Genomic DNA, 112,737 nt, shown 5'->3' with positions numbered 1-112,737 from the left:
CCATCCTGTACGCCGACGTGGTGACCGATTCCATGCGCCGGGCGCTGGACGAAACCTCGCGGCGGCGCGAAAAGCAGATGCAGTTCAACGCCGCCAACGGCATCGTCCCGCAGGGAGTCAAGAAGCAGGTGCGCGACCTGATCGACGGCGTCTATGCGCCCCAGAACGGCGGGGAGGCCGGCGAAGAGGCGCTGGAGGCGGCGCGCTTCGAGGCCATGGGCGAAAAACAGATGGCCAAGGAAATCAAGAAGCTCGAGAAGGCGATGCTGGAATATGCGCGCAACCTGGAGTTCGAGAAGGCGGCGCGGGCGCGCGACCAGTTGCTCGCCCTCAAGCAAAAGGTATTCGGCGCGGGCGGCCAGCAGGCGGACGAGGATGCGCTGAATGCCGGGTGGCCATAGTTCCGCGGCTGCATGCCTTGTGCATTGCGCAAGATTTCTGCCCGGAAATGGTGCATGGGAAGGCATGCCGGTGGGGCACCGGCATGAACCATAAGTGCGCACCATGTTCCGATGGCTTGCCGCAACGCTAGCGCTTGCGTGGTAAGAGGTTGATTAAAAAGCGTTTTTTGGCGCGGAATATTTTCTTCTGCCCATAAAAAAAACTTGAACTATGCGGGGTTTTCCCGCACACTTTCGGACATGATGACCAAGGTACTGTTTGTGTGCATGGGCAACATCTGTCGCTCGCCGAGCGCAGAGGGCGTGTTTCGCCGCCTGGTGAAAGACGCCGGTCTTTCCGACGTTGTCCGTATAGAATCGGCCGGGACTCACGCCTTTCATATCGGTGAGCCTCCCGACGCGCGTATGCAGGCCGCTGCCCGCAAGCGCGGCTATGACATTGGCGAGATCCGCGCCAGGCAGATCCGTGTCGACGACTTCCGCGAGTTCGACATGATTCTGGCCATGGACTGGGACAACCTGTCGCTGCTGCAGCAGCAGGCGCCCAAGCAATATCAGCACAAGCTGATGCTGCTGATGCGTTTCGCCAACGAATACGAAGAAGCAACCGTACCCGATCCGTACTACGGCGGCCCCGAGGGGTTCGGCAAGGTGCTCGACTACATCGAGGATGCCTGCCAAGGGCTGCTCGAAGTGGTGCGCAAGCGCGCGACTCAATACCAGGCAGCGTGATTCTTGCCGGCGCCTTGCGCCGGCGTTGCCAGGCCGTATTTCCCCAGGCTCGGGTCATCCCGGGCCTTGTTTTTGCCTCAATGGCTTCCCATCCCCGGGCTGCACCGGCGCGGAACAATCCTGTTCGCCGGCATCGTTTGGTGCGCTGCAACGTTCTGACCGTATCCGTCGTTTCCCCAGGAAAACCCTAGAAAAACGTTCGGGAATTCGGTATACTTGACCAAATCGTTAGGGATTTGCTCCCGGCGGAGTCCTCGCAGGACGCGTCCAGGCAGTCTCCGACGCTTGAAGATCAGACTTCAGGGGTCCCGAATGCGACTTACAACGAAAGGGCGTTTCGCCGTTACGGCCATGATCGATCTGGCGCTGCGCCAGCACAGCGGTCCGGTCACTCTGTCTGCGATCAGCCAGCGGCAGAACATCTCCCTGTCCTATCTGGAGCAACTGTTCGGCAAGCTGCGGCGCCATGAGCTGGTGGACAGCATGCGCGGCCCGGGCGGCGGCTATTCGCTGGCCAAGCTGGCGCGCTACGTCACCGTGGCCGACATCATCTTCGCCGTCGACGAGCCGCTGGACGCCACGGACTGTGGCGGCAAGCAGGACTGCACCCGGGGCAACGACGGCAAATCCGGCAAGTGCATGACGCACGAGCTGTGGGCCACGCTCAACCGCAAGATGGTCGAGTATCTGGATTCCGTCTCCCTGCAAGACCTGGTGGACCAGCAGCGCATGCGCGAATTGCAGGAAGCCAGCGCCGCCAAGTCGGTGCTGATGGATCGCCGTTCGGGCGCTGCCGAGCCCACTGCCGCGGTGTGAGCGCGGCGCTGCAATAGGAAGGTAAAACCATGATCAAGACGCCGGTTTATCTCGATTACTCGGCCACCACGCCGGTGGATCCGCGCGTGGTCGATGCCATGGTGCCGTGGCTGTACGAACATTTCGGCAACCCCGCTTCGCGCAGCCACGCCTATGGCTGGGAAGCGGAAGAAGCCGTGGAAAACGCCAGGGCCCAGGTGGCCGCGCTGGTCAATGCCGATCCGCGCGAAATCGTCTGGACCTCCGGGGCGACCGAGTCCGACAACCTGGCCATCAAGGGCGCGGCGCACTTCTATGCCGAGCGCGGCAAGCACGTCATTACGGTCAAGACCGAGCACAAGGCGGTGCTGGACACCTGCCGCGAGCTGGAGCGCGAAGGTTTCGAGGTGACTTACCTCGACGTCCAGGAGGACGGCCTGCTCGACCTGGAGGTGTTCAAGGCGGCGATCCGCCCGGACACCATCCTGGCCTCGGTCATGTACGTCAACAACGAGATCGGCGTCATCCAGGACATCCCGGCACTGGGCGAAATCTGCCGCGAACGCGGCGTGGTCTTCCACGTCGATGCCGCCCAGGCCACGGGCAAGGTCGTGATCGACCTAGCCAGCCTGAAGGTCGACCTGATGTCGTTCTGCGCGCACAAGATGTGCGGTCCCAAGGGCATCGGCGCGCTGTACGTGCGGCGCAAGCCGCGCGTGCGGATCGAGGCGCAGATGCACGGCGGCGGCCACGAGCGCGGCATGCGATCGGGCACGCTGGCCACGCACCAGATCGTCGGCATGGGCGAGACCTTCCGCATCGCCAAGGAAGAAATGGCGATCGAAAGCGAACGCGTGCGCATGCTGCGCGACCGGCTGTGGGCGGGCCTCTCCACGATCGAAGAGGTCTATCTCAACGGCGACATGGAACAGCGCATTCCGCACAACCTGAACGTCAGCTTCAACTACGTGGAAGGCGAGTCCCTGATCATGGCGGTCAAGGAACTGGCCGTCTCGAGCGGCTCGGCCTGTACCTCGGCCAGCCTGGAGCCGTCGTACGTCCTGCGCGCCCTGGGCCGCAGCGACGAACTGGCGCACAGCTCCATCCGTTTCACCCTCGGCCGTTTCACGACGGAAGAGGAAATCGATTTCACTGTCCAGCTTATCCGCAGCAAGGTCGACAAGCTGCGGGCAATGTCCCCGCTGTGGGAAATGGTCAAGGACGGCGTGGACATCAACACGGTGCAGTGGGCTGCACACTGAACCAGGAGAACAAACATGGCCTATAGCGAAAAAGTCATCGATCACTACGAAAACCCCCGCAACGTCGGTTCGTTCGACAAGGGCGACGAATCCGTCGGCACCGGGATGGTGGGCGCGCCGGCCTGTGGCGACGTCATGAAGCTGCAAATCAGGGTCAACGAGCAGGGCGTCATCGAAGACGCGCGCTTCAAGACCTACGGCTGCGGTTCGGCCATCGCCTCCAGCTCGCTGGTGACCGAATGGGTCAAAGGCAAGACGCTCGATCAGGCGATGGACATCCGCAACACCCATATCGCCCAGGAACTGGCGCTGCCGCCGGTCAAGATCCACTGCTCGATCCTCGCCGAGGACGCCATCAAGGCGGCCGTGAGCGACTATCGCGCCAAGCACCAAGCCAGCTGAGATTTCGCAAGGGGATGCCATGTCGGTAACGTTGACCGAACGCGCCGCGCGCCATGTGAACCGCTACCTGGAAAAGCGCGGCAAGGGCCTGGGCCTGCGCCTGGGCGTGCGCACCACGGGCTGCTCGGGCCTGGCCTACAAGCTCGAGTACGTGGACGAGTTCCTGCCGGACGACCAGGTCTTCGAGAGCGAAGGCGTGAAAGTGTTCGTCGATCCCAAGAGCCTGCCCTACCTGGCCGGCACGCAGCTCGACTACGCGCGCGAAGGGCTCAACGAAGGCTTCAAGTTCAACAACCCCAACGAGAAGGCAACCTGCGGCTGCGGTGAGTCTTTCACCATTTGATGCAGCAGGATCCCGACCATTTCGATTTGCTGGGGATGCCGCGCGGTTTCGCGCTCGACCGCGATGCGCTGGACCGGGCCTGGCGGGACGTGCAGGCCAAGGTCCATCCCGACCGCCATGCGGCCGGTTCGGCCCAGGAGCGGCGCGTGGCCATGCAGTGGGCCTCGCGCGCGAACGAGGCCTACGGCGTGCTGCGCTCGCCGCTGGCGCGCGCCCGCTACCTGTGCGAACGGGCGGGCGTGGACCTGCAGGTCGAGACCAATACCGCGATGACGCCCGCCTTCCTGATGCAGCAGATGGAATGGCGCGAAGGGCTGGAAGAAGCCCGGGCGCGGCGCGATGCGGCCGCGCTCGAGGCGCTGGCCGGCGAGCTGGCGCAGGCGCGGCGCGGCATGGTGCAGGAAGTGGGCGAACTGCTGGACCGCCGGCATGATTACGCCGCTGCCGCCGTGCGCGTGCGGGAGTGGATGTTCATTGAAAAATTCTCCGACGAGGTCGATGCAGCCGTCGACGCTCTGGCGGAACAAGACTGAAGATACATAGGAACGCATGGCGCTTTTGCAGATAGCCGAACCCGGCATGTCCGAAGCCCCGCACCAGCGTCGGCTGGCGGTGGGCATAGACCTGGGTACGACCAACTCGCTGGTGGCCTCGGTGCGCAGCGGCGTGGCCGAAGTGCTGCGCGACGGCGAGGGCCGGGCGCTGCTGCCGTCCGCGGTGCGCTACCTGCCGGGCGGCGACGTGCAGATCGGCCGCAAGGCGCTCGCCGCGCAGGCGCTCGACCCTCACAACACGCTGGTATCGGTCAAGCGCTTCATGGGACGCGGCCTGGCCGACGCCGAGAAGCTGCACGTGCCGTACCGGTTCGTCGACGCCCCGGGCATGGTGCGCGTGCAGACCGTCCAGGGCGACAAGACCCCGGTCGAGGTATCCGCGCAGATTCTGGCCAAGCTGAGGCAGCTGGCCGAAGACGCGCTGGGCGACGACCTGGTCGGCGCCGTCATCACCGTACCGGCCTATTTCGACGATGCGCAGCGCCAGGCCACCAAGGACGCTGCGCGCCTGGCCGGCCTGAACGTGCTGCGGCTGCTCAACGAGCCGACCGCCGCCGCCATCGCCTACGGGCTGGACAACGCCGCCGAAGGCATTTATGCGGTCTATGACCTCGGCGGCGGCACCTTCGACATCTCCATCCTGCGCCTGTCCAAGGGCGTGTTCGAAGTCATCGCCACCGGCGGCGACACGGCCTTGGGCGGCGACGACTTCGACGGCGCCATCGTCGATGCCTGGATGGCCGGGCACGGCCTTTCCGGCCTGAAGGCGGAAGACCAGCGCGTCTTGCTGGTCGCTGCCAGGACGGTGCGCGAAGCGCTGTCCGAGGCGGACGCCGCCGAACAGGCTGCAACGCTGTCGGGCGGCCAGGCACTGGCCTTGCGCCTGACCCGCGAGCAATTCGAGACGCTGGCCCGGCCGCTGGTCGCGCGAACCTTGGCCAGCGCGCGCCGCGCGCTGCGCGACGCGCACCTGGCCGCGGACGAGGTCAAGGGGGTTGTCATGGTCGGCGGCGCCACGCGCATGCCCATCGTCCGCCGCATGGTGGGCGAGCTGTTCGGCACCGAACCGCTGATCAACCTCGATCCCGACCAGGTCGTCGCGCTGGGCGCCGCGATGCAGGCCAACCTGCTGGCCGGCAACCGTTCCGCGGACGACCAATGGCTGCTGCTGGACGTCATTCCGCTGTCGCTGGGGCTGGAAACCATGGGCGGGCTGGTCGAGCGCGTGATCGCCCGCAACAGCACCATCCCGGTCGCCCGCGCCCAGGAGTTCACCACCTTCAAGGATGGCCAGACGGCCATGGCGATCCACGTCGTGCAAGGCGAACGCGAACTGGTATCGGATTGCCGCTCGCTGGCGCGCTTCGAGCTGCGCGGTATCCCGCCCATGGTGGCGGGGGCCGCGCGCATACGCGTCACCTTCCAGGTCGATGCCGATGGCCTGCTCAATGTGACGGCCCGCGAACAGAGCTCGGGCGTGGAGGCCTCGATTTCGGTCAAGCCTTCGTACGGGCTGTCCGACGACGAGGTGGCGGCCATGTTGGCCGACGGCATGCAGAGCGCCGACGTCGATATGAAGATGCGTGCGCTGCGCGAGCAGCAGGTCGAGGCACGGCGCCTGGTCGAGTCGGTCGAGGCGGCCTTGCAGGCCGACGCCGATTTGCTGGAGGCCGACGTGCTGGCGGCGATCCGCGCCGAGCTCGAGCGCACGGCCGCGGCGTCGGCCGGCGGCGATGCCGACCAGATCCGGCGGCAGATCGAGGCGCTGGCGCAGGCCACCGAGGATTTCGCCGCCAAGCGGATGGACCGCAGCATACGGCACGTCCTGGCGGGCCGGCGCGTCGACGAAATCGCATGACGGGACGCGGCCCGCTTCATTCCGGACCGCCCCGCGCTTAAATACCAGGTCTTACACCATGCCCAAGCTTACGGTGCTGCCGCACCCCGAACTCTGCCCGCAAGGCGCCGTCATCGAAGACGCGCCGACCGGTGTTTCCATTTGCCGCGTGCTGCTCGACAATCACATCGAGATCGAACACGCCTGCGAACTCTCGTGTGCGTGCACGACCTGTCACGTCATCGTGCGGGAAGGGTTTTCTTCGCTGGAAGACGCCAGCGACAACGAGGAAGACATGCTCGACAAGGCCTGGGGGCTGACCTCGGCGTCGAGGCTGTCGTGCCAGGCCATCATCGACGATGCGGACCTGACGGTCGAGATTCCGAAGTACACGATCAATCACGCTAGTGAGAATCATTGACCCCCTGCGCGCTTGCGCGCGCTCCGGAAATGATGGCCCCCAGCCGCTACGCGGCAGCCCCCCGAGGAGGCCTGGGCCCGCCTGGGCGGCCCGGCGCCGGGCCCAGGGGCGAACCGGCGGACTGGCGGAGCCGGATCCGCGGTTTCCTGGGTCGGAGACGGGCGTTTTTGGTGGTGGAGGAAGTGTTCTTCCGCGGTGGGAACTTCTCTTTGAGAGGGGTCTCGAAGCGGTACGAATGGCCGGCATGGCGAGGGTTGGAAGCTAGGATGTCCGTGTGCCGGTCTGGGTTCGGTGCGGTTGTGATACGGATGGATAAGGGTTGAGGTTGTTGCGACATCGGCTGCGGATGCGGGGTGTGGCGCTGGCGGTTGTGCCGCTGGCGCTGGCCGCTTGCGCGCCTGCGGTGTCGCTGCATGAGCCTGCGTCCGCGTCGGCGGTTCCGGCGGGGCCGCCGGCCAGGCAGGAGCCGGCGCCGCCGGAACCGGAGTTGCCGTATACCTCCGTGGCCCTGGTTTATCCGGTGGCCGATGCTACCGGCGCGCCGGCATCGCCGCGGGCGCCGGCCGTGCCGGGCTGGATTCCCGATGCCGATGGCGGCATCGACGGCCGTACCGGGCTGCAGGCTTACAACCAGGCCACGCCGGGCACGAAATCCAATTACGAGTTCGAGCAGAAGCTGGACGACACTTGGATGGTCAAGCAGAGCCTGCGCTACGACGGTCCACAGAACCAGCCCGGCGCGGCCGGCCGCCCGGATGGCGCGTCGGTCGAGTCGGACGGGCTGGGCAGCGGGCTCGGGACCTTCAACGTCGGCACGTATGCGCAGGCCAGGTTCACGACTGCGGGCCTGCAGCACAGTTTCAAGTTCGGCTTCGACTACCTCAAGTCGCGCGACATCTACGAGAGCAGGATCGCGCCCGCGCCGTCGCTGGATATTTTCGACGCCGGGTACGGCACGCACATCGGCCAGCCGCGCATCATGGCGCGTTCGTACGCCGAAGAGAGCAAGCTGGGCTTCTTCGTGCAGGACGAGGTGCAGTACCAGCGCTGGGTGCTGTCCATGGTCGGCCGGCGCGACCAGGGCATGCGCCGCACGGTGGACCTGAACACGGCAGGCGACGAGGCCGATGCCGCGCAGGACGACGTCTACAGCGGCCGGCTGGGCCTGCGCTACCAGTTTCCGATCGGGCTGTCGCCCTATGTCAATTATTCGCAAAGCTACGCGCCGCGCGCGGGCGATGCGGCCTGGGCCACCAGCCAGCAGTACGAAACGGGCGTGCGCTACCAGCCGCCGCTGCTGGGCCAGTTGATGACCGTGACGGCCTTCAACCAGATCCAGAACAATGCCCAGGCGAGCAATGCCCAGGAGGGCTGCGCGGCCGCCGGGTGCAGCGCCTGGGCGGAAATGCGGATACGCGGAACGACGGTCGAGAGCAAGCTGCAGCCGCTGCAGAACATGAATCTGGTCGCCACCTACGCGCTGACCCGCTCGACCGTCCTGCACGCCAGCGACGACGCCTATGCGGCCATGCTGGCCAACCGCTATCCGGACGTGTCGGAACAGCGCCTGTCGCTGGGGGCCAACTATGCCGTCACGCGCGGCTGGTTCGCGGGCCTGAGCCTGGACGGCAGGGTGGGGCGCGCCGGCGCCTATTACGGCGGCGCCGCCTCGGGAATGGCGGTTTCGTATACCTTGCTCGACGCCGGCGTCAATTACGACTTCGCCCGTCTCGACTCCAGTCTCAAGGGACTGAAGCTGCGAGCCAGCGCGAACAACATGCTCGACCAGGAATACGCATCGTATTGCTATACGGATGCCTGCACCGCGGGCGCGCGGCGCTCGGTCTCGGCCATCCTGAACTATCAGGTCGCGTGGCCCTGACGCGCGTTCTGCGCGGCGGAAAGCATTTTGCCGGGACTAGTGCCATGCCGCGCGAGCACGTATGCTGCACGGCATCGCATGCCATAGACCGAGGAAACGCGGCGGCCCCAGCGGCGCGCCGGCTTTGCCCATGACCCAATCGACGCAATCGAATACTCCCGACCCCAGCCAGGCCGCGCTCGCCGGCGTCCGCGTGCTGGATTTCACCTCCGCCGTCGTCGGACCCTATGCAGCCAAGATCATGGCCGACCATGGCGCGGACGTGATCAAGATCGAAGCGGGCGATGGCGACGTCATCCGCTGGATAGCCGGGCCGTCGCCCACCCCGGGCATGTCCGGCAAGTTCCTGCACCTGAACCGCGGCAAGCGCAGCATCGCGCTGGACCTCAAGAGCGAGGCGGGACGCGAAGTGGCGATGGCGCTGGTCGAGCGGGCCGACGTCATGCTGATCAACATGCGTCCGCGCGCGATCGAGCGGCTGGGGCTGGACTACGCCGCGCTCGCCGCGCGCAATCCGCGCCTGGTCTATTGCAGCATGGTCGGCTTCGGCCCCGGGCCGTACCGCGACACGCCGGCCTACGATTCCATCATCCAGGGCGGCTCCGGGGTCGCGGCGCTGGCCGAGATGGCGACCGGCGTGCCGCGCTACGTGCCCTACGTCGTGGCGGACCGCACCGTCGGCCTGATGGCCCTCAATGCGGTGCTGATGGCCCTGTTCCAGCGCGAGCGCACCGGGCGCGGACAGCGGCTGGAGGTGCCCATGTTCGAGAACATGGCCGCGCTGGTCATGAGTGAACACCTGTACGGCGCCACCTTCGATCCGCCTTTGTCCGAACCGGGCGACCTGCGCCTGATCGACCCGCAGGCGAGCCCGGTGAAAACGCTGGACGGCTACGTCTGCCTGACCACGAATACCGATGCGCAGGCCCACGCTTTGATGGACGTGATGGGCCGCCCCGAGATGAAAGAGGATCCGCGCTTTCGCACCAAGCAGGCGCGCGCCGCGCACAGCAGCGAATACTTCGCCATCCGGGCCCAGGCCATGGCGGAGCGCACCACCCGAGAATGGCTGGAAGCCCTCGCCGCGGCGGACATCCCCGCCATGCCCTACAACACGCTGGACAGCCTGCGCAGCGATCCGCATATCGTCGGCGCCGGGCTGCTGCGCCGGGTCGAGCATCCCAGCGAAGGGGCGATGTGGGACATCGCCGACCCGACCAGCATGAGCGGCAGCGTGGCGTGCGAGATGCGTCCGGCGCCGCTGCTCGGCGAGCACGGGCTGGAGATCCTGCGCGAGCTGGGCTATTCGGACGAGGCGGCAAGACGCATGATGGAGCAGGGCGCGGTAGGGGGCCGGTAGCCCAGGCGTACGGCGATCCACAGACATAGAACATGCTGAATCTCTTGTGCTCCGAGCGTGGCCGTGCCGAATTGCGGCAAGCGGGCGTGCCGCGGCGCTGGCCCGGGCGCGTGGCGCTGCTCGGCCTGCCGGAGGCGGGCAGGGCCGATGCGGCGCTCATCACCCGCGATGTGGTGGGCGCCTCTACCGACGATGTGCTCACGCCCGAGACCGCGGCATTCTATGAGGCGCTGCTTGCCGCCCCGGGCCTGCGCTGGGTGCATACCTATGCCTCGGGCACGGACCGCCGCATTTATGCGGCTTTGCGCGCGCGCGGCGTGCGCGTCACGAATTCGCCCGGTGCGAATGCCGAGGCGGTGGCACAGACGGCGCTGGCGGGGTTCCTGTACTTCAGCCGGCAACTGCACCGGGCGCGCGAGCAGCAATTGCAGCAGCGCTGGGAGCCCCTGCGGCACGACGAGGTGAGGGCGCTGCGCCACCTGGAAGCCGTGATCGTGGGGTGGGGCGCGGTAGGGCGGCGGCTGGGCGCCTGCCTGTCCATGCTCGGCGTACGCTGCCGGGTGCTGCGCCACAGCGGGGAACCGATCGAAGAGGGCTGGCCGACGGACACCTATGCGCGGTTCCGGCAGTGGGTGGGGGAGGTGGATTGGGTGTTTTTCGTTTGCCCGCTGTCGCCGGCCACCGAGTCGCTTTTCAATATCGATACGCTATCGGCCCTCGACGCCGGGCGGCCCCTGGGCGTGGTCAACGTCGCGCGCGGCCGGGTGGTCGATGCCGAGGCGTTGTTGGCTGCGCATGCGCGCGGGCTGGTGCGCCATGCCTACCTGGATACCTTTCGTGCCGAGCCGCTGCCGGCCGACGATCCGCTCTGGCGATGCCGGGATTTTCTGCTGAGCCCGCACATGGCGGGCACCTCGGACGGCAACCGCGCGGAGGTGATCGACCGGTTCATCGGCCTGCTGGTCCGCGAGCTGGACGGCGAGGCCTAGCCGGGCCGGCCGGCAATTGGAGTATGCTCGGCGGCATGCCGCGTTGCGTTGGCGAATAGCGTGGCGTGCAGGCTTCTTTTTTTCAATGGAAATACGCCGATGGCGAACGACAAAGACCTCGACCCCGATCTCCAGGCACTGCTCGCGTGGTGCGGCGAGGTCGAAAAATTGCTGGTGCAGGCCGGCGCGAGCCTCGAGGAGGCGCGCGAGTACATCGAGGAAGAGGCCGAGTGGTTCACCGACCAGTTCTACGAGGGCATGACGCCTGAAGAGGCCGCCAGGCAGAGCCTGAACGACCAGTGAGTCCCGGGCCGCGCCGTGTCCGGCGCGGCCTTGCCTGTTCAAGCGAAAAACTGCTGTCTGGCTTCGGCCGACACGTCCATGCCGGCGGCATGGGCGCGCCGCAGTACGTCCCAATAGTAGCGATAGCTGGCGCGGTCGTGCAGCCGGCCGGCCTGTGCGTCGCCGTCGCGGATGGGGCCCCAGTCGGCACGCGCGGCCGCCAGCAGGATGCGTTCGGCATCTTCGATGTCGGCGGCACTGGGCGAGAGGGCTTCGACGATGGGGTCGATCTGCGAGGGATGGATGCTCCACATGCGGGTGTAGCCGCATTCCTGCCCGGCGCGGCGGGCGGCCTGGGCGATGACGCCGGGCGCGTTCAGTTCGGTGACGACGTTGTGCGAGGGCACTTTGCCGTAGGCGTGGCAGGCTGCGGAGATTTCCAGCTTGGCGCGCGCGATCAGGGGATGGTCGAACTGGCCCTGGGCGGTGAGCGCATGGGCGGGGATGGCGCCGCGATGCGAGGAGACGAAGTCCATCAGGCCGAATGACAGGCATTCGATGGCGGGATGGGCGGCGATGCGGAACGCTTCGCGCAGCGCGCCGTGGGTCTCGATGAGCACGTGTACCGGGATTTTGCGGGCCAGGCCCAGTTCCATGCCTATGCGTTCGATGGATTCGGCGGCGTTGAGGGCGTCGTTGGCGGAGTTGAGCTTGGGGACGGTGATATAGGCCAGTTTGTGGCCGGCGATGCCGATGAGGATTTCGAGGTCGGCAATGAAGCTGGGGTGGTTGACGTCGTGGACGCGCACGCCGACGCGGCCGTGGCGGTTGGCGTCGCTGGCGGCGAGGCGCGCGGCCATTTCCGCATGTTCGGCTTCGCGGCCCACGGCCGCGCCGTCTTCGCAGTCGAGGGTGACGTCGAAGACGGGGCCGGCCTGGGCCTGGCGTTCCAGGCTCTTCTGCATGAGCTTTTCGGAGCCGGCGTAGTGGTCGCAGACGGGAAGCACGACGGGGGGCTTGCCGGATTCGTGCAGGACTTGGGATGGGTGGTTCATGGGCGCTGTATGAGTCTGAGTTCTTGAGACGGCTGTGTCCGGGGCAGCCGGCTGGCGGGGCGCAGCGACGCCGGTCCCGCTGCGCGGGACTTCCCGGTTTCGGCCGACTGCCCCGGACACAGCCTGCGGCATCGGTCGTTGCTGCGCCGCAGCTTGGGAGCGAAAAAAAAGCACACGAGGACGCTATCGTACTCGTGTGCCTCTTGGGCCGGAAAGAACACCGCTCTTCACCCGTCCGCTTTTACCCAGGATGCGGTGGATCCGGCTTTGCCGGTCCGCCCGCATCGCCCCCTTGAGGGGGCGCGCGAAGCGCGTAGGGGGTGGGCTTCCCTACAGCAGGTGCTTCACGCCGTCGCGCTCTTCCAGGAGCTCGTTCAGCGTCGCGTCCATGCGCTCGCGCGAGAAGGCGTCGATGTCGAGATCCTTGACGATGGCGTACTCGCCGTTCTTGGTGATCACGGGCATGCCGTAGATGATGCCTTCGGGGATGCCGTAGGAGCCGTCCGACGGAACGCCCATGGTGACCCACTTGCCGTTGCTGCCCAGGACCCAGTCGTGGACGTGGTCGATGGCGGCGTTGGCGGCCGAGGCGGCGGAGGAGAGGCCGCGGGCGTCGATGATGGCGGCGCCGCGCTTGCCGACGGTCGGAATGAAGGTGTTGCGGTTCCAATCGTCGTCGCTCAGCACCGAGGTGGCGGGCTTGCCGGCGATGGAGGCGTAGCGGTAGTCGGGGTACATCGTGGGCGAGTGGTTGCCCCAGACGATGAGCTTCTCGATGTCGCCGACGGCGCTGCCGGCCTTGGCGGCCATCTGCGACAGGGCGCGGTTGTGGTCCAGGCGCAGCATGGCGGTGAAGTTGCGGGCGGGCAGGTCCGGGGCCGACTTCATGGCGATGTAGGCGTTGGTGTTGGCGGGGTTGCCGACCACCAGGACCTTGACGTTGCGGCTGGCGACGGCGTTCAGGGCCTTGCCCTGCGCGGTGAAGATCTGGGCGTTGACGGCCAGCAGATCCTTGCGCTCCATGCCGGGGCCGCGCGGGCGGGCGCCGACCAGCAGGGCCACGTCGGCGTCCTTGAACGCGGTCATGGGGTCGCTGTGGGCGGTGACTTCCTGCAGCAGCGGGAAGGCGCAGTCTTCCAGCTCCATGATCACGCCCTTGAGCGCTTTCTGCGCTTTTTCGTCGGGGATCTCCAGCAGTTGCAGGATGACGGGCTGGTCCTTGCCCAGCATTTCGCCGGAGGCGATGCGGAACAGCAGGGCGTAACCGATCTGGCCAGCGGCGCCGGTGACGGCGACGCGCATTGCGGGCTTGCTCATGTAAGTCTCCGAAGAGGGAAGTGAGTTGGAATGACGCGACGCGCAGTGTAACTCCGCCAGGGGAGTGCACGGCGCAAGGGATGGAAAGCGGGAGGAGGCGGGGCGCCCACGGCGAGCGGCAGACAGCGATGCGCCTGGAGGGAACGGGCGGCGCGGCAGGCGTGGGTAGGCATGATCGGGAAAGTGTAGAAAAATCGCGGACGAGCGTCAATTAACCTATCTTATGTTTTATATAAGACATAAGATTTTTTTGGCGCTTCGGTTGGACATCGCAGGTTACGCTGTGACACAATCCGGGCCATGCCGATCAAGCCCCGTTCGCCCTGCCTGTCTGCCTCGCCCGATGCCGCCGCGGCGGCAGGCGCCGCTGCGGCCGGTGATCCGGGCGCTCCCGGCGGCCCGGGGGCGGCGTTCAGCCCGCTGTACCGGCAGATCAAGGGCCTGATCCTGCAGAGCCTGGACCGCGGCGAATGGAAACCGGGGGAGGCCATCCCCAGCGAACTGGACCTGGCCGCGCGTTTCAAGGTCAGCCAGGGCACGGTGCGCAAGGCCATCGACGAACTGGCGGCCGACAATATCCTGCTGCGCCGCCAGGGCAAGGGCACTTTCGTCGCCACCCACCACGAGGACCGGGTCCGTTTCCGTTTTCTGCGCCTGGCGCCGGACAATGGGAAGCAGGCGCGTTCGCGCAGCCGCTTCCTGGAATGCCGCCGCCTGCGCGCGCCAGCCGAAGTCGCCAAGGTGCTCGAGCTGCGCGCAGGCGACGCGGTGGTGCTGGTGCGCCGCGTGCTGTCCTTCGGCGACATTCCCACGGTCATCGATGAAATCTGGCTGCCCGGCGCCCTGTTCAAGGGACTCACGGCCGAGCGGCTGGCCGAGTACAAGGGGCCGATGTACGGCTTGTTCGAAAGCGAGTTCGGGGTGCGGATGATACGCGCCGACGAGAAAATACGGGCGGTCCCGGCCGGCGAGCCGGAGGCCGCCTTGCTGGATGTCGCGCCGGGAACCCCGTTGCTGCAGGTCGAGCGCATTTCTTTCACCTATGGCGACCGCCCGGTGGAAATGCGCCGCGGCTTGTACCTGACCTCGCATTACCACTACCGGAATAGCCTCAATTGACGCGGGTTCCGGGAACGATTTGATACAGCGGCGCTGAATGGGCGAAAATAGCACGTTTGCCTTAATCGGCGGTTTTCGGGCGGCGCATGTGCGCCGGGCTCCGAAACCCCGGTGGAAACCTCAGGCTCGCGGGAATATTTCCCGGCTTGCGCGACACGTCTCCCAGGACGCGTCCACCTGAGGCGCAGCCACGCTGCAATGGTTCTTTTCATGGTTTGCTTACTTTACCCGAGGTCGTGATGTCCGACTCTGCCGCAAAACCCCGCCCACAGTACAGAAATATCAACATCTCGCAGATCGCGCGATACCGGCTGCCCTGGGCCGGCAAGGTGTCCATCCTGCACCGCGTGTCCGGCTTCGCGCTGTTCCTGGCGCTGCCGCTGATCCTGCTGCCGCTGTTCGAGCGCAGCCTGATTTCCGAGATCGGCTTCGCGCAATTCCACGATTTCGTCACCCATCCTTTGGTCAAGATCGTCCTGCTGGGCCTGATCTGGGCATACCTGCACCACTTCTGTGCGGGCATCCGGTTCCTGGCGCTGGATCTGCACAAGGGACTGGATAAGCAAACGGCGCAGCGCACCGCTGGCACCGTGATGGTCGTCAGCCTGGCGCTGACCGTCGTCTTTGGTTTGAAACTGTTCGGAGTGTTCTGATGTCCGCCCCGCAAAATATCGGCCGCAAGCGCCTGGTCGTCGGCGCCCACTACGGCGTCAAGGACTGGGTCATCCAGCGCATCACCGCCGTCATCATGGTCATCTACACGGTGATCCTGGCCATCGGCGCCCTGATCACTCCGGAATTCACCTACGAAAACTGGGTGCACCTGTTCAATTTCGAAGTGCTCGGCTTCCCCCTGGGCAAGCTGCTGGCCTTCCTGGCCATCATTTCGCTCGCCTACCACGCCTGGATCGGCGTGCGTGACATCTGGATGGACTACGTCAAGCCGGCCGGCATCCGCCTGGCCCTGCAAGTCCTGACCGTTCTGTGGCTGGTGGGTTCGATCGCCTATGCCGCTCAAATCCTGTGGAGAATCTAAGTCGTGGCCGCCGTTAACTCTACTCTTCCGCGCCGCCAGTTCGATGTGGTGGTCGTCGGCGCCGGCGGGTCCGGCATGCGTTGCTCGCTGCAGCTGGCCCAGGCCGGCCTGAGCGTCGCCGTCTTCTCCAAGGTTTTCCCGACCCGCTCGCACACCGTGGCGGCGCAGGGCGGCATCGGCGCCTCGCTGGGCAACATGAGCGAGGACAACTGGTTCTGGCACATGTACGACACCGTCAAGGGTTCGGACTGGCTGGGCGACCAGGACGCCATCGAGTTCATGTGCCGCGAAGCTCCCAACGCGGTCTACGAGCTCGAGCATTTCGGCATGCCGTTCGACCGCAACCCCAACGGCACCATCTACCAGCGCCCGTTCGGCGGCCATACCGCCAACTTCGGCGAGAAGCCCGTGCAGCGCGCCTGTGCGGCTGCCGACCGCACCGGCCACGCGCTGCTGCACACGCTCTACCAGCGCAACGTCGCGGCCCGCACCCAGTTCTTCGTCGAGTGGATGACGCTCGACCTGATCCGCGATTCCGAAGGCGACGTGGTGGGCGTGACCGCGCTGGAAATGGAAACCGGCGAGATCTACATCTTCGAAGCCAAGACCACGGTGCTGGCCACCGGCGGCGCGGGCCGCATCTGGGCCGCCTCCACCAATGCCTTCATCAACACCGGCGACGGCCTGGGCATGGCCGCCCGCGCCGGCCTGCCGCTGGAAGACATGGAGTTCTGGCAGTTCCACCCGACCGGCGTGGCCGGCGCCGGCGTGCTGATTACCGAAGGCGTGCGCGGCGAGGGCGGCATCCTGCTGAACAAGGACGGCGAGCGCTTCATGGAGCGCTACGCGCCCACCTTGAAGGACCTGGCGCCGCGCGATTTCGTGTCGCGCTCGATGGACCAGGAAATCAAGGAAGGCCGCGGCGCCGGCCCCCACGGCGACTACGTGCTGCTCAAGCTGGACCACCTGGGCGCCGATACCATCAACAAGCGCCTGCCGTCGATCCGCGAAATCGCGCTCAAGTTCGCCAACGTCGACCCGATCAAGGAACCGATCCCGGTCGTTCCGACCATCCACTACCAGATGGGCGGCATCCCGACCAACTACTACGGCCAGGTGGTCGTGCCCAAGGACGGCAACCCCAACTCCGTGGTCAACGGCCTGTACGCCATCGGCGAATGCTCGTGCGTGTCGGTGCACGGCGCCAACCGCCTGGGCACGAACTCGCTGCTCGACCTGGTGGTGTTCGGCCGCGCCGCCGGCAACCACATCGTCGCCTCCAGCCTGAAGCAGCGTTCGCACAAGGACCTGCCGGCCGACGCCGCCGACTTCACGCTGGGCCGTGTCGACGCGATGGAAAGCCGCAAGCAGGGCGAGCGCGTGCAGCACGTGGCCAACGACATCCGCAATTCCATGCAGCGCCACTGCGGCGTGTTCCGCACCCAGGTCCTGCTGGACGAGGGCGTGCAGCAGATCAACGAGCTGGCCGAACGGGCCAAGAGCGCGGCGATCCAGGACCATTCCAAGGTCTTCAACATGGCCCGCGTCGAGGCGCTGGAACTGGACAACCTGGTCGAAGTGGCCAAGGCGACCATCGTGTCGGCCGCCGCCCGCAACGAAAGCCGCGGCGCCCATGCGCACAGCGACTTCCCCGAGCGCGACGACCAGAACTGGCTGCGCCACTCGCTGTGGTATTCCGAAGGCAGCCGCCTCGAGTACAAGCCCGTGACGCTGAAGCCCCTGACCGTCGACAGCTTCCCGCCCAAAGCGAGAACCTTCTAAACCGCTATTACATCCCCTTCCCAGGGGGCAGCGGATCCGGCTCCGCCGGTCCGCCAGCACCGCCCCCTGGGGGACGCGCGCAGCGCGTAGGGGGAACAAATTTTGGAGTGTCTTTCATGAGTGCCAAGCGCATTGTGAAGTTCGAGATCTACCGCTACGACCCGGACAAGGACGAGCGTCCCTACATGCAGAAGCTCGAGGTCGAGCTCGGCCCGAACGACAAAATGCTTCTTGACGCGCTGGTGCGCATCAAGAACGACGTCGACGACAGCCTGTCGTTCCGCCGCTCGTGCCGCGAGGGCGTGTGCGGTTCCGACGCGATGAACATCAACGGCAAGAACGGCCTGTCGTGCACGACCAACCTGCTCGACCTGAAGCAGCCCATCGTGCTGCGCCCGCTGCCCGGCCTGCCCGTGATCCGCGACCTGATCGTGGACATGACGCACTTCTTCAATCAGTACCACTCGATCAAGCCCTTCCTGATCAACGACGCGCCCCCTCCCGAGAAGGAGCGCCTGCAGTCGCCCGAGGCGCGCGAAGAGCTGGACGGCCTGTACGAGTGCATCCTGTGCGCCTGCTGCTCGACCTCGTGCCCGTCGTTCTGGTGGAACCCGGACAAGTTCGTCGGTCCGGCCGGCCTGCTGCAGGCCTACCGCTTCCTGGCCGACAGCCGCGATGAAGCGACCGGGGAACGTTTGGATAATCTCGAGGATCCATATCGTCTGTTCCGTTGTCACACCATCATGAACTGCGTCGACGTCTGTCCCAAGGGGCTCAACCCCACCCGGGCGATAGGCAAGATCAAGGAAATGATGGCCCGGCGCGCGGTCTGAGGCCGTGGTGCCGGAGTTTTCCCTGCATGACCGGACACGCCTGCGCTGGCGCGCCCGGCGGGGCCTGCTCGAGAACGACCTGATTCTGACGCGTTTCCTGGACGCCTGCGAATCCCAGCTCACGGACACCGACGTGGCAGAGCTGACACGGTTGCTCGAGCTGACCGATAACGAGTTGCTGGACTATCTGCTGGCCCGCAAGGAGCCGGAAGGTGAGCTGGCGACGCCTGCCATGCAGGACTTGCTGACGCGGCTGCGTTCGGTGTGAGCCAGCCTAAGTCCCGTATGTAATAGTTTTGATGGAAGAGGAATCCCGATGAAACTGTCCGACAAGAAAGCGACCCTGACCTTCTCCGATGGGAGCCCGGGCGCCGAGTTTCCGGTTTATGAAGGCACGATCGGCCCGTCGGTCGTCGATATCCGCAAGCTGTACGCGCAAACCGGGATGTTCACGCTGGACCCTGGTTTCATGTCGACCGCCGCTTGCTCGTCGAGCATCACCTACATCGACGGCGACAAGGGCGAACTGCTCTACCGCGGCTACCCGATCGACCAACTGGCGGTCAAGTGCGACTTCCTGGAAACCTCGTACCTGATCCTGAACGGCGAGTTGCCCAACGCCAAGCAGAAGGCCGAGTTCAATGACCTGGTGACTCGTCACACCATGGTCAACGAGCAGCTGCAATTCTTCCTGCGCGGTTTCCGCCGCGACGCCCACCCGATGGCCGTGCTGACCGGCCTGGTTGGCGCGCTGTCCGCCTTCTACCACGACTCGCTCGACATCACCCAGCCCAAGCACCGCGAAATCTCGGCCATCCGCCTGGTCGCGAAGATGCCCACGCTGGTGGCGATGGCCTACAAGTACTCGATCGGCCAGCCCTACGTCTATCCGAAGAACGACCTGTCCTACACGGGCAACTTCCTGCGCATGATGTTCGCCACGCCGTGCGAAGAGTACGTGGTCAACCCCGTCATCGAGCGCGCGCTGGACCGCATTTTCATCCTGCACGCCGATCACGAGCAGAACGCCTCGACCTCGACCGTGCGCCTGTGCGGCTCGTCGGGCACCAACCCGTTCGCGGCCATCGCCGCGGGCGTGGCTTGCCTGTGGGGCCCGGCCCACGGCGGCGCGAACGAAGCCGCGCTGCAGATGCTGGAAGACCTGCTGGCTGCCGGCGGCGTCGACAAGCTGGGCGAGTTCGTCGCCAAGGTCAAGGACAAGAACTCGGGCGTACGCCTGATGGGCTTCGGCCACCGCGTCTACAAGAACTACGATCCGCGCGCCAAGCTGATGCAGGAAACCTGCCGCGAAGTGCTGGAAGCGCTCGGCCTGCAGGACGATCCGCTGTTCAAGCTGGCCATGGCCCTGGAAAAGATCGCCCTGGAAGACGATTACTTCGTCCAGCGCAAGCTCTACCCGAACGTGGACTTCTACTCGGGTATCGTCCAGCGCGCCATCGGCATCCCGACCCAGCTGTTCACGGCCATTTTCGCGCTGGCCCGCACGGTTGGCTGGATCGCCCAGTGGGACGAAATGATCTCCGATCCGGACTACAAGATCGGCCGTCCGCGCCAGTTGTTCACCGGCTCGCCCTCGCGCGACGTGCCGGATCTGGACAAGCGTTGATCCTGTGCCGGCGGCTTGCCGCCGGCGCCGCCCCAGCCGTTCAGAGAAAACCGCCTGTTGCGAGACAGGCGGTTTTTTTTCAGCCGGAAGAAGCGTCGCGGAAGAGCTTTGGGGGCATTTCCCGTTTTTGCTGGAGAGGAGGAACCAATCCGGCGCGGGGCGGGTCTGTGGAAGCAGCAGGATCGGCCCTTCCGGCAGTAGGGGAAACCGCCACAGTCGAATGGGTTTTCCGAGCGGTGCCGGATCCTAAATGCTATGCTTTACAAGTTTATTGGTTTGTTGTCCTGTCCTGTAATTTTTCTGTCAACCGCCTTCTGCACTAGCTATCCGCTAATCGGCCGAGCCGTGTCGCGGAAGGTCCGTCCTGCATCGAACGGGTGAAACACCCGGCAAGGTGAAGCGCAAATCATGTCCAGCATCCAAGAATCCAGCACCTCCTATTTGTTCGGGGGCAATGCGCCGTACGTAGAAGAGCTCTACGAGGCCTACCTCGACAACCCGGGTTCCGTTCCCGACAACTGGCGCAACTATTTCGACCAGTTGCAGCACACACCGGCGGTCGACGGCCAGGAATCGACCCGCGACCAGGCCCATGCCCCGGTTATCGAATCCTTCGCGCAGCGCGCCCGCGCCAACGCCTTCCTGCCCCGCGCCGCCGAAAGCGACCTCTCGGTAGCCGGCAAGCAAGTCCACGTCCAGTCCATCATTGCCGCGTACCGCTACCTGGGCGCGCGCTGGGCCGACCTCGATCCGCTGCAGCGCCAGGAGCGCCCCGCGATCCCCGAGCTGGAGCCCAGCTTCTACGGCCTGACCGAGGCCGACATGGACAAGGTCTACTCCGCCACCAACACCTACTTCACGACCGCCGAGCACATGACGCTGCGCGAGATCGTGAAGGCGCTGCGCGACACGTATTGCCGCAGCATCGGCGTCGAGTTCATGCACGTGTCCGACCCGGTCATCAAGCGCTGGATCCAGCAGCGCCTGGAAAGCACGCAAGCCACCCCCAGCCTGTCGGCCGACCAGAAGAAGCACGTGCTGGACCGCCTGACCGCCGCCGAAGGCCTGGAGCGCTACCTGCACACCAAGTACGTCGGCCAGAAGCGTTTCTCGCTGGAAGGCGGGGAGAGCTTCATCCCCTCCATCGACGAACTGATCCAGCATGCCGGCGAATGCGGCATCCAGGAAGTCGTCCTGGGCATGGCCCACCGCGGTCGCCTGAACGTGCTGGTCAACACCCTGGGCAAAATGCCCAAGGACCTGTTCGCCGAATTCGAGGGCAAGTACAACGACGGCGGCCTGGCTGCCGGCGACGTGAAGTACCACAAGGGTTTCTCGAGCGACATCTCGACCCGCGGCGGCCCCGTCCACGTGTCGCTGGCCTTCAATCCCTCGCACCTGGAAATCGTCAACCCGGTGGTCGAGGGCAGCGCGCGCGCCCGCCAGGAGCGCCGCGGCATGGAGGGCGGCAAGCAGGTGCTGCCGGTGCTGGTGCACGGCGACGCGGCCTTCATCGGCCAGGGCGTCGTGATGGAAACCCTGAACCTGGCCCAGACCCGCGGCTACGGCACGGGCGGCACGGTCCACTTGGTGATCAACAACCAGATCGGCTTCACCACCTCCGATCCCCGCGATACGCGCTCGACGCTGTATTGCACGGACGTGGTCAAGATGATCGAAGCCCCGGTGCTGCACGTGAACGGCGACGACCCCGAAGCCGTCGTGTTCGCCACGCGCCTGGCGCTGGACTTCCGCGTCGAGTTCCAGAAAGATATCGTCGTGGACATCGTCTGCTTCCGCAAGCTGGGCCACAACGAGCAGGACACCCCGGCGCTGACCCAGCCGCTGATGTACAAGCGCATCGGCCAGCACCCCGGCACGCGCAAGCTGTATGCCGACAAGCTGGCGGTGCAGGGCGTGATCGGCGCCGACGAGGGCGACGAATACGTCAAGCGCTTCCGCGCCGCGATGGACGAAGGCCGCCACACGGTCGACCCGGTCCTGACCGACTACAAGAACAAATACGCCGTCGACTGGTCGCCCTTCCTGGGCCGCAAGTGGACCGACGCCGGCGACACCGCCATGCCGCAGGCCGAGCTCAAGCGCCTGGGCGAGCGCATCACCACGGTGCCGGAAGGCTTCAAGGTCCACCCGATCGTCGAGAAGGTGCTGGCCGACCGCCGCGCCATGGCGCGCGGCGAGATGAACCTCGACTGGGGCATGGGCGAGCACCTGGCCTTCGCCAGCCTGGTGGCTTCGGGCTACCCGGTGCGCCTGACCGGCCAGGATTCGGGCCGCGGCACGTTCACGCACCGCCACGCCGTCCTGCACGACCAGAAGCGCGAGCGCTGGGATTCGGGCGTGTACGTGCCGCTGCAGAACGTGTCCGACGCGCAGGCGCCGTTCCGCGTCATCGACTCGCTGCTGTCCGAAGAAGCCGTGATGGGCTTCGAATACGGCTACTCGACCGCCGAGCCCAACTCGCTGGTCATCTGGGAGGGCCAGTTCGGCGACTTCGCCAACGGCGCCCAGGTCGTGATCGACCAGTTCATCAGCTCGGGCGAAGCCAAGTGGGGCCGCCAGTCGGGCCTGGTGCTGATGCTGCCGCACGGCTACGAAGGGCAGGGCCCCGAGCACTCGTCGGGCCGCGTCGAGCGCTTCCTGCAACTGTGTGCCGACACCAACATGCAAGTAGTGCAGCCGACCACCGCCGCGCAGATCTTCCATCTGCTGCGCCGCCAGATGATCCGCCAGTTCCGCAAGCCGCTGGTCATCTTCACGCCCAAGTCGCTGCTGCGCAACAAGGACGCCGGTTCGCCGCTGTCCGACCTGAGCAAGGGCTCGTTCCAGACGCTGATCCCCGAAGTCGAAGAGGGCATCGATCCGGCCAAGGTCAAGCGCGTGCTGCTGTGCTCGGGCAAGGTCTACTACGACGTGGTCGCCTCGCGCAAGGATCGCGGCGCCAACGACGTGGCCGTGCTGCGGGTGGAACAGCTCTATCCGTTCCCGCACAAGGTCCTGACGGCCGAGTTCAAGAAGTACCCGAACGCCACCGAGGTGGTCTGGGTGCAGGACGAGCCGCAGAACCAGGGCTCGTGGTTCTACGTGCAGCACCATCTGTACGAGAACATGTCCGCCGGCCAGAAGCTCGCCTACGCAGGCCGTCCCGCCTCGGCATCGCCGGCGGTCGGCTACTACTCCAAGCACATGGAGCAGCTCAAGGCCCTGCTGGACCAGGCCTTCGGCCGCCTCAAAGGCGTCGTGCTGACGAAGTAATCCTCCCGGCCGGGGCCGCGCGAACGCGGCTCCGGCCGTCCGGCCTTTGCGCGCCGGATGACGAAAGAACTCCCAAACTTGCGGAAACACTGACATGGCAATAGTCGACGTAAAAGTCCCCCAATTTTCTGAATCGGTTTCGGAAGGCACGCTGCTGACCTGGAAGAAGAAGCCGGGCGAAGCCATCTCGCGCGACGAGATCGTGATTGAAATCGAAACCGACAAGGTCGTGCTGGAAGTGCCGGCGCCGGCCGACGGCGTGCTGGCCGAGATCGTCAAGAGCGACGGCAGCACCGTGGCCTCGGAAGAAGTCATCGCCAAGATCGACACCGAAGGCAAGGCCGCTGCCGCTCCCGCTGCCGCTCCCGCTGCCGCTCCCGCCCCGGCGGCTGCTCCGGCCGCCGCCGCGCCTGCCGCTGCCCCCGCTTCCTCGATCCCGTCGCCCGCCGCCGCCAAGCTGCTGGCCGAGCAGGGCATCGCGCCCGAATCCGTCGCAGGCACCGGCCGCGGCGGCCGCATCACCAAGGGCGACGCCCTGGGCGCCGCCGCTGCCCCGGCTTCCGCCGCCAAGCCCGCGCCCGTCGTCAACGAGGCCGCCACGCTGGTCAACGGCCGTCCGGAACAGCGCGTGCCGATGAGCCGCCTGCGCGCCCGCGTCGCCGAGCGCCTGCTGCAGTCGCAAGCCGAGAACGCCATCCTGACCACGTTCAACGAGGTCAACATGCAGGCCGTGATCGACCTGCGCGCGAAGTACAAAGACAAGTTCGAGAAGGAGCACGGCGTCAAGCTGGGCTTCATGTCCTTCTTCGTGAAGGCCGCCGTGGCGGCCCTGAAGCGCTACCCGGTCATCAACGCCTCGGTCGACGGCAAGGACGTGGTCTACCACGGCTACTTCGACATCGGCATCGCCGTGGGCAGCCCGCGCGGTCTGGTCGTGCCCATCCTGCGCAACGCCGACCAGCTGAGCCTGGCCGACATCGAGAAGAAGATCGCCGAATTCGGCCAGAAGGCCAAGGAAGGCAAGCTGAGCCTGGACGATCTGACCGGCGGCACGTTCTCGATCTCCAACGGCGGCACCTTCGGCTCGATGCTGTCCACCCCCATCATCAACCCGCCGCAATCGGCCATCCTCGGCGTGCACGCCACCAAGGACCGCGCCGTGGTGGAAAACGGCCAGATCGTCATCCGCCCGATGAACTACCTGGCGATGTCGTACGACCACCGCATCATCGACGGCCGCGAAGCCGTGCTGGGCCTGGTCGCCATGAAGGAAGCCCTGGAAGACCCGCAGCGCCTGCTGCTGGATATCTGACCCCCCTACGCGCTTACGCGCGCCCCCCAGGGGGCGATGCGGGTGGACCGGCGGAGCCGGATCCACCGCATCCTGGGTTACCACCACGCTAGTGGGGGACGGCCCGGCGCCCTGGGTTAAGCGGGTCCTTCTAACTGGAAAAATGAAATGAGTAAGCAATTCGACGTCGTCGTCATCGGTGCCGGTCCCGGCGGGTACATCGCCGCGATCCGCGCCGCCCAGCTGGGCATGTCGGTCGCCTGCATCGACGCCTGGAGCAACGCCAAGGGCGCCCCGGCGCCTGGCGGTACGTGCACCAACGTGGGCTGCATCCCTTCGAAGGCACTGCTGCAATCGTCCGAGTATTACGAGCATGCCGGCCACCACTTCGCCGACCATGGCATCGAGGTCAAGGGCCTGGGCCTGGACCTGGCCAAGCTGATCGCGCGCAAGGACACGGTCGTCAAGCAGAACAACGACGGCATCCTGTTCCTGTTCAAGAAGAACAAGGTCACCTTCTTCCACGGCACGGGCGCGTTCTCGGGCCAGGTCGACGGCGGCTGGTCGATCAAGGTGACGGGCAAGGCCGAGGAAGAGCTCGTGGCCAAGCACGTCATCGTCGCCACCGGTTCCAGCCCGCGCGCGCTGCCGGGCCTGCCGTTCGATGAAAAACAGGTGCTGTCCAACGACGGCGCGCTGGCCATCGGCAGCGTGCCCAAGCGCCTGGGCGTGATCGGCGCCGGCGTGATCGGCCTGGAACTGGGCAGCGTGTGGCGCCGCCTGGGCGCCGAGGTCACCGTGCTCGAAGCCATGCCGGCTTTCCTGCCGGCCGCCGACGAGCAGATCGCCAAGGAAGCGCTGAAGGTCCTGACCAAGCAGGGCCTGAAAATCAACCTGGGCGTCAAGATCGGCGACGTCAAGGCCGCGTCCAAGAACGTCACGGTCAAGTACACCGACGCCGCGGGCGCCGAGCAGTCGCTGGCCGTGGACAAGCTGATCGTCTCGATCGGCCGCGTACCCAACACCCAGGGCCTGAACGCCGAAGGCGTGGGCCTGAAGCTGGACGAGCGCGGCTTCATCGCCGTGGACGACGACTGCCGCACCGGCCTGCCCAACGTCTGGGCCGTCGGCGACGTCGTGCGCGGCCCGATGCTGGCGCACAAGGCGGAAGAAGAGGGCGTTGCCGTGGCCGAGCGCATCGCCGGCCAGCATGGCCACGTCAACTTCAACACCATCCCGTCGGTCATCTACACCTCGCCCGAGATCTCGTGGGTGGGCAAGACCGAGCAGGCGCTCAAGACCGAAGGCCGCGAGTACAAGGTCGGCACCTTCCCGTTCCTGGCGAACGGCCGCGCCCGCGCGCTGGGCGACACCACCGGCCTGGTCAAGGTCATCGCCGACGCCAAGACGGACGAGATCCTGGGCGTGCACATCGTCGGCCCGCAAGCCTCCGAACTGATTTCGGAATGCGTGGTGGCCATGGAGTTCCGCGCGGCGTCGGAAGACATCGCCCGCATCTGCCATGCGCACCCCTCGCTGTCCGAGGCCGTCAAGGAAGCCGCGCTGGCGGTGGACAAGCGTGCGCTGAATTTCTGAGCGATACGGGCTAGTCGGAGAAAACCGCCGCGCGCAAGCCGGCGGTTTTTTCTTTTTGGGGCGCCGGGAGGGCGGAGTTACCGCTCCTGGCCGGCGCGGCAGTGCGTGCCGGCTCCGCTAGTTTCCGTGGACGCAGGCCAGAAGCTCCCAGTGCCCGCTCATCAGTCCGTCCGGCATCCGGGATGCGGCCACGCGCGCGCTGCTGGGCCAGGCATCGCGCCTGACCTGCAGCCCGGCGTAGATGCCGTAGCCTTCGCCGCAGGCGATGCGTCCATTTGCCTCGATGCCTTCGCCGGAGCGGATCGCGCCTTGGGCCAGGATGTCCTCGGCGGCGCGGATGCCCCAGCCCGCATCGATATGGTTGTCTCCGACGATGCTGCCGCCGGCGAGCATGCCCTGGCCGGCGATCAGGTCATGCGCGGCGCGCAGGTCCGCCCCGGCGCGGATGCCGCGCTCGCAGCGCACGGCATGGCCGGCTTCGATGCTGCCGTCCGCCTGGAGCATCAGCTTGACCTGGATGTCGCCGCCTGCGCGGATGTCCCATTTGGCGCGGCATTGGCCGCCCGATTCCAGCACTGTCCCGGCCTCTATCCCCCAGCCGGCTTCGATGTCGCCGCCGGCGCGGATGTGGCCGCCGCTGGCCAGGTTGCCGCCGGTCTCGATGTCCGCGCCGGCGACGATCGCCGTGCCCGCGCGTATGCCGCCACGGGCGCGCAGGCTCGCGCCGGTGCGGACCAGGGTGTCCACGCGAATGTCCTGGCTGACTTCGAGGGTGCCGGCGAAGACGATGGCATGGGCCTCGACGCTATCGAGCCGCAGCACGGCGTCGATCGGGCCGAACTGGTCCAGCAGCCAGCAGGCGTCGTCGATCCGGCCGGCTGCGACCAGCGCATCCAGCACAGGCTGATAATCCCCCTGGCCCTGGTGGTCGCGGATGAACCAGCGGTAGCCGCTGGTGCAGGGGTTCTTGGCTTTGACGAATTGCTTGGTGAGGTCCATGGCGTCCGGGCTCTGGTGATGAGCGGAAGCGTCCGCATGGCGGGAGGCCATGCGGACGTGCGGGCGCTGTTCCGACGAGACCGCTGGGCGGCCATCGGAATGCGCGAGAGCGTGAGGACTGGCCGTTAGCCGGGTTTGGAGCGCGCGTAGGCGGAACGCGAAGCGGCTTCCTGCGCGTCGAGGAACAGGGTTTTCAGAGCCTGGGGGAAACTGTAGGGAGCGAAATCGCCGTGCGCCGCGGGGCCTGGCGCTAGGCGCCACAGGCGTGGTCCGGTCAGGGCGGGCCACCGCGAACAGAGCAGGGCGGGGCGGTAAGGCATGACGAAATTCCGGGCAATCGCAGCCATGCGGAACATGGGCAGCAGCGGCATGCTACCAGTTGGCGCCGGATCGTCAAGTCGGCGCTTGTTCGGGCCCCGGATCAGGCATCCTCGCTCGGGTCGAAGTCCAGCCGGCGCATCGCATCGGCCAGCGAGATCCGCGAGCGCTCGTAGTCCGCCCAGGGCGTGTTGCCCGTGGCCAGCCGATCGCCCAGCACGTACAGGCTCCAATGCGCCGAACCGGTCAGCGTATCCAGTTCGTCCCAGCCGACGGGCACGGATACGGCCAGCCCCGGCCGCGCGCGCACCGACCAGGCGCAGACGGTCGTTGCCCCGAAGCCGTTGCGCAGATAGTCGATGAATATCTTGCCCACGCGGTTGCGCGGCCCGCTCTTGGCCACGAAATGGCTGGGCAGGGTGGCGGCCAGATGCTGGACGATGGCGCGCGAGAACCCCTTCACCGCATCCCAGCCGTACTCGGGCCGCAGCGGAACGACGATGTGCATGCCCTTGCCGCCGCTGGTCTTGAGAAAGGCCGGCAAGCCGAGTTCCTGCAGGAAGACGCGCACCAGCCGAGTTCCTTCCTGGATCCGGAGCCAGTCCACGCCTTCGCCCGGGTCCAGGTCGAACGTCATTCTGTCGGGGGTGGAAATGGCATGGTCCACGCCGTTCCAGGTGTGCAGTTCGATGGTGTTCATCTGCGCCACCGACAGCAGGCCTTGCAGGTTGTCGATCTTCATCAGCGGAGGATGGCCGGGATCCAGTTCCTGGGGCAGTCGCACGACCCCGGGCAGCGCCGCCCGGTCGGCATGTTTCTGGAAGAAGAGCTCGCCGCCTATGCCGTCGGGCGCTCGGACGAGGGCGACGGGGCGATCTTTGAGATGGGGCAGGATGAGCGGCGCGAGCGCGGCGTAGCATTGAATGAGCTGCAGCTTGGTGATGCCGCTCTGCTTGTCGATGACCCGGCCGGGATGGGTGACGCGGAAGGAAGAGGGCAGGCCGTTGCTCTGCATGGTTTCGGACTCCTTGGGAGGCGCCGTGGGCCGTTCGCGCACCACCGCCTGCGCGGGTTTGTCGGCGCGCAGGCCGCGGAATACGCCTTGCCGGATGTGGCCGCCCGCTGTCCACTCGGCGAACGACACCTCGGCCAGCAGTTCGGGACGGACCCAATGCGCGCGGCCCATGCCGGCAGTATTGCGCACGAAAGGCGGCTGCGGCGCGGCGAGATCATCCAGGCGCTTTTTCAACGACGCCAGCGTGCGTTGATCGAAGCCCGAGCCCACGTTCCCCGCATAGCGCAGTGTGCCGTCCTCATCGTAGAACCCCAGCAGGAGCGCGCCCAGCCCCGTCCTGCTGCCTTTGGGGTCGGTATAGCCGCCGATGACGAATTCCTGCCGGTTCTGGCATTTGAGCTTGATCCAGTCCGAGGAACGCCCCGAACGGTAGCCGCCGTCCTTGCGCTTGCCGATTACCCCTTCGAAGCCGAGCTTGCAGGCCGAGGCCACCAAATCGCGCGGCAGGGCGTCGAAGTCGTCGCTGAACCGCACCAGGGCCGGATCGGCGCCCGCCATCAGGCCGCGCAGGGTGGCGCGGCGATCGGTGAGCGGCAGTTGGCGCAGATCCCGGCCGGCATAGAAAGGAATGTCGAACAGGAAGTACACCGCGCCGCGCGCGCTGCCTGTCTCGAAGGCTTGCTGCAAGGCCTGGAAATCGGGGATGCCGTGTTCATCGGGCACGATGACTTCCCCATCCAGCCAGGCGTCGGCCAGTTGCATGGCGGCCAGGGCGTCGCGCAATTGCGCCAGTTTGTGGGTCCAGTCCTTGCCGGTTCGCGTGAACAGGCGGACCGTGCCGTTTTCGATGCGGGCCAGGACGCGGTAGCCGTCGAACTTCAACTCGTATTGCCAATGCTCGGCATCGGCCGGCGCGGCGTCGACCAGCGTAGCCAGCTGCGGTTCGAGGCTGGCCGGCAGTTCTGCATAGGCCGGCGCCGGCGGGGAGGCCTCCTCCGCGTCGGCTTGCGGGCCGGTCACCGCGTAGTCGTCCTGCTCCTTGATCAGCAGCCATGCCGGCTGCTTCTCCGCCTTGCGCATGCGCACCAGCGCCCACAACCCATGCAGTTTGGTGCCCCGAAGCTCGAACTTGAGCTTGCCGTCGCGATAGCCTTTGCGCGGATTCTCCAGCGGCACCCAGGTGCCGGCGTCCCAGATGGCAACCTCTCCCGCGCCGTAGTGCCCCTCCGGGATCCGGCCTTCGAAGCTGCCGTAGGACAACGGGTGATCCTCGACCTGGACCGCCATGCGCTTGACGCCCGGATCCAGGCTGGGTCCTTTGGGAATGGCCCAGCTCTTGAGCGTACCGTCGAGTTCCAGCCGGAAATCGTAGTGCAGGCGGCGGGCCGCATGACGCTGGACCACGAACGACAGCGCCTGGTCGCCTGGTTTGCCGCCCTCGGCCGGTTCGGGGGTGTGGGAAAAATCGCGTTTGGCGCGATAGGTTCGCAGATCGTCGCGCTTGGGCATGGCTGCGCTCCCCGATGTCCGTTAGGCGCTGTGCCGGGTTTTGCCGCCGCGGGTGCGGCTGCCGTTTCCGCTGCCGCCGCCGCGTGCGGACTTGGCGTCCCCTTTGTTTTTCTCCAGGCTGCGCTTGAGCAGTTCGGTCAGATCCACGATGTCGGCCGTGGGACGGCTTTCCTCCAGCGAGGCCATCGGCGTGACGGCCTCCGTTTCTTCGGCTTCGATCTTGGTCTGCACCAGTTGCAGGATCTTTTCCTTGAACTCGTCCTGGTAGCGTCCGGGCTCCCATTTATCGGTCATGTCGTCGATCAACTGCTCGGCCATTTTCATTTCGCGCGGCGAGATGCCGGCAGCCCGGGAGCCCTCCTCGGGAAGGTCGAGGTTCTCCCAGGAGCGGATTTCGTCGGCCCAGCGGAGCAGGTTCAGGATCAGCCCCGGTCCGGCGGGAATGAGCGCGGCCAGGTGCTGCTTGGTCTGGATCACGACGCGGGCGATGCCGACCCTTCCGGTCTTGAGCAGCGCCTCGCGCAGCAGGGCATAGACCTTGGCGCCCTTGCCCAGCGGGGCGAGGTAGTAGGGGCGTTCCAGGTAGACGAAGGGAATCTCGCTGGCTTGCACGAAGGCCTCGATTTCTATGGTCTGCGTGGACTCGGGATAGGCGGCGCGGATCTCGTCGTCCGACAGGAGCACGTAGCGCCCGTCCTCGTAGGCAATGCCCTTGACGATGTTTTCGCGGGTGATTTCGCGGCCGGTGCGCTTGTTGATGCGCTTGTAGCCTACCGGATCCATGGTGCGCTTATCGAGCCAGTCGAAATCCAGTTCGCTTTCCTGGGTAGCCGTATACAGCCCCACCGGGATATGGACCAGGCCGAAGCTGATCGCGCCTTTCCAGAGTGTGCGTGCCGTGGCGGCCATGGCGTGCCCCTTTGCGTGGATGTCGTGAAGACGTCCTATCCAGCATATCCGAGCCCGGCATGCCAACTGGTAGCAGACTGTTATCGGCGGCGGGGCGGCGACAGGTCTGGAAGCACATTCCGATACCGCGCGCCGGCCCCGGACGGGAGCGGGCGCGGCCGGCGGCCGACGTATACTCTTCCCTTTTGCCCGTCCGCAATGAACGTCCGCGAATACTACGAACACGCGTTGGCCGAGCGCGGGTTCAAGCCAGACGCCGCCCAGTGGGCGGCCATCGAGCGCCTGCAGCGTTACTACGATGACTGGGTGCAATTCAAGTCGCTGCGTTCGAATGCCCTCAAGCGCCTGCTGAAACGCCCCGGCGTGCCACGCGGCGTGTACATGTGGGGCGGAGTGGGGCGCGGCAAGAGCTTCCTGATGGATGCCTTCTACGCCACCGTGCCGGTGCGGCGCAAGACGCGCCTGCACTTCCACGAGTTCATGCGCGGCGTGCACCGCGAACTGGACGAGGTCAAGGGCATGGCCGATCCGCTCGATGAAGTGGCGCGCCGCATCGCGCGCCGCTACCGGCTGATCTGCTTCGACGAATTCCACGTTTCCGACGTGGCCGATGCGATGATCCTGTACCGGCTGCTGCTGGCGCTGTTCGAGAACGGCACCTCGTTCGTGATGACTTCCAACTACGAGCCGTCCACGCTTTATCCGGACGGCCTGCATCGCGATCGCATCCTGCCGGCGATCAAGCTGATCCAGGAAAAAATGGACGTGCTCAACGTCGATTCCGGCGTGGACTACCGCCGCCGCGCGCTCGAGCAGGTCGAGATCTACCACAGTCCGCTCGACGCGCAGGCCGATGCGTCGCTGGAGCAGGCCTTCGAGGCGCTGGCCGATACGCCGCCCATCGAACCGCCGGTGCTGTCCATCGAACACCGCCAGATCAAGGCGCGCAAGCTGTCCGGCACCGTGGTCTGGTTCGACTTCGCCACGCTGTGCGGCGGCCCGCGTTCGCAGAACGACTACCTCGAACTCGCCAGCCGCTTCCACGCGGTGATCCTGTCCGGCGTGCCGCGCATGGGGCCGCGCCAGGCTTCCGAAGCCCGGCGCTTCACCTGGCTGGTGGACGTGTTCTACGACCACAAGGTCAAGCTGATCATCTCGGCCGCCTGCGAGCCCGAGGAGCTCTATACCGAAGGGGCGCTGGCCAACGAGTTCCACCGCACCGTCTCGCGCCTGCTGGAAATGCAGTCGCGCGAGTATCTCGACGCCGAGCGCAGGGCTGCCGCCACCTTGTAGCGGCGGCCGGCTTGCCCGTTTGCGCAGATGCTTATGCGAACTGCGCATTTCCAGCATCGCGGGCGCGGCAACATAATGTCTCTTTTGGACTTGCGGTCCCGAAGCCGGGCGCGTTGTTGCGCGCCTGCGGGACATGAGCGGGGAGAGGCGACATGTTCGAGGGTTTTTCGACGGCGGATATCGAGACCGCCGGGGCGCGCATACACCTGCGCCATGGCGGCAGCGGGCCGCCGCTGCTGCTTTTGCACGGCAATCCCGCCACGCATCTGAGCTGGCATCGCATCGCCGACCGCTTGGCCGAGCGCTATACCGTGGTGGCGGCCGACCTGCGCGGCTATGGCGACAGCATCGGCCCGCGCGACGGCGGCGCGCGGCACGAACATTATTCTTTCCGCGCGATGGCCCAGGACCAGGTCGAGGTCATGCGCGCGCTGGGCTTCGACAGTTTCTACGTCGCGGGCCACGACCGCGGCGGCCGGACGGTGCACCGGATGTGCCTGGATCATCCCGGACGGGTGCGCAAGGCCGCGATCCTGGACATCCTGCCCAGCCAGCATGTGTGGACGCACGTCGACAAGAAGTGGGCGACCGATGCCTGGCACTGGACGTTCATGATCCAGCCCGAGCCGTTTCCCGAACGGCTGATGGGCAGCGTGCCGGCGGACTGGTTCATGCGCCACAAGCTTTCCAAGAACGGGCGCGGGCTGGACTTCTTCCCCAAGGAAGTCTTCGACGAGTACGTGCGCTGTTTCAACGAGAAGACCATCCACGCCTCGTGCGAGGATTACCGCGCCTGCGCCTCCATCGATCTCGAGATGGACACCGCCGACATCCAGGCCGGCAACAAGGTCGCCGCGCCGCTGCTGGTCTTGTGGGGCCGCCATGGCGGCGTGGGCGCGGCCGGGGACGTGCTGTCGATCTGGCAGGAGCGCGCCGCGCTGCCGGTGGTAGGCGGCGCCACCGAATCCGGCCACTACGTGCCGGAAGAGGACCCCGAATCCACCTACCGGTGGTTCGTGCGCTTCTTCCAGGACTGATCGGCAAGGGGCTTCCCGCTTTCTTGCAGGACATCCGGCGCGGCCGAGCGGGCCGGGCCGGCGTTCGTCCGTCCGCATCGCGGCATCGCGCCCGCCGCGCCATTAGTTCATGTCGAGAATGTAGTAGGAGCGGGCCGGAGCGATCCCTAAGATGATTTCACCCATTCAGCAATACAGCCCACGCCGCGGAGGCTGGACAGGCGGGTGAGCGCCGTCGCGCCCGCCCACGCTCCGCGGCTTCATGGAGCAGGATACGTGAGCGCACGCCGACAGCTTTCCCTCAATCTTTTCGTCTACCCCGCGGGCCACCACGAGGCCGCGTGGCGCTATCCGCAGACCGGCCTCGATACGCTGCAGGACCTCGGCTACTACCAGGCGCTCGCGCAGCGCGCCGAGCAGGCGACGTTCGACGCCATCTTCCTGGCCGACAGTCCGGTGCTGCCCGAGAACATCCGGTATGCGGCGCGATTCCGCCTCGAGCCCCTGACCTGGCTGTCCGCGATCGCCGCCGCGACCTCGCACATCGGGCTGATCGGCACGGCCACCACGACATATACCGAACCGTACAACCTGGCGCGCCAGTTCGCCGCGCTCGACCACCTGAGCGGAGGCCGGGCAGGCTGGAACATCGTTACGACGCACGAGGGCAAGTCGCCGCTGAACTTCGGCCTCGATGCGCATCCGGAGCACGGCGACCGCTACGCACGCGCCACCGAGTTCCTCGACGTGGCGGGCAAGCTGTGGGATAGCTGGGAGGACGACGCGCTGCTGGCGGATCGGGCTTCGGGCGTCTTCGCAGACACCGCAAAGATTCATCCGATCCGCCACGTGGGCAAGTATTTCCGGGTGGGCGGCGCGCTCAGCACCTCGCGCTCGCCGCAGGGCCGGCCGGTGTACGTGCAGGCGGGGTCGTCGGAAGAAGGCCGATCGTTCGCGGCGCGCTTCGCCGAGGCCATCTTCACGGCCCACCAGACGCTCGACGGCGCCAGGCAGTTCTACACCGACATCAAGCGCCGGGCGGTCGCCCTGGGGCGGAGCGCCGAGCACATCAAAGTGCTGCCCGGCATCAGCGCATTCATCGGCAGCACCGAGGTCGAGGCGCGGCGCCTGGAGGAAGCGTTCGACGAACTGATCCAGCCCGAATTCTCCCTGGCGGAACTGTCGGCCCGGCTGGGCGTGGATTTCAGCCGCCACGACCTGGACGCCCCGGTCGCCGCCGAGCTGATCGACCGGCAGGGCAAGCTGGCTTCCTACAGCCGTTTCAAGCTGATCGTCGACATCATCGACCGCGAGCGGCCCACGCTGCGCCAACTGATCCGCCGCCTGGCCGGCGCGCGCGGCCACTTCGTGCTGGCGGGCACGCCCGAGCGCATCGCCGACGAGATCCAGCGCTGGTTCGAACAGGGCGCGGCCGACGGCTTCAATGTCATGCCGCCCTGGATGCCGGGCGGCTTCGAGCTGTTCGCCGACGAGGTCGTGCCCATCCTGAGGCGGCGCGGCCTCTTCCGCGAACGCTACGCGCACCGCACGCTGCGCGGCCACTACGGATTGCCGCGCCCCGAAAGCCAGTACGCCCAAGCCCGCCGGCAGACCGCCTGAGGTGAAGCTCCCCTTACGCGCTGACGCGCGCCCTGAATGGCGGGCCCCCGGCCGCTACGCGGCAGCTCCCCGAGGGGGCCTGGGCCCGCCTTGGGGCGGCCCGGCGCCGGGCCCAAGGGGCTCTACTTGCGGACCGGCGGAGCCGGATCCGCTGTGCCCTGGATCGGACACCCTCCCAACACCCTGAAAACATTATCGAGGACCTTGCTTACCATGACGCCCATTTTTCGCCTTCTTGCCACCCTGACCCTGGGCGCCGCCGCGCTGCCCGCCGCCTCCGCCCGCGCCGCGGGGGATTTCGACGCCAAGGTTCCACCGGATTTCCAATTGGTCGTGGCCGACCAGCGCCAGCAATTGCAGGTGGCTTTCGCCGCCTCCGGCGAACAGAAGAAACTTCCTTTCAAGGTCAAGTTCGCCGACTTCCGCGGCGGGCCGGCTATTCTCGAGGCCTTCCGCGGCGGCGCGCTCGACCTGGCCATCGTCGGCGATGCGCCGCCGGTGCAGGCCCACGTATCGGGCTATCCCTTGCCCATCGTCGGCGCCAAGCTGACCGACGCGCCCACCTATCGGTATGCGCTCAAGCCCGGTTCGGACATCCGCAAGCTCGGCGACCTGCGCGGCAAGAAAATCGCCTATGCGGAAGGGACGGCCGTCCAGCCCTTCGTGCTGGCCACGCTGCAGAAAGCGGGGCTGACCAAGAAGGACGTCACGCTGGTGCCGCTGCGCATCGTCGATTTCACCGATGCCGTGCGTACCGGCGAAGTCGACATCGCACCGATGAACGAGCCGCCGTTCTCGCGCTACCTCACCAGCTTCAAGAAGGACGGCGCCCAGGCGCTCGATCTCGGCGCGCAAGAGGGGCTGCCGCGCAACCTGAACTATCTCTATGCGAGCCAGACCTCGCTGCGCGACCCGGTGCGCACCGCCGCGATCGCCGCTTTCGTGCGGCATTGGGCGAAGGCGGTGCAATGGACCGAGGCCAACCCCGAAGCATGGATCAAGGCCTACTACGTCAAGAGCCAGAACCTGCCGGCGGACGTGGGCGCGACGGTGCACGCGTCGCAGGGCAAATCGTCGTTCCCGGCGCTGAGCGCGGTCGTGCCGCGCCAGCAGCACATCATCGACCTGATCCACGCCGCGGGCGAGATTCCCAAACGCCTGGAAGCGAAAGAAGAGTTCGACTTCCGTTTCGACCAGATCGGCGCCCAGGCCGCCAAGAGCGATCTTTGACGCGGGAGGATAGACGATGCAGCCACTGAACTCCGATACCCTCGTGCTGGACGGCGCGCCCGCGGCCGCGCCTGCCATTGTCCTGCCCTTGGTGGAAACCCGTTCCGGCGCGCAGCGCCTGGCGCCGCGCAAGCTGCCGCGCGGCGCCTACCTGCTCGGCCCCGCCGTGGTGCTGGTGCTCTGGCAACTTGCTTCCGAGGTAGGCTGGCTGCCGCCCCAGCTTCTGGCTCCCCCGTCGGCGGCACTGGCCACCGGCTATGAGCTATGGGTGGACGGCGCGCTGGGCGCGCATCTCATGGCGTCCGCGGTGCGCGCCTACAGCGGCCTGGTGCTGGGCGTCGTGCTGGGGCTGGTGCTGGCCCTGGTGTCGGGCCTGACCCGCAGCGGCGAGGCGGCCGTGGATGGACTGGTCCAGGTCAAGCGGGCGGTGCCGACCCTGGCCTTGATCCCGCTGGCGATCCTGTGGCTGGGCATAGGCGAAGCCATGAAGGTCACCATCATTACGCTCGCGGTGCTGGTTCCCGTGTACATCAACACGCATGCCAGCCTGCGCGGCATCGACCTGCGCTACGTGGAACTCGCGCGTACGCTCGGCCTGGGGCATGGCGAGTTTCTGAAACGCGTCGCTTTTCCCGGGGCGCTGCCGGGCTTCTTCACCGGACTGAGGCTGGCGGTGACCACGTGCTGGACGTCGCTGGTGGTGCTCGAACAGATCAACACCACCGAAGGCGTCGGGTTCCTGATGAACCGCGCGCGCGAATACGGGCAGACCGACGTCATCGTCGTCGGCCTGATCATCTACGCGGGGCTGGGACTGGTTTCGGACGCACTGGTGCGCGCCTGGGAACGCAGGACGCTCGCATACCGGAAGGCGCTGGGACAATGACGCAGATCCTGGAACGACACGCATCCGCGCCGGCGCAGGCCGCGCGGCGGCCGGTGAGGGTCCGCAACCTGGTCCGCGCATTCGGCGACAAGGTGGTGCTGGACAATGTTTCCATCGACATCGCGCCGGGCGAGTTCGTCGCGATCATAGGCAAGAGCGGTTCGGGCAAGAGCACCTTTCTGCGCGCGCTCGCCGATCTGGACGAAGGCGCGCGCGGCTCGGGGGCGATCACCGTGCCCGATCACCTCTCGGTGCTGTTCCAGGACTCGCGGCTGCTGCCCTGGGACTCCGTGCTCGACAACGTCATGCTCGGCCTGCGCGGGCCGGATCCCGGACGCCGCGCGCGCGAGGTGCTCGCGGCGGTCGGCCTGGCGGGCAAGGAAGACGCGTGGCCCAATACCCTGTCGGGCGGCGAACAGCAGCGCGTGGCGCTGGCCCGTTCGCTGGCGCGGGGGCCGCAGCTATTGCTGGCCGACGAACCGTTCGGCGCGCTCGATGCGCTGACCCGCATCAAGATGCACGACCTGCTGTTCCGGCTGGTGGAAGTGCACCGGCCCACGGTGCTGCTGGTGACCCATGACGTCGATGAGGCCCTGGTGCTGGCGGACCGGGTGCTGGTCATGGACGAGGGCAGCTTCCGTCTCGACGCGCGCGTCGACCTGCCGCATCCGCGCAACCGTTCGTCGGCGGCGTTCGACGCCCTGCGCAATCGGCTGCTGGATGCGCTGGGAGTGGCGGTCGGGGTCTGACCGGCGCGCCCGGCTGCGGTCCTCAGCGGCCGGGCTGCGCGGGCACAGCGGGCGCAGCCCGCCGGTCCGCGTCGATGGCCTGGCGCGCCACGGTCCAACTGGTGGCATTGGGACGGTTGTCGTCCAGCGGCGGCGGCGCGGCGTAGCTCGGGTAATGGTTGGCGATGGCGTCGCGCAACACGGCGGGCAGGGCATCGATACTCTCGACCGTCTGGCCCATGGCGTTGAACACCATCAGCCCCGGACGGCTCCCCATCTTCATGAACGGCAGCCACGGCGCGATGCGCACCCACGCCAGGGCCGCGTCGCCCGTATCGGCGTGCCGGTCCAGCAGCCGGGCGCGGTCGGCCACAAAGTCGAAGATCTCCATGGCGTGATAGTGGTTGCCGACGTGCTCCTGGTAGTCGCCGGCGAGCGGGTTGGGGTAGAACAGCGGGATTTCGCTGCGCGCGAACACGCGCTCGCCCTGGACGCGGAACGGGGAGGGGAAGGGCCGGCCCTGGCTATCGCGCTCGAAGAACGGCGGCATGTTCACGGGATCGTTGGCCACGTGCATGACGGGCACCTCGGCACCGGTCCACGGGTTGCGCCACGTCTCCAGCGGTTCGCCGCTCAGCGGGTCCAGGTACAGCATCAATTCGCGCGAGACCAGCCGGAATCCCGTGCCGCGTTCGGCGTCCTGCAGCGTGCCGCACTGGCGGATATTCATGCCTTCCACCTTGAACAGCAGCCGATCCGGTTCGCCTTCGCGCCGCGCCCACGCCTGGCCCGACCAATGGTAGACGACCGGCTTGGCGTCGACGGTCGAACAGAACAGCTTGCGCAGCGCGGCCAGCGCGTCGCTGGGCTGCGCGAGGTCCAGGTCGGCGGGCGAGGCGGGGCAGGTCTTCATGCGGTGGATTCCCAGGCAAGGAAAAAGCTCCGGCACGGTGTCGGCGCGCCGGAGCCCGATTGCGGACGCGTGGGATTATCGCATTGCCACCGTGGGCGCTAGCGCTTGAGCTTGGCGAAAGCCGCGGCCATCGCGCTTTCCGCCGGAGCGGACTGGCCGGAGAGACGATCGCGTCCGCGTCCCCCGCCGCCCGGACGAGGCGCGCCGCCACCGTCTCCGCCGCGCCGCACCGGCGCGGCATCGTCGTTGAGCCGCATCGTCAGCGCGATCCGCTGGCGCTGCAGATCCACTTCCTGCACCTTGACCTTTACCGTCTGGCCGACCCGCACCACGTCGCGCGGATCCTTGACGAATTTCTCCGCCAGGGCGGAGATGTGGACCAGGCCGTCCTGGTGCACGCCGATGTCGACGAAGGCGCCGAAGTTGGCGACGTTGGTCACCACCCCTTCGAGGATCATGCCGGGCTGCAGGTCTTTCAGCGTCTCGACGCCTTCCTGGAAGGTCGCGGTCTTGAACTCGGGGCGCGGATCGCGGCCCGGCTTCTCGAGTTCGCTGAAGATGTCCCGGACCGTGGGCAGGCCGAAGCGCTCGTCGGTGAACTCGGCGGGCGAGACGCCCTTGAGCGCGTCGCGGCTGCCGATCACCTTGCGGATGTCGGCTTGCAGTTTCGCAAGTATGCGTTCGACCACCGGATAGGCTTCCGGGTGGACCGAGGAGCAATCGAGCGGGTTGTCGCCGTTGGCCACGCGCAGGAAGCCGGCGGCCTGTTCGAAGGCTTTTTCACCGAAGCGGGGCACGTCCATCAGCTTGGCGCGCGAGGGGAAGGCGCCGTTCTGGTCGCGCCAGGCGACGATGTTCCTGGCCAGCGTGGCGTTCAGTCCGGAGACACGGGTCAGCAGCGGCGCCGAGGCGGTGTTCACGTCGACGCCGACGGCGTTCACGCAATCTTCGACCACGCTGTCCAGCATGCGCGCCAGTTCGCGCTGGTTGATGTCATGCTGGTACTGGCCCACGCCAATGGACTTGGGGTCGATCTTGACCAGTTCGGCCAGCGGATCCTGCAGGCGGCGGGCGATGGAGACGGCGCCGCGCAGGCTCACGTCCAGCTCGGGAAATTCGGCGGCGGCCAGTTCGGAGGCCGAATAGACCGAGGCGCCGGCTTCCGAGACGACGATGCGCGTCAGATTCAGATCGGGGTAGCGCTTCATCAGATCGGCCGCGAGTTTTTCCGTCTCGCGCGAGGCGGTGCCGTTGCCGATGGCGATCAGTTCGATCTGGTGGCGGCGCGCGATGCGGGCGAGGGCCTCGATCGAGCCGTCCCAGTCGCGGCGCGGTTCGTGCGGGTAGATCGTCGTGGTGTCGAGCAGCTTGCCGGTGCGGTCGATGGCCGCGACTTTCACGCCGGTGCGGATGCCGGGGTCCAGGCCGAGCACGTTCTTGGGGCCGGCGGGAGCCGCCAGCAGCAAGTCCTTGAGGTTGAGCGCGAAGACTCGGATCGCCTCGGCTTCGGCTTCGTCGCGCAGCCGGGCCAGGTTCTCGGTCTCGAACGAGGGCAGCAGCTTGACGCGCCAGGTCCAGCGGCAGACTTCGCCCAGCCATTTCTGGCGCGTCGAGACGTCCAGCCCGAACAGTCCGTCCAGCCCGACGAGCTTGGCCACGCGCGCCACGCAGGGGTGGGGCAGTTGTGCTTCCAGTTCGGATTCCAGGCCCAGGCGCAGTTCGAGCACGCCTTGCTGGCGGCCGCGCAGCAGCGCCAGCACGCGGTGCGAGGGCAGGGTGCGCAGCGGCTCGTTGAAGTCGAACCAGTCGCGGAAATTGGCGCCTTCGTTTTCCTTGCCGTCGGCGACCTTGGAGTACAGCAGGCCGGCGCCCCACAGGTAGTCGCGCAGGTTCTCCAGCACCTCGGCATTTTCCGAGAAGCGCTCGGTCAGGATGTCGCGGGCGCCGTCCAGCGCCGCCTTCACGTCGGCCACGCCGGCGTCGGCGTTTACATATTGCGCGGCGGCCGCCTGCGGATCCACGGCGGGATCGGCCAGGATGGCGTCGGCCAGGGGCTCCAGCCCGGCCTCGCGGGCGATCTGGGCGCGGGTGCGGCGCTTGGGCTTGTAGGGCGCGTACAAGTCTTCCAGGCGCTGCTTGGTATCGGCGGCGACCAGCGCCTGCTGCAGTTCGGGCGTGAGTTTGCCTTGCTGTTCGATGGACGCGAGGATCGCGGCGCGCCGGCTTTCCATGTCGCGCAGGTATTCCAGCCGCACTTCCAGGTTGCGCAGCACGGTATCGTCCAGCCCGCCCGTCGCCTCCTTGCGGTAGCGGGCGACGAAGGGCACGGTCGCGCCATCGTCCAGAAGTTCCACCGCCGCGGCGACTTGTGTCGCGCGAACGCCGAGTTCATTCGCGAGCTGGGCGATAATACGGGATTGGGCCTGGGCGTCGAGTGCCCCGACCCTGTCGGTGACCATAGCCATCGCGTCCGTCCTACCATGGAAAATGAAGCCGCGGATTTTGCCACAGTCTGAGAACATGCCCCGAATCGATCCCCGCCACGGCGTTACGCAATGTGTCGACCGCAACCCTGGCGGCCAGATTGCGCCGCGCGCTGGTGTGCGGCGCCTGCCCGCCCGTGCCCAAGCCTGGCTGCTTGCCCTGTCCCTGGCGCTGGCCGCGCTATTGCCTGCAGCGGCGGCAGGGGCGGCGGAACCCGTCTTCGCCTCCGTCGAGCAGGCCCAGGCGGCGGCCGAGGCCGCCCAGGCCGAATCCGACCGCTACAAGCAGCAGTACGAAGCGGACGCGGCGCAGTGCATGCATACGTTTTTCGCCAACCGCTGCGTGGAGCAGGCCCGCCTGCAACGCAACGAGGCGGTGATGCGCGCCGATTCGGCCAGGCGCCAGGCCGAGCTGTACATCCGCCGGGAAGCGTCGCGCGAGCGCCATGAGAAGCGCAACCTCGAGAATGCCAGCCGCGACCAGAAAGCCGCCGACAAGGCGGCGGGCAGGGCGCAGGAAACGGCGCCGCCCGCTGCGGCCGAACCGCCGCCGGCACCTGCCGCGGAGCGGGAAGCAGGCGAGCAGCGCCCGCAAGCATCTCCGCCCGCCGCCAGGCAGGCCGCTCCAGCCCCGGCTGCGCCGGCCGCCCCCGCACGGCCGGCCCGCGACGTGGACGATCCGGCCGTGCGGGCGCAGAATCGCGCCAATTTCGAGCGCAAGCAGGCCGAGGCGCGGGCATACGCGGAAAAACAGGCCGCCGAGCGCGCCGACGCCGAGGCCAAGCGTGCCCGCCGCCGCGCCGAACGCGAGGAGGAGGCCTCGCGCCTGAGGGCCTTGCAGCAGAACGCGGAACAACAGATTCCCGCCAGGAAACCATGATGGACGCCAGGATAGCCGCGCTGAACGAGCGCATCGTCGAATTGCAGACCGAGCACCGCGACCTGGACGCGGCGATCGACAAGCTCGCCGTCGATCCCATGGTGGACGAACTGCGCCTGCGCCGCCTGAAGAAGCGCAAGCTTCAGATCAAGGACCTCATCGTGGCGCTGCAGATGCAGCTCGTCCCGGACATTCCTGCATGAGCGACGTGGTCAACGCGCCGACGGTGGTGTCCGCGGCTACGCTGGGCGAGATCCGCGAAGTGTTCGAGGAGGGCGGTCCGCTGTCGCGCGGACTGAAGGGCTATCGGCCGCGCGCGCAGCAGATCGAATTGGCGGAAGCCATTTCCCGCGCCATCCAGGAGCGCGGCACGCTGGTGGCCGAGGCCGGCACCGGCACCGGCAAGACCTTCGCCTACCTGGTGCCGGTGCTGATGTACGGCGGCAAGGTGCTGGTCTCTACCGGCACCAAGACCTTGCAGGACCAGCTCTTCGCGCGCGATCTGCCGGCCGTGCGGGGCGCGCTGGGGCTGCCGGTGACCACCGCCTTGCTCAAGGGGCGCTCGAACTACCTGTGCCACTATCACCTGGAGCGCACGCTCGGTGACGGCCGCCTGGGGTCGCGCGCCGAAGTGGCGCAATTGCGCAAGATCGAGCTGTTCGCGCGCCAGACGCGCAGCGGCGACAAGGCCGAATTGGCCGACGTGCCCGAGAATGCCGAGATCTGGCACCGCGTCACGTCCACCCGCGACAACTGCCTGGGCTCGGAGTGCCCGTCGTTCCGCGAGTGCTTCGTGATGCAGGCGCGCAAGCGCGCGCTCGATGCCGATGTCGTGGTGGTCAACCACGCGCTGTTCCTCGCCGACCTGGCGCTCAAGGACGAAGGCATCACCGATTTGCTGCCCGCGGCGGACACCGTGGTGTTCGACGAAGCCCACCAGTTGCCCGCGGCGGCCACGCGCTTCTTGGGCGAGTCGGTGTCCTCGCACCAACTGCTGGATTTCGCGCGGGATGCGACCGTGGCCGGCCTCTCGCACGCGCGCGAAAGCGCGGACTGGGTCGCGCTGGGGCAGGCTGTCGAGCAGGCCGCCCGCGAACTGCGGCTGTCCTGTGCGGCCGTGGAGAAAATGCCCGGACAGCGCAGCACCTTCGACATGCTGCCCAGCCGCCAGGATTTCGGTGCGGCGGTGCAGGGCGTGATCGATGCCGTCCACACGCTGGGCCGCATCCTGGCGGCAGTAGGCGAGCGCCACCCCGACCTGGATCTGGCCGCCAAGCGCGGCCCGGCGCTGATCGCCTGCCTGGCGCGCTGGACGGAAGCCCATGCGGCGCCCGCGACGCAGGAGCAGGCGGGGCTGGACCAGGAATCGGCCTGGCCAGAACCGCCCGCGCCCAAGGACGACGGCTGGGTCCGCTGGGTCGAGACCGGCGCGAGCCATATCCGCCTGCATACCGCGCCGCTATCGGTGGCGCAGGCTTTCTCGCAGTATCGGCCTGCTGGCCAGGCTTGGATACTGACGTCCGCGACGTTGTCGGTGCGCGAGGATTTTTCCCATTTCACGCGCCAGCTCGGCTTGTACGAGGCCACGACGGGTCGCTGGGAGTCGCCCTTCGACTATGCCGTCAACGGCCGCCTGTTCGTGCCGCATGGCATTCCCGCGCCGCAGGATCCGCGCTTTACCGAAGGTTTCGTCGAGGTGCTGCTGCCCTTGCTGGAAGCCAGCCAGGGGTCGGCGCTGGTCTTGTGCACGACGCTGAGGGCGGTGGACCGGGTGGCGGAACTGCTCGACGCGGCGTTCCGCGAGCGCGGCTGGGACTGGCCGCTGTTCAAGCAGGGCGACCGCTCGCGGCGCGAGTTGCTGGAACGTTTCCGCGCCAGCCGGCATGGCGTGTTGGTGGGCAGCGCCAGCTTCTGGGAAGGCATAGACGTGCCGGGCGATGCGCTGACGCTGGTCGCGATCGACAAGCTGCCGTTCGCGCCGCCCGACGATCCGGTGCTGGATGCGCGCATCCGGGCCTGCAAGGAGCGCGGCGGCAATCCCTTCTTCGAGTACCAGTTGCCCGAGGCGGCCATCGCGCTCAAGCAGGGAGCGGGTCGGCTGATCCGCACCGAGACCGACTGGGGCGTGCTGATGGTGGCGGACCGCCGGCTGGTCGAGAAGCCCTATGGCAAGCTGCTGTGGCGCGGCCTGCCGCCGTTCACGCGCACCCGCAACGTGGAGGACGTAGAAGCGTTCTACGCCGAGCGGGCGGGGGCGCAGCAGGCGGCCTGACGCGCCGGGCTTACCAGATCTTCCACCAGGGGCCGCTGTCCTTCTGGAAGCCGTTCTTGACGAACTGGCTGTCCGGATAGTTCAGGGCCAGCACGCGCGAGGCGTCGTCGCGCAGGTCGGCCATGCCCATTTTGTCGTAGGCCAGCACCATGATGTAGAGCGCTTCCTCGACGGCCGGCGCGCCCTGGAAATCGCGCACCGCGGTCTGGGCGCGGTTGACCGCCGCCACGTAGGCGCCTTTGTCGAGGTACAGGCGCGCCACGTGGACTTCGTTCATCGCGATCGAGTTGACCAGGTAGTTCAGGCGCAGGTTCGCATCGGGCGCGTACTTGCTGTCGGGATAGCGGGACACCAGCGCCTTGAAGGCGTCGAAGGATTCGCGCGCGCCCTTGGGATCGCGCTCGCTGGGGTCCTGGCGCGTGAGGCTGCTCAACATCGCGCTGTCCTGGTAGAAGTTGATCAACCCCTTCAGGTAGAGCATGTAGTCCAGGTTCGGGTGGTTGGGGTGCAGGCGTTCGAAGCGGTCGATGGCCGCCAGCGCCTGCGGGTTCGAACCGTCTTTCCAGTAGACGTAGGCGATGTCGATCTGCGCCTGCTGGGCATAGACGCCGAACGGATAGCGGGACTCGAGCTTTTCCAGCAGCTTGGACGCCTGGGTCCAGTTGCCGGTGTCCATTTCGTCCTTGGCCTCCTTGTACAATCTCTCGGCAGACCAGCCCACGGTGGGGTCGGGTTCCTTGCCGGTGTTGGCGCAGCCGGCCAGGACGACCACAGCCAGCAGGCACGCCAGGGCGTAGCCAAGACGCGATGCGAAGCCGCGCCACCGGGCGCAAGCGGAATGACCGCCGGCGGAAGCCGGTGCTTGCATTGCCAGGGTATTCAACTGCATGGTGGTGTTCCTCACCGATAGACTATCCATGATTATATTCGGGCTTGCGACCAGCCCCTCCCAGAACATGCCATCTTTTCAGCCGTCCCACGATATCCACAGCCAGGAGGCCGAGCCGCGCCTGCTGGACCTCCCTGCAGGCACCCGCGCCGACCGTCTCGACAAGGTGCTGGCGCAGCTCATGCCCGAACATTCGCGCAGCCGCATCCAGGGCTGGATCGAGCACGGCGGGGTGCTGGTCAACGGCAAGGAATCCGGCGTCCGGCAGATCGTCGGCCCGGGCGACCAGCTCACGGTGTGGGAAGAGGCCGCGCCGGAATCGACGGCTTTCGTGCCCGAGGCGATCGAGTTCCCGGTCGTGGAGGATAGCGCCGACTGGATCGTGGTGGACAAGCCGGTCGGGCTGGTGGTTCACCCCGGCGCGGGCAATTGGAGCGGCACGCTGCTCAACGGCCTGCTCCATCGCTATCCCGAACTGGCGCAGGTGCCGCGCGCCGGCATCGTGCACCGGCTGGACAAGGATACCTCCGGGCTGATGGTGGTGGCCCGCAACGTCATCGCCCAGACCGCGCTGGTGCGGCAACTGCAGGCCCGCACCGTGGGGCGGCGTTATATCGCGCTGGTGTCCGGCCACTTGCGGCGCGGCGGCACGATCGACCGCCCCATCGGCCGCGATCCGCGCGTGCCGGTGCGCATGAGCGTGGAGCGGCCGATCGCCGGCAAGCCGGCGATCACGCATGTCAAGCCGCTGCGCTGCGGCGCCGCGCCCGGCGGCATGCCGGTGACCGAGGTCGAATGCCGGCTCGAGACCGGCCGCACCCACCAGATCCGCGTGCACCTGTCGAGCATGGGCCACCCTTTGCTCGCCGATACGCTGTACGGCGGCAAGGCGGTGCCGCCCGCCGCCCGCCAGATGCTGCACGCCGCCCGGCTGCAGTTCGACGACCCGGCCGGCGGGCGGCCGCGCGTTTTCCATGCGCCGCTTCCCGCCGACATGCTGGCCGTGGCCGGGATCATTGCCTGGGAAGGCGTGGACGACGATCCCGACGACGATTTTTACGAAGACGAATGAGTGCTGCCGAAGGCGGCGCGCGCCCAGCGAAAGGACGCGCAGACAGAAAGGACCCCGATGAACGATAGCCGACCCGTCCTGCCCCGGGAGCAGGGACCCGCCTGGCCGGGTGTGCGGCTGTTCGCCACGACGCGGGCCGGCGGCGTAAGTAGCGGCGTGTACCGCTCGCTCAATTTGGGCATGCACGTCGGCGACGATCCTGCCGCCGTGGCCGAGAACCGCAGGCGCCTGCGCGCGCAGCTTCCGGCCGAGCCCTATTGGCTTGAGCAGGTGCACGGTACGCGCGTGGCCGATGCCGACCGGGAAGCCGTGCCCGCGCCGGCCGATGCCGCCGTGACCCGCGTGCCGGGCCGGGTGCTGGCCATCATGACGGCGGATTGCCTGCCGGTCGTCATCGCGGCCGAGGACGGCGGCGTGCTGGGCGCCGCGCATGCGGGCTGGCGCGGCCTGGCCGCGGGCGTGCTGGAAGCGACGGTGGCGGCAATGGCGTCCAGCGCCGCCTTGCGGGCGTGGATAGGCCCGGCCATCGGCCCTGCGGCGTTCGAAGTCGGAGACGAGGTCAGGGCGGCGTTCGCGGCGGTCTCGGAGCCGCCGCCCGGCGCATTCGTGCCGAGCGGCGCATGCGACGGCAGCGGGGCGCCGAAGTGGCTGGCGGATTTGCCGGCGCTGGCGGAACAGCGGCTGCGCGCGGCCGGCGTGCGATCGGTAGTGCGCAGCGGCCTGTGCACGGTGGCCGGCAACGACCGCTTCTACTCGTACCGCAAGGAAGGACAGACCGGCCGGTTCGCCACCCTGTGCTGGCTGCAGCCCTGACCGGCCGGCACGCGGCGCGCGCCGCGTTTCCGGCGGCGCGGCTAGGGTTCCCGTCGCTGCATGCCTTCTTCTTCGCGCTGCGCCGCCTCGCGCTCGCGCCGCGCACGTTTGCGCGCCGGAGCGGTGAAGATGTAGAGCAGGATGCCCGCGGGCAGCAGGCCGTAGAACACCAGCGTGGCGACGCCGGCAAGCACGGTGGGCTGGGCCAGCGCCATCAGCAGCGTGACGTAAAGCCAGCCGATGGCGATGAGCATGGAAAAATGCATGGCGGCGGGGCTCCGGAGGTGTATGCTCAAGGCGCGTAGTCTACGCGCGTATGCGCGGCCGGCACGTCCGAGCGGCCAAAGGCCGCACCGGCGGCAGGGGATTTGACAGCCGCGAGCGCGCTATGCACTATCGCCCTTAGCGCAATCGAATGATCAAGGTGTTCAGAGTGAGTCAGTCCCGACAGGATTCAACGAACCCCTTGGCGTGGCTACAGCAGACATGGCAGCAAACGCTCCAGTCGTCAGCGGATATGTCGGGAAAGGGAGAGGCCGCGAGCCATCTCCTGTCCGGCGGGCACGCCATGGCTCCGGAAAAGCTGCTGGAGATCCAGCAGCAGTTCACCAGAGAGTGGGCTGAACTTTGGCAGGCTGCTTCCTGCGGCAGGCTTGAACCGCTGTCCGACCAGCGCTTCTCCGGCGAGGCCTGGGGCGCCAGTCCGCCGCATGCCTTTCTTGCCCACGCCTACTTGCTGTCTGCGCGCACCATGCTGCGGATGGCCGACAGCCTCGAAGCTCCCGAGCACATGCTCAATCGCCTGCGTTTCGCCACCATGCAATGGGTGGACGCGGTCGCGCCTTCAAACTTCCTGGCCTTGAATCCCGACGCCCAGCGGCGCCTGGTCGAATCCGGCGGCGAGAGCCTGCAGCAGGGGTTGGCCAATTTGATGGCCGACATGCAGAAGGGGCGCATTTCGCAAACCGACGAGTCGTCGTTCCAGGTGGGAAAGAACCTGGCCGTCACCGAAGGCGCGGTGGTGTTCGAGAACCCGCTGTTCCAACTGATCCAGTACAAGCCGGCAGTGGCCAGGCCCTATGCGCGTCCGCTGCTGATCGTGCCGCCCTGCATCAACAAGTTCTACATCCTCGATCTGCAGCCGCACAATTCCTTCGTGCGCTTTGCGCTCGAACAAGGGCAGCAGGTATTCATGGTGTCGTGGCGCAATCCGCTGGCCGCCGACGAAGACGGCGTGCAGCACTCGGGCTGGGACGCCTACGTGGAAGAGGGCGTGCTGCGGGCCATCGGGGCGGTCTCGGCCATCTCGGGCCAGAAGCAGGTCAACGCGCTGGGTTTCTGCGTGGGCGGCACGCTGCTGTCGGCCGCGCTGGCGGTGGCCAGGGCGCGCGGCGAGGATCCGGTGGCGTCGCTGACGCTGCTCACCACGCTGCTCGACTTCACCGACACCGGCGTGCTCGACGTCTTCATCGACGAAGCCCAGGTGCTGCTGCGCGAGCAGCAGTTCGCCGCCGGCGGGGTGCTCGCGGCGCGCGAACTGGCCACGACCTTCGCGTTCCTGCGGCCCAACGACCTGGTCTGGAACTACGTCGTCAACAACTACCTGAAGGGACAGTCCCCGTCCGCCTTCGACCTGCTGTTCTGGAACGCCGACAGCACCAACCTGCCCGGGCCGTTCTATGCCTGGTACCTGCGCCACACCTACCTGGAGAACAACCTGCGCGTTCCCGGCAAGGTGAAGGTGTGCGACGAATCCATAGACCTGAGCAGCCTGGACATGCCGGCCTACATCTATGGCTCGCGCGACGATCACATCGTGCCCTGGACCTCGGCCTATGCCTCCACCGCGTTGCTGGGCGGCCCCATGCGCTTCGTCCTGGGCGCCTCGGGCCACATCGCCGGCGTGATCAACCCCGCCTCGCGCAACCGGCGCAACTACTGGGTGGGCGAGGAAGAGAAGCTGCCCGCGGACGCCTCGGCGTGGCTCGACGGCGCGCAAGAGACCCCCGGCAGCTGGTGGAACGACTGGGCGCAATGGATACGCGGACACGGCGGCCGCCAGGTCAGGGCCCGCGCCACCCTGGGCAGCGCCGACTACCCCGTCATCGAATCCGCCCCCGGCCGCTACGTCCAGGTCCGGGCAGTATGAGCATGAAGCCTGCTTTTCATTACCACGCGCGCATCCGCGCATCCAACCATACCCAATCCCCGGGCACAGCGGATCCGGCTCCGCCGGTCCGCCGGTGCCGCCCCCTTGAGGGGGCGCGCGAAGCGCGCAGCGGGCGGGGTTCCATTCACCGGCGGAGCATAACGCCGGTTTTCAAGGAGGCATCATGAGCGGAAAAGTAGCCTACGTAACGGGCGGCATGGGCGGTATCGGCACCGTCATTTGCCAGAGGTTGGCCAAGAGCGGTTTTACGGTCGTGGCAGGTTGCGGCCCCAATCGCAATTTCCAGCAGTGGCTCGATGAACAGGTGGCGCTTGGGTTCAATTTCCATGCTTCCGTGGGCAACGTGGCGGATTGGGATTCCACCGTCGAGGCCTTCGCCAAAGTGCGCGAGCAGCATGGAGCTGTCGACGTCCTGGTCAACAACGCGGGGATCACGCGTGACGGCGTGTTCCGCAAGATGACGCTGGACGACTGGCGCGCGGTGATCGACACCAACCTGAACAGCTTGTTCAACGTCACCAAGCAAGTCATCGGCGACATGGTCGAACGCAAATGGGGGCGCATCATCAACATCAGTTCGGTCAACGGACAGAAGGGCCAGTTCGGACAGACCAACTACTCCACCGCCAAGGCCGGCATCCACGGCTTCACCATGGCGCTGGCGCAGGAGGTGGCCTCCAAGGGCGTGACGGTCAATACCGTATCGCCCGGCTACATCGGCACGGACATGGTCCGCGCGATCCGGCCCGAAGTGCTGCAGACCATCGTCGATACGATCCCGGTCAAGCGCCTGGGCACGCCCGACGAGATCGGCTCCATGGTGGCGTACCTGGCTTCCGACGACGCCGGTTTCGCCACCGGCGCCGACTTCTCGGTCAACGGCGGGCTGCACATGGGGTAAGCCCCCGAAGCCGGCGGCGGCGCCAGGCGCCGGCTTGATCTACACTTGGCGGCTGGCGCGGCCCTCCGGGGCCGCGCCCGATTCACACTACACAAAGTGGGGGCAAGCATGGCGCAGCAAGCCGGAGCCGGCAACTCGTTGCGATTGATAAAAAAATATCCCAATCGCCGGTTATACGATACGCAGACCAGTACCTACATCACGCTGGCGGACGTCAAGCAGCTCGTACTCGACAACGAGGCGTTCCAGGTGGTGGATGCCAAGTCGGGCGAGGACCTGACCCGCAGCATTCTGCTGCAGATCATCCTGGAAGAAGAGACGGTGGGCGCGCCGATGTTCACTTCCACGATGCTGGCGCAGATCATCCGTTTCTACGGCCATGCCATGCAGGGCATCATGGGGTCCTACCTGGAAAAGAACATCCAGGCTTTCATGGAAATCCAGAACAAGCTGGGCGAACAGTCCAAAAGCCTGTACGGCGGCCAGTTCGGCCCCGAGGCCTGGACCCAGTTCATGAACGTCCAGACGCCGATGATCCAGAGCATGATGAGCAACTACATCGAGCAGAGCAAGAACCTGTTCGTGCAGATGCAGGACCAGATGCAAAACCAGACGCGGTCGATGTTCACGTCCTTCCCGTTCACCCCGCAGTCCAAGGACAACGAGCGCAAGTAAGGCGCGAGGCGGTGGCGCTCCACGGGCTGGCCTTCGCGCCAGCCCTTGCGCTTCAATCATCCATGACGCCGCCCAACCACGGGCGCCGCGGATCCGGCTCCGCCGGTCCGCCAGCGCCGCCCCCTGGGGGGCGCGCGTTGTATGGACTGGGGACATAGGTGACAGGTGTTCAGGGACATGGGTAACACTTCTCCCGTGACTGTATCGGGAGAGGCTTATGTCCTGGAGCCCTGTTACCGTGACCGATCAGAGAGAAGAGTTTGTCCGGCTGGCCAGTACGCAGGCGGTGAGCCTGAGCGAGCTATGTCGGCGTTTTGGGATCAGCCGCAAGACTGGCTATAAGTGGCTCGAGCGCTGGCAACAGCAAGGGCTGGCCGGCTTGGCAGACCGAACCCGACGCCCGCGGCATAGCCCGGGGCGCACCCCGGCTTGGCAGGAGGATCGGGTATTGGCGGTGCGAAGCCGCCACCCAGCCTGGGGGGCGCGCAAGATTGCCCATGTGCTTGGTCGCGACCAGCAGCTGGAGTTGGCGCCCAGCACGGTCAACGCCATCCTGCGTCGCCACGGGTGCATCAGCCCGGCGGCCAGCCAGGCGGCTGTGCCTTGGGAGCGCTTTGAGCACGAGGCGCCCAACGATCTGTGGCAGATGGACTTCAAGGGCCACTTTGCCACCGATCAGTCCCGCTGCCACCCGCTGACCGTACTGGACGATCACTCGCGCTACAGCTTGGTGCTGCAGGCGTTGGGACAGGAGCGGTTCGAACCGGTGCAGGCGTGTCTGCAGGCGGCCTTCGAGCGCTATGGACTGCCTGGGTGCATCAACACGGACAATGGTCCGCCCTGGCGGGCGGCAGGCCAGCCAGCGATCACGCGGCTGGGGTTGTGGCTGATCCGGCTGGGCGTGACACTGTCTCACAGCCGCCCGCGTCACCCGCAGACCAACGGCAAGGACGAGCGCTTCCATCGCACCTTGAAGGCCGAAGTCCTGGGAACCCGCCGCTTCCGCAGTCTGGCTCACGTGCAGCAGCACTTCGATCAGTGGCGGCGTCTGTACAACCACGAGCGGCCGCATCAGGCGCTGGGCCTGCATACGCCCGCCCAGCGCTACCGCAGCAGCACGCGGCCGATGCCCTCGGTGCTGCCACCGATCGAATACGCACCCGACGACCTGGTCAGAAAGGTGCAAAGTGGGGGCTGGATCCACCTGCACGGCAGGCGGATACGTCTCTATGAGGGACTGCGCGGTCTGCCCGTAGCCTTGCGGCCCCAGCCAGGTCAGGACGGGGTGTTCGATCTGTACTACTGCCACCAGCGGATCGCTTCGATCGATTTAACCCTGGACTGATACCCTTACCGATCTGTTACCCATGTCCCTGCACACTTGTTAACCATGTCCCCGGTCCATACACGCGTAAGCGCGTAGGGGGGGGCCTCACAACGGGTAAAATAGCGGATTGGCCTAGCCGGCCCTGGCTATCGTGCGCGCGACCGCGCAACCGCCCGCATACGGAATCCCTCATGAGTAATACACCAGTGTCCATCGCCCCCCAAGATCGCGGAGGGCGGGTAGGCTTCGTGAGCCTTGGCTGTCCGAAGGCAGCCTCGGACTCCGAGCAGATCCTGACCCAGCTGCGCGCCGAAGGCTACGAAACGTCCAAGACCTACGAGGACGCCGACCTGGTCATCGTCAACACCTGTGGCTTCATCGACGACGCCGTCAAGGAAAGCCTGGACGCCATCGGCGAGGCGCTGCAGGCCAATGGCAAGGTCATCGTCACCGGCTGCCTGGGCGCCAAGAAAGAGTCGGACGGCGAGGGCGTGGTGCAGAAGGTCCATCCCAAGGTCCTGGCCGTGACCGGCCCGCACGCCACGCAGGAAGTCATGCAGGCGGTGCACCTGCATCTGCCCAAGCCGCACGATCCGTTCAGCGACCTCGTGCCGCCGCAAGGGGTGCGCCTGACGCCCAGGCACTATGCCTACCTGAAGATTTCAGAGGGCTGCAACCATCGCTGCAGCTTCTGCATCATCCCGTCCATGCGCGGCGACCTGGTATCGAGGCCCATCCACGAGGTCATGCGCGAGGCCGAGAACCTGGTCAAGGCCGGCGTCAAGGAGATCCTCGTCATTTCGCAGGACACCAGCGCCTACGGTGTGGACGTGAAGTACCGCACCGGGTTCGTCGATGGCAGGGCGGTGCGCACGCGCATGACCGAACTCGTGCGCGAGCTCTCCAAGCTGGGGGCATGGGTGCGCCTGCACTATGTCTATCCCTATCCGCACGTGGATGAAGTGCTGCCGCTGATGAACGAGGTGCACGAAAACGGCGGGCGCGTGCTGCCCTACCTGGACGTGCCGTTCCAGCATGCCAGCCAGCGCATCCTCAAGCTGATGAAGCGGCCGGCGTCGTCCGAGCGCAACCTGGACCGGATCCGCGCCTGGCGCGAGGTCTGCCCGGACCTGACCCTGCGCAGCACTTTCATCGCCGGCTTCCCGGGCGAGACCGAGGCCGAGTTCGAAGAGATGCTCGACTTCCTGCGCGAGGCCGAACTGGATCGTGTCGGCTGTTTCGCCTATTCGCCGGTGGAAGGCGCGAGCGCCAACGAATTGCCGGATCCGGTGCCCGACGAACTGCGCCAGGAGCGCCAGGCCCGCTTCATGCAGGTTCAGGAAGGCATTTCGCGCAAGCGGCTGGCGCGCCGCGTGGGCAAGATCGTGAAATGCCTGGTGGACGAGGTCACGCCCGAAGGCGGCGTGGCCCGGTCGATGGCCGATGCGCCCGATATCGACGGCAAGGTTTTCGTCGCCCCGGTAGACAAGCCCTGGAAGCGCTACAAGGTGGGCGACATCATCTCGGTACGCGTTTCGCATGCGGACGCGCACGATTTGTGGGGCACCGTGGCCTGAGGGCGAAGCACCTTTGCCCATTTTTTAAGCATGCTCCGGAAACCCGCGTCCCTGCTGGCGCTCCGGAGTTTGTTCACAGGCTGTCCCCAGCCTCGTGCACAGAGGCTGGGGATAACGCGCCGCTCAGCCGCAGGTGTCTTCGAACCAGTTGAGCAGGCCGTCCAGCCCGCATACGTCGAGCGCATGCGTGGTCTGTTCGCGCACCACCGGCTTGGCATGGTAGGCCACGCTCATGCCCGCCAGGCCGAGCATCTTCAGGTCGTTGGCGCCGTCGCCGATGGCGATGGCCTGCGACAGCCGCGAGCCGTGGCGCTGCGAGAACTCCGCCAGGTGGCGCGCCTTGCCCTCGGCATCCAGGATGTCGCCAAGCACCCGGCCGGTCAGCAGGCCGTTCTGCGCTTCCAGCGTATTGGCATGGGCTTCGTGGAGTTGCAGGCGCTGCAATAGCTTGCCGGTGAACCAGGTGAAGCCGCCGGACACCAGCAGGGTCTTGATGCCCGTGCGGTGCGCGGCCAGCAGCAGGCGCTCCGCGCCGGGGTTGAGCTGCAGGCGTTCCTGGTACACGCGGTCCAGCGCCTCCAGCGGCAGGCCGGCCAGCAGCGCGACGCGTCGCGTCAGGCTTTCGCTGAAGTTGGCGATCTCGCCGCGCATCGCAGCCTCGGTGATGGCCGCGACCTGCGGCTTGAGGCCGGCCATGTCGGCGATCTCGTCGATGCACTCGATGTTGATCAGGGTCGAGTCCATGTCCATGGCCAGAACCTTCCAGTCGGACAGGCGCGCGCCCGGTTCCACGTAGGCCCAGTCCACGCCGGCCTGCCGGCAGTAGTCGGCCACGGCCCGGCGCGTGGGCGCGGCGGCGTCCGCCTCGGTCAGGCGCACCGCGTTGGGCGACAGTTCCACGGCGCGGCGGGCGCCGGCCAGGCGGGACAGGTGTTCGACGGCGTCCTGAGCAAGGGCGGGCGCCTGGATAACGAGATGGGTCATGGTCGGGAATGGGTGGTCAGACCAGCGCGCGCAGCACCGTACGCACGGCGTCCACGCGGGCTTTCAGGTCGGCGCCCTTGATCTCGATGCGCAGCTTGTCCTGGCCGGAAAGCCGCATGCCGCGGTTCTTCTGGACCAGGCCGATGACCCGCATCGGGTCGATGGGCGGATTGGGTTCGAATTGCAGCACGGCGGCCGCTTCGCTGGCGTCGATCTTGACGACGCCCACGGTCTTGGCGGCCAGCCGCAGCCGGTGGATCTCCACCAGCGCGCGCGCCGGCTCGGGCAGCTTGCCGAACCGGTCGATCAGTTCCTCCTGGATGATGTCGATGTCGCCGGCCTCTTCGCAGCTGGCCAGGCGCTTGTAGATGGCCAGGCGCGCGTGGACGTCGCCGCAGTAGTCCTGCGGCAGCAGCGCGGGAATGTGCAGGTTGATCTCGGTGGTGGCCGACAGCGGCGCGTTCAGATCCGGCTCGCGTCCGTTCTTGAGCGCGCGCACGGCTTCGTTGAGCATGTCGGTGTACATCTGGAAGCCGACTTCCTGGATGTTGCCCGACTGCGATTCGCCCAGCACTTCGCCCACCCCGCGTATCTCCAGGTCGTGCATGGCGAGGTAGAAGCCGGAGCCCAGCTCCTCCATGGCCTGGATGGCTTCCAGACGCTTCTTGGCATTGCTGGTGATGGCATCTTCGCCCGGCGTCAGCAGGTAGGCGTAGGCCTGATGGTGCGAACGGCCGACGCGGCCGCGCAACTGGTGCAGCTGGGCCAGGCCGAAGCGGTCGGCGCGATGGATGACGATGGTGTTGGCGCTGGGGACGTCGATGCCCGTCTCGATGATGGTCGTGCACAGCAGCACGTTGAACTTCTGCTGGTAGAAGGCCTTCATGACCTGTTCCAGCTCGCGCTCCGGCATCTGTCCGTGGGCCACCGCGATGCGGGCCTCCGGCACCAGCTCTTCCAGCTTGGCGCGGCGGTTGTGGATGGTTTCGACCTCGTTGTGCAGGAAGTACACCTGGCCGCCGCGCTTGAGTTCGCGCAGCAGCGCCTCGCGTATCGTGCTGCCGTCCTCGCGCCGAACGAAAGTCTTGATCGCCAGCCGTCTCTGCGGCGCGGTGGCGATGACCGAGAAATCGCGTATGCCTTCCAGCGACATGCCCAGCGTGCGCGGGATGGGCGTGGCCGTCAGGGTCAGCACATCCACCTCGGCGCGCAGCGCCTTCAGGGCTTCCTTCTGGCGCACGCCGAAGCGGTGTTCCTCATCGATGATGACCAGGCCCAGGTTCTTGAACCTGACCTTGTCCGAGAGCAGCTTGTGCGTGCCTATCACGATGTCCACGCGGCCATCGTTGATCTGTTCGATGGCCGTGCTGATTTCCTTGGCCGACCTGAAGCGCGACAGTTCGACCACCCGCACCGGCCAGTCCGCGAAACGGTCGGCGAAATTCTGCGCGTGCTGCTCGGCCAGCAGGGTGGTGGGGCAGAGCAGCGCGACCTGCTTGCCGTCGGCCACCGCGATGAATGCCGCACGCAGCGCCACCTCGGTCTTGCCGAAGCCCACGTCGCCGCATACCAGGCGATCCATGGGCTTGCCCGAGGTCATGTCGTGGATGACCGCCTGGATGGCGGCGGCCTGGTCGGGGGTTTCCTCGAAACCGAAGGATTCCGCGAAGGCTTCGTAGTCCGCCATCGGCAGCTTGAACGAGTGGCCCTGGCGCATGGCGCGGCGGGCGTACAGGTTGAGCAGTTCGGCGGCGGCGTCGCGCGCCTGCGCGGCGGCCTTGCGGCGCGCCTTTTCCCACTGGCCCGAGCCGAGCTGGTGCAGCGGCGCGGTGTCGGGATCGGCGCCGCTGTAGCGCGAGATCACGTGCAGTTGCGAGACCGGCACGTAGAGCGTGCTGCCGCCGGCATATTCCAGGTGCAGGAACTCGGCCTCGCCTTCGCCGATGTCCATGCCGATGAGGCCCTGGTAGCGGCCGATGCCGTGCTGGACGTGGACCACCGGGTCGCCCACGCGCAGCTCCGACAGGTCGCGCACCATGGACTCGACGTTGCTGGTGCGCTCCTGGCCGCGCTTGCCGCGGCGCACGGTATGGCCGGCGAACAGGTCGCTCTCTGTGAGGAACAGCAGCTGCGATTCGCGCAGGCCGAAACCGGACGACAGCGCGGCAATGCCCAGGGCGAAGGGGCTGGGCCGAGCGAGGAAATCCTGGATGGATTCGACAGGTTCCGGGTCCAGTCCGAACTCGGCCAGCATCTGGGCGATGGTTTCGCGGCGGCCGGCCGATTCGGCGCACAACAGCACCTGAGCGTCGCCGCGCGCGGCCAGGGCGCGCAGCCGCGTCACCGGATCGTCGGCCTTGCGCTGCACGGCCACCTCGGGCGGCGCGAAGAATGCGGGGTGGGGTTTGTCGCCGGCCAGCGCCAGCCGGGCGAAGCGCTTCAGGTGGCCGAACAAGCCCTCGGCATCCAGGAAGATGCGCGAGGGCGGCAGGATGGGCCGCTCGCGGTCGCTCTTGAGGAAGTCGTAGCGGCTGCCGGTGTCCTGAAGGAAACGCCGGATGGTGTCTTCGGCGTCGCCCAGGGTGACCGCGATGGTGCGCTCGCCCAGGTAGTCGAACAGCGTGGCCGTGGTGTCGTAGAACAGCGGCAGGTAGTATTCGACGCCGGGAAAGGCGATGCCGTTGCCGATGTCCTTGTACGGCATCGCACGCGACGGATCGCCTTCGAACTCTTCGCGGAAGCGCGCGCGGAAATCGTTGCGCGCCGCCTCGTCCATCGGAAATTCGCGGCCCGGCAGCATCTGCACTTCCTTGACCGGATACAGGCTGCGCTGGGTGTCGATGTCGAAACTGCGTATGGACTCGATCGTGTCGTCGAACAGATCGAGCCGGTAAGGCAGGGCCGAGCCCATCGGGAACAGGTCGATCAGGCTGCCGCGCACGCAGAATTCGCCCGGCGCCGTGACCTGGGTGACGTGGCTGTAGTTGGCCAGCGTCAGCTGGGCGCGCAGCGCGGCTTCATCGAGCCGGTCGCCCTGGCGGAACGAGAAGGTGTAGGCGGCGAGGAAGGAGGGCGGCGCGAGCCGGTACAGCGCGGTGGTGACGGGCACCGTCAGCACGTCCACGCCCTGCTGCAGCAGCGCATGCAAGGCCTTCAGGCGCTCGGAGATCAGGTCTTCGTGCGGCGAGAAGGCGTCGTAGGGCAGGGTTTCCCAATCGGGGAACTGGTGCACCCGCAGGCTCGGGGCGAACAGCCGGATTTCCTCGGCCAGCCGTTGCGCGTCGAGCGGATCGGCGGTCAGCACCGCGAGCGGCCGGCCCGCCTGGCAGGCCAGGTCGGCCAGCAACCAGGCGTCGCCGGCGCCGGGCGGCCGCGGCTGCGTATAGCGTTCGCCGGGCCGCAGCGCAGCCAGCACCGCCTGCGCCAGTTGCGAAGGCGGACAGGCGGACGAGGTTCGGGGGGAGGACGACGGCTTGGGCTCGGGACTGGCTGAGGGGGGCATCGGTTTCGCGGAAAGGGCGCCGTTCCCGGACGAGCGCGGGGCGAGGCGCGATTCCGTATTATAGGAGCCCATGAAAACGAGTCGCCGAATCATCGCCATCGTGCCCGCCGCCGGCGTGGGCGCGCGCGCCGCCGGGCCTGGCGCGCCGGATGGCCAGCCGCTCCGGCCCAAGCAGTATCGCCACATCGCCGGGCAGCCCATGCTGCGCCATGCGGTGCAGGCATTGCTGGCCGACGCGCGGGTGGAACAGGTCGTGGTCGCCGTCAGTGCCGAAGACCCCTGGGCGCAGGCCGCGCTGGCCGGGCTGGAGCGGGTATCGTGCCTGGCCTGCGGCGGCGCCACGCGGGCCGAGACGGTCGCCAACGCGCTGGCGCGCTGCGGCGCGGAAGCGGACGACTGGGTGCTGGTGCACGACGCCGCCCGGCCGGGCCTGCCGGCGCCGGTGCTGGCCGCATTGATCGACGCCTGCGCCGGCGACGACACCGGCGGGCTCGTGGCCATGCCGGTGGCCGATACCATCAAGGCCCAGGCCGGCGGCCCGGCGCCGCGCGTGGCGCGCACCGTGCCGCGCGACGGGCTGTGGCAGGCCCAGACGCCGCAGATGTTCCGCGCGGCGCTGCTGCGCAAGGCGCTCGCCCATGCGCAAGTGCGCGGCCTGGACATTACCGACGAAGCCGGCGCGGTCGAGGCGCTGGGCCTGTCGCCGCGCCTCGTGCCCGGGTCGCTGGCCAACTTCAAAGTGACCTGGCCGCAAGACTTCGCCCTGATCGAACAACTGTTGAACCGACCATGAACAAGAACCGACCCATCGATCCCGCTTCGTACCCGTACCGCGTCGGCCAGGGCTACGACGTCCATGCCCTGGTGGAAGGCCGTCCGCTGGTCCTGGGCGGCGTGCGCATAGACCACACCCACGGCCTGCTCGGCCACTCCGACGCCGACGCGCTGCTGCACGCCGTTACCGACGCGATCCTCGGCGGCGCCGCGCTGGGCGACATCGGCCGCCACTTTCCCGACACGGATCCGGCCTACCGGGGCGCGGACAGCCGCGTGCTGCTGCGCGCCGCCGTGCAGCGCGCGGCCGACGCCGGCTGGCAGGTGATCAACGTCGACGCCACCGTGCATGCGCAGGCGCCCAAGATCGGCCCCCATGCCGCGGCCATGGTCGCCAACATCGCCGCCGATATCGGCCTTCCGGCCTCGTGCGTCAACGTCAAGGCCAAGACCAACGAATCGATGGGTTTCCTCGGCCGCAAGGAGGGCATCGCCGCCACGGTGGTCGCGATGCTGGCCCGGCGGCCGGACAGCTTCGTGACCGAGGACGTCTACCTGGGAGACTGAAGGTAAAAGCGCGCGAAATTCCTGCCGCGGGTTTGACACACGCAGCAGAAAAACTGTATAGTTCAACTCTTCGCTGCACAAGCACAGCAGCAGGCGCGTAGCTCAGTTGGTTAGAGCACCACCTTGACATGGTGGGGGTCGTTGGTTCGAATCCAATCGCGCCTACCAGTACAAATCGACGGGTTACGGTGATCTCACCGTAACCCGTTTGTGTTTCCGGGCACCTGAACGGCAGCCCGCAGGAAATTTTCAAATCCGGTGCACGCGCCGCGCGGGCTCCGCCTGGTCGGACCTGCTTGCCGCGGCCTGGGCGCGGTGCCGGTTTTCCTGAATGCGCGGCAGATTGACTTCGATCCAATCGGCCAAGCCCGCCACGTGCCGCGCCACTTCCATCCCAATATCGGTCAGCGCGTATTCCACGCGCGGCGGCTTGTCCGGATGGACCACGCGCGCCACGAAGCCGTCGGTTTCGAGCGCCTGCAGCGTCTGCGCGAGCATCTTCTCGCTGACGCCGCCCACTCTGCGGCGCAGCTCACTGAAACGGTGCGTGCCGGCTTGCAGAGCAACCAGCAGCAGGACTCCCCATCGGCTGGTCACGTGCATGAGCACGCTGCGCGAGGGGCAGTCGGGCGACATCAGTTCGCCCTGCCGGATCCGCTCGCCCAACGTAGTCTGGCGCTCGCTCCCAGCGGCAAGGGCAGGCGCCTGCGGCAGGGACGCGTGTCTCGAACCGGCGGGGTCGGTAGTCGGCGATGAGGGGCTGTGGGGCGGCATGATGGCTTACCTTCAGGTATGTACTTACTTTTGGTAAGTATATCCTCTAGTCTTGGAGGCTTGTCTCACGGCAGCTCTGCTGCATAACCGAGGAAGCACTCATGATCGCCGTTACCGGAAGTACAGGCCAACTCGGCCGGCTCGTCGTCCAGGAACTCGTCGGCCGCGTCGGCGCCGGCCAAGTGGTGGCCCTGGCGCGCAGCGTCGACAAGGCGCGCGAAGTTTTGCCCGCCGGCGTGCAGGTGCGCCGCGCCGACTATGCGGACGCCGCGTCGCTCGATGCCGCGCTGCATGACGTGGACAAGCTGCTGCTCATTTCTTCCAGCGAGGTCGGGCAGCGTGTGCCACAGCACCAGGCCGTGGTCGACGCCGCCAGGCGCGCGGGCGTCAACTTTATTGCGTACACCTCCCTCCTGCACGCCGACAGCTCGCCTCTCGCGCTGGGCAATGAACACGTGGCTACTGAAGCGGCAGTGCGCGCATCCGGGATTCCGTTCGCGCTGCTGCGCAACGGCTGGTACACCGAGAATTACGCGCAGGCGCTGCCTGGCGCGGTGGAGCGCGGCGTGCTGGCCGGCTGCGCGGGCGATGGGCGTATCGCCTCGGCGTCCCGAAGCGATTACGCGGCAGCCGCGGCAGCCGTCCTGACGCAGGAAGGCATGGCAGGAAAGGTGTTCGAACTGGCTGGCGACGAGGCCTACACTTTGGCCGAATTCGCCGCGGAAGCGGCACGCCGGTCGGGCAGGCCCGTCAGCTACCAGAACCTGGCGGAGCCCGCATACAAGGCGCTGCTCGTGCAGGCGGGACTGCCCGAGGCCGTGTCGGATCTGCTTGCCGACTCGGACGCGGGCGCGGCCAAGGGCGGCCTGTTCGACGAGGGGCACGCGCTGTCGGGCCTCATCGGCCGGCCGACTACGCCTTACGCCGAGGTCGTCAGGCGGTTCGTCGCCTGACGAATCCGCCCCGGCGGCGCGCCTGGATCATTGCGCATCCATCGCCTTTTTCTTCCACAACTCCCAGGGCCGGAACATCACCCCGGCCATCATCGCATCGGCTTTTCCGGCTTCTTCCTCGTTCAGGTAGGCGATCTCGCCGCCCAGCCCGATGGCACGCTGCTGCAGCGAGGCGTTGGTCTCGGTGTACATGGCGCGATAGACCGCGAAGCGCACGTCGCTGCCCACGGTGATGAAGCCGTGGCCGCGCATCAGCGCGACCTTTTCCTGGCCCAGGGTCCTGGCCAGTTCGCGGCCGTGGTCGCGGTTGCGTATCAGCATGTCGGTGTCGCCGAAGCAGCAGCGGATGTCGAATACCGGCGCGCCGCCCGACAGAAAGCCTGCCATGTGGTAGATCGGGCGCAGCCGCACCGACGAGCCGGCGAAGGGAATGACCGAAGGCGAGTGGCTGTGCACGACCGCATGGACGTCGGGGCGGGCGCGGTAGATTTCGCCGTGGATGTAGCGCTCCAGATAGGGCGTGCGCGTATCGCCGCCGACGGCTTCGGAGTCCGCGTCGAACTCCATGACGTCGGCAGCCGTGACCAGCTCCGGGGCGAGCGAACGCGACAACAGGAAATGGCCCGGGCGCTCCGGATGGCGGATGCTGACGTGCCCGAAGCCATCGAGCACGTTGTACTTGGCAAGAATGCGATTGGCCGCGACGAGATCGTCGATCTGTTCTTCGAGCGTACGTCCAGCCGAATTGCGGTCGTTATCAGTCATCAAAGTCCTTCATGGAAAATAGTGGCGATGCAGGTGCCGGCGCACCGCTACACGACCCAGGGCTCCGCCGGTCCGTAAGCAGAGCCCCCTTGAGGCAGGCCGCGAAGCGGGCAGGGGGTGTGCTTACTCCAGCCGGATATTGGCCTGCTTGGCCAGTTGCGCGTACATGGCGAGATCCTTGTCCACCTGGCGCGCCATGCCGTCGGCGCCGAGCGCGTCCACTTCGTAGTAGCGGTCCTGGAGTTCCTGGCGCAGCTTGGCGTCCTTGAGCGTGGCGAGCACCGCCTGCTCGATGCGGGCGCGTACGTTGGCCGGCATGGCAGCCGGGGCGAACAGGCCGAACCAGACCGTGATGTCCAGGTCCTTGAATTCCGGAGTCTCCGCCATGGCGGGCACGTCCGGCATGAAGGACAGGCGTTTGGAGGAGGCGACCGCGAGCATGCGCAGCTTGCCGGTCTTGGCGTGCGGCGCCATGTTCGGAATGGTGCTGAACAGGATGGGCACCTGGTTGCCCACGCCGTCGGCGACTGCGGGGGCGCAGCCGTTGTAGGGCACGTGCACCATGTCCACCTTGGCGGATTGGTTGAAGGCAGCGCCGGCGAAGTGCTGCGGCGTGCCGTTGCCGCAGGTGGAATAGTTGGCCTTGCCCGGATTGGCGCGCACGTAGGCGGCCAGTTCGGCCACGTTCTTGGCGGGCAGGGCGCTGTTGACGCCCACGGCCACCGGCGAGGATACGACCTGGGCGACCGGCTGCAGGTCTTTCTTGACGTTGTAGCCCTGGGTGAAGTTGAGCGCCGCATTGATGGTCATGGTGCTGTTGGTCAGCAGCAGGGTGTGGCCGTCGGCCGCGGCGCGCGCCACGTAGTTCGCGCCGATGTTGCCCGAGGCGCCGGCACGGTTGTCGACGATGACGGTCTGGCCGTTCAAGTGGCGCGGAAGGTTCTGCGCCAGCACGCGGGCGACGGTGTCGGCGCCGCCGCCTGCCTGGAACGGCACGACGATGGTGATGGGACGGCTGGCGTCCTGGTTCTGGGCGAAGACCGGGGCGGCCGCGACGCCTGAGAGGGCGAGCGCGAGCGCCAACGGACCTGGACGGACCGCGTGCGGGATCATGGTGTGTCTCCTGGTGTGTCCGGCTTCGGCGCGGCCGGCGCAATGGATGGAAAGGCCGCCTCAGTGTATGGATCGATGGATGTCGAATCAATCTCGATTGATGAATCGATATATTGCCGCCGCGGGCCGCTTGCCTGGCGCAGGGTGGGCACGGCATGCTTGAGGGGAAGCCGCGCCGTTTCTCCTGCGCAGCGTCTTTCGACCATTCCAGGTGCCATGACCCGCAAACAGCCTCCTACTCAGTCACGGCAAGCCGCGGCACCCGCCGGCATCGCGCCGCCCGGCGCGAACGGCTGGAGCGCCGGCGGCTTCGTCGATTCGCGCGAGGCCTGCCGGCTGCTGCAGGTCAAGGCCGCCACCCTCTACACCTATGTGAGCCGGGGCCTGCTGCATCCGGTCGCGCAGCCCGGCCGCAAGGCGCGCCTGTACCTGCGCGAGGAAGTGGAGGGCCTGAGGGCGCGCAGCCAGGCGCGCATGGGCCATGGCGCGGTGGCGGCCACCGCGCTGCGCTGGGGGCAGCCCGTGATCGATACCGCGATCACCGAGATCACGCCGGCGGGGCCGCGCTATCGCGGCCATCTCGCGGCGGACCTGGCAGGCTTTCCCGGCGCGTTCGAAAACGTGGCCGAACTGCTGTGGACCGGCGTGCTGCCCGATGGCGCCAGCGTCTGGCCCGCTGAGCCGCTGGCCGAGCCGGCGCGGCGCGCGCTGCGCGGGCTGTGGCCGCGGGCGGGCGAGCCGGCGGACATGGCGCGGCTGTTCCAGGCGGCGGCGCTGGCGCTGGGCGGCGGCTCGGTGGACGAGGAAGTGCGAAGCGGTTCGCACATAGCGGGTGCGCGCCGGCTGCTGTTCGCCTTCGCGACCTGCTGCGGGGCGTTGTCGCCGCAACGCCGCCTGCGCGCCCCGTCCGGCCGCAAGCCGCTTGCCGTCCACGTGGCCGAGGCCCTGGGGATGCCCGCCGGTGAGAGCCTGGCGCGGGCGATCGACACCATGCTCATCCTCGGCGCGGACCATGAGCTGTCGCCGCCCACCTTCAGCGCGCGCGTGGCCGCTTCCGTCGGCGCCGAGCTGCACGCCTGCGTGGGCGCGGCCCTGGCGACGCTGTCGGGAACCGGCCTGGCCGGCGGCTGCGACCGGATCGAACAGACGCTCGCGTCCATCCAGACCCGCGCCCAGCTCGATGCCTGGATCGCTCGGGTGGTGCAGCAGCGCGCGCGCTCGCTGCCGTTCGGCATCGAGTCCTACCCGCAGGGCGATCCGCGCGCCGCGCAACTGCTGCGGATGGCGCGCTCGCAGAGCCGCCGGCCGCGCCGGGCCGACACGCTGCTGCGTTTCGTCGACGGCGTGCAGGCCCGCGTGGGGGTGCCGCCGCGGCTCGAACTGGGGCTGGTGGCCGCTTGCGCGGCATGGGACCTGCCCGCCGGCAGCGCGGCGGCGCTGTGGGGCATGGGCCGCACCGCCGGCTGGGTCGCGCATGCGCTGGAGCAGCGCATGAACGGCTTTTTCCTGCGGCCGCGCGGACTGTTCCAGGCTGCGCCGGGGGAGGGCGCTATGCTAGAATCGAAAGCCTAATCAACCACAGGAATCGGTTGCGGAAATGAGCGGACGCCTCCAAGCCGTTTCGAGCGCGCGAACTACCTCGGGGAACATCGTCGGCTAGCCGCGTTGGTTTCCTGGATCGCATCGTCTGTTTCCGCCGGGCTCGGGCCCGGGATCCTGTAGAAAATGAAGAACGCGGCGGCCAGCCGCGTTTTTTTTGCCTGCTGTCATGCAAGCGCGCCGCGCTTCATCTTTCGAGGTTTGTTCCAAATGATCAAGGTAACGCTGCCAGACGGTTCCCAGCGTGAGTTCCCGGCTCCGGTAACGGTGGCCGACGTGGCCGCATCGATCGGCGCGGGGCTGGCCAAGGCCGCCCTGGCCGGCCGGGTCGCCTACGAAGGCAGCGAGCCCGCCCTGGTCGATACCAGCTTCACGATCGACCGGGATGCCCGGCTTGCCATCGTCACGGCCAAGGACGCCGACGGCCTGGACCTGATCCGCCATTCGACCGCCCACCTGCTGGCCTATGCGGTCAAGTCGCTGTACCCGGACGCGCAGGTCACCATCGGCCCGGTCATCGAGAACGGCTTCTACTACGACTTCTCGTATTCGCGTCCCTTCACGCCCGAAGACCTGGCAGCCATCGAGAACAAGATGATGGAACTGGCCAAGAAGGACGAGACCGTCACGCGCGAGGAATGGAAGCGCGACGACGCCGTCGCGTTCTTCGATTCCATCGGCGAGAAATACAAGGCCGAGATCATCGCCTCGATTCCGGCCGAGCAGAAGATCACGCTGTACCGCGAAGGCGACTTCGTCGACCTGTGCCGCGGCCCGCACGTGCCGTCCACCGGCAAGCTCAAGGTGTTCAAGCTGATGAAGGTGGCCGGCGCCTATTGGCGCGGCGACAGCAAGAACGAGATGCTGCAGCGCATCTACGGCACGGCCTGGGCCAGGAAAGAGGAGCAGGACGCCTACCTGCATATGCTGGAAGAGGCCGAAAAGCGCGACCATCGCCGCCTGGGCCGCGAACTGGACCTGTTCCACTTCCAGGACGAGGCGCCGGGCCTGGTGTTCTGGCATCCCAAGGGCTGGGCCATCTGGCAGCAGGTCGAGCAATACGTGCGCGGGGTCTATCGCGACAGCGGCTACCAGGAGGTCAAGGCGCCGCAGATCCTGGACCGCTCGCTGTGGGAAAAGACGGGCCACTGGGACAACTACCGTGACAACATGTTCACGACCGAGTCCGAGAACCGCTACTACGCGCTCAAGCCCATGAACTGCCCGGGCCACGTGCAGATCTTTAAGGCCAACCTGCATTCCTACCGCGACCTGCCGCTGCGCTTCGGCGAGTTCGGCCAGTGCCACCGCAACGAGCCCTCGGGCTCGCTGCACGGCATGATGCGGGTGCGCGGCTTTACGCAGGACGACGGCCATATCTTCTGTACCGAAGACCAGATCCTGGACGAGTGCGTCGCGTTCACGTCACAACTGCAGCGCGTCTACCGCGATTTCGGCTTCACCGACATCCTGTACAAGATCGCCACGCGCCCGGAAAGCCGGATCGGCTCGGACGAGGTCTGGGACAAGGCCGAGCATGCGCTGATCGAAAGCCTGCGCCGCTCGGGCTGCGAGTTCGAGATCAGCCCGGGCGACGGCGCCTTCTACGGCCCCAAGATCGAGTACACGCTCAAGGACGCCATCGGCCGCCACTGGCAGTGCGGCACCATCCAGGTGGATTTCTCGATGCCGGGCCGCCTGGGGGCCGAATATGTCGACCAGCACGACCAGCGCCTGACGCCCGTGATGCTGCACCGGGCCATCCTCGGTTCGATGGAGCGTTTCATCGGCATGCTGATCGAGCATTTCGGCGGCGCGATGCCGCCGTGGCTGGCGCCGGTGCAGGCCGTGGTCTGCAATATTTCGGAATCGACTGCCGAATATGCCGAAAGTGTCGCGCAAACCCTGAAAAAACAAGGGTTTAGGGTCGAGTCGGATTTGCGTGGCGAAAAGATCACCTATAAAATCCGAGAGCATAGCCTGCAGAAAATTCCGTACATCCTCGTTGTCGGGGAAAAGGAACGGCAGGCTGGATCCGTGGCCGTGCGCGCCCGCGGCGGCGTCGATGTCGGGGTTCTTCCGCTCGATGCCTTCTCGTCGCGGCTCGCTGCCGACGTGGCCGAACGCCGCAATCCCGAAGTTTCCACCCAGCCGTGACGCGGCTGGCCGCTCCGGTTGCGGGGCGGCTGGAAACGGCGGGCATTGCGCCGCGCGCGGCCCATTTCAAACGAACTGAGGAGTTTCAGACATCGCTACCGACAAGCCGAATCGCATCAATGGTGAAATTTCCGCACCTGAGGTGCGCCTGATTGGGGTCGACGGCGAACAGCTTGGCATCGTCAAGCTGGCCGAAGCAGTTAGGCTTTCCGAACAGAATGATGTTGACCTGGTAGAAATCGCGCCCAATGCGCAGCCGCCCGTCTGTCGCCTGATGGACTACGGCAAGTTCAAGTACCAGGAGCAGAAGCGGCAGCACGAAGCCAAGCTCAAGCAAAAGATCATTCAGGTCAAGGAAGTCAAGTTCCGTCCGGGCACGGACGAGGGCGACTACATGGTCAAGCTGCGCAACCTGCGCCGCTTCCTGGAAGAGGGCGACAAGGCCAAGGTCACGCTGCGTTTTCGCGGCCGTGAAATGGCCCACCAGGAACTCGGCATGCGCGTGCTCGAGCGTGTCCGTGACGATCTCCTCGAGGTCAGCGCGGTCGAGGCCATGCCCAAGCTCGAGGGCCGGCAGATGGTGATGGTGCTGGCTCCCAAGAAAAAGGCGCCCGAGAAGGCGCCGGGCGGCGGCAAAGGCGCTGCAGGCGAATAACGCGCTATAATCGCTGGTTTTCCGGGCCACGCTGCAGGTTGGGCGTGGCTTGGCGCAAGTACGGCGCAGCAAATCCTGGCGCCGGGAGTCTCCGGGTTTACCGGGGCTCGATCCTTTTGGTTCCTGCAAGGGACGCCTTCAAATCCGTGCGGCGGTCATCCGCCGGCACGGTGCGTCGCCCTGGGCCTGGGCAGGTAAAACAAGTGAATGCGGGTCGTCAAGTCCGGCGCCAACGGCCGGCACCCGTGAGCATGTAAACGTACAGGAAGCAGTCATGCCTAAGATGAAGACCAAGAAAAGCGCTGCCAAGCGCTTCAAGGTCCGCGGTAGCGGTTCCATCAAGCGGGGCCAGGCGTTCAAGCGCCACATCCTCACCAAGAAAACGACCAAGAACAAGCGCCAGTTGCGCGGTTCCACGGCAGTGCACGAGGCCGACGTGAAGTCGGTCCGGGCAATGATGCCGTTCGCCTGATACCCAACTGCTGATATTGGAGTTTTCGAATGCCTAGAGTCAAACGTGGGGTTACCGCACGGGCCCGCCACAAGAAAGTCCTCACCGCCGCCAAGGGTTACCGTGGCCGCCGCGGCAACGTTTTCCGCATCGCCAAGCAGGCGGTCATGCGCGCCGGGCAATATGCCTACCGCGACCGCCGCGCCAAGAAGCGCACCTTCCGCGCGCTGTGGATCACGCGTATCAACGCCGCCGTTCGCGAGCATGGCGTGTCCTACAGCGTGTTCATCGCCGGCCTGAAGAAGGCTGCCATCGATCTGGACCGCAAGGTTCTGGCCGACCTGGCTGTGCGCGACAAGGCAGGTTTTGCCGCGATCGTGCAGCAAGTCAAGAACGCCCTGGCCGCCTAAACTCGCGTCGCCCTGGCAGGGTCCGGCCAGCTTTGCCGGCTGGACCGCCAGGCGTCAATGCCGAGTGCAACACCCGAACGGGGCTTCTTTCGAAGCCCCGTTCGCGTTTGCGGCGCAGGTTTGCCGCCGGGCTGCGCCAAGGCAAAGAAGCGCCTATTTTTTCTCACCGATACGAATCCGCCATGTCCCAGAATCTGGACGATCTGATAAGCCAAGCCGGGGAGGCCTTCGCAGCCGCGCCCGACCCCAATGCGCTGGAGAATGAAAAAGCCCGGTTCCTGGGCAAGCAGGGCGCGCTGACCGCGCTGCTCAAGGGCATGGCAAGCCTGACCCCTGAACAGAAGCGTAGCGAAGGCGCGCGCATCAACGAGGCCAAGAGCCGGATCGAGGCCTTGCTCAACGAGCGCCGCCAGGCCTTGGCCGACGCCAAGCTGGCCGCCCGGCTCGCGGAAGAGACCATCGACGTCACGCTGCCGGGACGCGGCCGCGGCACGGGCGGCATCCATCCGGTGATCCGCACCTGGGAGCGCATCGAGCAGATCTTCCGTTCCATCGGTTTCGACGTGGCGGACGGCCCCGAGATCGAGAACGACTGGACCAATTTCACCGCGCTGAACAACCCCGAGAACCATCCCGCCCGCTCGATGCAGGATACGTTCTACGTGGACATGAAGGACGACAAGGGCCTGCCGCTGCTGCTGCGCACGCACACCAGCCCGATGCAGGTGCGCTACGCGCGCGCCAACCGGCCGCCCATCAAGGTGATCGCGCCCGGCCGGACCTACCGCGTCGACAGCGATGCCACGCATTCGCCGATGTTCCATCAGGTGGAAGGGCTGTGGATAGACGAGAACATCTCGTTCGCGGACCTGAAGGGCGTCTATACCGACTTCCTGCGGGCCTTCTTCGAGACCGACGACCTGGTGCTGCGTTTCCGCCCGTCGTTCTTCCCGTTCACCGAGCCCTCGGCCGAAATCGACATGATGTTCACCTCCGGCCCGAACAAAGGCCGCTGGCTCGAAATCTCCGGTTCCGGCCAGGTGCACCCCACGGTCGTCCGCAACTTCGGACTGGATCCCGAACGCTACATCGGCTTTGCCTTCGGCTCGGGCCTGGAGCGCCTGACCATGCTGCGCTACGGCGTCAACGACCTGCGCCAGTTCTTCGAAGGCGATCTCCGTTTCCTGAAACAATTCAAATAGAGGAGGCCCCCCCCTACGCGCTTACGCGCGCCCCCCCAGGGGGCGGCACTGGCGGACCGGCAAAGCCGGATCCGCTGTGCCCTGGATCAGAACCGACGCTCCGATGTCGCGCTGATTCTGATCCAGGAGGCGGTGGATCCGGCTTTGCCGGTCCGCCCGCCTCGCCCCCTGGGGGGCGCGCGTAAGCGCGTAGGGGGGGGGCACACACATGCTTTTTCCAGAGTCTTGGCTGCGGGCGTTGACCAACCCCGACATATCGACCGACGAACTGGCGCACCAGCTGACCATGGCGGGCCTGGAGGTCGAGGAAACGGCCGCGGTGGCGCCGGCGTTCAGCGGGGTGGTGGTGGCGCAGGTGGTGTCGGTCGAGCCGCACCCGAACGCCGACAAGCTGCGGGTGTGCCGCATCGACGCGGGGCAGGGCGAGCCGTTGCAGATCGTCTGCGGCGCGCCCAATGTGGCCGCGGGCATGAAGGTGCCGCTGGCGACGGTGGGCGCGCGCCTGCCCGGCGGCATGGAGATCGGCGTGGCCAAGATGCGCGGCGTCGAATCGTCGGGCATGCTGTGCTCGGCGCGCGAACTGGGGCTGTCGCAGGATCACGCCGGCCTGCTGGACCTGGGCGCCGATGCGGACGTGGGCGCCTCGGTGCGCGACTGGCTGCAGCTGGACGATACGGTGTTCACGCTCAAGCTCACGCCCAACAAGGCGGATTGCCTGTCGGTGCTGGGCGTGGCGCGCGAGGTGTCGGCCCTGGCCGGGTCGCCGCTCTCGGTGCCCGGGCTGGCGCCGGTGCCGGTCGCCATCGACGATAGGGTGGCGGTGGACGTACAGGCGCCGGATTTGTGCGGCCGCTACGCGGGCCGGGTGGTGCGCGGCGTGAACGCCGCCGCGCCGACGCCGGAGTGGATCAAGCGCCGGCTCGAACGCGCCGGCCAGCGGCCGATTTCGGCGCTGGTGGACATTTCCAACTACGTCATGCTGGAGCGGGGCCGTCCCAGCCACGTCTTCGACCTGGCCAAGATCCATGGCGGCCTGCAGGTGCGCTGGGGCCGGGCCGGCGAAAGCGTGCAGCTGCTGAACGGCCAGACCGTGGAAGTCGACGGCGAGGTCGGCGTGATCGCCGACGACAACGGGCCGGAGTGCCTGGCCGGGATCATGGGCGGCGAAGCCACGTCGGTCTCGACCGAAACCCGCGACATCTACATCGAGGCGGCATTCTGGTGGCCGGCGAGCATCGCCGGGCGCTCGCGCCGCTTCAACTTCAGCACGGACGCCGGCTACCGCTTCGAGCGGGGCGTGGATTTCGCCACGATCCCGGCCGACATCGAATACCTCACCAGCCTGATCGTCCAGGTTTGCGGCGGCCAGGCGGGGCCGCTGGACGACCAGGTCGTCAACCTGCCCGAACGCAAGCCGGTGCGCATGCGCTTGGAGCGTTGCCGCAAGGTACTGGGCGTGGCGGTGTCCGACGAGGAAATCGCCGGCATCTTCACGCGCCTGGGGCTGGCGTTCGCGCGCGAGGCCGATGCCTTCGTCGTGACGCCGCCTTCCTTCCGTTTCGACATCGAGATCGAGGAAGACCTGATCGAGGAAGTGGCCCGCGTCTACGGCTTCGAGCGCATCCCCGACCTGCCGCCGATGGCGCGCGCGGCGGTGCGCGCGTTGCCGGAAGGGCGGCGCAGCTTCCACGAACTGCGCCATTTGATGGCCGACCTCGATTACCAGGAAGTGATCAACTTCAGCTTCGTCGAGGCCGAGTGGGAGCGCGACTACGCCGGCAACGCCGATCCGATCCGCCTGCTCAACCCCATCGCCAGCCAGTTGTCGGTGATGCGCAGCAGCCTGATCGGCGGCCTGGTGGCGAATGCGCAGTACAACCTGAACCGCAAGACCGCGCGGGTGCGCGTGTTCGAACTGGGCCGGGTGTTCTGGCGCGATGCCGCCGTGCAGGACGGCCCGGCCGCGGTTGCCGGCGTGAACCAGCCGATGCGGCTGGCCGGCCTGGCCTATGGGCCGGCCGTGGAGGAGCAGTGGGGCGCGCAGACCCGCCAGGTGGACTTCTACGACGTCAAGGCCGACGTCGAGGCCCTGCTGGCAGGCGGCTATCGCGAGTCCCTGCGGTTCGAGCCCGGCGAGCATCCCGCGCTGCATCCGGGCCGTTGCGCACGCATCGTGATCGACGGCGAGCCCGCCGGCTGGATCGGCGAGCTGCACCCCCGCTGGACGCAACGCGCCGAGCTGCCGCACGCGCCCGTGGTGTTCGAACTGGACGCCGAACGCGTGGCCGTCCGGCCTCTGCCGGAACTGCACGAGATCTCGCGCCAGCCCGTGGTGATCCGCGACCTCGCGCTGTGGGTGGCGGAAGCGGTGCCGGCGCAGGCCATGCTGGATACGGTGCGGAATCTGCTGGCTTCGGAGCCCGAACTGGCGGTGGTCAAAGATGCACGCATTTTCGATGTTTGGCGGGATAAGTCCTTGTTAGAAAAGGAAAAAAGCCTTGCCTTCCGCTTCTGGCTACAGGATACTTCGGTAACCCTGGACGACGCCCGCGTGGAGTCGTGCCTGGCCCGCATCCGCGCCGCGCTGGAAACCGGACACGGCGCGCGATTGAGGGTCTGAACCGAGTTCCATCCCGAGTCTATGCATTCTCTCGTTTCCGACAGCTACGCCCCGGACGCCTTCGACACCGACGTCGATGCGCCGTCCGGGACCGATCCCCGTACCCTGACCAAGGCCGAACTGGCCGATTTGCTGTTCGAACGGGTCGGTCTGAACAAGCGCGAAGCCAAGGACATGGTCGAGACCTTCTTCGAGGAAATCCGCGACGCGCTGGAGCGTGGCGACATGGTCAAGCTCTCGGGCTTCGGCAACTTCCAGGTGCGCAACAAGCCGCAGCGGCCGGGCCGCAACCCCAAGACGGGCGAGGAAATACCCATTGCCGCCCGCCGCGTCGTCACCTTCCATGCAAGCCAGAAGCTCAAGAGCATGGTCGAGCAGGTCGCCTTGCGCGAACAGAACCAGTCCTGAGAGGTCTCATGGCCCGCATCGAAACTCCCGTCGTGCTCCCTCCCATTCCCGCCAAGCGCTATTTCACGATAGGCGAAGTCAGCGATCTGTGCGGCGTCAAGCCGCACGTGCTGCGCTACTGGGAGCAGGAATTCACCCAGCTCAAGCCCATCAAGCGGCGCGGCAACCGCCGCTACTACCAGCACCACGAGGTGCTGTTGATCCGCCGCATCCGCGAACTGCTGTACGAGCAGGGCTTTACCATCAGCGGCGCGCGCAACCGCCTGGACGGCACCGGCTGGGAAGAAGAGCGCGAGCCCGAAGCGCCCACGGTGGCGATCAAGGAAAGCGAGCTGGCCGCCATCCGCGAAGAGCTGCGGGCGATTTCCGACAGCATAGGCTCGGTCCTGCAAGCCTGAGCCGCGGCCGGCCCATGGCCGGAGGCGGCGAGGCCTTGCTCGCCGCGCGGCTGATCAGCGCGTCCACGGGGCGGCCGATTCGACATCGATGCCGTAGCGCGCGATGGCGCGTTGGCAGCACTCGATATCGATGCGCCCCTCGCGCGCCAGCGCATCCAGCGTCGCCAGCACGATGTGGCGGCGATCGACCTCGAAGAAATCCCTGAGTTCGGCGCGGGTATCGCTGCGGCCGAAGCCGTCGGTGCCCAACGCGACGAAGCGCGCGGCGCAGTGGGGCGCGATCAGCGCGGGCCAGGCGCGCACGTAGTCGCTGGCGGCGATCACCGGCTGCGTGCCGCCCAGGCAGCGTTCCAGATGGCTGGTGCGCGGGGCCTGGCCCGGATGCAGCCGGTTCCAGCGTTCGACGTCCTGGGCCTGCCGCGCCAGTTCGCTATAGCTGGTGGCGCTCCAGACTTCGGTGGGGATATCCCAGTCGTCCGCCAGCATCTGCGAGGCGGCGATGGCTTCCCGCAGAATGGCGCCCGAACCCAGCAGCCGCGCGGCAGGCTCGCCCTTCCCGTGGCCGGCGTAGCGGTACAGCCCCTGGACGATGCCGTCGCGGACGCCGTCCGGAAGCGTGGGCTGGGCCTGGTTCTCGTTGATCAGCGTGAGGTAGTAGAAGACGTCCTGCTGTTCTTCGAGCATGGCGCGCATGCCATGTTCGATCAGCACGGCGGTCTCGGCGGCGAAGGCGGGATCGTAGGCGCGGCAGTTGGGCACGGCGGCGGCGCTGAGCAGGCTGCTGCCGTCTTGGTGCTGCAGCCCTTCGCCGCCCAGCGTGGTGCGGCCGGCTGTGGCGCCGAGCAGGAAGCCGCGGGCGCGCTGGTCGGCAGCGGCCCAGATCAGGTCGCCGATGCGCTGGAAGCCGAACATCGAGTAATAGATGTAGAAGGGCAGCATAGGCGTGCCATGCACGGAATAGCTGGTGGCCGCGGCCACCCAGGAACTGATGGCGCCGGCTTCGCTGATGCCTTCCTCCAGGATCTGGCCGTTGCTGGCCTCGCGATAGCTGAGCACCGAACCGATGTCCTCGGGTTCGTAGCACTGGCCGGCGCTGGCGTAGATGCCGACCTGCCGGAACAGCCCGGCCATGCCGAAGGTGCGCGCCTCGTCGGCCACGATGGGCACGATGCGCGGCCCCAGCGTCGGGTCCTTGAGCAGGCTGCCCAGCATGCGCACGAAGGCCATGGTGGTCGACATTTCCTTGCCCTCGGGAGCGATCGCGAACTTCCCCCAGGTCTCCAGTGCCGGCACGGGCAATGGCTCGGCCCGGACTGGCCGCGCCGGCAGGTGTCCTCCCAGCGCCGTACGCTTTTCCTGCAGATAGCGGACTTCCGCGCTGTCGGGCCCGGGATGGTAGAAGGCCAGCGAGGCAGCCTGTTCGTCGTCCAGGGGAAGCTCGAAACGGTCGCGGAAGGCCAGCAGGGCGTCGCGGTCTAGTTTTTTCTGCTGGTGCGTGGTCATGCGCCCCTGGCCGGCTTCGCCCATGCCGTAGCCTTTCTTGGTCTGGGCCAGGATGACGGTGGGCCGGCCGGCATGCCGGGCCGCCGCATGGTAGGCGGCGTGGATCTTGACCAGGTCGTGGCCGCCGCGCTTGAGCAGGTCGATCTGGGCGTCGGTCAGGCCTTCGGCCAGCGCCGCCAGTTCCGGATCCTGGCCGAAGAAACGCTCGCGATTGAAGCGGCCGTCCTTGGCGGCGAAGGTCTGGAGCTGGCCGTCGACCGTGCGGGCGAAGGCCTGCCGCAGCGCGCCGTTCGTATCGCGCGCGAACAGGCCGTCCCAGTCCGACCCCCACAGCAGCTTGATGACGTTCCAGCCGGCGCCGGCGAACAGGGCTTCCAGTTCGTCGACGATGCGGCCGTTGCCGCGCACCGGGCCGTCCAGCCGCTGCAGGTTGCAGTTGACCACCCAGACGAGATTGTCGAGCTTCTCGCGCGCGGCCAGGGTCAGCGCCGACATGCTCTCGGGCTCGTCCATCTCGCCGTCGCCGAAAATGCCCCAGATGCGGCGCCCGGTGGTGTCGAGCAGGCCGCGATGCGACAGGTAGCGCATGAAGCGCGCATGGTAGATGGAGCTGATCGGGCCGATGCCCATGGACCCGGTGGGAAACTGCCAGAACGCCGGCATCAGCCAGGGGTGGGGATAGCTGGACAGCCCTTGCGCGCCGTGGCGCGGCGCGGCGAGTTCGCGCCGGTAGTGGGCCAGGTCGCGCTCGGCCAAGCGGCCTTCGAGAAAAGCGCGCGCATAGACGCCGGGGGCCGAGTGGGGCTGGTAGAACACCAGGTCGGCCGCGTCGGGCACGCCGGCGCGGAAGAAATGGTTGAAGCCCACCTCGAACAAGTCGGCCGCGCTGGCATAGCTGGCGATGTGTCCGCCCAGCTCGCCATAGGCCTGGTTGGCGCGCACCACCATGGCCAGCGCGTTCCAGCGCATCAGCGACGCCAGCCGTTCTTCCATCGCGAGATCGCCAGGGAAGGGCGGCTGCGCGGATGCCGCAATGGTGTTGACATAGGGCGTGTTCAGGCCCGGCCGCCAGGCCAGGCCGGACTCGCCGGCCACGCGCGCCAGCATGTCGAGGATTTCGCGCGCCCGCTGCGGCCCGCCGGCGTCGAGCAGCGACAGCAGGGCGTCGCGCCACTCCTGGGTTTCCTCGGGGTCGGAGTCGCCCTGGGCATTGGCGGGGGCATGCAGGTGGCGGGCATCGTCGTACATGGAGACTCTCTGGCGGCGGGTGTCGGAATGCAAAAAATTCTACGCGCCGTCGCCAAGCATATGTGCCCGATAATCTTGCTTGAAGCCCATTCGATCAGCATAAAATACTGAATAAATTGGATTTCAAAGCATGATGAATCTTGACGACATCGACCGCCGCATACTGGCCGAATTGCAGGCCGACGCCAGCATCTCCAACGTGGAATTGGCACGCCGCGTGCACCTGTCTCCTTCGCCCTGCCTGGCCCGCGTGCGCGCGCTGGAAGCCGCGGGCTTGATACGCCAGTACGTCGCGTTGCTCGACCCGCAGCAACTGGGCCTGCACCTGAACGTGTTCATCTCCATCAGCCTGAAGCAACAGAACAGGGAGGCGCTGCAGGTATTCGAGGACGCGATCTGTGCGCGCGAAGAGGTGATGGAGTGCTATCTGATGACAGGCGACGCCGACTACCTGCTGCGGGTGGCGGTGCCGGACATGCCTGCGCTGGAGAGCTTCATCCTCGAACAGTTGTCGCCGATCGCGCAGGTCGAGAAGATCCGTTCCAGCTTCGCGCTCAAGCAGGTGCGCTACAAGACCGCCTTGCCGCTCAGGTAAACGGGGGAGTTTGTACCTCGGCGCAGACACCGAGGCTGTTTCAGTTGTTGGCGAGCATGACAATTGTGACGCGGTTTTTCCTGCTTCTTTTATCCGCTTCGCTTGGGCCCGCGCCCGCAAAACAAAAAGCCCGGCAGCTTGTGGCTACCGGGCTTTTTCTTCGGGTTCCGACTATACGAATCAAGAACTTGTGTATGGTCGGGGCGGCGGGATTCGAACTCGCGACCCCTTGCACCCCATGCAAGTGCGCTACCAGGCTGCGCTACGCCCCGAAAGACAGAAAGTATATCAGAAGTTTTTGGGCAAGGGTAAGCCACCGCCTGTTTTTATTTCAGTGAAACCGACTGCAATCGCCGGCCGTCCTGATTCGGCGCAGTGCGGAACTCCATGCATGTCTGTTCTGCCATATGAATATCGAGTTCGCTTCATTCCACGCGAACCGGTGACAAAAATTTATCGCCCGTGCGCAACATAAGCGGAGCCCTCTTGGCAGTTGCGCCGTATGATGTTCACAACGATCCCAAGGAAGGAGAGCCGAGGCAGACACATCATCCGGCGGGAGAAACCGGAGGCCGGTTCGATCCGGCACTACAACAACAGAGTTGCGAAGTTTCCCATTACTCGCTGTTGGAGGTAGTCCGTGCTGAATATCGTTGAAGGATTCAAGGCCCAATACGCCAAGACGCAGGAAACCGAGCTTTCGCTCGGCGAGTACCTGGATCTCGCGCGCCGCGATCCCATGGTCTACGCGAGCTCCGCCGAACGCATGCTCGCGGCGATCGGCGAACCCGAGCTGATCGATACGCGCAACGATCCACGCCTGTCGCGCCTGTTCTCTAATCGCCTGATCCGCCGCTATCCCGCCTTCAAGGAATTCTTCGGGATGGAGGACGTGATCGACCAGATCGTGGCGTTCTTCAAACATGCGGCCCAGGGCCTGGAAGAGCGCAAGCAAATCCTCTATCTGCTCGGCCCGGTCGGCGGCGGCAAGTCTTCCATCGCCGAGCGCCTGAAGGCGCTGATGGAAGCCTATCCGATCTATGCGCTGAAAGGCTCGCCGGTCAATGAGTCGCCGCTCGGCCTGTTCCAGCCCGAACGCTTCGGCGAGCAGCTCGAAAAGGAATACGGCATCCCGCGCCGCTATCTGTCGGGAATCATGTCGCCATGGGCGATCAAGCGCCTGAAGGAATTCGACGGCGACATCTCGCAATTCCGCATCGTGCGGCTGCAGCCCTCGGTGCTCCGGCAACTAGCTATCGCCAAGACCGAGCCGGGCGACGAGAACAACCAGGATATCTCCTCGCTGGTCGGCAAGGTGGACATCCGCAAGCTCGACCGCTATTCGCAGGACGACCCGGATGCCTACAGCTATTCGGGAGGGCTGTGCCTGGCCAACCAGGGCTTGCTCGAATTCGTTGAAATGTTCAAGGCCCCGATCAAGATGCTGCATCCCTTGCTGACGGCGACCCAGGAAGGCAACTTCAAGGGCACGGAGGGGTTCTCCGCCATTCCGTTCAGCGGCACCATTCTTGCGCATTCCAACGAGTCCGAATGGCAGACCTTCCGCAACAACAAGCATAACGAGGCTTTCCTCGACCGCATCTACATCGTCAAGGTCCCGTACTGCCTGCAGATTTCGGAAGAGGTCAAGATCTACCGCAAGCTGCTGCAGAACAGTTCGCTGTCGGATGCGCCGTGCGCGCCGGGAACGCTGGAGATCATGGCGCAGTTCTCGGTGCTCACGCGCCTGAAGGAGCCCGAGAACTCCAGCGTCTACTCCAAGCTGCGGGTCTACGACGGCGAAAGCCTGAAGGACGTCGATCCCAAGGCCAAGGTGCTGCAGGAGTACAAGGATTATGCCGGCACCGACGAAGGCATGAACGGCGTGTCCACGCGCTTCGCCTACAAGATCCTGTCGAGCGTCTTCAACTACGACCAGACCGAGGTCGCGGCCAATCCGGTGCACCTGATGTACGTGCTCGAGCAGCGCATCGGCCGGGAAGACTACCCCGACGAGATCCGCCGGCGCTACCTGGAGCACATCAAGGGCTACCTGGCGCCGCGCTATGCGGAGTTCATCGGCAAGGAGATCCAGACGGCCTACCTGGAATCGTATTCCGAGTATGGCCAGAACATCTTCGACCGCTACGTGACATTCGCCGATTGCTGGATCCAGGACGAGGAGTTTCGCGACCCGGAAACCGGCGAGAGTTTCGATCGCGCCTCGCTGAACGCGGAGCTCGAGAAGATCGAGAAACCCGCAGGCATCGCGAACCCCAAAGACTTCCGCAACGAGATCGTCAACTTCGTGCTGCGCGCCCGCGCCAACAACGGCGGCCGCAACCCCGCATGGACCAGCTACGAGAAGCTGCGCGAGGTGATCGAGAAGAAAATGTTCTCCAACACCGAGGACCTGCTGCCGGTCATCTCGTTCAACGCCAAGGCGTCGGTCGAGGACAAGCGCAAGCACGAGAGCTTCGTCGAACGCATGGTCGAGAAAGGCTATACGGAGAAGCAGGTCAGGCTCTTGTGCGAATGGTACCTGCGCGTAAGGAAGTCTTCATGAGTTAAAGCCTACGTCCTGCCCGCTTGCGCGGGCCCCCTCGAGGGGGCGGCACTGGCGGACCGGCAGAGCCGGATCCGCCGTGCCCTGGGTCTGGCGGCATTGGTTTCATGCATAGAGGGTTGTGCACAGAGGGTGGAACAACTTGAATTCACTCATCGATCGGCGGCTTAACGGCCGGAACAAGAGCGCTGTCAACCGGGAGCGCTTCATCAGGCGGTACAAGGACCAGATCCGCAAGGCGGTACGGGAAATGGTCCAGGAGCGCTCCATCGAGGAGATGGACCAGGGCGGGGAGATCAACCTCCCGGCCAAGGACATCTCCGAGCCGAGCTTCCGCTACGGCCGGGGCGGCGATCGCGAGATCGTCCACCCTGGCAATCGCGAGTTCGCCAAAGGGGACAAGATCGATCGGCCTCGCGGCGGCGACGGCGGCGATCCCAAGGAGCCGGGCGAGGGCGAGTCGGTCGACCAGTTCTCGTTCAGCCTGTCGCGCGAGGAATTCCTGAACATCTTCTTCGAGGACATGGAGCTGCCGCACCTGATCCGCACCCAGCTCGGCGACATCAAGCAGCAGAAATGGCGCCGGGCCGGCTATACGACCAGCGGCTCCCCAAGCACCTTGAGCGTGGGCCGCACGCTCAAGACCTCGCTGTCGCGGCGCATCGCGCTGGGCAGCGGCGCGCGGTCGAGCCTGTCCGAGGCGCAGGACCGCCTGGATGAGTCGGAAAAATCCGGCGCGCCGGAAGACGAGCTCGACGCCATCCGGGCCGAGATCGACACCTACCGGGGCAAGCTGGCGAAGGTGCCGTTCCTCGATACGGTGGATTTGCGCTACCGGCACCGGGTGGTCGAACCGTCGCCGCTGGCGCGCGCCGTGATGTTCTGCCTGATGGACGTATCCGGCTCCATGGACGAGAACAAGAAGGATCTCGCCAAGCGCTTCTTCACGCTGCTCTACCTGTTCCTGACGCGCAAGTACGAGCAGGTCGACCTCGTCTTCGTGCGCCATACCGACAATGCCGAGGAAGTGGACGAACAGACTTTCTTCCACGATCCCAAGAGCGGCGGGACGGTGGTGCTTTCGGCCCTGGAGCTGATGCACGAGATCGTGACCGAGCGCTATCCGCCTTCGTCGTGGAACGTCTACGCGGCCCAGGCCACCGACGGCGATTCCTTCGGCGCCGATGCGGCCAAGAGCGCGCGCTACCTGTCGGAGAAGCTGCTGCCGCTGACGCGCTATTTCGCCTACATCGAGATCCCCGACGTGGACGAGATGCGCAAGAGCAGCCTGTGGGCCGAGTACGAGCGCGAGACGGCGCGGCATTTTGCGATGCGGCGCATACGCGAGCGCCGCGAGATCTTCGCGGTGCTGCACGATTTGTTCAAGAAGGAGGCGGCATGAGCGCAACCCTCGAACATGCATCCGAGGCTCGGCGGGCGGGTGTCCAGCCCATCTCGACCACCTCGGAGTGGACTTTCGAGCTGATCCAGCGCTATGACGAGGCCATTGCCGAGTGCGCGCGGGAATTCAAGCTGGATACCTATCCCAATCAGATCGAGGTCATCACGTCCGAGCAGATGCTCGATGCCTATGCCTCGGTCGGCCTGCCCATCGGCTATGCGCACTGGTCCTACGGCAAGGAGTTCATCCGCAACGAGCAGGCCTACCGGCTGGGCGTGCAGGGGTTGGCCTACGAGATCGTGATCAACTCCAATCCTTGCATCGCCTACCTGATGGAGGAGAACTCCATGGCCATGCAGGCGCTGGTGATCGCGCATGCCTGCTACGGCCACAACTCCTTCTTCAAGGGCAACTACCTGTTCCGGCAGTGGACCGAGGCCGACGGGATGCTGGACTACCTGGTCTTCGCGCGCGACTACGTCATGGCTTGCGAAGACAAGTACGGCGTTGGCCCGGTGGAAGCCATGCTGGATTCGTGCCACGCGCTGATGTCGCACGGCGTGGACCGCTACCGCCGTCCGCATCCGATCTCCCACCGGGAAGAAGTGCAGCGCCAGGTCGAACGCGACGAATACGCGCGCCAGCAATACAACGACCTCTGGCGCACGGTGCCGGTGCGCGACCAGGCGGTGGAGCGGGCGAGCAAATCCAACGTCTTTCCTCCCGAGCCCGAGGAGAACATCCTCTACTTCGTCGAGAAGTACTCGCCCGCGCTGGAACCGTGGCAGAAGGAACTGGTGCGCATCGTGCGCAAGCTCGCCCAGTATTTCTATCCGCAGACCCAGACCAAGGTCATGAACGAAGGCTGGGCGACCTTTTGGCACTACACGCTGCTGAACCGGATGCACGAGAAGGGGCTGGTCAACGACGGATTCATGATCGAATTCCTGCAGAGCCACACCAACGTGGTGGCGCAGCGCGGCTTCGACCAGCGCGGCTACGGCGGCATCAACCCCTACGCGCTGGGCTTCGCGATGATGCAGGACATCCGCCGCATCTGCGAACACCCGACGCCGGAAGACCGCGAGTGGTTCCCCGACATCGCCGGCAGCGACTGGCTCAAGACGCTGGACTTCGCGATGCGCAATTTCAAGGACGAATCCTTCATTGCGCAGTTCCTGTCGCCGCGGCTGATACGGGAGTTCCGCTTCTTCGCCATCGCCGACCACGAGGACAACCCCAAGATCGAAGTCGAGGCCATCCACGACGACGAGGGCTACCGGCGCGTGCGGCGCCTGCTGGCCGACCAGCACAACCGCGACATGATGGTGCCGGACATCCAGGTGGTGCGCTACAACCGCGACAGCGACCGCTCGCTGGTGCTGCGCCACGTCACGACTCGCGGCCGGCCGCTTCAGTCCGAGGATGCCGACCAGGTCATGAAGCACCTGGCGCGGCTCTGGGGCTTCAAGGTCCGGTTGGAAGAGGTCGATGCGCAAGGCAACGTGAAGACCTTCCGCGAGCGTTCGCCCTGAACGCGTAGGCAGGCCTGGAGGCGAGGGCGGCCTGGGAGCCCGCCCGCGGCTTGCCGCGGGCGGAATCCTTCTATAATGCCGGGCTCATTTACGTCACCCCCGCAACGACAGCCAGCGCGCCGGGCCGGGCATGCCAGCCCGCAGGCGGCGCGCGGCCGCCTCTAGGATGCACTCAATGCTTCAACAGAATGCCTATTCCCGTGAAGAACTGCTGCGCTGCGCGCGCGGAGAGCTGTTCGGGGAAGGCAACGCGCAACTGCCCGCTCCCAACATGCTGATGATGGACCGCATCACGCACATTTCGGATCAGGGCGGGAAATACGGCAAGGGGCAGGTCATTGCGGAACTGGACATCCATCCGGACCTCTGGTTCTTTGCCTGCCACTTCGAAGGCGATCCGGTCATGCCCGGCTGCCTGGGCCTGGACGCGATGTGGCAGCTGGTCGGTTTTTTCCTGGGCTGGCAGGGCAATCCCGGCCGCGGCCGCGCGCTCGGTTCGGGCGAGGTCAAGTTCGTCGGCCAGGTGCTGCCCACCGCCAAGAAAGTCACCTACAACATCGACATCAAGCGCACCATCAACCGTTCGCTGGTGCTGGGCATCGCCGACGGCACGATGAGCGTCGACGGCCGCCAGATCTACACCGCCGAAGGCCTGCGCGTCGGTCTCTTTACCTCGACAGAAAGCTTCTGATCCCCCCTGCGCGCTGAAGCGCGCCCCTCAATGGGGGCGAAACCGGCGGACTGGCGGAGCCAGGTCCGCGGTTTCCTGGGTCATCGTTGTTTTGATTCGTCGCACTAGTGTGCTCTGGTTTTGCCCTGGCAGAATCTTTTGATGCCCAGCCATTGCTGGGCCAGGAAGCTGCGTCCGTAGTCGCGGCTGCCGTGGGCGGGCAACTGGTCGCTGATGCCGGTGGGGCCGTAGTTGCCGTCGAAGCGGGCGGTGCGGAAGAGCACGTCCCAGATCGGAAACAGCACGCCGAAGTTGTAGTTCGCTTCGGGACGGCCGGGAACCGCGGGCGGTTCGATGGCGTGGTGGTGGCGATGGAAGCGCGGGCCCACCAGCAGGTATTGGCCGACGCGGCCGAAGCCCGTCCTGAGGTTGGCGTGCGAAAAGCTTTCCACCAGCCGCGTGATGATCACCACGGCGACGAATTGGGCGGGCGGCACGCCGATCAGGTGCGAGACGAGCACGAGCAGGGTGTCGCGCAGCAGGTCGCTGAGCAAATGGTTGCGGTTGTCGGACCAGAGCGTCATATGGCGCTGGCTATGGTGTACCGCATGCAGCGCCCACAGGCGCGGCAGGCTGTGCTCGGCCCGATGGATGGCATAGTCGACGAAATCGAAGATCAGCAGGTACAGGATCAGGCTGACCCAGGCGCGGTCGGTGACGCCGGGCCAGATCTCGTCCAAGTGGTAGGGCGAGAAACCCAGTATGTGTAATTCGCCGAACAGGTGTTCGGCCAGCGGCTGCGTGGTGAAAAAAAGCGCCAGCCGGAACAGGCCCAGCGAATGGATGGCGGTGTAGAGAATGTCCAGGCGCACGGCTTGGCTGTCGATGATGCGCTCGACCGGCCGCCAGCGCTGCAGCGGCACGAAAATCGCCAGCATCACCAGCAATTGCAGGCAGCCGGCGAGCACCCACATCGTGCCGTCGTAGGCATCTTCAATGAAGCCGCTCAAACCGAGATGGAACAGCGCGGGCTGCACCAGGGATTCGAACAGCCACTGCTGGGTGGCCGAGAACAGGTCGCTAAGGTTTTCCATGGACGTGATGCGTGGCCAGCCAGGCCCGGTATTGCGGATGATCGGCCAGCGTGGCAAAGCACATGCCGCGCCGCTTCAAGCCTTCGATGAGCGGTTCCAGCACCGCCGGCGCCCAGGGGTCCTGCCGCGACCAGATACCCAGGTGGGCCATCAAGATATCGCCAGCCCGGATATTGCGCAAGGCCCGCTCGAGCAACGCGGTGTTGGGATGCGTATTGCTGGGCAATTCGTCGCCGAGGAAGCCGGCCGGGGCCCAGCCGACGTGGCGGTAGCCGCATTGCTGCTCGGCGGCTTTCAGCAGGGCGGGCGAGGTCTTGCCGCCCGGCGCGCGGAACAGCGCGAGCATGGTTTTGCCCGTCATGGCCTGGAAGCGCGACGCGCTGCGGTCGAGCTCGGCGCAGTATTGCGCCGCGCTCATGTCCAGGGTGCGGCCGGCCTGCGGGCCGAAGCCGGGCCGCACGCGGAAGCCGCCGGGCAGGTCCATGCGCCAATAGACGTGATCGTAGGTGTGCGAGCCGAAGGCATGGCCGGCCTCGGCCATGCGCCGCCACCAGGGCGCCCAGGTATCGTCCAGGCTGGCCCCGCCGTCCCGGGTGGTTTCGTTCGCCAGGAAGAAGGTGGCCTTGACCTGCTGCCGCTCCAGCACTTCGGCCACCAGCGGCGCCACGCCCATGTGGCCGGTGTCGAAGGTGAGGTAGACGGGCTGCGCGCACGGCTCGGCGGGCAGCGCCGGGGCCGCGTGCGCCAGCGCCAGGGCGGCACAGATCGCGGCCGCGCGGCGCGGCAGGGCGCTACCGGGGCGCATGCGACAGCGTCCAGACGCCGTGGGGCGAGCGGCCCACCTTGGTCTGGTGCACCACGGCCTTCTTCACGGTATCGATCACGGTCAGCTTCTTCGCCCAGCGCGAGGTGACCAGCAGGGTCTTGCCGTCGGCCAGCACCTCCATGCAATCCGGCCCGCCCGGCGCGGGGTAGCTGTCCACCACGCCCATGGACTGCAGGTCGATGCGGCTGATGGTGTTGGCGGCGCGATTGCTGACGAACAGGTGGCGGCCGTCGCCCTGCGCCCGGAAAGCGTGGGCGCCGGCGCCGGTTTCGATGCGCTTGGCGAGCCTGGCCGGCGCGACCGACAGGTCGTAGACCTCGACGTATTTGTCACCGGTCAAGGCGACCAGCAGGTAGCGGTCGTCGGCGGTGATGTAGACGTCGGCAGGCGTCTTGCCCACGCCTATGGTCCAGAGCGGAGTCTGGGTGGCGAGATCGATGGCGGTCAACTGGTCGCTGTCCTGCAGCGACACGTACAGGTTCCGGCTCTTGCTGTCTATGGTCAGGTGGCTGGGCGTGCGGCTGGCGGGGATGCGCCTGGCCAATTTGGGCTCGGCCGAGCCGGCCAGCCCGTTCCATTGGTAGATGTCGATGTGATCCAGGCGATTGGCCGCCGTGACGAACCACTTCATGTCGGGAGAAAAGCGCAGCTGGTAGGGGTCGACGATGCCGGTCATCGTGCGCTGGACGTCGCCGGTGAGCGGGTCGATGAAGGTGAGCGAGTCGCTTGCGGCATTGGCCACGAGCAGGGATTTGTCGTCCGGCGTCAGGTAGATGTGGTGAGGCTCCTTGCCGGTCGGGATGCGCCGCGTCTCGGCGTAGGTGACCGGATCGAGGACGCTGACCGAGGCATCGAGCGAGTTCAGGACGATGATGGGCGGGGCGGGGAGGGCGGCGGAAACGGCAAACGCCGCGCACAGGCCGAGGACCGCGGCAAGGCGGGCGACAAGCAGGGATTTCAAGGTCGGGACACGCGCAAGTTGCTCGAACCGCCAAACCCGGCGGCGAAGGGCGGCCGCAGGGCGGACGAGTGTGCATAGTCTAGGCGGGCCGCATGGAATTTGGACTGCTTTTTCACCGCTGTTGGACGCGTGCGACAGCAGCGGCATCGAGGCCTGTCGCGCGCGTGGCGGCCGGCATGCTGGATGCGTGGACGGACCTAGGGTTGCCCCTAGGTTCCAGGCGGGCTACCATAGCAGCTTCAGCATTCATCGAGGCAAGTCGTGGATAACGACGGCAGTTCCTACGCCTATACGGCAAACGTCGCCTGAGCAGGTCCGCAGCCTTGTCCGCCGCATCCTGCCCAGCCAGGATGCAGTGTCCCCAGCCCGCCCGAACGCGGGATTCCCGCACTTCATCTTTCCGCCTCTCTTCACGACAGGGGTGGCGTTTGCCGCATAGGTCGTCTTCCTTTTTTGCCGGGAGGCCATCATGCGTTTCGCCCGTTTTTTTGGCGTTTGGAGCGGCGGATTCCGGCGCGGCGCCAACCAGTATCGCCTGACCGTGTTTAGCACCGAGCCGCGGCTCGACCGCTTGCGCCAGCACCTGCATGCCGAACTATCGCGGCACGATCTGCGCATCTCGCAGATACGCGTGGCCTGCGCGGGCGGCCTGCATCCCGACCACCGCATGTCGGTGACGCTCGACTGCCCGCCGGGGCGGCGCGCCGCGCTCAACGCGCTCGCGCTCGGCCTGGGGCGGCATCCCGCCATCCACCGCGTGCAGTACGAGCGGCTGCACTAGGGGCTTGCACGGTTGTCATCCCGGGAGCGCATCATCCCCCGGGGCCGGCATGCGTGGCCGGCACACACCACGATAAAAAAACGAAGGAAAGGCCATGAAGGCACTCGCCAACCTGCAAACGATGGAGTTGCTGGACTCGCTGGTCAGCCTCGCGACGGCATTCGTGCTCGGCGCGCTGGTAGGGCTGGAGCGGCAGTTCCGCCAGCGCACCGCGGGCCTGCGCACCAACGTACTGGTCGCGCTGGGGGCGGCCATTTTCGTCGATATGGCGGCGCGCGTGGCCGGCCCGGACGGCACGGTGCGCGTGGCCGCCTATGTGGTGTCGGGCGTCGGTTTCCTGGGGGCGGGGGTGATCATGCGCGAAGAGGGCAACGTGCGCGGGCTGAATACCGCGGCAACGCTGTGGGGATCGGCCGCCATAGGCAGTTGCGCGGGCGCCGACCTGATTGCCGAGGCGATCATGGCGACTGTCTTCGTGCTGGCCGCCAACACGCTGCTGCGGCCGGTGGTCAATACGTTCAATCGCAAGCCCGTGGACATCTCCTCGTCGGAATTCACCGCGCTCATCCACGTGATGACCGGTACGGCGAATCGCGCCGAGGCACTAGCCGCGCTCGAACGGGAACTCGAGGCTGCCAGCCTGCCGCTGGCCGACCTCGAGGTGCTGCCTTTCGGCGAAGATGAAATCGAGATCCGGGCCACGCCGATGGCGACATCGCTGGACGGCGTGGAATTGGACAGCCTGGTCGCCAAGCTGAGCGCCAATGCCGCGATCGCGCAGGTGTTCTGGGCGCCGAGCCTGTCGGAATAGGGGCGTGCCCATTTTTTCATCGGCCTACCCGCGGCCGCGCTGGAACGGGGTTTGCGAGGGACTGTCCCATGGCCGTCCCCAGCTTTATCCACAATAGGCGGGGATAAGTCCGGGTTTCTACCGTGTCGGGCCGCGCAAGCGACGGATGTGTCCTTGTGGCGCGGGCCGGAAGGAGGGACTGCTCAAGCATTGACCCAGGAACCTCAAACCCAGGTTTGATGCGGGTTTGCACGGGCCGGATCCGGGCTTTCCCCAGGCTTTTCCACAGAAATCTTGGATAAATGTACAAAGTGTGACAAGCACTGGCGTCGAACGATTTTATGTTTTAAGATATGTTTTTAGATAGATCTTAAGATAACTTCGCTGGCCTTGTTCGGCTGGCGACCGGAGGTCGTCATGCTACGCAATGAAGCAGGTGCCCGCGGCCGAGGCCTGGGCATGCGTTCCGGCCGCAAGCTTGCGGCGGAAGACCTGCAGCTCATCCTGCTGGCGCTGCTGGAAGAGCAGCCGCGCCACGGCTATGAGCTGATCAAGTGTTTGTCCGAGCGTTCTTCGGGGTTTTACAGCCCGAGTTCGGGCATGGTGTATCCGGCGCTCGCCTACCTGGAAGACGTCGGCCTCGCCACGGTCAGCGTGGAGGGCGCCAAAAAGCGCTACCGCTTGACGGGCGAGGGCAGCGCGCACCTGGCAAGCCGTCGCGGCCAGGCCGCGCGCATCCTGGACGACCTGGAGCGCGTGGGCGCGCGGATGGCGCAGGTGCGCCGCGTGTTCGAGGGGGAAGACCGCCTGGACTCCATCGCGCCGGGCACGCCCGAAGATTTGATGCTGGCGCGCTATGCGCTCAAGCAGGCTTTGCACCAGGCCGGCGCCTGTGAGGGAGGCGAGGCCGTGCGCATCGCCGCCATCCTGAGGCGGGCGACCGCCGAAATCCTGGGCGCTTCGTCCGCCCGTCCCGCAACCGATTCCGGAAATGAAAATGGAAAAAAAGATTGAACGCGCGGCCCGCCGCGTCCGCCACGAGTTGAAGTTCCGCCTGCTGCAGGTCAGCGCGGTCAAGCACGTCACGCCGCGCCTGCTGTGCGTCACGCTCAAGGGTGACGACCTGGAGGGCTTTGCCAGCGCGGCCCACGACGACCACATCAAGGTGTTCTTTCCCGGCCCGGGCCAGGAACGCCCCGTCGTCCCGACCCCCGGCCCCAATGGCATGGTGTTCCCGGAGGGCCAGCCGCGTCCGCCGGCGCGCGACTACACGCCGCGGCGCTATGACGCGTCCGCCGGCGAGCTGGATATCGAATTCGCGCTGCACGGCGACGGCCCGGCCGCCGAATGGGCAGAGCAGGCCCGCGTCGGCCAGTACCTCGGCATCGGCGGCCCGCGCGGCTCGTTCGTGATGGAGGGGGATTTCGACGGCTACCTGCTGGTGGGCGACGAGACCGCCTTGCCGGCGATCGCCCGGCGGCTCGAGGAACTCCCCGCGGGAGCGCCTGTGCGGGTCGTGGCCGAGGTCGAGAACGCCCAGGAGGAGCAGGTGTTCGAGACCCGCGCCGAGGTGCAGGTCACCTGGCTGCACCGCCAGGGCGCCCGGGCCGGCGATCCCGGCTTGTTGACGGCAGCCGTTGCGGCGCTGCCCAAGCCCGCGGGGGACTGGTATGCATGGGTGGCGGCAGAGTCGGGCGTGGCCAAGCGCGTGCGCCAGGTACTGGTGGAGAACTGGCAGGTCCCCAAGGAATGGATCAAGGCGGCGGGCTACTGGAAGCAGGGCGCGGCCGCGACCCACGACCGCCACGAGGACTGACGCGCGATGAGCGAGCCCGTGTGCAAGGTCGAGGCGCTGACGGTGGGCGAATTGCCGTGCTGGCGCCTGGTGTCCCGCCATGGCGAGGCGCTCGTTGCGCGCCAGGGCGCGCAAGTCTTGCGCTATACGCCGCATGGGCGGCAGCCGGTGGTATGGCTGAGCGATCACGCCGAGTTCCGCCGCGGCAAGTCGCTGCGTGGCGGCGTGCCGGTATGCTGGCCCTGGTTCGGACAGCTCGAACGCAATCCCGGCGCGGTACGTGCCATGGTTGCGGACGGCAATGCGCCGCCCGCGCACGGCTTTGCGCGTGAATGGGACTGGCGCGAGGCCGAGTCGGGTACGCGGGGCGACGCCGCCCGCCTGCTGCTGGAACTCGACCTGCCCCAGGGAGCCCCCGCCTGGCCCCACGCCGCGCGATTGACGCTGGAAATCGTCCTGGACGACGCGCTGACGCTGACGCTCTCCACTCGCAACCTGGGTGCGGAGCCGCTCGTGATCAGCCAGGCGCTGCATACGTATTTCGCGGTCAGCGATGTGCGCAAGGTCGCCGTGGAAGGGCTGGACGGCGCTGCCTACGTCGACACGCTGCGTGGCTGGAACACGTTCGCGCAGCACGGGACGCTGGCGATCGATGCCGAGACCGACCGCATCTACACCGGCATCGCCCAGCCCATCGCGATTGCCGATCCCGGCTGGCGCCGTACCCTGCACATCGAGGCGCACGCGTCCCGCTCGGCGGTGGTGTGGAATCCCTGGGTGGACAAATCTCTGCGGTTGTCGCAATTCGCCCCCGATGCCTGGCAGGACATGATCTGCATCGAGACCGCGAGAGTGTGGGACGACCTGCTGGAGGTAGCGCCGGGGACGACGGCCGCCATGGCGGTCACGCTGCGCGCCGAGCACTGGGCGGAAGGCTGACGGCCCGTCGATGCGGGACCTGGCACCGGCCGTGCGCTATCCCACGTGGCGGTTGCGGCCCGCGCCCAGGCCGAAGCCGATCTGGGCGCAGGCGCAGACAATGCAGGCCGCCAAGGCGGCGGTCCAGCCGCCGGTGCTGTCGTGCAGGGCGCCGATGGCGGTGGGCCCGCCCGCCGCCAGCAGGTAGCCCAGGGCCTGGGCCATGCCCGACAGCGCCGCTGCCTGCAAGGCGTCGCGCGCGCGCAGGCTCACGAACGCCAATCCCAGAATGATGGACGCGCCGCTGCCGAAGCCGTAGGACAGCGTCCACAGCGTGGCCCATTGCGGAGCGAGCAGCAATCCGGACAGCCCCAGCACCGAGAACATCGCGACCCCGCAGGCCAGCGCGCGCTGGTCGCGCATGCGCCGCATCAAGGGTATGAGCAGCAGCCCGGCGACGGCCGAAGCCAGTTGCAGCAGGCCGTGGATGGAGCCGGTTTCCGTTGCGGAATAGCCGGCATCGTGGAGCATGGACGGCAGCCAGCCGGCCACGCTGTAGTAGATCAGCGAGTTGATGCCCAGGAATAGGGTGATCTGCCAGGCCAGCCACGATTTCCAGATGGCCTGGCGCGGGGCGGCCGAGTCGGCGCTCAAAGGAACGGGACGCCGGCCCGCGCGGCAGCTGGGCAGCCATACCGCCAGGCTCAGCACGACCAGCAGCGCCGGAGCGAACAGCGCCAGCGGCCATCCCGGCCCGGCCTGCCAGTTCGCCAGCGGCACGGCGACGAACGAAGCGGCGCCCGAGGCAATGCCCATGACCAGCGCATAGCTGCTGGTCAGCGTGGCGATCCGCTGGGGAAAGTCGCGCTTGACGAGGCTGGGCAGCAGGACGTTGCCGAACGCGATGCCGCTGCCGATCGCGATCGTGCCGGCGAACAGCGCCCAGGTGCTGCCCGCGGAGCGCAGGCACAGCCCGGCCAGCAGGGCCAGCAGGGCGCCCAGCAAGGCACGCTCCAGCCCCGTGCGCCGTGCCACGATGGCGGCCAGGGGCGAGACGGCGGCGAAGGCCAGCAGCGGCAGGGTGGTCAGCATGCCCGCCGCGGCGGCGCTCAGGCCCAGGTCGGCGCGAAGCATGTCCAGGACGGGCGCCACGCCTGTGACGGGCGCGCGCAGGTTGGAGGCGATCAGCATGATGCCGGCGATCAGCAGCGTCGGCCGGACGAGGGAAGAGGGGGACATCGAAGCCATGATGACGCGAAAAACGTGAACCCCGCACTGTAGGCTTTTTGCGCCCGTTCGTCTTGGAGGCGGCCAAGGTATCATCGCACCTCTCCTCTCCATCTCAGTTCCCCGATCCAGCGGCTGGGGGCCCACCATGCTGGGCACGCGTCAGCGCGCGGGGGGACCTTCATCAGGCCATCGCCCTTGGATATTTCCCTGCTCTGGATCCCCGCCACTCTGATCGCCGCCGCCGCGCAGACCGCGCGCAACACCATGCAGCACCGGTTGACCGAAACCCTGGGCACGCTCGGCGCCGCTCAGGTCAGGTTCCTGTACGGCTTGCCGTTCGCCGTGCTGTTCCTGTCGATGGTCGTGGCGGTGGGCGGGGAGGCGCTGCCGCGCCTGCATGGGCAGTTCCTGCTGTTCGCGGCGGCCGGCGCGGTGCTGCAGATCGTGGCGACGGTGCTGATGCTGGCCACCATGCAGTTGCGCAACTTCGCACTGAGCACGGTCTATGTGAAGACCGAACCGCTGCTGGTGGCGGTGTTCGCGGTGCTGGTACTGGGAGACCCGCTCACCGCGCTGGGCGCTTGCGCGGTCGTCGTCGCGACGGGGGGAGTGATCATCATGTCGTGGCGGCCGGGCGCGGGGGCGGGCGGCAACTGGCGGCCGGCGCTGCTGGGCATTGCCTCCGGCGCGTGCTTCGCCTTGTCCGCCGTCGCTTTCCGCGGCTCCATCGTCTCGCTGGAGAGCGGCTCGTTCGTCCTGCGCGCCAGCACGGCGCTGGTCGTGGGGCTGGTCATGCAGACCGGCGCGCTGGTGGTGTGGCAGTGCCTGTTCCGCCGCGACGTGCTGCGCGGCGTACTGCAGGCCTGGCGCACTTCGCTGCCGGCCGGATTCATGGGCGCATTCGCATCGCAGTGCTGGTATATCGGCTTCGCGCTCACGTCGGCGGCCAATGTGCGCACGCTGGGCCTGGTCGAAGTCCTGTTCGCCCAGATTGCCTCGCGCCGGATCTTCGCGCAGCATGCCAGCCCGCGCGAGCGCTGGGGCATGGCATGGGTGGTCGCGGGCCTGGTCCTGCTGCTGTATGCGACCCGGAGCTGACGCGCAGGCCTCCTCAGGCCGCGGCCTTGAGCTCTTCGGCCAGCAGGCTGGCCTGCGCCAGCGCCTGTTCGATCGCCTGCGCCCGCGCCTGCTCGCCCAGCGCGACGCCTTCGGCGCGCACGACGCCGATGTCGGTAATGCCGAAAAAGCCGAATACCGCGCGCAGGAAAGATTCCTGGTGGTCCAGCATGGTTTCGATCGCCGTGCCGGCATACTTGCCGCCCCGCGAAGAAACGATGATCACCCTCTTGTTCCCGGCCAGGCCCTCGGGGCCGTTGGCGGTGTAGCGGAAGGTCTTGCCGGCCTGGGCCACGCGGTCGATCCAGGCTTTCAGCTGCGACGGGATGGAGAAGTTGTACATGGGCGCGGCCACGACCACGACATCGGCGGCCAGGAACTCGCCGAGCAATTCGTCGGTGTACGCGGTTTCCTTGAGGAAAGCGGCGTCGGTGGCCGGTTCGGCGCCGGGCTGCGGGCGCAGCGACTGCAGCAGCTTGCCGTCCAGGTGGGCCGGCGGCTGGGCGACCAGGTCGCGGTAGGCGACGCGCAGGCTCGGGTCGGCCTGGCGCAAGGCCTGGACGACGGCCGCGCTCAGTTCGCGGGAGATCGAGGCATCGCCGGTGGCGCTGGAATCGAGGTGTAGGACGTTCATCGTGCTCTCCGAGATAAGGGTTTACGCGGAATTTTTCCGCCACTCCAATAAGATATATCGTCAATAATGCTTTTTAAACTCCCCCGATCAGGAAGTACTTTTCTAATATTGGGATAATTGACGGACGGCAGCCATGCAGGACCTCAACGACATGTACTTGTTCGCCAAAGTGGTCGAGCACGGCGGCTATACGGCTGCTGCGCAGGCCATGGGCATCCCGGTGTCGCGCGTGAGCCGGCGCGTGGCGGCCCTGGAAGAAGAACTGGGCGTGCGGCTGCTGAACCGCACGACCCGCAAGATCTCGGTTACCGAGGTCGGCAACACCTTCTATCTGCATTGCGCGGCGTTGGCGGCCGAAGCCGCGGCGGCGCGCGAGGCCGTCGACCGCACGACCTCGCAGCCGCAGGGGCTGATCCGTCTCAGCTGCCCGGCTGGCCTGCTGCAAAGCGATGTGGCGGCCATCGTGGCGGAATATCTGGCCGCGCATCCGCGGGTGCGGGTGCAGATCGATGCCACCTCGCGCCGCGTGGACCTGGTGGAAGAGGGAATGGACCTGGCGCTGCGTGTCCGGCAGCCGCCTTTCGAGGATTCCGAACTGGTGGTGCGGCCGCTGGCGACCAGCCGCATGGTGCTGGTCGCCACGCCGGGTTTCTTCAGGCAGCACGGCGAGCCCGACGACCTGGACGGCCTGGCGCGCCTGCCCACGCTCAGCATGGTGCAGGCGGCGGAAAAACACGTCTGGCGTTTTACCGGGCCGGATGGCCGCCAGGTGTCGGTGGGACACGTGCCCAGGCTGTCGGTGGACGACCTGACCACGCTGCATATCGCGGCGCTCCAGGGATTGGGCATCGCCTGCGTGCCGTGGGCGCTGGTGGCGGCCGACGTGCAGGCGGGCGTGCTGCAGGTCACGCTGCCCGGGTATTCGCTGCCGGAGGGGGTCGTCCAGGCCGTTTTCCCGTCGCGCCGCGGCCTGGTGCCTGCAGTACGCGGCCTGGTAGACGCGCTGGTGCAGGCCTATCGCAAGCAGTCGCCCGCGCCCGGCTAGCGCGACGATGGCGCCGCCCGCCTTGCGCTGCGGGGAAGAAAGGCGCTCATGTACAATTCCGGTGCCCTCGGTGCGTGGGCGCGGCGCTGGGTCGCGTCCTGGCGACGCCGAGGCCAGTGATGGCTCCGGACGCGAGATGTTGATTCTGATTTCCAACGACGACGGCTATTTCGCCCCCGGCCTGGCTGCGCTGGTCGAGGCATTGCGGCCGCTGGCCGAGCTGATCGTCGTGGCGCCCGAGACCAACCGCAGCGGTTCGTCCAATTCGCTCACGCTGGACCGGCCGCTGTCGGTGCGCAAGGCCGCCAGCGGATTCTTCTACGTCAACGGCACGCCGTCCGATTGCGTGCACGTCGCGTTGACGGGGCTGCTGGAACGGCGTCCCGACCTCGTGGTGTCGGGCATCAACGACGGCCAGAACATGGGCGAGGATACCCTGTATTCCGGGACCGTGGCCGCGGCGACCGAAGGCTACCTGTTCGGCCTGCCGGCGATCGCTTTCTCCCAGGTGTCCAAGGGCTGGACGCACCTGGATGCGGCCGCCGCCGCGGCGCGCAGCTTCGTCGAGCGCTTCCTGGCCCGTCCGCTGGCCGGGCCGACGCTGCTCAACGTGAATATTCCCAATCTGCCGCTTTCGGAACTGAAGGCGCCGCGCGTCACCCGCCTGGGCCGGCGCCATCCTTCCGAGCCGGTCGTGCGTTCGTCCACGCCGTACGGCGAGCCGGTCTACTGGATCGGCCCGGCTGGCAAGGCGGCCGATGCCACGCCCGGCACCGATTTCCATGCCTGCGCCGAAGGCGCGGTATCCGTTACTCCGCTGCGGTTCGACCTGACCCATACGGCGCAGATCGAGCCGGTGCGTGAATGGATTCCTGCCGAATGGATAGACGCAAACCGCTGACGCCGGGCCAGGCCCGGCCGCTCGACGCCGGCGAGGCGGACGGGCCGCCGCGCCGCCCGGCGCAGCCACCGCTGCCGCCCATTACCGCGGCCAATAGCAATACCCGCGTCAGCACCGGCCGTCCGCCCGTGACGCGTCCCGCGCCAGCGCAAGCCGCGCGGGGCGACACGGCGCGTCCGACCAACAGCAATACCCGGATTGCGCCGGCGCGCCTGCTGGTGCCGGCGCCGGGTCCGGCGCGAGAGCCGGCCGGCAGCGACAACCGGGGGCTCAATTCCGAGCGCATGCGCGCCGCGCTGGTGGCGCGGCTGCGCAGCCACGGCATCGCCGACGAGCGGGTGCTCGAAGCCGTGCAGGCCGTTCCGCGGCACCGCTTCGTCGACGAGGCGCTGGCCAGCCGCGCGTATGAAGACGCGGCGCTGCCGATCGGGCATGGCCAGACGATTTCCCAGCCGTGGATCGTGGCGCGCATGATCGCCGCCGCGCGCAACGGGCGGGAACTGGTCAAAGTGCTGGAAATCGGGACCGGCTGCGGCTACCAGGCTGCGGTGCTGGCCGGCGTGGCGCGCGAGGTGTATTCCATCGAGCGCATCAAGGCCCTGCACGAACTGGCGCGCAACCGGCTGCGGCCGCTGCGGCTGGCCCACGTCCGGCTGGTGTTCGGCGACGGCATGCTGGGCGTGCCCAGCGCGGCGCCCTTCGACGCCATCGTGGTCGCCGCGGCGGGCCTGGAAGTGCCGCAGGCCCTGCTGGCGCAACTGGCCCCGGGAGGCCGCCTGGTCGCGCCCGAGGGCGATGCCAGGCAGCACCTGGTCATGATAGAGCGCACCGGAGCCCAGAGCTGGGTGCGCACCGAACTCGAACCCGTGCGCTTCGTTCCGTTGCGGCCGGGAGTGTTGTTGTAGTGAATAGGAGATCTGGGATGCTGAATCGGCGCAAGCCAGGCCGCGGCGAAACCCGCTGCGTCCGCGGGCCGCTGGCCTGGCTGGTCGGGCGGCCTGTCCGACACGTGTTGATCCTGACGGGGTGCGCGGTGCTGCTGGCGGCGTGCGAATCCACGCCTAGGACGGTGCAGGTGGTGGACCGCAGCACGACGGCGGACAAATCGGGCGGCTCGCCGGCCGCCACGGCCGGCCGCGAGGCGTCGCGCCTGGCCGATGCCGAGACCTATGTGGTCAAACGCGGGGATACCTTGATCCGCATCGCGCTGGATCACGGCGAAGACTGGCGCGACATCGCGCAGTGGAACAGCCTGGCCGATCCCAATCAGATCCGTCCGGGCCAGGTGCTGCGGGTATCGCGGCCCGGAACCTCGCGCGCGCCGGCCCAGGCCGCGCCGGCCGATAACGGCGTCGCCGAGGTCACGCCGGTCGCGCCGCCGTCGCAATCGGCATCGCGGCCGCTGGATGCGCCGGCTCCCAGCGAGCCTGCCGCCACGCCCGCCCCGGCGCCCGCGCCAACGCCCGCGCCGCCGCGCCCGGCCGATCCCGCCGGCGAGCGTGTCGAGTGGGCCTGGCCCGCCGGCGGCAAGGTCATCGAGAATTTCCACGAGACCCGCAACAAGGGCCTGGACATCTCGGGCACGCCGGGCGATCCCGTCCTGGCGGCGGCGGACGGCAAGGTGGTCTACAGCGGCAGCGGCCTGCGCGGCTACGGCCAGCTCATCATCATCAAGCACAACAATACCTACCTGTCGGCGTACGCGCACAATCGCGCCATGCTGGTCAAGGAAGGGCAGGCCGTGCGGCGCGGGCAGAAGATCGCCGAACTGGGCAGCACCGACGCCCAATCGCCGCGCGTCCACTTCGAGATCCGCCGCCAGGGCAAGCCGGTCGATCCCGCCAGCTACCTGCCGTCGCGCTGAGGCCCATGCCATGACCCCGATGCTGGTGTTCGACCTCGAAACCATTCCCGACGCGGAAGGGCTGCGCACGCTCAACGGCTGGTCCGCCGAGGTGCCGGACGCCGAGGTGGTCGAGCGGGCGACCGCGGCGCGGCGGGAAGCCGTCGGGCACGATTTCCTGCCGCTGCACCTGCAGAAGATCGCGGTGGTCGGCTGCGTGTTCCGCGACGACGAGGGCTTTCGCGTCAAGTGCATAGGCAAGGCGGACGATCCCGAGGCCGTGCTGATCTCGGGCTTCTTCAAAACCATCGAACGCTACACGCCGCAACTGATCAGCTGGAACGGCTCGGGCTTCGACCTGCCGGTGCTGCACTATCGCGGCCTGATCCATGGCATCCAGGCCGCGCGCTACTGGGACATGGGCGAGGACGACCGCGATTTCCGCTACAGCAACTACATCAGCCGCTACCACAACCGCCACTGCGACCTGATGGACCTGCTTGCCAAGTACAACGGCCGCGCCAATGCCCCGCTCGACGAACTGGCCAAGCTGTGCGGCTTTCCCGGCAAGCTCGGCATGGATGGCAGCCAGGTCTGGAAAGCATGGAGCTCCGGGCGGCAGGAAGAAGTGCGCGCCTATTGCGAGACCGACGTGGTCAACACCTGGCTGGTGTATTGCCGCTTCCGCCTGATGCGCGGCATGCTCTCGCGCGCGCAATACGATCACGAAGTGGAACTCGTGCGCAGTACGCTGGCGGCCATCGGCCAGCCGCATTGGAAGGAATACCTCGCCGCATGGGACGCCCCGCAGGGGTGATCCCGGCCGGCCCCGCCCGGGGCAGGGCGGAGAATTCATGCAATGACAGACATGACTCAAGAAGCAGATATTTCCCTCGTGGACGGCCCGGACGCGGCCGCCGGGGACGGTTTCCCGGACGGCTCGGTACGCATCGAATCGGTCGACCTGGAAGGGCGCGGCATTGCCAGGCGCCAGGGCAAGGTGGTCTTCGTCGAAGGCGGACTGCCGGGCGAACGCGTCACGCTCAAGGTGCTCAGGCGCAAGCCTTCCTATGAACTCGCCGAGGTCGAGCAGGTGCTGGAGGCCTCATCGCAGCGGGTCGCGCCGCGCTGTCCGCATTTCGGCGTCTGCGGCGGCTGTGCGATGCAGCACGCCGAGCCCGCCGCGCAGGTGGCGATCAAGCAGCGTGTGCTGGAAGACACGCTCTGGCACATCGGCAAGCTGGTGCCCCAGCGCGTGCTGCCGCCCATTCACGGCCCCTCCTGGGGTTATCGCTACCGGGCGCGTCTGTCGGTACGGGTGGTGGTGAAGAAGGGCGGGGTGCTGGTAGGTTTTCGCGAACGCAAGAGCAGCTATGTGGCCGATATGCGCGAGTGCCACGTGCTGCATCCGCACGTCGCGGCGCTGCTGGTGCCGCTGCGCGGGATGGTCGCGGCCATGCCTGCGCGCGATCGGGTTCCGCAGATCGAGGTCGCGGTCGGCGACACGCAGGTCGCGCTGATACTGCGCCACCTGGTTCCCCTGGTCGACGAGGACATCGCCGTGCTGCGGGAATTCGCACGGCGCCACGAGGTTCATTGGTGGCTGCAGCCCAAGGGGCCGGACAGCGCGCATCCGCTGGAACCCGAAGATGCCGACGGCCTGGCCTATACGCTGCCCGAGTTCGGCCTGCGCATGCCGTTCAAGCCTACCGATTTCACCCAGGTCAACCACGCGATCAACCGGGTGCTGGTTTCGCGCGCCATCGCGCTGCTCGATCCCCAGCCGACGGATCGCATCGCCGATCTGTTCTGCGGCCTGGGCAATTTCACGCTTGCCTTGGCGACCCGCTGCCGCGAGGTCGTGGGCGTGGAGGGCAGCCAGGCGCTGACCGACCGGGCGCTCGACGCGGCGCGCCGACAAGGGCTGGACGCGCATACGTCCTTCTCGACGCTGAACCTGTTCGAAGTGGACGAAGCCTGGCTGCGCAGCCTGGGCCATTTCGACCGCATGCTCATCGACCCGCCGCGCGAAGGCGCGCTCGCCGTCGCCAAGGCCTTGTCCACCCTGGGCGAGGACCGCCCGCGCCGCATCGTCTACGTCTCCTGTAACCCCGCCACCCTGGCCCGCGACGCCGCCATCCTCATCCACGAAGGCGGCTACACCCTCCGCGCGGCCGGCGTAATCAACATGTTCCCCCACACCGGCCACGTCGAATCCATCGCAGTGCTGGAATGCCCCCCTCTACGCGCTTACGCGCGCCCCCCAGGGGGCGAAACCGGCGGACCGGCAAAGCCGGATCCGCGGTTTCCTGGGTCTGAACCCAACATGCTTACTGGGGAAAACCGGACAGATTGAGGGGCAGGCCGCTGAAAAACAAAAACGGCGCCTAAACCCGGACGCCGCTTGCTTATTCCTGATACTTCACCGAAGCGCGCTCAGCCCCAGGGCACCGCGGATCCGGCTCTGCCGGTCCGCCAGTGCCGCCCCCCTGGGGGGGCGCGCGAAGCGCGTAGGGGGGGGGTTATTCCCGATTTCCGCCGAAGATGCCCAGGAGCATCAGCAGGTTCGCGAACACGTTGTAGACGTCCAGGTAGATCGCCAGCGTGGCGGAAACGTAGTTGGTTTCGCCGCCGTTGACGACGCGCTGCAGGTCGACCAGCATGAAGGCCGAGAAGATGACGATGGCCAGGACCGAGACGGTCAGCATCAGGGCGGGCAACTGCAGGAAGATGTTGGCGACGGCCGCCACCAGGATCACGACGGCGCCGACGAACAGCCATTTGGCCATGCCCGAGAGGTCGCGCTTGATGGTGGTGGACAGCACCGCCATGGCGCCGAACACGATGGCGGTTCCGCCGAATGCGGTCATGATCAGGCTGGCGCCGTTGGACATGCCCAGCACGAAGCCGATCAGCCGCGACAGCATGACGCCCATGAAGAAGGTGAAGGCCAGCAGCAGGGCGACGCCCAGGCCGTTGTTCTTGTTCTTCTCGATGGCGAACATCAGGCCGAAGGCGCCGATGAGGAAAACCATGGTGGTGATGCCGGGGCTGGCGCCCATCGTCTGGGCCAGGCCGGTGTACAGCCCCGCGGCGGCGCCCAGCACGGTGGGGATCAGCGACAGCGCCAGCAGCCAATAGGTGTTGCGCAGGACGCGATTGCGTACAACCTCGCCGGGCGCAGTCCCGGTCCGGTTGAAGGGGGTGGTGCGTAGATCGTTCATGGTGAGCGACTCCTCGTGGTCTTTGGGCTCGGCGGCCCCGCGAGCGGGCCTGATGGTTCAGACTTCCAGTATGCCCCAGGGTTCCATGGCGTTCCAGCGGGATTTGCCATAGTCGCCGGGGCTTGCAGGCATCCATGGCGGATCATGCGGCCGTGATACAATTTCACGTTTAAGTTTCCCTCAAAGTATTTGTTTTTATTGGAGTTTTTGATGGCCATCGAGCGCACCCTGTCGATCATCAAGCCGGACGCCGTTTCCAAGAACGTCGTCGGCCAGATCGTTTCCCGATTCGAGACCGCCGGCCTCAAGGTGATCGCCGCGCGCATGCTGCAATTGTCCCGTGCCGATGCCGAGCGTTTCTACGCCGTGCACGCCGCCCGTCCGTTCTTCAAGGACCTGGTCGATTTCATGGTGTCGGGCCCGGTGTTCGTGCAAGTGCTGGAAGGCGAAGGCGCGATCCTGAAGAACCGCGACCTGATGGGCGCCACCGATCCCAAGAAAGCCGAGAAGGGCACCATCCGCGCCGACTTCGCCGACAGCATCGACGCCAATGCCGTGCACGGTTCCGACGCCGCCGAGACCGCCCAGGTCGAGATCGCGTTCTTCTTCCCCGAAATGAACATCCACAGCCGCTGAGCCGGATGTCCGCTTGCCCCCAGGAGATCGAGATGAATCAGATCTCGCCGCTCGCCGCCGGCCACGCCGGCACGCCGTCCGCTTCCACGCCCCGCATCAACCTGCTCGGGCTCGATGGGGCGCAGCTCGCCGAACTGGTCGGGCAATGGGGGGACAAGCCTTTTCGCGCCAAGCAGCTGCAACGCTGGCTGCACCAGCGCGGCGTGGACGATTTCACGCAGATGACCGATCTGGCCAAGTCGTTCCGCGACAAGCTCGAACGGCTTTGCGAGGTGCGCGCCCCCGGCGTGGTCACCGCACACAAATCCGCCGACGGCACCCGCAAGTGGCTGCTGGACGTGGGCAACGGCAACGCCGTCGAAACCGTCTTCATTCCCGAGGACGACCGCGGCACGCTGTGCATTTCGACGCAGGCCGGCTGTACGGTTGCCTGCCGCTTCTGTTCCACCGGCCACCAGGGGTTCAACCGCAACCTCGGCGTGGACGAGATCATCGGCCAGCTCTGGCTGGCGCGGCGCACGATCGAGACCGACCGCGAGGGCGCGCGCATCGCCAACGGCGTGCCTGCCGCGCTGGCCGCCGCCGACGACCGGGTCATCAGCAACGTCGTGATGATGGGCATGGGCGAACCGCTGCTGAACTACGACAATACCGTATCCGCCTTGCGGCTGATGCTGGACGACAACGCCTACGGCCTGTCGCGCCGCCGCGTGACGGTATCCACCTCGGGCGTGGTGCCGATGATGGACCGCCTGTCGCGCGATTGCCCGGTGGCGCTGGCGGTGTCGCTGCACGCGCCCAACGATGCCCTGCGCGACGATCTCGTGCCGCTGAACAAGAAGTACCCGCTGCGCGAGCTGATCGCTGCTTGCCAGCGCTACCTGGAATTCGCGCCGCGCGATTTCATCACGTTCGAATACGTCATGCTCGACGGCATCAACGATGGCGACGAGCATGCCAGGCAATTGATGGACATTGCGCGGCAAGTGTCGTGCAAGTTCAATCTCATTCCCTTCAATCCCTTCCCGCAGTCCGGCCTCAAGCGCTCGCCTGCGGCCAGGGTGAGACTGTTCGCGCAGCAGCTCATGGATGCCGGTATCGTCACGACCGTGCGCAAGACGCGCGGCGACGACATCGATGCGGCCTGTGGGCAACTGGCGGGCGAGGTCAAGGACCGCACCCGCCTGAAAGAGCGCCTGGCCGCCGACAGCCGTTTCGGCCGCATCGTGGAAGTGCGCGAATGAAGCAACTGCTGTACCGGGCCGGCCACGCAGGCGGGCGCGGACAAGGAGTCGTCGATGTCTGAACCGAACGAAACCGGCGCGGCCGGACCGCGGGAGGGCCAATCGCCCGCGTCCGGCACGCCGTCTTCGTCTTCCCTGGGCGCGGAATTGGCCAGGTTGCGCGAACTGCGCGGCTGGACCCAGGAATACGTATCCGATCGCCTGAAGTTCGCGGTGCGCCAGATTCGCGCGCTCGAGGACGAGCACTGGGAGCAGCTTCCCCAGGGGACGCCGTTGCGCGGCTTCGTGCGCAACTACGCACGCCTGCTCGAGGTCGATCCCGAGCCCTTTCTGCGCAGCCTGGCGCCGCGCCTGCAGGTGGCCGATCCGGTATCGCTGGATCAGGCTTCCTCGCTGTCCAGCCCGCTGGCGCAGTCTTCCCGCCGCACCTGGCCGATGCGCAGCGGCGGCCGCCGCCGGCTCGCGCCGTGGCTGGTGGGCGGTCTGATGGCGCTGGTGGCGCTCGGGCTGCTCGGCTATGCCTTGAGCCAGCAGGGCAAGCTTTCGTTCGGATCGTCCACCTCGGCGGGGCTGGCGGGCGAGACCGAGCGCGGCATTCGCATCGAGACGCCGCCGGTGCCGCCGGCGCTGGCCGACGCGGCGGGCGAACCTTCGCAGGGCATGCCCCCGGCGGCCGATTCCGCGGCTCCGGCCGCGGCGCCGGGCATGGCGCCGGAGACGCTTCCCGCGCCGTCCGCCGCGACTCAGGCTGATCATGCCGCTGCCTCGCCGGCGGCGCCCGAGCAGCCTGCGCCGGCCGCGGCGGCCGGGCTGGCCTTCACGGTCAGGCAGCCGAGCTGGATCGAGGTCCGGCGCGCCGACGGCACGGTGGCGGTGTCCCGCATCATCCAGGCCCGCGAACCGTACGAGCTGGATGCGTCCGGCGCGCCTTACCGTGTCGTGATCGGCAACGTCAATGGCGTGGACGTGCGCTGGCGCGGTGCCCCGGTGGACCTGACGCCGTATCGCCGCGACAACGTGGCGCGGCTTACTTTGAAATAGCGCCGCGAGGGCAGGCATGAATCCTTTGGACTCCCGGATCGCAGACCAGCCGTTCCCGGCCGGCCCGACGCCGCGCCGGCACGCCCGCCAGGTGCGTATCGAATGGAACGGCCACGCGGTGGCGGTCGGCGGCGACGCGCCGGTGATGGTGCAGTCCATGACCAACACCGATACCGCCGACGCGATCGCCACGGCGATCCAGGTCAAGGAACTGGCGCACGCGGGGTCCGAGGTGGTGCGGATCACCGTCAATACGCCCGAGGCCGCGCGCGAGGTGCCCGCGATTCGCGAGCAATTGGACCGCATGGGCGTGAATGCGCCGCTGGTGGGCGATTTCCACTACAACGGCCACAAGCTGCTGACGCAGTTTCCCGAATGCGCGCAGGCGCTCTCCAAGTACCGGATCAACCCCGGCAACATGGGGGCGGGCAAGAAGCGCGACGACAATTTCGCGCAGATGATCGAGGTCGCCTGCCGCCATGGCAAGCCGGTGCGCATAGGCGTGAACTGGGGCAGCCTGGACCAGGACCTGCTGGCGCGGATGATGGACGAGAACGGCAGGCGCGCCGCGCCCTGGGAAGCCCAGGCCGTGATGCGCGACGCCCTGGTGGTCTCCGCGGTCGACAACGCCCGCCGCGCCGAGGAGCTGGGCCTGCCGGGCGACCGCATCATCCTGTCCTGCAAGGTCAGCAATGCGCAGGACCTGATCGCCGTCTACCGCGACCTGGCGCGCCGCTGCGACTATCCCTTGCACCTGGGCCTGACCGAGGCCGGCATGGGGAGCAAGGGCATCGTCGCCTCGACCGCGGCCATGGGCATATTGCTGCAAGAGGGCATAGGCGACACGATACGCGTCTCGCTCACGCCCGAGCCCAACGGCGACCGCACCCGCGAAGTCGTGGTGGCGCAGGAAATCCTGCAAAGCCTGGGCCTGCGCGCCTTCGCGCCCGAAGTGGTGGCATGTCCGGGCTGCGGGCGCACCAGCAGTACGGTATTCCAGGAACTGGCGGCCGACATCCAGAGCTACCTGCGCGCGCAGATGCCCGTTTGGCGCCTGAAGTACCCCGGCGCCGAGAACCTGCACGTCGCAGTCATGGGCTGTGTGGTCAACGGCCCGGGCGAGAGCAAATTCGCCGACATCGGCATCAGCCTGCCGGGCAACGGGGAACAGCCGGTCGCGCCGGTCTTCATTGACGGCCAGCGCTCCATGACCCTCAAGGGCGACCGCATCGCCGAGGAGTTCCAGGCGCTGGTAGAGGCCTACGTAGAGAATCGCTATGGAGGGAACCCCCCCCTACGCGCTGACGCGCGCCCCCCAGGGGGCGGCACTGGCGGACCGGCAAAGCCGGATCCGCTGTGCCCTGGGCCGTGTGTCGGCGCGTAGCGGGAAGATCGATACATGAACAGTTTTCAGAAAGTGACCGCGATACGCGGCATGAACGACATTCTCCCGTCCGACTCTCAGCAGTGGGAGCGGCTGGAGTCGCTGGTGCGCGAGTGGCTGCGCAGCTACGGCTACCGCAACGTGCGCACGCCGGTGCTGGAGCAGACCCGGCTGTTCACCCGCGGCATCGGCGAGGTGACGGACATCGTCGAGAAAGAGATGTACAGCTTCACCGACTCGCTCAACGGCGAGTCGCTGACCATGCGGCCCGAGTTCACCGCGGGCATGGTGCGCGCGACCATCGAGCACAATCTCATCTATGACCGGCCGCAGCGCGTGTTCGCCATCGGCCCGGTATTCCGCCACGAGCGTCCGCAGCGCGGGCGCTACCGCCAGTTCCACCAGATCGACGTCGAGGCGCTGGGTTTTGCCGGGCCGGACATCGACGTCGAGCTGATCCTGATGCTGGCGCGGCTGTGGAAGATCCTCGGGCTGTCGGACATCCGCCTGGAAATCAACTCGCTGGGGTCGGCCGAGGAGCGCCAGGCGCATCGCGAGGCGCTGATCGGCTACCTGGAGGGCTACCGCGAACAGCTCGACGAAGACGGCAAGCGCCGCCTCTACACGAATCCGCTGCGCGTGCTCGACACCAAGAACCCGGCCCTGCAGGAAATGGCCGACAATGCGCCGCGCCTGCTGGATTACCTGGGCGAGGCTTCGCTGGCGCATTTCGAGGGCGTGCGCGCCCGCCTCGAGGACGCCGGCGTCGCCTACCGCGTCAACCCGCGCCTGGTGCGCGGGCTGGACTATTACAACCTGACGGTGTTCGAGTGGGTGACCGATCGCCTGGGCGCCCAGGGCACGGTCTGCGGCGGCGGCCGCTACGACGGCCTGATCGGCCTGCTGGGCGGCAAACCCGCGCCGGCGGTGGGTTTCGCGATCGGCATGGAGCGGCTGCTCGACCTCTGGTCGCAGGCGCAGCCAGCCGAAGCGGCGCCGGAGTGCGACGTCTACGTGCTGCATCAGGGCGAGTCCGCCGCGCGGGCGGCGATGACCCTGGCCGAGCAGCTGCGCGATGCGGGGCTGGACGTGGTGCTGCATTGCGGCAGCGGCAGTTTCAAGTCGCAGATGAAGCGCGCCGACGCCAGCGGCGCGGAGTACGCCGTGATCCTGGGCGAGGACGAACTGGCCGACGCCAGCGCCAGCGTCAAGGCGCTGCGGGCCGAGGGCGGGGCCCAGCGCCGCGTGCCCATGGACGGGCTGGCTGCCTTCCTGGTGAACGAACTGGTCCAGGGCGGGTCCGACTAGCCGGCCAGGCGGGCATGGCGCACGGGGCCGGCGCCAAAATCCGTTAATCTTGCGGCTCTTGAGTATGCGCGCAGGCCTGGAAGGGCCCGCGCCGATTTTTTGCCATTACCAATACAACCGGGGCAGGCATGGCCTACGACATCGAAGAACAGGAACAACTCGACGCCTTGAAGGCATGGTGGGCCAAGTACGGCAATTTCATCCTTGCCGTCATCACCATCATCCTGCTGGCGGCGGCCGCCTGGAACGGCTGGCAGTGGTACCAGCGCAACCAGGCCGCCCATGCCATGGCCCAGTTCGAGGCGCTGGAGAAGGCCGCCGAGTCCAAGGACATGGCCGTGGTCAAGGAAGCTGCCGGCTCCATCCTCGAAAAATTCTCCGGCACGGGCTATGCGCCGCGCGCGGCGCTGCTGGCCGCGCATGCCTATCAGGAGTCGGGCGATGCCAAATCGGCGCGCGCCCAATTGCAATGGGTAATCGACCGCGGCGGCGACGAGGCGCTGGCTGCCGTGGCGCGCCTGCGGCTGGCCGGGCTGCTGCTGGACGACAAGAGCTACGACGAGGCGTTGAACGCGCTGGGCGGCCAGCCGCCGGCCGCGTTCGCCGCCCTGTATGCCGATCGCCGCGGCGATGTGCTGGCCGGGCAGGGCAAGCGCGACGAAGCGCGCAAGGCCTACCAGGATGCCTTGGCCACGCTGGATCCGGCCACCGACCTGCGGTCGTCCATCCAATTGAAACTCGATGCTCTCGGAGGAGCCTGATGCAAGCGCTCGATCGAATCTCCGGTACCCGGCCGCACCGGCGCGCGCTGCGCGGCGCGGCCGTCGTCGCGGCCATCCTCGTGCTGGGCGGCTGCTCGATGTTCTCGCGGGAAAAGCCCCGCTATCCGCCGGCGTCGCTGCCCAATTTCAACGCCACGCTGCCGGTCGCCAACGGCTGGAACGTCTCGGTCGGCAACAAGTCGGGCGTGGGTTTCGTGCCGGTGGTGGTGGGCGATGCAGTCTATGCCGCGGCCGCCAACGGCGCCGTCGCCAAGTTTTCGCTGTCCAGCGGCGCCGAAGTATGGCGCACCTCGGCCAAGACCGAACTGTCGGCAGGCGTGGGCAGCGATGGCCGCACGACCGTCGTGGCCACGCCGCGCGGCGAGGTCCTGGCCTACGACGATACCGGCGCGCTGAAGTGGCGCGCCCAGGCCAGCAGCGAGGTCACGATCCCGCCGCTGGTGGGCGACGGCCTGGTGGTCGTGCGCAGCGGCGATTACCGCATCCAGGCCTACGAGGTCGATAGCGGCAAGCGCCGCTGGAGCGTGCAGCGCCCCGGGCCGGCGCTGGCGCTGCGCGCGCCCGCCGAGATGCTGTTTTCCGGCGGCTATGTGTTCACCGGCCTGCCAGGCGGCAAGGTGATCGCGATCGCCACGGCCACCGGCGCGGTGCGCTGGGAAGGCACGGTGGCCAATCCCAGCGGCACCAGCGAGCTGGAACGCGTGGCCGACGTGGTGGGCGCACCGGTGATCTCAGGCCGCCAACTGTGCGCGGTCACCTACCAGGGGCGCATCAACTGCTTCGACGTCGGTTCGGGCAACTCGACCTGGTCGCGCGAATTCTCCAGCGTGACCGGGCTGGCCGCCGACGTCCGCTTCGCCTATGCGCCCAACGACCGCAGCGTGGTCTACGGATTTTCGCTCGACGGCGGCGCCAACATCTGGAAGCAGGACGCGCTGCAGAACCGCGGCCTGAGCGCGCCGGCCTCGGTCGGCCGCGCGGTCGCGCTGGGCGATTTCGAGGGCTACGTGCATTTCCTGCAGCGCGAGGACGGCAGCCTGCTGGCCCGCGCCGCTACCGACGGCAGCGCCATCGTGGCGCGGCCGGTGCCGACCGATCGCGGAGTGGTGGTGCAGACCTCCAAGGGCAATCTCGCCCTGATCAATGTCGGTCAATAACCTAGGCTTGCGACGATGAAACCCGCAGTATTCAAACCGGTGGTCGTGCTCGTGGGGCGGCCCAACGTGGGCAAATCCACGTTGTTCAACCGGCTTACCCGCTCGCGCGATGCGCTGGTGGCCGATTTCCCGGGCCTGACCCGGGACCGCCACTACGGCGAGGGCAGGGTGGGAGACCATCCTTTCATCGTTGTCGATACCGGCGGCTTCGAGCCGGTGGCCAAGAGCGGCATCATGGCCGAGATGGCCAGGCAGACCGTGCAGGCGGTGGACGAGGCCGACGCCGTCGTTTTCCTGACCGACGGCCGGGCCGGCCTGACCGGCCATGACCGCGAGATCGCGGAACGGCTGCGCCGCTCCGGCCGCAAGGTGCTGCTGGCCGTCAACAAAGTGGAAGGCATGTCGCGTACGACCGCCTCTGCCGAATTCTACGAGCTGGGCCTGGGCGAACCGCACGCGATCTCGGCCGCCCATGGCGACGGCGTGGTCGATCTGATCGAAGTCGCGCTGAGCGGGCTGGTCGAGCCCCTGGAAGAAGCCGGGGAGGACGACGAGGAGGCCGGGGAGCCGGGCGACGAGTTCGTCGCCACCGAGGCGGTCGATCACCGCATCAAGCTCGCCATCGTGGGACGGCCCAATGTGGGCAAGTCCACGCTGGTCAACACGCTGCTGGGCGAAGAGCGTGTCATCGCCTTCGACCAGCCGGGCACGACGCGCGACGCCATCGAAATCGAATTCGAGCGCGGCGGCCGGCGCTACACGCTGATCGATACCGCCGGGCTGCGCAAGCGCGGCAAGGTGTTCGAGGCGATCGAGAAGTTCTCGGTGATCAAGACGCTGCAGGCCATCGAGGCCTGCAACGTCGTGCTGCTGATGCTGGACGCGAGTTCGGAGATTTCCGAGCAGGATGCCCACATCGCAGGTTTCGTGCTGGAGACCGGCCGGGCGCTGGTGGTGGCGATCAACAAGTGGGACAGTGTGGACAGCGAGCGCCGCGAGGAGATCAAGCGCGAGTTCGACCGCAAGCTGCGCTTTTTGTCCTTCGCCAAGATGCATACCGTATCGGCCTTGCGCAACGCCGGTGTCGGCCCCTTGCTCAAATCCATCGAGGCGGCGCATGCGGCGGCTTTCGCCAAGCTGGCGACGCCCAAGCTGACCCGGGTGCTGCAAGCCGCGGTCGAGCAGCAGCAACCGCCGCGCAAGGGCATTTTCCGCCCCAAGCTGCGCTATGCCCACCAGGGGGGGCAGAATCCGCCGCTGATCGTGGTCCACGGCAGCGCGCTGGACGAAATCCCCGATTCCTACCGGCGCTACCTCGAGGCCCGCTTCCGCGAAACTTTCTCGCTGCAGGGCACTCCATTGAAGATCGAGTTCAGGAATTCGCGGAATCCCTATCTCGAGCGGGAAAAAGCGAAGTAAGGCAGGGGCGGCGCTCTTGAGAAACCGCCGGGCGCCTCCAGGTAGTCGAAGTGCGGGATTTCCACGGCGGCGCCTGCGGTCTGCCATTGCGAGATTCGCTAGTTTCCCTGGGGAAAACCCGGTACAGTAATAGAGTTGGCATCCGCCAAGAAAAACACCTCCTGGAGCCCACTGATGAGCAATAAAGGGCAATTGCTACAAGACCCATTTCTCAACGTGCTGCGTAAAGAGCACGTTCCCGTTTCCATTTACCTCGTCAACGGCATCAAGCTGCAGGGCCAGATCGAATCTTTCGATCAGTACGTCGTGCTGCTGCGCAATACCGTGACGCAAATGGTCTACAAACACGCCATCTCGACCGTCGTGCCGTCGCGTCCGGTCAATTTCCAGGTTGAAACCGCTGCAGACTGACATTACACAAGCCAGCAGGGAACCCCGGCCGCCGACGCGGGCGCTGATCGTCAGCGTCGATTTCGGCGAGCCCGAGTTCCAGGCGCAGACCGACGAATTCGTCATGCTGGCCAAAGGCGCCGGCGCGGACATCGTCGATATCCTCATTGCCAAGCGGGCCCGTCCTGACGCCGCTTTATTCGTCGGTTCCGGCAAGGCCGAGGAAATCGCTCTGGCAGCTGCGGCAGGCCAGGCGGAACTCGTCCTGTTCAATCACAATCTTTCCCCTGCCCAGCAGCGCAACCTCGAGCGTGCACTCAAGCTGCGCGTAGTCGACCGGGTTGCGCTGATCCTGGACATTTTCGCGCTGCGTGCGCACAGCCACGAGGGCAAGCTGCAGGTCGAGCTGGCGCAGCTGCAGCATCTGGCCACGCGCCTGACGCGGATGTGGTCCCACCTGGAGCGCCAGCGGGGCGGCATAGGCATGCGCGGCCCTGGCGAGTCGCAGCTCGAGATGGACCGGCGGATGATCGGCGACAAGGTCCGCTATCTGCGCGAGAGGCTCGGCAAGCTAGAGCGCCAGCGCCAGACGCAGCGCCGCTCGCGCGCCCGCGGCGGGGCCTTTTCGGTTTCGCTGGTCGGCTATACCAACGCCGGCAAGTCCACCTTGTTCAATGCCCTGACGCGGGCGGAAGTCTATGCGGCGGATCAGTTGTTCGCCACGCTGGACACCACCACCCGGCGAATCTGGATCGAGGGCGCCGGATCGGTGGTCGTATCCGACACCGTGGGTTTCATCCGCGACCTGCCCCATACGCTGATCGCGGCATTTCGCGCCACGCTCGAGGAAACCGTCCACGCCGACCTGTTGCTGCACGTGGTGGATGCTTCCAGCCCCCAGCGCGACGAGCAGATCGCCGAGGTAGACAAGGTGCTCGAGGAAATCGGCGCCGCGGATATTCCCCGCATCCTGGTTTATAACAAGATCGACCGCAGCAGCCATGAGGCGGGAGCCGAGCGGGACGAGCATGGTACGATCTCGCGGGTGTTCGTTAGCGCGATCGAACGGACCGGCCTGGATGCACTGCGGGGTGCCATCGTAGAGGCCAGTCAAGCAGATCCCGTGGTCCTAGGTAATAATAGCGACGACCCGCGCTTTCGCACGCAGTCTTCGTCCGCCAGCTCTGCAGCCGGCGCCCGATCCTAAGCGACGGCTCCTGGCCGTCCGCTTCGCCTACTATAACGATGCGTCTGCCTTCGATAACCCGAATATTCAATTTGAACGACTCCAACTGGGGCCGCGGAAGCGGCGGCGGCTCCGGCAACGAGCCTCCCCGGCGTCCCCAGAACGGCGGCCGCGACAACAATAGCGGCGGACCGCCGGACCTGGACGAACTCTGGCGCGATTTCAATCGCAGGCTGGGCGGCTTGTTCGGCCGCCGCCAGTCGGGTCCTCCCGGCGGCAGCGGCGGCGGGCGTTTTTCTCCCTCGTCCAAGGGCGCCGGCATCGGCCTGATCGTGGTCGTGGTCATCGTCGCGCTGCTGTGGCTGGCCTCGGGCTTCTTCATCGTGCAGGAAGGGCAGGTGGCGGTGGTCACCCAGTTCGGCAAGTACAAGGAAACCACGCGGGCGGGCTTCCAGTGGCGCCTGCCGTATCCGATCCAGGGCCACGAGATCGTCAATCTCTCGCAGTTGCGCACCATCGAGGTGGGCTTCCGCAATACCGCGCGCAGCAAGGTGTTGCAGGAATCGCTGATGCTGACCGACGACGAGAACATCGTCGACATGCAGTTCGTCGTGCAGTACCGGCTCAAGGAAAACGGCGCGCGCGATTACCTGTTCAACAATCGGGGGCCCGACGAGGCCGTCAAGCAGGCGGCCGAGACCGCGATGCGCGAAATCGTCGGCAAGAAGAAGATGGACTTCGTCCTGTACGAGGGCCGTACCGAGGTGGCGTCCGAGGTGGCGGCGCTGATGCAGCAGATCATGGACCTCTACAAGACCGGCGTGCTGATCAGCACGGTGGCGATCCAGAACGCCCAGCCGCCCGAGCAGGTGCAGGCCGCGTTCGACGACGCCGTCAAGGCCGGCCAGGACCGCGAGCGCCAGATCAACGAAGGGCAGGCCTATGCCAACGAAGTCGTGCCGCGCGCTTCGGGCGCCGCGTCGCGCCTGCTGCAGGAGGCCGACGGCTATCGCCAGCGCATCGTCGAGAACGCCGAAGGCGACGCCGCCCGTTTTTCACAGATTTTGGCCGAGTACCGCAAGGCGCCTCAAGTCACCCGCGATCGCCTCTACCTGGATACCATGCAGCAGGTCTTTGCCAACACTTCCAAGGTGCTGGTCGATACGCGCAACGGCAGCAATCTGCTCTACCTGCCGCTGGACAAGCTGATGCAGCAGGTTTCGCACGAAGCGTCGCTGGCCGGCTCCCGCGCCGGCGGCAATGCCGGCGGCAGCTCCGGCGTCCAGCCGCCGCTGGCCGGCAGCGTATTGCCCGATGCCGCGCGCGACGCCCTGCGTTCGCGCGACCGTGACGCCCGCTAACAAGGAACACCCATCATGGATCGTTTGATTCCCGCCGTGATCGGTCTGCTCGTTGGGCTGGCCGCACTTTCTTCCTGCGTGTTCGTGGTCAACGAGCGCAACTATGCCGTGGTCTTCGCCCTGGGCGAGATCAAGGAAGTTATCGATGAACCGGGCTTGTATTTCAAGCTGCCGCCGCCGTTCCAGAACGTGCAGCAGTTCGACAAGCGCATCCTGACCATCGATTCGGCCGACAGCGAGCGCGTGCAGACTTCCGAGAAGAAGAACCTCTTGATCGATTCCTTCATCAAGTGGCGCATCTCGAACCCGCGCACCTACTACGTGACCTTCGGCGGCAACGAGCGTGCCGCCCAGGAGCGCCTGCAAGCCGTCATCCGCGATGCGATGAACGCCTCGATCAACCGCCGCACGGTCAACGACGTCACCTCGAAAGAGCGCGACAAGATCATGCAGGAGATCCGGACCAACACCGCGGCCGCGGCCAAGCTGCTGGGCGTGGAGATCGTCGACGTGCGGCTCAAGCGCGTCGATTTCGTGCCCGAGATCTCCGAATCGGTCTATCGCCGGATGGAGGCCGAGCGCAAGCGCGTGGCCAACGAGCAGCGTTCCATCGGTGCAGCGGAAAGCGAGAAGATCCGCGCCGACGCCGACCGCCAGCGCGAGGTCGTCCTCGCCGAGGCCTATCGCAAGGCGCAGCAGATCAAGGGCGAGGGCGATGCCAAGGCGTCGGCGGTCTATGCCCAGGCCTTCGGCCAGGATCGCGATTTCTACCGTTTCTACAAGAGCCTGGAAGCCTACCGCGGCTCGTTCGGCTCCAAGGCCGACGTGCTGGTGGTCGACCCCAGTTCCGAGTTCTTCAAGTTCATGAAATCGCCAGCGGCGAATTGAGCCTGCTCCCTGCCTGCTGACGCGGGCCCTCTCAAGGGGGCTCTGTGTGCGGACGGGGGAAGCCGGATCCGCTGTGTCCTTGGTAAGACTCGATTCGAGGGTTTGGCTTCTCAAGCTTGAAATGGAATAAAAAATGCGCCCCAGGGTGAACTGCACCCCAGAAGTTGGACAAGAGTCCAACCTCTGGGGTGTTTTTCATGACGAAGTACGACGAGCGATTCAAACGCAAGCTGGTTGAGCAGTGC

The 112,737-nt window shown here is 66.8% G+C and carries 101 protein-coding genes and 2 tRNA genes (1 of these 103 only partly in view); 81 read left to right on the top strand and 22 right to left on the bottom strand.

Annotated elements, in window-relative coordinates:
- The 13 genes from uvrB to PIGHUM_RS12030 form a co-directional block, all read left to right on the top strand.
- Positions 1–401, top strand: the 3' portion of a protein-coding gene (uvrB, locus tag PIGHUM_RS12090) for an excinuclease ABC subunit UvrB (RefSeq protein ID WP_124079850.1). Its footprint begins 1,729 nt before the window's first position; 401 of the gene's 2,130 nt are visible here — the last part of the coding sequence; its start codon lies beyond the left edge, outside the window; its stop codon occupies positions 399–401.
- Between the two features lie 240 nt (positions 402–641).
- A complete protein-coding gene (locus tag PIGHUM_RS12085; RefSeq protein ID WP_124079849.1) occupies positions 642–1,133 on the top strand; it encodes a low molecular weight protein-tyrosine-phosphatase in 492 nt (163 codons plus the stop codon).
- A 312-nt stretch (positions 1,134–1,445) separates the two neighbouring features.
- Positions 1,446–1,949: a Fe-S cluster assembly transcription factor gene (locus PIGHUM_RS12080; protein ID WP_124079848.1), complete on the top strand. Its 504-nt coding sequence runs from the start codon at positions 1,446–1,448 to the stop codon at positions 1,947–1,949.
- Between the two features lie 29 nt (positions 1,950–1,978).
- Positions 1,979–3,190, top strand: coding sequence for an IscS subfamily cysteine desulfurase (locus PIGHUM_RS12075; RefSeq protein ID WP_124079847.1), 1,212 nt, complete (start codon positions 1,979–1,981; stop codon positions 3,188–3,190).
- 15 nt (positions 3,191–3,205) lie between these two features.
- Positions 3,206–3,592 (top strand): Fe-S cluster assembly scaffold IscU, encoded by a 387-nt coding sequence (gene iscU, locus PIGHUM_RS12070; RefSeq protein ID WP_124079846.1) that lies wholly within the window; start codon positions 3,206–3,208, stop codon positions 3,590–3,592.
- A 19-nt stretch (positions 3,593–3,611) separates the two neighbouring features.
- Positions 3,612–3,935 (top strand): iron-sulfur cluster assembly protein IscA, encoded by a 324-nt coding sequence (gene iscA / locus PIGHUM_RS12065; protein WP_124079845.1) that lies wholly within the window; start codon positions 3,612–3,614, stop codon positions 3,933–3,935.
- Entirely contained in the window at positions 3,935–4,468 is a 534-nt protein-coding gene (hscB, locus tag PIGHUM_RS12060) for a Fe-S protein assembly co-chaperone HscB (protein ID WP_124079844.1), read from the top strand. The genes iscA and hscB overlap by 1 nt, the downstream gene beginning before the upstream one ends.
- Before the next feature lie 16 nt (positions 4,469–4,484).
- On the top strand, positions 4,485–6,347 hold the full coding sequence (hscA, locus tag PIGHUM_RS12055) for a Fe-S protein assembly chaperone HscA (RefSeq protein WP_124079843.1): 1,863 nt from the start codon (positions 4,485–4,487) through the stop codon (positions 6,345–6,347).
- A 58-nt stretch (positions 6,348–6,405) separates the two neighbouring features.
- Positions 6,406–6,747, top strand: a complete 342-nt coding sequence (gene fdx / locus PIGHUM_RS12050; protein ID WP_124079842.1) for an ISC system 2Fe-2S type ferredoxin — start codon at positions 6,406–6,408, stop codon at positions 6,745–6,747.
- A gap of 355 nt (positions 6,748–7,102) precedes the next feature.
- Complete coding sequence (locus PIGHUM_RS12045; protein ID WP_124079841.1) at positions 7,103–8,629, top strand: TonB-dependent siderophore receptor; 1,527 nt, start codon at positions 7,103–7,105, stop codon at positions 8,627–8,629.
- Positions 8,630–8,759: 130 nt separating this feature from the next.
- Positions 8,760–9,989 carry a CaiB/BaiF CoA transferase family protein gene (locus tag PIGHUM_RS12040; protein ID WP_124079840.1) on the top strand — a complete coding sequence of 410 codons (1,230 nt, stop codon included), beginning with the start codon at positions 8,760–8,762 and terminating at the stop codon, positions 9,987–9,989.
- Between the two features lie 32 nt (positions 9,990–10,021).
- Positions 10,022–10,978, top strand: a complete 957-nt coding sequence (locus PIGHUM_RS12035) for an NAD(P)-dependent oxidoreductase (RefSeq protein ID WP_124079839.1) — start codon at positions 10,022–10,024, stop codon at positions 10,976–10,978.
- 99 nt (positions 10,979–11,077) lie between these two features.
- Complete coding sequence (locus tag PIGHUM_RS12030) at positions 11,078–11,281, top strand: hypothetical protein (protein WP_124079838.1); 204 nt, start codon at positions 11,078–11,080, stop codon at positions 11,279–11,281.
- Positions 11,282–11,319: 38 nt separating this feature from the next.
- On the opposite strand, the gene PIGHUM_RS12025 is transcribed toward PIGHUM_RS12030, so the two are convergent.
- Together PIGHUM_RS12025 and PIGHUM_RS12020 are read right to left on the bottom strand one after the other, a co-directional pair.
- Entirely contained in the window at positions 11,320–12,315 is a 996-nt protein-coding gene (locus PIGHUM_RS12025) for an HpcH/HpaI aldolase/citrate lyase family protein (RefSeq protein WP_124079837.1), read from the bottom strand.
- Between the two features lie 330 nt (positions 12,316–12,645).
- On the bottom strand, positions 12,646–13,632 hold the full coding sequence (locus PIGHUM_RS12020; RefSeq protein ID WP_124079836.1) for a malate dehydrogenase: 987 nt from the start codon (positions 13,630–13,632) through the stop codon (positions 12,646–12,648).
- 300 nt (positions 13,633–13,932) lie between these two features.
- Here PIGHUM_RS12020 and PIGHUM_RS12015 point away from each other — a divergent pair, with 300 nt between their 5' ends.
- From PIGHUM_RS12015 to lpdA, 10 genes are all read left to right on the top strand, one after another.
- On the top strand, positions 13,933–14,751 hold the full coding sequence (locus tag PIGHUM_RS12015) for a GntR family transcriptional regulator (RefSeq protein ID WP_124079835.1): 819 nt from the start codon (positions 13,933–13,935) through the stop codon (positions 14,749–14,751).
- 239 nt (positions 14,752–14,990) lie between these two features.
- On the top strand, positions 14,991–15,404 hold the full coding sequence (gene sdhC, locus PIGHUM_RS12010; protein WP_124079834.1) for a succinate dehydrogenase, cytochrome b556 subunit: 414 nt from the start codon (positions 14,991–14,993) through the stop codon (positions 15,402–15,404).
- Positions 15,404–15,787, top strand: a complete 384-nt coding sequence (gene sdhD, locus PIGHUM_RS12005; protein WP_124079833.1) for a succinate dehydrogenase, hydrophobic membrane anchor protein — start codon at positions 15,404–15,406, stop codon at positions 15,785–15,787. Before sdhC ends, sdhD begins: the two co-directional genes overlap by 1 nt.
- Before the next feature lie 75 nt (positions 15,788–15,862).
- Complete coding sequence (gene sdhA, locus PIGHUM_RS12000) at positions 15,863–17,569, top strand: succinate dehydrogenase flavoprotein subunit (RefSeq protein WP_425466723.1); 1,707 nt, start codon at positions 15,863–15,865, stop codon at positions 17,567–17,569.
- 116 nt (positions 17,570–17,685) lie between these two features.
- Positions 17,686–18,402, top strand: coding sequence for a succinate dehydrogenase iron-sulfur subunit (locus PIGHUM_RS11995; protein ID WP_124079831.1), 717 nt, complete (start codon positions 17,686–17,688; stop codon positions 18,400–18,402).
- A gap of 7 nt (positions 18,403–18,409) precedes the next feature.
- A complete protein-coding gene (locus tag PIGHUM_RS11990; protein ID WP_187697782.1) occupies positions 18,410–18,670 on the top strand; it encodes an FAD assembly factor SdhE in 261 nt (86 codons plus the stop codon).
- 48 nt (positions 18,671–18,718) lie between these two features.
- On the top strand, positions 18,719–20,029 hold the full coding sequence (gene gltA / locus PIGHUM_RS11985) for a citrate synthase (RefSeq protein WP_124079829.1): 1,311 nt from the start codon (positions 18,719–18,721) through the stop codon (positions 20,027–20,029).
- Positions 20,030–20,437: 408 nt separating this feature from the next.
- Positions 20,438–23,305, top strand: a complete 2,868-nt coding sequence (locus PIGHUM_RS11980) for a 2-oxoglutarate dehydrogenase E1 component (RefSeq protein WP_124079828.1) — start codon at positions 20,438–20,440, stop codon at positions 23,303–23,305.
- A 94-nt stretch (positions 23,306–23,399) separates the two neighbouring features.
- Positions 23,400–24,617, top strand: coding sequence for a 2-oxoglutarate dehydrogenase complex dihydrolipoyllysine-residue succinyltransferase (gene odhB / locus PIGHUM_RS11975; protein ID WP_124079827.1), 1,218 nt, complete (start codon positions 23,400–23,402; stop codon positions 24,615–24,617).
- Positions 24,618–24,764: 147 nt separating this feature from the next.
- Positions 24,765–26,192, top strand: coding sequence for a dihydrolipoyl dehydrogenase (gene lpdA / locus PIGHUM_RS11970; RefSeq protein WP_124079826.1), 1,428 nt, complete (start codon positions 24,765–24,767; stop codon positions 26,190–26,192).
- Between the two features lie 117 nt (positions 26,193–26,309).
- Here the strand turns inward: lpdA and PIGHUM_RS11965 are convergent, their stop codons facing one another.
- The 3 genes from PIGHUM_RS11965 to ku form a co-directional block, all read right to left on the bottom strand.
- Complete coding sequence (locus PIGHUM_RS11965; RefSeq protein ID WP_124079825.1) at positions 26,310–27,191, bottom strand: hypothetical protein; 882 nt, start codon at positions 27,189–27,191, stop codon at positions 26,310–26,312.
- A 421-nt stretch (positions 27,192–27,612) separates the two neighbouring features.
- Entirely contained in the window at positions 27,613–30,033 is a 2,421-nt protein-coding gene (ligD, locus tag PIGHUM_RS11960; RefSeq protein ID WP_124079824.1) for a DNA ligase D, read from the bottom strand.
- Between the two features lie 21 nt (positions 30,034–30,054).
- The gene (gene ku / locus PIGHUM_RS11955) at positions 30,055–30,942 is read right to left on the bottom strand and encodes a non-homologous end joining protein Ku (RefSeq protein WP_124079823.1); all 888 of its coding nucleotides are present in this window, start codon (positions 30,940–30,942) and stop codon (positions 30,055–30,057) included.
- Between the two features lie 198 nt (positions 30,943–31,140).
- Between ku and zapE the strand changes: the two genes are divergently transcribed.
- From zapE to PIGHUM_RS11925, 6 genes are all read left to right on the top strand, one after another.
- Complete coding sequence (zapE, locus tag PIGHUM_RS11950; protein ID WP_124079822.1) at positions 31,141–32,235, top strand: cell division protein ZapE; 1,095 nt, start codon at positions 31,141–31,143, stop codon at positions 32,233–32,235.
- Positions 32,236–32,387: 152 nt separating this feature from the next.
- Positions 32,388–33,272 carry an alpha/beta hydrolase gene (locus PIGHUM_RS11945; protein ID WP_124079821.1) on the top strand — a complete coding sequence of 295 codons (885 nt, stop codon included), beginning with the start codon at positions 32,388–32,390 and terminating at the stop codon, positions 33,270–33,272.
- A 255-nt stretch (positions 33,273–33,527) separates the two neighbouring features.
- Positions 33,528–34,871: an LLM class flavin-dependent oxidoreductase gene (locus PIGHUM_RS11940; protein ID WP_124079820.1), complete on the top strand. Its 1,344-nt coding sequence runs from the start codon at positions 33,528–33,530 to the stop codon at positions 34,869–34,871.
- Between the two features lie 213 nt (positions 34,872–35,084).
- Positions 35,085–36,101: an ABC transporter substrate-binding protein gene (locus tag PIGHUM_RS11935; protein WP_160142244.1), complete on the top strand. Its 1,017-nt coding sequence runs from the start codon at positions 35,085–35,087 to the stop codon at positions 36,099–36,101.
- 16 nt (positions 36,102–36,117) lie between these two features.
- Positions 36,118–36,987 (top strand): ABC transporter permease, encoded by an 870-nt coding sequence (locus tag PIGHUM_RS11930; protein WP_124079818.1) that lies wholly within the window; start codon positions 36,118–36,120, stop codon positions 36,985–36,987.
- Positions 36,984–37,736, top strand: coding sequence for an ABC transporter ATP-binding protein (locus tag PIGHUM_RS11925; RefSeq protein ID WP_124079817.1), 753 nt, complete (start codon positions 36,984–36,986; stop codon positions 37,734–37,736). The genes PIGHUM_RS11930 and PIGHUM_RS11925 overlap by 4 nt, the downstream gene beginning before the upstream one ends.
- A gap of 22 nt (positions 37,737–37,758) precedes the next feature.
- On the opposite strand, the gene PIGHUM_RS11920 is transcribed toward PIGHUM_RS11925, so the two are convergent.
- Positions 37,759–38,628, bottom strand: a complete 870-nt coding sequence (locus PIGHUM_RS11920; protein ID WP_124079816.1) for a DUF1838 family protein — start codon at positions 38,626–38,628, stop codon at positions 37,759–37,761.
- A gap of 98 nt (positions 38,629–38,726) precedes the next feature.
- Positions 38,727–41,093 carry a Tex family protein gene (locus tag PIGHUM_RS11915; protein ID WP_124079815.1) on the bottom strand — a complete coding sequence of 789 codons (2,367 nt, stop codon included), beginning with the start codon at positions 41,091–41,093 and terminating at the stop codon, positions 38,727–38,729.
- 55 nt (positions 41,094–41,148) lie between these two features.
- Between PIGHUM_RS11915 and PIGHUM_RS11910 the strand changes: the two genes are divergently transcribed.
- From PIGHUM_RS11910 to yoaA, 3 genes are read left to right on the top strand one after another with little or no spacing between them, the layout of a single operon-like run.
- Positions 41,149–41,991, top strand: a complete 843-nt coding sequence (locus PIGHUM_RS11910) for a hypothetical protein (protein ID WP_124079814.1) — start codon at positions 41,149–41,151, stop codon at positions 41,989–41,991.
- The gene (locus PIGHUM_RS11905) at positions 41,991–42,194 is read left to right on the top strand and encodes a YdcH family protein (RefSeq protein ID WP_124079813.1); all 204 of its coding nucleotides are present in this window, start codon (positions 41,991–41,993) and stop codon (positions 42,192–42,194) included. Before PIGHUM_RS11910 ends, PIGHUM_RS11905 begins: the two co-directional genes overlap by 1 nt.
- Positions 42,191–44,263 (top strand): DNA repair helicase YoaA, encoded by a 2,073-nt coding sequence (yoaA, locus tag PIGHUM_RS11900; protein ID WP_124079812.1) that lies wholly within the window; start codon positions 42,191–42,193, stop codon positions 44,261–44,263. Before PIGHUM_RS11905 ends, yoaA begins: the two co-directional genes overlap by 4 nt.
- Before the next feature lie 10 nt (positions 44,264–44,273).
- On the opposite strand, the gene PIGHUM_RS11895 is transcribed toward yoaA, so the two are convergent.
- Positions 44,274–45,182 carry an outer membrane protein assembly factor BamD gene (locus PIGHUM_RS11895; RefSeq protein ID WP_246013136.1) on the bottom strand — a complete coding sequence of 303 codons (909 nt, stop codon included), beginning with the start codon at positions 45,180–45,182 and terminating at the stop codon, positions 44,274–44,276.
- Positions 45,183–45,219: 37 nt separating this feature from the next.
- Here PIGHUM_RS11895 and PIGHUM_RS11890 point away from each other — a divergent pair, with 37 nt between their 5' ends.
- Together PIGHUM_RS11890 and pgeF are read left to right on the top strand one after the other, a co-directional pair.
- Positions 45,220–46,224 (top strand): RluA family pseudouridine synthase, encoded by a 1,005-nt coding sequence (locus PIGHUM_RS11890; RefSeq protein WP_124079811.1) that lies wholly within the window; start codon positions 45,220–45,222, stop codon positions 46,222–46,224.
- Between the two features lie 57 nt (positions 46,225–46,281).
- Complete coding sequence (pgeF, locus tag PIGHUM_RS11885) at positions 46,282–47,037, top strand: peptidoglycan editing factor PgeF (protein WP_124079810.1); 756 nt, start codon at positions 46,282–46,284, stop codon at positions 47,035–47,037.
- A 41-nt stretch (positions 47,038–47,078) separates the two neighbouring features.
- Here the strand turns inward: pgeF and PIGHUM_RS11880 are convergent, their stop codons facing one another.
- Complete coding sequence (locus tag PIGHUM_RS11880) at positions 47,079–47,303, bottom strand: hypothetical protein (RefSeq protein ID WP_124079809.1); 225 nt, start codon at positions 47,301–47,303, stop codon at positions 47,079–47,081.
- A gap of 302 nt (positions 47,304–47,605) precedes the next feature.
- Here PIGHUM_RS11880 and phaC point away from each other — a divergent pair, with 302 nt between their 5' ends.
- From phaC to rimO, 5 genes are all read left to right on the top strand, one after another.
- Positions 47,606–49,186: a class I poly(R)-hydroxyalkanoic acid synthase gene (gene phaC / locus PIGHUM_RS11875; protein WP_425466715.1), complete on the top strand. Its 1,581-nt coding sequence runs from the start codon at positions 47,606–47,608 to the stop codon at positions 49,184–49,186.
- A gap of 184 nt (positions 49,187–49,370) precedes the next feature.
- Entirely contained in the window at positions 49,371–50,108 is a 738-nt protein-coding gene (phbB, locus tag PIGHUM_RS11870; protein WP_124079807.1) for an acetoacetyl-CoA reductase, read from the top strand.
- 108 nt (positions 50,109–50,216) lie between these two features.
- Positions 50,217–50,783 (top strand): polyhydroxyalkanoate synthesis repressor PhaR, encoded by a 567-nt coding sequence (gene phaR, locus PIGHUM_RS11865; RefSeq protein ID WP_124079806.1) that lies wholly within the window; start codon positions 50,217–50,219, stop codon positions 50,781–50,783.
- Between the two features lie 217 nt (positions 50,784–51,000).
- Positions 51,001–52,128, top strand: coding sequence for an IS481 family transposase (locus PIGHUM_RS11860; protein WP_124079805.1), 1,128 nt, complete (start codon positions 51,001–51,003; stop codon positions 52,126–52,128).
- Positions 52,129–52,301: 173 nt separating this feature from the next.
- Complete coding sequence (gene rimO / locus PIGHUM_RS11855) at positions 52,302–53,687, top strand: 30S ribosomal protein S12 methylthiotransferase RimO (RefSeq protein WP_124079804.1); 1,386 nt, start codon at positions 52,302–52,304, stop codon at positions 53,685–53,687.
- 123 nt (positions 53,688–53,810) lie between these two features.
- On the opposite strand, the gene serB is transcribed toward rimO, so the two are convergent.
- Together serB and mfd are read right to left on the bottom strand one after the other, a co-directional pair.
- Positions 53,811–54,671, bottom strand: coding sequence for a phosphoserine phosphatase SerB (gene serB, locus PIGHUM_RS11850; RefSeq protein WP_124079803.1), 861 nt, complete (start codon positions 54,669–54,671; stop codon positions 53,811–53,813).
- Positions 54,672–54,687: 16 nt separating this feature from the next.
- Positions 54,688–58,245, bottom strand: coding sequence for a transcription-repair coupling factor (mfd, locus tag PIGHUM_RS11845; protein ID WP_425466714.1), 3,558 nt, complete (start codon positions 58,243–58,245; stop codon positions 54,688–54,690).
- On the opposite strand from mfd, the gene ispD reads away from it, so the two are divergent.
- From ispD to PIGHUM_RS11830, 3 genes are all read left to right on the top strand, one after another.
- Positions 58,244–58,966 carry a 2-C-methyl-D-erythritol 4-phosphate cytidylyltransferase gene (gene ispD, locus PIGHUM_RS24200; protein WP_124079801.1) on the top strand — a complete coding sequence of 241 codons (723 nt, stop codon included), beginning with the start codon at positions 58,244–58,246 and terminating at the stop codon, positions 58,964–58,966. The two genes, mfd and ispD, sit on opposite strands and share 2 nt — an antisense overlap.
- Positions 58,963–59,514 (top strand): 2-C-methyl-D-erythritol 2,4-cyclodiphosphate synthase, encoded by a 552-nt coding sequence (gene ispF / locus PIGHUM_RS11835; protein WP_124079800.1) that lies wholly within the window; start codon positions 58,963–58,965, stop codon positions 59,512–59,514. The genes ispD and ispF overlap by 4 nt, the downstream gene beginning before the upstream one ends.
- A 91-nt stretch (positions 59,515–59,605) precedes the next feature.
- Positions 59,606–59,682: transfer RNA gene (locus PIGHUM_RS11830), tRNA-Val, on the top strand.
- 81 nt (positions 59,683–59,763) lie between these two features.
- Here PIGHUM_RS11830 and PIGHUM_RS11825 read toward each other — a convergent pair.
- Positions 59,764–60,288 (bottom strand): winged helix-turn-helix transcriptional regulator, encoded by a 525-nt coding sequence (locus PIGHUM_RS11825; protein ID WP_124079799.1) that lies wholly within the window; start codon positions 60,286–60,288, stop codon positions 59,764–59,766.
- Between the two features lie 101 nt (positions 60,289–60,389).
- On the opposite strand from PIGHUM_RS11825, the gene PIGHUM_RS11820 reads away from it, so the two are divergent.
- Entirely contained in the window at positions 60,390–61,241 is an 852-nt protein-coding gene (locus tag PIGHUM_RS11820; RefSeq protein ID WP_124079798.1) for an NmrA family NAD(P)-binding protein, read from the top strand.
- A gap of 27 nt (positions 61,242–61,268) precedes the next feature.
- Here the strand turns inward: PIGHUM_RS11820 and PIGHUM_RS11815 are convergent, their stop codons facing one another.
- Together PIGHUM_RS11815 and PIGHUM_RS11810 are read right to left on the bottom strand one after the other, a co-directional pair.
- Positions 61,269–62,006: a class II aldolase/adducin family protein gene (locus PIGHUM_RS11815; RefSeq protein WP_124079797.1), complete on the bottom strand. Its 738-nt coding sequence runs from the start codon at positions 62,004–62,006 to the stop codon at positions 61,269–61,271.
- Positions 62,007–62,129: 123 nt separating this feature from the next.
- Positions 62,130–63,119 (bottom strand): Bug family tripartite tricarboxylate transporter substrate binding protein, encoded by a 990-nt coding sequence (locus PIGHUM_RS11810; protein WP_124079796.1) that lies wholly within the window; start codon positions 63,117–63,119, stop codon positions 62,130–62,132.
- Between the two features lie 216 nt (positions 63,120–63,335).
- Here PIGHUM_RS11810 and PIGHUM_RS11805 point away from each other — a divergent pair, with 216 nt between their 5' ends.
- The 9 genes from PIGHUM_RS11805 to PIGHUM_RS11765 all read left to right on the top strand — a co-directional run bounded on the left by PIGHUM_RS11805 (position 63,336) and on the right by PIGHUM_RS11765 (position 73,019).
- A complete protein-coding gene (locus tag PIGHUM_RS11805) occupies positions 63,336–64,691 on the top strand; it encodes a citrate synthase (protein ID WP_160142243.1) in 1,356 nt (451 codons plus the stop codon).
- A gap of 237 nt (positions 64,692–64,928) precedes the next feature.
- Positions 64,929–66,875 (top strand): threonine--tRNA ligase, encoded by a 1,947-nt coding sequence (gene thrS / locus PIGHUM_RS11800; RefSeq protein ID WP_124079794.1) that lies wholly within the window; start codon positions 64,929–64,931, stop codon positions 66,873–66,875.
- Between the two features lie 91 nt (positions 66,876–66,966).
- On the top strand, positions 66,967–67,530 hold the full coding sequence (gene infC, locus PIGHUM_RS11795) for a translation initiation factor IF-3 (RefSeq protein WP_124079793.1): 564 nt from the start codon (positions 66,967–66,969) through the stop codon (positions 67,528–67,530).
- 274 nt (positions 67,531–67,804) lie between these two features.
- Positions 67,805–68,002, top strand: a complete 198-nt coding sequence (gene rpmI / locus PIGHUM_RS11790; protein ID WP_087840245.1) for a 50S ribosomal protein L35 — start codon at positions 67,805–67,807, stop codon at positions 68,000–68,002.
- Between the two features lie 29 nt (positions 68,003–68,031).
- Positions 68,032–68,391: a 50S ribosomal protein L20 gene (gene rplT / locus PIGHUM_RS11785; RefSeq protein ID WP_124079792.1), complete on the top strand. Its 360-nt coding sequence runs from the start codon at positions 68,032–68,034 to the stop codon at positions 68,389–68,391.
- 182 nt (positions 68,392–68,573) lie between these two features.
- Positions 68,574–69,593: a phenylalanine--tRNA ligase subunit alpha gene (gene pheS / locus PIGHUM_RS11780; RefSeq protein WP_124079791.1), complete on the top strand. Its 1,020-nt coding sequence runs from the start codon at positions 68,574–68,576 to the stop codon at positions 69,591–69,593.
- 208 nt (positions 69,594–69,801) lie between these two features.
- Positions 69,802–72,213, top strand: a complete 2,412-nt coding sequence (gene pheT, locus PIGHUM_RS11775) for a phenylalanine--tRNA ligase subunit beta (protein WP_124079790.1) — start codon at positions 69,802–69,804, stop codon at positions 72,211–72,213.
- A gap of 21 nt (positions 72,214–72,234) precedes the next feature.
- Positions 72,235–72,621, top strand: a complete 387-nt coding sequence (locus tag PIGHUM_RS11770) for an integration host factor subunit alpha (protein ID WP_281279076.1) — start codon at positions 72,235–72,237, stop codon at positions 72,619–72,621.
- Positions 72,622–72,629: 8 nt separating this feature from the next.
- Positions 72,630–73,019 carry a MerR family transcriptional regulator gene (locus PIGHUM_RS11765; protein ID WP_124079789.1) on the top strand — a complete coding sequence of 130 codons (390 nt, stop codon included), beginning with the start codon at positions 72,630–72,632 and terminating at the stop codon, positions 73,017–73,019.
- A 54-nt stretch (positions 73,020–73,073) separates the two neighbouring features.
- Here PIGHUM_RS11765 and mdeB read toward each other — a convergent pair whose 3' ends face one another.
- Entirely contained in the window at positions 73,074–75,770 is a 2,697-nt protein-coding gene (gene mdeB / locus PIGHUM_RS11760; protein WP_124079788.1) for an alpha-ketoglutarate dehydrogenase, read from the bottom strand.
- A gap of 133 nt (positions 75,771–75,903) precedes the next feature.
- On the opposite strand from mdeB, the gene PIGHUM_RS11755 reads away from it, so the two are divergent.
- Positions 75,904–76,365: an Lrp/AsnC family transcriptional regulator gene (locus PIGHUM_RS11755; RefSeq protein WP_124079966.1), complete on the top strand. Its 462-nt coding sequence runs from the start codon at positions 75,904–75,906 to the stop codon at positions 76,363–76,365.
- Positions 76,366–76,560: 195 nt separating this feature from the next.
- Here PIGHUM_RS11755 and PIGHUM_RS11750 read toward each other — a convergent pair.
- A tRNA-Pro gene (locus tag PIGHUM_RS11750) sits at positions 76,561–76,637 on the bottom strand.
- Positions 76,638–77,008: 371 nt separating this feature from the next.
- Between PIGHUM_RS11750 and PIGHUM_RS11745 the strand changes: the two genes are divergently transcribed.
- From PIGHUM_RS11745 to fabA, 4 genes are all read left to right on the top strand, one after another.
- Complete coding sequence (locus PIGHUM_RS11745; protein ID WP_187697785.1) at positions 77,009–78,931, top strand: PrkA family serine protein kinase; 1,923 nt, start codon at positions 77,009–77,011, stop codon at positions 78,929–78,931.
- 142 nt (positions 78,932–79,073) lie between these two features.
- Positions 79,074–80,333: a YeaH/YhbH family protein gene (locus tag PIGHUM_RS11740; protein WP_124079786.1), complete on the top strand. Its 1,260-nt coding sequence runs from the start codon at positions 79,074–79,076 to the stop codon at positions 80,331–80,333.
- A complete protein-coding gene (locus tag PIGHUM_RS11735) occupies positions 80,330–81,868 on the top strand; it encodes a SpoVR family protein (RefSeq protein WP_124079785.1) in 1,539 nt (512 codons plus the stop codon). Before PIGHUM_RS11740 ends, PIGHUM_RS11735 begins: the two co-directional genes overlap by 4 nt.
- 175 nt (positions 81,869–82,043) lie before the next feature.
- Positions 82,044–82,559 carry a 3-hydroxyacyl-[acyl-carrier-protein] dehydratase FabA gene (fabA, locus tag PIGHUM_RS11730; RefSeq protein ID WP_124079784.1) on the top strand — a complete coding sequence of 172 codons (516 nt, stop codon included), beginning with the start codon at positions 82,044–82,046 and terminating at the stop codon, positions 82,557–82,559.
- A 104-nt stretch (positions 82,560–82,663) separates the two neighbouring features.
- Here the strand turns inward: fabA and PIGHUM_RS11725 are convergent, their stop codons facing one another.
- The 3 genes from PIGHUM_RS11725 to PIGHUM_RS11715 are packed head-to-tail and all read right to left on the bottom strand — an operon-like array spanning position 82,664 to position 85,410.
- Complete coding sequence (locus PIGHUM_RS11725) at positions 82,664–83,632, bottom strand: sterol desaturase family protein (protein ID WP_124079783.1); 969 nt, start codon at positions 83,630–83,632, stop codon at positions 82,664–82,666.
- On the bottom strand, positions 83,619–84,437 hold the full coding sequence (locus tag PIGHUM_RS11720) for a polysaccharide deacetylase family protein (RefSeq protein ID WP_124079782.1): 819 nt from the start codon (positions 84,435–84,437) through the stop codon (positions 83,619–83,621). The genes PIGHUM_RS11725 and PIGHUM_RS11720 overlap by 14 nt, the downstream gene beginning before the upstream one ends.
- Positions 84,424–85,410, bottom strand: coding sequence for a YncE family protein (locus tag PIGHUM_RS11715; protein ID WP_425466722.1), 987 nt, complete (start codon positions 85,408–85,410; stop codon positions 84,424–84,426). Before PIGHUM_RS11715 ends, PIGHUM_RS11720 begins: the two co-directional genes overlap by 14 nt.
- Positions 85,411–85,888: 478 nt before the next feature.
- On the opposite strand from PIGHUM_RS11715, the gene PIGHUM_RS11710 reads away from it, so the two are divergent.
- The 5 genes from PIGHUM_RS11710 (at position 85,889) to PIGHUM_RS11690 (ending at position 89,724) form a co-directional block, all read left to right on the top strand.
- The gene (locus PIGHUM_RS11710; RefSeq protein ID WP_124079781.1) at positions 85,889–86,200 is read left to right on the top strand and encodes a hypothetical protein; all 312 of its coding nucleotides are present in this window, start codon (positions 85,889–85,891) and stop codon (positions 86,198–86,200) included.
- Between the two features lie 94 nt (positions 86,201–86,294).
- On the top strand, positions 86,295–87,011 hold the full coding sequence (locus PIGHUM_RS11705; RefSeq protein WP_124079780.1) for an MgtC/SapB family protein: 717 nt from the start codon (positions 86,295–86,297) through the stop codon (positions 87,009–87,011).
- A 396-nt stretch (positions 87,012–87,407) separates the two neighbouring features.
- The gene (locus tag PIGHUM_RS11700; protein ID WP_124079779.1) at positions 87,408–88,004 is read left to right on the top strand and encodes a PadR family transcriptional regulator; all 597 of its coding nucleotides are present in this window, start codon (positions 87,408–87,410) and stop codon (positions 88,002–88,004) included.
- Complete coding sequence (locus PIGHUM_RS11695) at positions 87,982–88,806, top strand: siderophore-interacting protein (protein ID WP_425466712.1); 825 nt, start codon at positions 87,982–87,984, stop codon at positions 88,804–88,806. The genes PIGHUM_RS11700 and PIGHUM_RS11695 overlap by 23 nt, the downstream gene beginning before the upstream one ends.
- A gap of 6 nt (positions 88,807–88,812) precedes the next feature.
- Positions 88,813–89,724, top strand: a complete 912-nt coding sequence (locus PIGHUM_RS11690) for a D-hexose-6-phosphate mutarotase (protein ID WP_124079777.1) — start codon at positions 88,813–88,815, stop codon at positions 89,722–89,724.
- A 36-nt stretch (positions 89,725–89,760) separates the two neighbouring features.
- On the opposite strand, the gene PIGHUM_RS11685 is transcribed toward PIGHUM_RS11690, so the two are convergent.
- Entirely contained in the window at positions 89,761–90,951 is a 1,191-nt protein-coding gene (locus PIGHUM_RS11685; RefSeq protein WP_124079776.1) for an MFS transporter, read from the bottom strand.
- A gap of 177 nt (positions 90,952–91,128) precedes the next feature.
- Here PIGHUM_RS11685 and PIGHUM_RS11680 point away from each other — a divergent pair, with 177 nt between their 5' ends.
- Complete coding sequence (locus tag PIGHUM_RS11680) at positions 91,129–92,031, top strand: DMT family transporter (RefSeq protein WP_187697777.1); 903 nt, start codon at positions 91,129–91,131, stop codon at positions 92,029–92,031.
- 13 nt (positions 92,032–92,044) lie between these two features.
- On the opposite strand, the gene PIGHUM_RS11675 is transcribed toward PIGHUM_RS11680, so the two are convergent.
- Positions 92,045–92,683 carry an FMN-dependent NADH-azoreductase gene (locus tag PIGHUM_RS11675; protein ID WP_124079775.1) on the bottom strand — a complete coding sequence of 213 codons (639 nt, stop codon included), beginning with the start codon at positions 92,681–92,683 and terminating at the stop codon, positions 92,045–92,047.
- A 133-nt stretch (positions 92,684–92,816) separates the two neighbouring features.
- Here PIGHUM_RS11675 and PIGHUM_RS11670 point away from each other — a divergent pair, with 133 nt between their 5' ends.
- The 6 genes from PIGHUM_RS11670 (at position 92,817) to rlmD (ending at position 98,828) form a co-directional block, all read left to right on the top strand.
- Positions 92,817–93,728, top strand: coding sequence for a LysR substrate-binding domain-containing protein (locus PIGHUM_RS11670; protein ID WP_124079774.1), 912 nt, complete (start codon positions 92,817–92,819; stop codon positions 93,726–93,728).
- A 136-nt stretch (positions 93,729–93,864) separates the two neighbouring features.
- Complete coding sequence (surE, locus tag PIGHUM_RS11665; RefSeq protein WP_124079773.1) at positions 93,865–94,629, top strand: 5'/3'-nucleotidase SurE; 765 nt, start codon at positions 93,865–93,867, stop codon at positions 94,627–94,629.
- A gap of 128 nt (positions 94,630–94,757) precedes the next feature.
- Positions 94,758–95,534, top strand: a complete 777-nt coding sequence (locus PIGHUM_RS11660) for a protein-L-isoaspartate(D-aspartate) O-methyltransferase (RefSeq protein ID WP_425466721.1) — start codon at positions 94,758–94,760, stop codon at positions 95,532–95,534.
- 17 nt (positions 95,535–95,551) lie between these two features.
- Complete coding sequence (locus tag PIGHUM_RS11655; protein ID WP_124079771.1) at positions 95,552–96,493, top strand: peptidoglycan DD-metalloendopeptidase family protein; 942 nt, start codon at positions 95,552–95,554, stop codon at positions 96,491–96,493.
- Between the two features lie 10 nt (positions 96,494–96,503).
- A complete protein-coding gene (locus PIGHUM_RS11650) occupies positions 96,504–97,289 on the top strand; it encodes a 3'-5' exonuclease (protein ID WP_124079770.1) in 786 nt (261 codons plus the stop codon).
- A gap of 42 nt (positions 97,290–97,331) precedes the next feature.
- Positions 97,332–98,828: a 23S rRNA (uracil(1939)-C(5))-methyltransferase RlmD gene (rlmD, locus tag PIGHUM_RS11645; RefSeq protein WP_246013134.1), complete on the top strand. Its 1,497-nt coding sequence runs from the start codon at positions 97,332–97,334 to the stop codon at positions 98,826–98,828.
- 166 nt (positions 98,829–98,994) lie between these two features.
- Here rlmD and PIGHUM_RS11640 read toward each other — a convergent pair whose 3' ends face one another.
- A complete protein-coding gene (locus PIGHUM_RS11640) occupies positions 98,995–99,696 on the bottom strand; it encodes a Bax inhibitor-1/YccA family protein (RefSeq protein ID WP_124079768.1) in 702 nt (233 codons plus the stop codon).
- A 210-nt stretch (positions 99,697–99,906) separates the two neighbouring features.
- Here PIGHUM_RS11640 and ndk point away from each other — a divergent pair, with 210 nt between their 5' ends.
- From ndk to hflC, 12 genes are all read left to right on the top strand, one after another.
- The gene (gene ndk, locus PIGHUM_RS11635; RefSeq protein WP_124079767.1) at positions 99,907–100,332 is read left to right on the top strand and encodes a nucleoside-diphosphate kinase; all 426 of its coding nucleotides are present in this window, start codon (positions 99,907–99,909) and stop codon (positions 100,330–100,332) included.
- 32 nt (positions 100,333–100,364) lie between these two features.
- The gene (rlmN, locus tag PIGHUM_RS11630; RefSeq protein ID WP_124079766.1) at positions 100,365–101,576 is read left to right on the top strand and encodes a dual-specificity RNA methyltransferase RlmN; all 1,212 of its coding nucleotides are present in this window, start codon (positions 100,365–100,367) and stop codon (positions 101,574–101,576) included.
- A gap of 54 nt (positions 101,577–101,630) precedes the next feature.
- Positions 101,631–102,617, top strand: a complete 987-nt coding sequence (locus PIGHUM_RS11625) for a helix-turn-helix domain-containing protein (protein ID WP_124079765.1) — start codon at positions 101,631–101,633, stop codon at positions 102,615–102,617.
- Positions 102,618–102,633: 16 nt separating this feature from the next.
- Complete coding sequence (gene ispG, locus PIGHUM_RS11620; protein ID WP_124079764.1) at positions 102,634–104,001, top strand: flavodoxin-dependent (E)-4-hydroxy-3-methylbut-2-enyl-diphosphate synthase; 1,368 nt, start codon at positions 102,634–102,636, stop codon at positions 103,999–104,001.
- A 15-nt stretch (positions 104,002–104,016) separates the two neighbouring features.
- A complete protein-coding gene (hisS, locus tag PIGHUM_RS11615) occupies positions 104,017–105,309 on the top strand; it encodes a histidine--tRNA ligase (RefSeq protein WP_124079763.1) in 1,293 nt (430 codons plus the stop codon).
- A gap of 128 nt (positions 105,310–105,437) precedes the next feature.
- A complete protein-coding gene (locus PIGHUM_RS11610) occupies positions 105,438–106,070 on the top strand; it encodes a YfgM family protein (RefSeq protein ID WP_124079762.1) in 633 nt (210 codons plus the stop codon).
- Positions 106,070–107,248, top strand: a complete 1,179-nt coding sequence (gene bamB / locus PIGHUM_RS11605) for an outer membrane protein assembly factor BamB (protein WP_124079761.1) — start codon at positions 106,070–106,072, stop codon at positions 107,246–107,248. Before PIGHUM_RS11610 ends, bamB begins: the two co-directional genes overlap by 1 nt.
- A 15-nt stretch (positions 107,249–107,263) precedes the next feature.
- Entirely contained in the window at positions 107,264–108,667 is a 1,404-nt protein-coding gene (der, locus tag PIGHUM_RS11600; RefSeq protein WP_124079760.1) for a ribosome biogenesis GTPase Der, read from the top strand.
- Positions 108,668–108,841: 174 nt separating this feature from the next.
- A complete protein-coding gene (gene hfq / locus PIGHUM_RS11595) occupies positions 108,842–109,078 on the top strand; it encodes an RNA chaperone Hfq (RefSeq protein ID WP_124079759.1) in 237 nt (78 codons plus the stop codon).
- Positions 109,068–110,264 (top strand): GTPase HflX, encoded by a 1,197-nt coding sequence (gene hflX, locus PIGHUM_RS11590; protein ID WP_484266833.1) that lies wholly within the window; start codon positions 109,068–109,070, stop codon positions 110,262–110,264. The genes hfq and hflX overlap by 11 nt, the downstream gene beginning before the upstream one ends.
- Positions 110,265–110,308: 44 nt before the next feature.
- Entirely contained in the window at positions 110,309–111,604 is a 1,296-nt protein-coding gene (gene hflK, locus PIGHUM_RS11585) for an FtsH protease activity modulator HflK (protein ID WP_124079962.1), read from the top strand.
- Positions 111,605–111,619: 15 nt separating this feature from the next.
- Complete coding sequence (gene hflC / locus PIGHUM_RS11580) at positions 111,620–112,492, top strand: protease modulator HflC (RefSeq protein WP_124079758.1); 873 nt, start codon at positions 111,620–111,622, stop codon at positions 112,490–112,492.
- The last annotated feature ends 245 nt before the right edge of the window (positions 112,493–112,737 follow it).

It is taken from the genome of Pigmentiphaga humi (assembly GCF_900606115.1).
GTDB classification, from domain to species: domain Bacteria; phylum Pseudomonadota; class Gammaproteobacteria; order Burkholderiales; family Burkholderiaceae_B; genus Pigmentiphaga; species Pigmentiphaga humi.
The sequence above is the reverse complement of the archived record's forward strand: the minus strand, read 5'-3'. Positions and strand labels throughout refer to the sequence as shown.

What these genes read in the sequence shown, in the direction of transcription:
- PIGHUM_RS12085 (WP_124079849.1), top strand. Translation starts at nt 642, where the DNA reads ATGATGACCAAGGTACTGTTTGTGTGCATGGGCAACATCTGTCGCTCG.
- PIGHUM_RS12080 (WP_124079848.1), top strand. Translation starts at nt 1,446, where the DNA reads ATGCGACTTACAACGAAAGGGCGTTTCGCCGTTACGGCCATGATCGAT.
- PIGHUM_RS12075 (WP_124079847.1), top strand. Translation starts at nt 1,979, where the DNA reads ATGATCAAGACGCCGGTTTATCTCGATTACTCGGCCACCACGCCGGTG.
- iscU (WP_124079846.1), top strand. Translation starts at nt 3,206, where the DNA reads ATGGCCTATAGCGAAAAAGTCATCGATCACTACGAAAACCCCCGCAAC.
- iscA (WP_124079845.1), top strand. Translation starts at nt 3,612, where the DNA reads ATGTCGGTAACGTTGACCGAACGCGCCGCGCGCCATGTGAACCGCTAC.
- hscB (WP_124079844.1), top strand. Translation starts at nt 3,935, where the DNA reads ATGCAGCAGGATCCCGACCATTTCGATTTGCTGGGGATGCCGCGCGGT.
- hscA (WP_124079843.1), top strand. Translation starts at nt 4,485, where the DNA reads ATGGCGCTTTTGCAGATAGCCGAACCCGGCATGTCCGAAGCCCCGCAC.
- fdx (WP_124079842.1), top strand. Translation starts at nt 6,406, where the DNA reads ATGCCCAAGCTTACGGTGCTGCCGCACCCCGAACTCTGCCCGCAAGGC.
- PIGHUM_RS12040 (WP_124079840.1), top strand. Translation starts at nt 8,760, where the DNA reads ATGACCCAATCGACGCAATCGAATACTCCCGACCCCAGCCAGGCCGCG.
- PIGHUM_RS12035 (WP_124079839.1), top strand. Translation starts at nt 10,022, where the DNA reads ATGCTGAATCTCTTGTGCTCCGAGCGTGGCCGTGCCGAATTGCGGCAA.
- PIGHUM_RS12030 (WP_124079838.1), top strand. Translation starts at nt 11,078, where the DNA reads ATGGCGAACGACAAAGACCTCGACCCCGATCTCCAGGCACTGCTCGCG.
- PIGHUM_RS12025 (WP_124079837.1), bottom strand. Translation starts at nt 12,315, where the DNA reads ATGAACCACCCATCCCAAGTCCTGCACGAATCCGGCAAGCCCCCCGTC.
- PIGHUM_RS12020 (WP_124079836.1), bottom strand. Translation starts at nt 13,632, where the DNA reads ATGAGCAAGCCCGCAATGCGCGTCGCCGTCACCGGCGCCGCTGGCCAG.
- PIGHUM_RS12015 (WP_124079835.1), top strand. Translation starts at nt 13,933, where the DNA reads ATGCCGATCAAGCCCCGTTCGCCCTGCCTGTCTGCCTCGCCCGATGCC.
- sdhC (WP_124079834.1), top strand. Translation starts at nt 14,991, where the DNA reads ATGTCCGACTCTGCCGCAAAACCCCGCCCACAGTACAGAAATATCAAC.
- sdhD (WP_124079833.1), top strand. Translation starts at nt 15,404, where the DNA reads ATGTCCGCCCCGCAAAATATCGGCCGCAAGCGCCTGGTCGTCGGCGCC.
- sdhA (WP_425466723.1), top strand. Translation starts at nt 15,863, where the DNA reads ATGCGTTGCTCGCTGCAGCTGGCCCAGGCCGGCCTGAGCGTCGCCGTC.
- PIGHUM_RS11995 (WP_124079831.1), top strand. Translation starts at nt 17,686, where the DNA reads ATGAGTGCCAAGCGCATTGTGAAGTTCGAGATCTACCGCTACGACCCG.
- gltA (WP_124079829.1), top strand. Translation starts at nt 18,719, where the DNA reads ATGAAACTGTCCGACAAGAAAGCGACCCTGACCTTCTCCGATGGGAGC.
- PIGHUM_RS11980 (WP_124079828.1), top strand. Translation starts at nt 20,438, where the DNA reads ATGTCCAGCATCCAAGAATCCAGCACCTCCTATTTGTTCGGGGGCAAT.
- odhB (WP_124079827.1), top strand. Translation starts at nt 23,400, where the DNA reads ATGGCAATAGTCGACGTAAAAGTCCCCCAATTTTCTGAATCGGTTTCG.
- lpdA (WP_124079826.1), top strand. Translation starts at nt 24,765, where the DNA reads ATGAGTAAGCAATTCGACGTCGTCGTCATCGGTGCCGGTCCCGGCGGG.
- PIGHUM_RS11965 (WP_124079825.1), bottom strand. Translation starts at nt 27,191, where the DNA reads ATGGACCTCACCAAGCAATTCGTCAAAGCCAAGAACCCCTGCACCAGC.
- ligD (WP_124079824.1), bottom strand. Translation starts at nt 30,033, where the DNA reads ATGCCCAAGCGCGACGATCTGCGAACCTATCGCGCCAAACGCGATTTT.
- ku (WP_124079823.1), bottom strand. Translation starts at nt 30,942, where the DNA reads ATGGCCGCCACGGCACGCACACTCTGGAAAGGCGCGATCAGCTTCGGC.
- zapE (WP_124079822.1), top strand. Translation starts at nt 31,141, where the DNA reads ATGAACGTCCGCGAATACTACGAACACGCGTTGGCCGAGCGCGGGTTC.
- PIGHUM_RS11945 (WP_124079821.1), top strand. Translation starts at nt 32,388, where the DNA reads ATGTTCGAGGGTTTTTCGACGGCGGATATCGAGACCGCCGGGGCGCGC.
- PIGHUM_RS11935 (WP_160142244.1), top strand. Translation starts at nt 35,085, where the DNA reads ATGACGCCCATTTTTCGCCTTCTTGCCACCCTGACCCTGGGCGCCGCC.
- PIGHUM_RS11930 (WP_124079818.1), top strand. Translation starts at nt 36,118, where the DNA reads ATGCAGCCACTGAACTCCGATACCCTCGTGCTGGACGGCGCGCCCGCG.
- PIGHUM_RS11925 (WP_124079817.1), top strand. Translation starts at nt 36,984, where the DNA reads ATGACGCAGATCCTGGAACGACACGCATCCGCGCCGGCGCAGGCCGCG.
- PIGHUM_RS11920 (WP_124079816.1), bottom strand. Translation starts at nt 38,628, where the DNA reads ATGAAGACCTGCCCCGCCTCGCCCGCCGACCTGGACCTCGCGCAGCCC.
- PIGHUM_RS11915 (WP_124079815.1), bottom strand. Translation starts at nt 41,093, where the DNA reads ATGGCTATGGTCACCGACAGGGTCGGGGCACTCGACGCCCAGGCCCAA.
- PIGHUM_RS11910 (WP_124079814.1), top strand. Translation starts at nt 41,149, where the DNA reads ATGCCCCGAATCGATCCCCGCCACGGCGTTACGCAATGTGTCGACCGC.
- PIGHUM_RS11905 (WP_124079813.1), top strand. Translation starts at nt 41,991, where the DNA reads ATGGACGCCAGGATAGCCGCGCTGAACGAGCGCATCGTCGAATTGCAG.
- yoaA (WP_124079812.1), top strand. Translation starts at nt 42,191, where the DNA reads ATGAGCGACGTGGTCAACGCGCCGACGGTGGTGTCCGCGGCTACGCTG.
- PIGHUM_RS11895 (WP_246013136.1), bottom strand. Translation starts at nt 45,182, where the DNA reads ATGGATAGTCTATCGGTGAGGAACACCACCATGCAGTTGAATACCCTG.
- PIGHUM_RS11890 (WP_124079811.1), top strand. Translation starts at nt 45,220, where the DNA reads ATGCCATCTTTTCAGCCGTCCCACGATATCCACAGCCAGGAGGCCGAG.
- pgeF (WP_124079810.1), top strand. Translation starts at nt 46,282, where the DNA reads ATGAACGATAGCCGACCCGTCCTGCCCCGGGAGCAGGGACCCGCCTGG.
- PIGHUM_RS11880 (WP_124079809.1), bottom strand. Translation starts at nt 47,303, where the DNA reads ATGCATTTTTCCATGCTCATCGCCATCGGCTGGCTTTACGTCACGCTG.
- phaC (WP_425466715.1), top strand. Translation starts at nt 47,606, where the DNA reads ATGGCTCCGGAAAAGCTGCTGGAGATCCAGCAGCAGTTCACCAGAGAG.
- phbB (WP_124079807.1), top strand. Translation starts at nt 49,371, where the DNA reads ATGAGCGGAAAAGTAGCCTACGTAACGGGCGGCATGGGCGGTATCGGC.
- phaR (WP_124079806.1), top strand. Translation starts at nt 50,217, where the DNA reads ATGGCGCAGCAAGCCGGAGCCGGCAACTCGTTGCGATTGATAAAAAAA.
- PIGHUM_RS11860 (WP_124079805.1), top strand. Translation starts at nt 51,001, where the DNA reads ATGTCCTGGAGCCCTGTTACCGTGACCGATCAGAGAGAAGAGTTTGTC.
- rimO (WP_124079804.1), top strand. Translation starts at nt 52,302, where the DNA reads ATGAGTAATACACCAGTGTCCATCGCCCCCCAAGATCGCGGAGGGCGG.
- serB (WP_124079803.1), bottom strand. Translation starts at nt 54,671, where the DNA reads ATGACCCATCTCGTTATCCAGGCGCCCGCCCTTGCTCAGGACGCCGTC.
- ispD (WP_124079801.1), top strand. Translation starts at nt 58,244, where the DNA reads ATGAAAACGAGTCGCCGAATCATCGCCATCGTGCCCGCCGCCGGCGTG.
- mfd (WP_425466714.1), bottom strand. Translation starts at nt 58,245, where the DNA reads ATGGGCTCCTATAATACGGAATCGCGCCTCGCCCCGCGCTCGTCCGGG.
- ispF (WP_124079800.1), top strand. Translation starts at nt 58,963, where the DNA reads ATGAACAAGAACCGACCCATCGATCCCGCTTCGTACCCGTACCGCGTC.
- PIGHUM_RS11825 (WP_124079799.1), bottom strand. Translation starts at nt 60,288, where the DNA reads ATGCCGCCCCACAGCCCCTCATCGCCGACTACCGACCCCGCCGGTTCG.
- PIGHUM_RS11820 (WP_124079798.1), top strand. Translation starts at nt 60,390, where the DNA reads ATGATCGCCGTTACCGGAAGTACAGGCCAACTCGGCCGGCTCGTCGTC.
- PIGHUM_RS11815 (WP_124079797.1), bottom strand. Translation starts at nt 62,006, where the DNA reads ATGACTGATAACGACCGCAATTCGGCTGGACGTACGCTCGAAGAACAG.
- PIGHUM_RS11810 (WP_124079796.1), bottom strand. Translation starts at nt 63,119, where the DNA reads ATGATCCCGCACGCGGTCCGTCCAGGTCCGTTGGCGCTCGCGCTCGCC.
- PIGHUM_RS11805 (WP_160142243.1), top strand. Translation starts at nt 63,336, where the DNA reads ATGACCCGCAAACAGCCTCCTACTCAGTCACGGCAAGCCGCGGCACCC.
- thrS (WP_124079794.1), top strand. Translation starts at nt 64,929, where the DNA reads ATGATCAAGGTAACGCTGCCAGACGGTTCCCAGCGTGAGTTCCCGGCT.
- rpmI (WP_087840245.1), top strand. Translation starts at nt 67,805, where the DNA reads ATGCCTAAGATGAAGACCAAGAAAAGCGCTGCCAAGCGCTTCAAGGTC.
- rplT (WP_124079792.1), top strand. Translation starts at nt 68,032, where the DNA reads ATGCCTAGAGTCAAACGTGGGGTTACCGCACGGGCCCGCCACAAGAAA.
- pheS (WP_124079791.1), top strand. Translation starts at nt 68,574, where the DNA reads ATGTCCCAGAATCTGGACGATCTGATAAGCCAAGCCGGGGAGGCCTTC.
- pheT (WP_124079790.1), top strand. Translation starts at nt 69,802, where the DNA reads ATGCTTTTTCCAGAGTCTTGGCTGCGGGCGTTGACCAACCCCGACATA.
- PIGHUM_RS11770 (WP_281279076.1), top strand. Translation starts at nt 72,235, where the DNA reads ATGCATTCTCTCGTTTCCGACAGCTACGCCCCGGACGCCTTCGACACC.
- PIGHUM_RS11765 (WP_124079789.1), top strand. Translation starts at nt 72,630, where the DNA reads ATGGCCCGCATCGAAACTCCCGTCGTGCTCCCTCCCATTCCCGCCAAG.
- mdeB (WP_124079788.1), bottom strand. Translation starts at nt 75,770, where the DNA reads ATGTACGACGATGCCCGCCACCTGCATGCCCCCGCCAATGCCCAGGGC.
- PIGHUM_RS11755 (WP_124079966.1), top strand. Translation starts at nt 75,904, where the DNA reads ATGAATCTTGACGACATCGACCGCCGCATACTGGCCGAATTGCAGGCC.
- PIGHUM_RS11735 (WP_124079785.1), top strand. Translation starts at nt 80,330, where the DNA reads ATGAGCGCAACCCTCGAACATGCATCCGAGGCTCGGCGGGCGGGTGTC.
- fabA (WP_124079784.1), top strand. Translation starts at nt 82,044, where the DNA reads ATGCTTCAACAGAATGCCTATTCCCGTGAAGAACTGCTGCGCTGCGCG.
- PIGHUM_RS11725 (WP_124079783.1), bottom strand. Translation starts at nt 83,632, where the DNA reads ATGGAAAACCTTAGCGACCTGTTCTCGGCCACCCAGCAGTGGCTGTTC.
- PIGHUM_RS11720 (WP_124079782.1), bottom strand. Translation starts at nt 84,437, where the DNA reads ATGCGCCCCGGTAGCGCCCTGCCGCGCCGCGCGGCCGCGATCTGTGCC.
- PIGHUM_RS11710 (WP_124079781.1), top strand. Translation starts at nt 85,889, where the DNA reads ATGCGTTTCGCCCGTTTTTTTGGCGTTTGGAGCGGCGGATTCCGGCGC.
- PIGHUM_RS11705 (WP_124079780.1), top strand. Translation starts at nt 86,295, where the DNA reads ATGAAGGCACTCGCCAACCTGCAAACGATGGAGTTGCTGGACTCGCTG.
- PIGHUM_RS11700 (WP_124079779.1), top strand. Translation starts at nt 87,408, where the DNA reads ATGCTACGCAATGAAGCAGGTGCCCGCGGCCGAGGCCTGGGCATGCGT.
- PIGHUM_RS11695 (WP_425466712.1), top strand. Translation starts at nt 87,982, where the DNA reads ATGAAAATGGAAAAAAAGATTGAACGCGCGGCCCGCCGCGTCCGCCAC.
- PIGHUM_RS11690 (WP_124079777.1), top strand. Translation starts at nt 88,813, where the DNA reads ATGAGCGAGCCCGTGTGCAAGGTCGAGGCGCTGACGGTGGGCGAATTG.
- PIGHUM_RS11685 (WP_124079776.1), bottom strand. Translation starts at nt 90,951, where the DNA reads ATGGCTTCGATGTCCCCCTCTTCCCTCGTCCGGCCGACGCTGCTGATC.
- PIGHUM_RS11675 (WP_124079775.1), bottom strand. Translation starts at nt 92,683, where the DNA reads ATGAACGTCCTACACCTCGATTCCAGCGCCACCGGCGATGCCTCGATC.
- PIGHUM_RS11670 (WP_124079774.1), top strand. Translation starts at nt 92,817, where the DNA reads ATGCAGGACCTCAACGACATGTACTTGTTCGCCAAAGTGGTCGAGCAC.
- surE (WP_124079773.1), top strand. Translation starts at nt 93,865, where the DNA reads ATGTTGATTCTGATTTCCAACGACGACGGCTATTTCGCCCCCGGCCTG.
- PIGHUM_RS11655 (WP_124079771.1), top strand. Translation starts at nt 95,552, where the DNA reads ATGCTGAATCGGCGCAAGCCAGGCCGCGGCGAAACCCGCTGCGTCCGC.
- PIGHUM_RS11650 (WP_124079770.1), top strand. Translation starts at nt 96,504, where the DNA reads ATGACCCCGATGCTGGTGTTCGACCTCGAAACCATTCCCGACGCGGAA.
- rlmD (WP_246013134.1), top strand. Translation starts at nt 97,332, where the DNA reads ATGACAGACATGACTCAAGAAGCAGATATTTCCCTCGTGGACGGCCCG.
- PIGHUM_RS11640 (WP_124079768.1), bottom strand. Translation starts at nt 99,696, where the DNA reads ATGAACGATCTACGCACCACCCCCTTCAACCGGACCGGGACTGCGCCC.
- ndk (WP_124079767.1), top strand. Translation starts at nt 99,907, where the DNA reads ATGGCCATCGAGCGCACCCTGTCGATCATCAAGCCGGACGCCGTTTCC.
- rlmN (WP_124079766.1), top strand. Translation starts at nt 100,365, where the DNA reads ATGAATCAGATCTCGCCGCTCGCCGCCGGCCACGCCGGCACGCCGTCC.
- PIGHUM_RS11625 (WP_124079765.1), top strand. Translation starts at nt 101,631, where the DNA reads ATGTCTGAACCGAACGAAACCGGCGCGGCCGGACCGCGGGAGGGCCAA.
- ispG (WP_124079764.1), top strand. Translation starts at nt 102,634, where the DNA reads ATGAATCCTTTGGACTCCCGGATCGCAGACCAGCCGTTCCCGGCCGGC.
- hisS (WP_124079763.1), top strand. Translation starts at nt 104,017, where the DNA reads ATGAACAGTTTTCAGAAAGTGACCGCGATACGCGGCATGAACGACATT.
- PIGHUM_RS11610 (WP_124079762.1), top strand. Translation starts at nt 105,438, where the DNA reads ATGGCCTACGACATCGAAGAACAGGAACAACTCGACGCCTTGAAGGCA.
- bamB (WP_124079761.1), top strand. Translation starts at nt 106,070, where the DNA reads ATGCAAGCGCTCGATCGAATCTCCGGTACCCGGCCGCACCGGCGCGCG.
- der (WP_124079760.1), top strand. Translation starts at nt 107,264, where the DNA reads ATGAAACCCGCAGTATTCAAACCGGTGGTCGTGCTCGTGGGGCGGCCC.
- hfq (WP_124079759.1), top strand. Translation starts at nt 108,842, where the DNA reads ATGAGCAATAAAGGGCAATTGCTACAAGACCCATTTCTCAACGTGCTG.
- hflC (WP_124079758.1), top strand. Translation starts at nt 111,620, where the DNA reads ATGGATCGTTTGATTCCCGCCGTGATCGGTCTGCTCGTTGGGCTGGCC.